This window comes from Thiopseudomonas sp. SA1F2-1K (assembly GCF_057443035.1).
The window spans coordinates 1,349,141-1,464,483 of sequence record NZ_CM172014.1; the positions used below are offsets into that span (position 1 = coordinate 1,349,141).

Here is a 115,343-nt window from a genome sequence, read left to right on the forward strand (position 1 = left end):
TGGGCATCAAGCCTGAGTTACCTAAGAACAGCTCAGTCAAGTGGCCTGATTACCAACAGCACGCACATGACAATACGCGAGTAGCCGTTATAGTGAGCATATTGCAGCATTTTATGCTGCAAATTAGCCCGCATGATGCTTGGAAAAACGATTTAATCTCGCTGTTAAACACCTACACTGAAATCGATCAAGCTATGATGGGCTTTCCAGCAGACTGGCAGCAAGATCCTTTTTGGAATGTAGCCATTTAACGAGCATTTGATTGAGCACACTGCCTTTTAATTAATTTCATTTAAAATCAAAGGTTTGTTTTTACTTCATTTAATTTCGACTGTGTTATTAAGTCAGTTACAGCAAAAGGATAGGAAGATTTATGGTTAGTAAAACCAACGAGCAGGCATTAGAAGCTGCGATTGAGCGCGCTTTAACGGGAACTTGCATCGAAGACATTAACGGCAACCTCGCTGATGCTACAACCACTTCTTATAGCAATGCCCACCTTGGTTATGTTGCAGGCTTCTCTTCTGACTTCAATAAACACTACGCAATTGATGAGCGCTATTTCTGGCAGTTTCTTGAGCGTACACAGCAGCCTGAGCTGGATAAGCTTAAAAAGCATAACCCTGTGGACTGGCAGCGCAAGCTACTGGAACGCTATGATCGTTTGATTAAAAAATATGGAATTTTGCATCTACTGAAAAAAGGTTTAAGTGTAGACGATGCACACTTTAACTTGATGTATCCAGCCCCTTTGGTCAGTAGCAGTGAGGCAGTGGCCAAGAACTTCACCGACAATATTTTTAGTTGCACACGCCAGCTCTGTTACTCACAGGCAAACCCGTTGCAAGAAATCGATATGGTGTTATTTATCAATGGCATTCCATTGATCACCATGGAGTTAAAAAACGCTTGGACCGGGCAAAATGCAAAATATCACGGCCAAAAACAATACCGTGAAGACCGTGATACTGAACAACCACTGCTGAATTTTGCACGTTGCTTAGTGCATATGGCGGTGGATACGGATGAAGTCTATATGACCACTAAACTGGCAGGAAAAAGCACTGTTTTCCTGCCTTTTAATAAAGGCCATAACCACGGAAAAGGTAATCCACCCAGCAGCACCGGCCATAAAACCGCTTATTTATGGCAAGAAATTTTCACCAAAGAGAGCCTCGCAAACATTATCCAGCACTTTGTGCGCTTGGATGGCAACAGTAAAGTGCCGTTCCACAAAAAAACACTGTTTTTTCCGCGTTATCATCAGCTTGATGTAGTGCGTAAGCTGGTCAATCATGCGGCAAATCAAGGTGTAGGCCACACCTATTTGATTCAGCATTCTGCAGGCTCAGGCAAATCAAACTCCATTACTTGGGCGGCTTATCAGCTGATTGAAACTTATCCAGCGACAGAAGCTGTTGCAGGTAGATACAGCATGGAGCAGCCCCTGTTTGATTCGGTCATTGTAGTCACTGATCGACGCTTGCTGGACAAGCAACTACGCGACAATATCAAAGAATTTTCCGAAGTTAAAAATATTGTTGCGCCTGCGCTAACCTCAGCTGAGTTAAAGACGGCACTGGAAACAGGCAAGAAAATCATCATTACCACCATCCAAAAATTCCCTTTTATTATCGATGGTATTAGTGATCTGAGTGATAAGCGCTTTGCGGTAATTATTGACGAGGCACACAGCTCACAGTCTGGCTCTGCCCATGACAATATGAACCGTGCGATGGGCAAGGCTGATGTAGAAGAAGTTGAAGATGCGCAAGATAAAATTCTACAAGCTATGCAATCGCGCAAGATGCGCGGTAACGCTTCGTACCTAGCCTTTACAGCAACGCCTAAAAACAGCACCTTAGAAAAATTTGGCGACCAACAACCCGATGGCAGCTTTAAGCCATTTCATCTGTACTCAATGAAGCAAGCAATTGAAGAAGGCTTTATTCTAGATGTGCTGGCCAACTACACCACCTACAAAAGCTATTATGAAATCAAAAAATCGATAGCAGAAAACCCTGAGTTTGAAACTAAAAAAGCACAAAAAAAGCTTCGCGCCTATGTCGAGCACAGTCAGCACACCATAGATACTAAAGCTGAGATTATGCTTGAACACTTTGTTACTAATGTGGTTAATGCCAAGAAGTTGAAAGGCAAAGCTAAGGGCATGGTGGTTACGCAAAATATAGAAACAGCCATACGCTATTACAAAGCCATTAATCGCAAGCTAAAGGAACAAGGTAATCCTTTTAAGATTCTAATCGCCTTTTCCGGAAAGAAAGAAGTCGACGGCATCGAGTACACAGAAGCGGATATCAATGGTTTTAATGAGACAAAGACTGCTGAAAGCTTTGATACTGATGACTACCGTTTACTGGTCGTAGCCAACAAATACCTGACCGGTTTTGACCAACCAAAGCTGTGTACCATGTACGTTGATAAGAAGCTAGCTGGCGTGCTGTGTGTACAAGCCCTATCGCGTTTAAACCGTAGCGCTGCAAGCCTCGGTAAAAAGACAGAAGATTTATTTGTATTGGATTTTTTCAATAGCGTTGAAGATATCCAAGCCGCTTTTGATCCATTTTATACTGCAACGTCTTTATCTAAAGCGACGGATATCAACGTGCTACATGAGCTTAAAGATGCGTTAGATGATGTAGGCGTATACGAGTGGCACGAGGTTGAACAGTTCGTCACGGATTATTTCAACGGTGAAGATGCAGAGGTCTTAAGCCCGGTCATTGATACGGCTGCTGCACGTTTTGAGCATGAACTAGAGCTTGAGCACGAAGACAAAGTCGATTTTAAAGTTAAGGCTAAACAGTTTGTAAAAATTTACGGGCAAATGGCATCCATCATGCCGTATGAGATTTTGGCGTGGGAAAAGTTATTTTGGTTCTTAAAGTTTCTTGTACCTAAGCTTGTAGTGAACGATTCGGAATCTGATGCGATTGATTCTCTGCTTGAATCCGTGGATCTAAGTTCATATGGCTTACAACGAGTGAAGCTCAATCATGCAATTAGCTTGAGCAGTAATGAAACAGAACTTGATCCTCAAAACCCCAACCCCCGTGGTGCTTATGGCGATGAGAAAGAAAAAAACCCGCTTGATGAAATCATTACTACGTTTAACGAACGCTGGTTCCAAGGCTGGAGTGCTACGCCTGAAGAACAACGGGTAAAGCTGATCAATATCTCTGAAAGCATCAAGCAGCATCCAGATTTTGAAACTAAATACGCCAAGAATCCTGACCCTCATAGCAAGGAACTAGCTTTTGAAAAAATATTTAAAGAAATCATGCTACAGCGCAGAAAAGATGAGCTCGAACTGTATAAGCTTTTTGCCAATGATGGCGCGTTTAACTTGTCTATAGTGCAAACCATGCAGCGGATGGTAGAGCTGTAAGAATGAAATACGTTGGTTAGATTATAGGAAGACTCTGAATAATTATTTGTATGGACAAGACGCAGCTAAACATTAGCTCTGACTGTCTCACTAAAATTATTCAGAGTTCCATAACCCTAAACTATGGTTATTTGTAGTGCCCGCAGAGCGCATCATTTTTAGAGCAAGCCATCTCTTTTAAAACTTAAGCGACTTATTTTCTATTTTTTTCGAAAAAATGCTTAAGTGACTTTTTCCGTCACTTATCGATACCAGACCTTCGCTCACCCTGCCATAAAATCCCTCTAACGTCATAAAAACCAGATTCTGGTGCTTTATATTTAGAGGGTGATATGTATAAAAAAATATCAATGGACTCAGTGCATCAGCCAACCACAGGGCTACTAGCCGAGGTCTACCGAGTTTTATCATTTATCCAATTTAATGCCGAGTCTCAGCGGCAAATACTCGACCAGATTCAGCAGGACAACACAACTGAATCGCTGGGTCTTCCTCTTATTGAGGTTATTCAACTGCGTCAAGAAAGCTATTTGCTCTGCGGCAGCTTTCGCCATTATCAATTGTTGCGAGCATCAGGTGAAAAAGCCTTACACGTCAATATTTTACCTGCTGAGGAGCACCCTAATAGTCATGCTGTGCGAGCATTTCGTCAGGGTATCAGCACTATTCTAATGTATGACTGCAGCAAAAAAACTCCAAACCTGCAATTGTGCGAACTGAACAAATATCTGAAAAGCCATGCTAGTCCAGAACTACTACAGGTAATTGGTAACGATGCATTTTTAAAAAGTGCATTGCGAATCAGTGCGCGGGACTTGAGAACTCTGCTCAAAAATGAAAGCCCTTTGGAGTTGAGGGTCAAGCAGTTACAAGCTAACACCTGATTACTGGAGGTAGCATGACAGAATGTAAATTTTCTATAGATAAACTAGATTTTTTTACTGAGTGGTTTTCTATCGATAAATCGTCTTTTACCCAGCTATGCATCTGGATTCAGGCTCCTAGAAACCTACAGCAATTTATTGCAGTGACAGAGAATCTGGATGCACTACTAAGTGTCAACCTACGACAAGAATTAGCTATAGAGCTTGGATTAGATAAGCTGCCTATAGAAGCATGGCGAGCACTACTGCAACAGCTAAAACCAAAGTTATCTAATGTCCCTCCTGAGCTCATAGATATCAAGCCAAACAAACAAACTCGACCTGCAGGGATGATTGGTAATTACCCTATTTATGCGACGCTTACGGCTGCTGAGGTTGATTATCCAACAGAAGAAATCGAAAAAATAAAAGTGATTCATTTAATAGGAATGAGCGCTGCAATTGCCTACCAACAAATGCATGCTGCCGGCGTTATTAAAGAGTTAAGCAGTGGTGTTGAGGCTGGTTTACGTGAAATACGTGACCTAGAAAAAATAGCTAAAAGACCAACAGTTCCGCTACCTGACTTACGTGATGTAATTTCATTGACTGAGGTTCAGGCAGAATTAGAGGAGTGGATTGAATGGCATTCCATTACCACCCGATGGGGTGCCGGATTACGACTGCTAATAGAGTCTGTCGCTGAGCAGCGATCGCGAGCATCACGCCATTACCGCATGAGAATTAGCACTCAAATCCAGCGCAGTGGTCAGCAAATCAGTGTGCAGGAACTTGACGGCACAGATGCTACTAACAAGCAGCAGCCCAGTTTCGAGCCAACTATGCGTGTGCCAGATACTCGCAGTAAAAAACTGCTGCAACAGCAGGGTTTACACCCTGCTGAGATGACAACACTTACAAGCGTTATCGTCACAGACCCAACAGCACCTCGCAGTGTTCAATCGGATGAGCAATTAATACGACACCGTAATCGTCGGCGGGTACAAGCATCAATTGTGCAATCAGCACAATCTTTACCTAACAGAGTGGAGATGCCGAGCCCCTATGAGGTTCAGGCGCTATTACATTGCCTAGCCAATGATTTTATTAAGAACAAAATGGAAGATCTTAATACCCCTCAATACGATGAGCTTAAGGTAATCATTCTATTGAGGCTTTATACAGGCCGTAAATTAGATTCACTACGTAAGTTGCTGATTTTCCAGAGCAAAGCTGATTACGATGCCGCTCAACGAACATTTTTTGCGGTACTCATAGAGGAAAGTTGTTTAGCACTCCCAGTAAAATCGACAGCTAACCTCCACTCATTAGGTGCTGTTGGCAGCATTTTGCTGGCAGATGAGCCTTTTTACCATAACGATATTCAACTGCAGGACGTTCTCGATTTCAGATTACCGCCAGTTGCTACTCAGGCAGTAATTGGCCTAGCGAAACGCAAGCTTCAGTGCGCTACCAGCCGAAAACGAGTTCCGTTGTTTGAGTGCGCTGATGAGCACGAACAATGGATTCGTGAATTGCTAAAAAAACTCAACCAAACCTACGCGACTCGATGGACAGAACATCGTCTCAGTCTTGTTATGCGTATGGCAATTGAGCAATGCACACAGGATCCAGCGCTAGTTCAACTTATAACTGAGCAGGAATATAGTCACTCTATTGTTGCTAACTATTATCAACGCACCTCAATTACATTTATTAGCGGGGTCATCAAGGCAGCTCATAAACTCATTCAGCAGTGGGTAAGAACAGGGAGTATTATTCCACCAGCTTTTAGTGAAAATACTCGAGCATTGCAGAATAAAAAAAGTATTGGCAGCAGCCTAGCCCTACCCACTAACTTCGTAGCCCAACTGTGTGAGCACTTAAAACACCATGCCAGACTTAACTCCCGCCTTTTTACGGGGGATGAGCGATTACGTCACGCGCATAACTCACTGGTTGCTTACATCACTGTGTGGTTAGGCTTTATTTCAGGATACCGCGCAGTCTTAGATCCCATTAGCGATCCAAGACACATCGACCTTGAAACTGGGCTGATGGTTATCAGCGATAAAGACAATTCGTTGTTTCAGCATTCACGCATCATTCCACTCACCGCGCGGTTTGTTGAGCAGGTCGATCGATATGTTGAACATCTGATTCAATTAGCGATGAGCCTGCCGCATAAGCAGAGCATACAACAAGAAATTTACCAGCTATGTCACCGTTATCAGGGTGCTGATACTTCAACCCATGAATTATCTATTCCGTTTTTATTTTTTCTGACTGACACACTGCAGGCCAGAGCCGTTTCACCCAAAAACCTGCAGGAGCACTTTCCATTTGAAATCAGAGCAAATGCAAATCGGCACTACTTGCGCAGCATGCTAGTCGAGCTTGGAGCTCCTGGCGAAATGGTTGCATATTTTATGGGGCATTGGGAACACGGTGAGGAGCCACACCAAAAATTATCCAGCATCAGCCCAATAGACATAGCTATTCAGCTAGCGCCTTATCTCAATACCATTGAGAAACAGATTGGCTGGACGATACAGGGAGGATTGGTGCATGTATGAAGTTAAATACTGGTTGGGCTGGCCTTTTATAAAAACTCAGGCTGGTGTTTTAGGTTCTAACCGTCGACGTAGGCAACAAACTGAAAACCAGTTGAATCAGCAAAAAAAGCTATTGCAGTTATTGGATACCGGTGCTCCAGGTTGTGCGCTAGGTGTAGAAAATATTCAAATTTCTAATCTAGCTATAGATGAGGTCAACGCATGGATTGATGAGCAGGATAGCGCTAATCGAGCAACGGTCCACCTACGTCGGTTTTTGCGAGCTGGATTAGCTAAAGGTGCTCAGGAGCTAGGCTGGCAAGTAGAACTACCACCGACTGAGATGACTATTATCAGTGAGAAAAACTCCATTACTCCTGATGGATTTATTCAGCTAGCTCAATTGCGTAATCAAATCAAAGCGTTTGAAGAAAGATTAGTAAACCAGCCTAATAATCCAAGCGTTAGTCTGACCTATGGGCAGCTACTATTTAGCGCAACAGTTTTCGGCGGTCTGGCAGACTCGAAAGCAATGCTGCAACTTCCATATGCTAAAGAGAAAATTCGTCACTATAAGGACTATGTTTGGATTGATCTATTTACAGATGACTACCCTAAGCATATTCACGCAGATCGTGGTTTACGCAGATGGTTTCCTGACCCTGTATCGCTCATTTTACTGACTCGACTGCCTGAGTTACCACAAGGGTATGAGGATAAAAGCAAATTAAGGCGTTGGCTGAATCAAGCATTAGCTCAGTTTATTTACTCATTATCGGGTGATGTTCTGGATAGGACAACATATAAAGAGCAACAAGCCCTAATAAGACACTGGCGCGCTACTGTCAGTGTCTACCACCACACAGTTTTACCACCATACTTAGTACGGCACTGTACTGGTGAAAGCAGTTCAACTGCGTGGCCAGAGTCAGTGTGGTTGCGGGTATTGAAGCAGCAGGCTTTGCTCCTATCACCTGCTGATAAAAGTTATGGGCTGACCATAGATGAACCTGAGCCAACAATTTCTCAAGTGGCATTAACCATTAACGATAATAAAAAGAACCTGATTTTTACAGGTGTGCGTACTGCTTTATATAAAAGCAGCCAAACGACAGAACCAAGTTTAAAAACCTTGCTAGAACGCCTCGGCAAGTTAAAAGCAGAAGCCGTGCAGGCGAGCCCATTACTGTACTGTCTGATTGACTGGGTCAAAAAACGACTTAGAAAAACAGAAATTAGACGTAGTACTGCATACCAACAATTAACCAGCCTTGGGAAAACTCTTCTTAGCACTTTTGATGAGGCAGAATTGTTATCGCTGACAGCTGAAGATTTTCAGGCTGGCTACGAAACTATATTAGAAAGCACACCATCAGCAATTACGCGACAAAATAAAGCAGACTTATTACGCAGGTTTCATGTCCACGCTAGCAATTTACTACAGTTGGCTCCGATAAAGCTCAGTTATGCAGATGAAGTCTTTTTTGCATTACCGGACGCCAATACCTTCACAGAAACTGAATACCAACTACTGTATCAGTTTTTAAAGGCACAAAAAGACACATCCCCCATTACACACGCGCAATTGATTGTACTGATTTTAGGTTATCGGTGTGGATTGCGCATTAGTGAAATTCGTCATCTGCAGCTAGATGATCTGCAGTACCCAGGGATGCTCGAGATATTACCTACAGAGCGTTTAGAACAGCTCGGGCGATATGCCGCTACTTTATTAATTCGCGGTGATCAGTTTAACAAACTGAAAAGTAAGAACAGTCGGCGACAGTTGCCATTAAACATACTTATGAGCAGTAAGGAGCGAGTTGAATTATTGAACTATCATCAAGCCCAGCGCGTTAAAGTTGGCAAAAGAAAGGTGCAAGGGAAATTTATTTTCTCTGAGGATAATGGCAAGACACCGATGGATTTCACTGAGTTGCAACGTAACCTACACGAACAGATGCGGCAGTTAACCGGTGATCCAGACCTGCGTTTTCATCACCTGCGCCATAGTTTTGCCAGCCATGCTTTACAGGCGAGTCATAACTTAACTGAGCCATTACAACTGCCAGCGCATTGGCAAGGCCATATGCTGCAGGGTACCAGCAGAAAGCATTTACACCAGATTTCCAACTATGTTGGCCACTCCAGTGGCAATGTGACACTGCAGCACTACACGCATAATCTCGACTGTATTGTGCGTGATCTGCTGTGGCCACATAGTTTTGATCATAGAAAAACTGGATTTGGTGAAAAGCAACGATATAGAGGCTCTCTGGATGTCGCGCTCTGTGTGCAAAGTTTGCTAGGTATCAGCGCTGATAACTTACGGCAACATAATCGAAAATACGGTGGAAAGATTTTAGGCTGGCTGCCGCAGAGACTTAAACTACAGCCTGCGATTGATCCTAAACAATGGCGACCTTACAGTGAAACTTTAGCAAAGTTAGTAGCTGGTACATCTAATAAATCCAGAGACTTACGTGACTTTAGTTTCGAGAACTGGTGCGATTTTCTTCAGCGTTGGAGTCAGTCACATAGTGGTGATGAGCTGATTGAGATGTATAAACTAGACGATACAAACACACGCGCTCAGGTCACACTGCTTTCAGGTTTACTGAAGGCACGGACTCGATTTAACAATTCGCGACTCAAACAGCCCCGTAAAATATTCAACACCCAGGTCACAACCTCAAGCCATTATTTTATTATTCGACCACCTCGATATAAGCTCGAGCGTGATATTGCTGCTCAAACCTACAAAAATAGTTTGCGCCTGCTGCAATCTGCTCAGAACGGAGAGTTGGCTAAAACAGCACTAAAGTATTTTTATGACAATTACCGACACTGGGATAAGAGCGTCATTTGCCGGCATGACCCAGGCAATCTGCCTAAACTACAAGTTCTGGAGCATTTCCTCAGGAAGGTGCTGCCTAACGATAAGGTCCATGTTTGGCAGGAACGTAATCCAGCGGTTCACAGATATCCGATGATTGGGAAACTGCAGATAGTTACAGTCGACAAGCAGAAACCAAGAGATGGCGCGGTATTTGGACTGTTGTTAGCTTATTTTAGAGCGGTGCTGGGAACTTAGTAAAATGTGACGTAAGGAGCTTCAAAGCTAAGTGCCACCCGTTAGCTTAAAGGCAACACTTAACAGCAATTAGCGACTTTTAAGGTATCGCTAAATTATCCGTCTCATAGCTGTAAGCGTGATCCACAGATATGATTACAGTCTCCAGATGCTAGCTAAATAGATTACTTCATCTCATCAGTCTCAGTAACATAGTGCGGAGCAATCTTCCAAGCTATTTTATTTTCAGAAATTGCAAAAACTCAGCCACATTACCCAGAGATTGCTATAAAGATTTATTATATAAAAAACCAGAGCATTTAAGACAACTTTTTGTGTATTTTTAGCTACGTGCTTGCCATTCACTAGGTTGGATAAAACTTGCCTAACCTCTTCACTTTTCATCGTCTGCGGATGACACTTCTGATGAAATAAATAAAACGTTTAATCCAGTGCAGATAGGTTTTCCAGTTTTAAGCGCGTAACCTTTTTGACGCCTGAATTCAGGACGCATATCCATGCGTATCGTGTTTAGAAATGGTCTGTTAGACATAAGACGCTTCCAGTCTTGATACTGTTTTTACAGTTTGTTTTAGCTTAGTTTATGAAGGATGCATGATTTAGCACTGAGAGATGCTTATTTTTAACCTGCCATTAATTATAAGTGCATAGGAATCGGTGAGTTATACCCTGCGCAGGAAAGATAGTACGCAGACCACTAGTTAAATAGCAGGAATGCCTGAATTACTGCCAAAGGGCTCATTGTTTTTGTTAGTAAAAGCTTTAGTATTAAAGGTTGTATATTGATTTATGGCATGCAGACTCTGGTGACAAAACTAGCATGCATGCTAATAAGCTGTTAAGCATCTAATTTGAATTTGAGAATCCATGAATATTTCTAAGCATCCATTAAAACCTGATAAAACAATTCATAAGATACTTATTTCAACTACTAGCAGGATGGTTGGTGAGTTTGTAAGTGATGATATTTTGATTTCTCATGCTTGGCAGAACTTCACAAATTCATCTGCTGCAATCAGGATGGAGGAAAATCCGGTATCTAGGTCAGGTTTTATTATTGCCTTTAGAACTGAGCCACATAGAAAAGAAGTTGGAGGTGTAGTTCCTGATTACTCTCCTGTTGGAGAGATTGTGTGTTCATACTTATCAGTATTATTTGGAAAACGGTTTGACTATCATGGATTGGTAGAAGGCAGCGGTTTTTTCAATACCCCTAATCTTTCTGCATATAGCAGCATATGTGATCCAAGGCTACCGTTTAATACGCACAAACAAAGAAGCTGCTTCAGGATCCCATTAAATATTTCTAACTTTTCTCCTTTATCGAGAATTTTTACAAGCTCAGATATTGATACTTCATTCCAGACAAAATTAAATGCTGCGTGTAAATTCTATATGCAAGCACTCCAGACTGTAGAGTATGAGCCTGAAGTTGCATATCTACACTTAATTACATCAGGAGAAATACTTGCAGCATTTTTTAAATATGAAAAGGAAGATATATTAGACCAGCAGATATTGGGCGCTCTAAATACTATTGAGAATGGCCTTGAGGATGGAAGGAAGATATCTAGGCTGCTCTCGAGTCGACTATTAGGAATAAAGAGCCGATTTGTAAAGGCTCTCTGCTCGTTAGTTGATCAGCGGTTTTTTGAGTCTAGGGAATCCGATGTGGAGTTTGGTTTCTTTAAGGCTGATCTAATTGAGCGAAGTATCGGTGCAGCGTACGATTTACGTAGCAAGTACGTTCATACTGGAGTCCCTTTTGGAGGCTGGATTCAGCCTAACAAACATCACTCTGATCTCCAGTTTGGTCGCCCTGTAGTTGATGATAGGGAATTTTCAAAAATACTAGAAAAAGCCCCAACGTTTTTAGGCTTAGAACGTTTCATTCGATATTGTCTGTTAAATTTCATTGCATCAAATGGTTTTCCAGAAATCATGGAATATCGAGACAATGCTTAACAAGCGCAATCACTCTGAACAGTTCTCCGCTGCGCTTAAAATTGTCCGGTGTTACGAGCGTTAGGCAATATTTAGTAGGAAGCATTGATGTCAAATAATTTACCAGTATTGCTACAAGATCCTTCACAAGGTAACTTTCCAGCTACAGTGGACTAAGCCTGATATCACAGCGCCTAATACGCTCGACCGTGCTTTTAATGTGTTTACACCGAATCAGTGGTGGGTCAGCGATATCACCTACATTCACACCCAGGAAGGCTTCTTGTTCTTAGCGGTAGTCATGGACTTGTTCGCACGCAGCATTGTTGGCTGGTCGATGTCTGAGCGGATGACTGATACTCTGGTTCAAGATGCTTTAATGGCTGCTTACTGGCGTCGTAAACCAGAAGGCACTGTGCGACTGCATTCGGATCAAGGCTCTCAATACAGCAGCCGTGATTTTAGGACATTGCTCAGCTCACTTAATATGGAAGCCAGCATGAGCCGCAGAGACAATTGTTGGGATAATGCCGTTGCTGAAAGCTTCTTTGGCAACCTTAAAAATAAAAAATACACCGCCATAAGTACAAAACACGGGAAGAGGCAAAGCTGGCTATATTTCATTACATCGAAATGTTTTACAATCCAAAACGCAGGCACACGCACAATCAGTGGGTGTCACCAATGAACTATGAAAAGCAGTATTTTATGAATCAAAAAAGTGTCTGAGAAAGTCAGGCCTTATCAATAAACAGAAATACATGAGCGAAAAATGTGTGTAATTTTGCAAAAAATTTTAAAAAAATTCCTCGCTTTCGGAGCGCTAGTTGGAGCGGTCTTAGGCTGTATTCAGCTATATGAGCATATTTCAAAGGATAAACCCATTGACTACTCCAAACCATACATACCACTTGTCTATGTAGAGGTTAACGAATTCAGAGAGTTTCTTTCGAAAAATGCTGGAAAAAAAGTGGAGTTCAACACACAAATAAGTTTTGATGCAGTCCTCCCTGAAAGCCATTTGATACACGATGTCTGCAGTTATGATGCTTTTTTCGATGCCGTTAATAACGAACCAAATAAGATATCTAGCATTGGAATAGGGATTATGGATTTTAGAAAACCATTTTTCTCCATCAAAGAAGAAAACTACTTAGATGATCGAGTTAAAAGTTATGAATACATATCATGCTTGGATACGATCAGAATATCTATGAAAGACCCTGGGCGACTTAGATTTAGCTATGGTGGAACAGGTACAATATCTCTACCATTTACAGGTCTTTTCACGATAGAAGCCAGAGCTTTTAGTGGCCCTCGTGTTGAATACACTCTCAGAGAACTGTGAGTATGGCATACTCTAACAAGTCAAAGCACGCGGACGTGGTAAAGCATCAAAAGGAGAGATCGTGATAGACCAGAGTAGATCAGAACATATTCTTGAATTGGCTAAAGAGCTTTTGGATGACATTGAGCTAAGTCGCACAAGTGCTGAGAGCTTAATTTTGAAAGCATCAAGATTAGCTAGATGGGTTGGCTCTGAAGAAGTCCGCTATTGGCTGAAGCTCGAAATGGGAGGCTATAACGGCTCGAATGAAATATCCATAAAGTATATGGGAATCACCGGTCGTTGGTTAAATAAAGAAAAACAAACAGGGTACTGGGGGCCACTTGCTCAACAAGAAGCCGCAATAGAAGCTGAGAAAGCAAAACTCGCTGCACTTCGCACTCCCGACTCAAGTGGTGAATGGGCCAGTGTAGCAATTGCCAGTGTAATTAACGCAATGACTCAGGCAAGCAATAACATTTCTAGGTTGAGCGGAATTAGAACCAGAGTGTTGGCGCAACTACACACATTTGTTAGTGAAATATATTACGAAAAGCAGTTTGACAGCTTGTCTGAATCTATCTTCGAAAGATATAAAAGCGACGTGGATAGCCTAATCGCAGAATCGTGTGGGGACGTTCTTGAGCAAATTCCATCTGTAATGAGCCGTCTATCAGAAGGCGATCAAGAGGCAATAAGTCAATCACTTACAACTTGTCGCAGAGTTATAGAATCTTTCGCAGATAGTATTTTTCCTCCATCAGAAGAAGCTATTGAAATTGGCGGTAATCAACTGTCATTGGCAGCTAATCGCCACCAAAACAGGATTAATGCCTATATTCACCAACGGATCGACAGTAATACAAGGAAAAAGAGATTTCGCCAAAATTTGGCCAACCTTTATGACCGAGTATCTACTGGCGTCCACAATGAGGTTACTGTAGAGGAAGCAAGAGCCTTATTTTTAAACACGTATCTGCTCATAGGTGAAATCTTGCACCTTCCGAGCAATGACGCTTAACAAGGCCAAGGTGCTCAAGCAAGGATGCGCTTACTGCTTAGCGTTAAATACCTTGAGGAGGCTCGGTGGATTTCTTAAACAATAGAAAGATGGCCATTGCATTGTGGTTGTTGGCTATCGCTAGCCTTATCTTCTCGTCCAGCAAGATGAGCATGATAAGGTCTGACTAACCTCGATACTTTTTATGGTAAAAAGATGAACAACCATAAGGGGTTAAATATGAGCAAAGATTATCGTTATTCAAATGAGTTTAAATAAAAAGCTGTCAACCAAGTGACCGTCCATGGTTATGCTATTGTAGACGTTGCTACGCGCTTAGGCATCAGTAATAAGACGCTGTACAACTGGATTAAGATCTTTCCAAGCTGATTAAAAAGCGATTGGAAGAGAATGATTTACGGACGGAGATCGTCCGTTTAAAGCGCGAACTGAAACGTGTTGAGCAAGAGCTCAATATCTTAAAGGAGGCCTCCTTGCTCTTTGCAGCACAAGTCAAAGAACTGTACGCGTTCATAAAACCTCGTCGCCACCGTTATCCTGTGCGCGTGCTATGCATAATAATGCGTGTTCATCACAGCAGCTATTACGCTTGGGTAAAATGCCAGCGAGCAAGCATTGAAAAAATTATCAGTGCTTATTGCTTTTGGTTAAACATTATTGAATGTCAAGCCATGGACATTATGGCTATGCGTTTTTTTATATAAGGCTTGAGGTTAGTCAGGTTTTATCGTTTTGTGTTTTCGAACTTCGTTACAAAGACTCTAATGCCACTGGCTATTAAGCAAGTCATAGTCAGAAAATCAGGAAGTTGTAAAGCTTGAGAAACAGGCGAAAGTCACAAATTGTGACTGATAAAAAGGCCAGAAAGTGAAAAACTTGTGAAAAACATTCACTACTTTTGATGATTTGAAAATTACTAGCAAAAGACTAAATTCTCCCCTAGCCTTTTATTCACGAGAGATGTAGAGCTATGTTCATTAAAGAAATGTACGATGGCTACGGACTCACAACAGAATTACCGATGTCATACTTACGACGGAGGTCTTTGATCGGCATGCTAGCTTCAGCTTCTTTAAAAATTGCAAAAATTTAGCTTCCAGTCTTTCGACCCTGTAAATGATTCTGTGTAACTGCCAAGGTTAAATATAATCTTTTAAGCGGTCTTCAAACTCAATCATAAATCGATTCAATGCCGGTTTCCAATCTCTGATCGGCATGGTCCACTTCTTGGACGCATTTTGGATTGCCAAATAGATGACTTTCTTAGCCGAGTCATCGGTTGGGAACAATTTACGTTTTTTGATGGCTTTGCGGATCACGCTATTCAGCGATTCAATGGCGTTGGTGGTGTAAATCACCTTTCTGATATCAGCAGGATAATTGAACAGGGTATTGAGGTTATGCCAGTGCGTCCGCCATGACTTGCTGATTTGTGGGTACTTGTCGTCCCAGTGCTCAGCAAATTGGTTCAGGGCGAGCAAGGCTTCTTCTTCGGTGACTGATTGGTATATTTGCTTTAACTCGGCGGTGACGGCCTTGTAGTCCTTCCAGGGCACATATTTGACTGAGTTGCGTACCATGTGAACGATACAAAGCTGAATTTGAGTCTCAGGGAAGACCGCATTAATGGCATCAGGGAAGCCTTTTAGCCCGTCAACACAGGCAATTAATATATCTTTTACGCCCCGATTTTGAAGCTCAGTGAGCACATTAAGCCAGAACTTAGCGCCTTCATTTTCAGACAGCCATAAGCCTAATAGCTCTTTTTGGCCTTCCATATTCACGCCTAGAGCAAGATAAACGGCTTTGTTGATAACATGCTTATCTTGGCGGATTTTAACCACAATGCAGTCCAGATAAACGATGGGGTAAACCGCATCCAGTGGCCGTGACTGCCACTCAACTACCTGATCAATAACGGCATCAGTGACTTTAGATATGAGGCTTGCAGACACATCTGCGCCGTACATTTCTTTGAAGGTATCGACAATTTCTCGTGTCGTCATGCCTTGGGCATAGAGAAAAAGGATTTTATCATCCATCGAGGTAAAGCGAGTTTGGTGCTTTTTCACCAGCTGCGGTTCAAAATCACCTTGTCGGTCACGTGGCGTATCCAGCTCAAACTGGCCGTCTTCAGTGCGCACGGTTTTGCGCGTGACACCGTTGCGGCTGTTTTCTGAGCTGGACTGCTCGTGCTTGCGATAGCCTAAATGTTCATCAAGCTCAACGCTAAGCGCTGCTTCAACCATCACTTTGGTGAGCATGGCTCGCATGTCTGTCAGGTCTTTTTCAGTTTTAATACCTTTTGCCGCTTCGCGTGCAAAGGCTTCGAGGTCTTTTTTGTTCATCGTCTGTTTATCCTTCCCGTTAGGGGTCAATGATAAACAGTTACACAGATTTAATTACAGTCTCAGTCTTTCATTTGCTCACTGTAAAACTCATTTGGTTCAGCTTAAAAGAAATTCTACGAGTAATCTGTATTATTTTATGGGGCAGTCACATCTACTATCTTCTTTTCCAGTCCAGTCGGTTAGATTTTTTTACATTCTTAAATACGAAGAGCTGGTTATTACTACAGATACGCCTTTGATGTGTGACTGATCGTAACGATGCTAAACAACTGGTTATTTTGGAAGCTTTTTCAACTTATTCAGGCGCCAGCTTCATTATAGTCGGCAATCAACGGTATTGGCATGATTGATTAACGACCTTTTCTGTAATCCCATAACCTCTAGGAGCCACCTTTCAGCCCATCAGAAATACACAGGCTGGTAGTTTAGATCTAAGATTTCGCCCTAAATTAGCATCGGTAAAGGCGCGGTGACTACAATTGGAGTGTTTCTAAATAAAAATGTTGCACCCTACTGCATTGTGGGCTGAAATCCTGCACAACTAATTAATCAACGGTTTATTGGTTAATAAATCTTCATGCCATTAGAAATGCAAATGTGGGATTGGCCGATAGCCAAGGCAGCAATCGGTACTGATGCAATCTTAGTTAATAGCGCGGCGCTTAATCGAATAACGGCTGCACTTCTAAGATCAAGTATGACCAGATAGCAGAGATGGCGATCAAGCCGACCAACTGTGCTACCACGCCAAATGCCAACTCGCTGAGTAATACATGATACAAAACTCTTTTTGATTTGATCTCTGGCATCACCCGATATAACACATACTGGCGATGCACAATATATAGCAAGATCAGTAGTACCACTAGGCTAAAAGTCGCATGCACAAGCACCGCCCGTTCATATAAAAACAGGCTGTATAAAGTACTACCGAAAATAATCGCCCAAGTAATCACGGTGGATGTATAAAGTATTTTAAATAGCTTCACTGCAATTCCTTGTATCCACTAAAGTTGAGTTTTTACTACTTTTAGTCACAATAAATCAGTGCTTAATGGAGTAGCTTGCAGCAACTTTTTTTCAAGCCCCCCTTCTACTGACAATTATTTATTCAAAAGCGGTTTAAAATTACTGATTAAGCCTGCTAGCAATTCACTAACAGGCTTAACACCTTTACGCCATCTGACTGATGGTTTTTCTAAAGCGTGCCAAAGACAGCATAAATAACACACTACCTATCACTGCTAATGCTAAAAACGGCTGCCACACTACACTTAGTCCAGCACCACGGTATAAAATTGCTTGGCTGAGACTAACAAAGTGCGTCGTCGGCGCTAACAACATAATGTACTGCACTAGTTCCGGCATACTTTCCCGTGGCGTTGAACCGCCAGACAACATATTCAGTGGCATCATGGTCAGCATCAGTAATAGACCAAACTGCGGCATGCTGCGAGCCAAGGTTGCCATATAAATACCTAGCGAGGTCATTGCAAATAAACATAAAGCAGCGCCAACCAAGAACAAGCCAACCGACCCTTCAATCGGTACATTCAGCAAGCCGCGCACCACAAAAGTTAGCGACAAGGCAGCCGCAACTAGCACCACCAAGCCCATTGACCAAACCTTAGACAGCATGATTTGCCCCGGTGTAACCGGCATCACCAATAGGTGTTCAATGGTGCCGTGCTCGCGCTCACGAATCAGCGCCGCACCGGTCAAGATAATCGACAGCATCGCTACCTGATCAATAATCTGCATCAAACTACCAAACCACGATTTTTCTAGAGTCGGATTAAAACGCGCTCGCAACACTAGCTCTACCGGCAGCCCAGCTGCACCACGATAACGCTGCACAAACTCGGTAACTTCGCTGGATAAAATCTGCTGAATATAACCATTACCTGTAAAGGCTTGGCTCATGCGCGTAGCATCAACGTTGAGCTGTAGCTCAGGATTTTTCCCCGCTAGCACATCTCGCTGAAAGTTTGGCGGGATATTAATCACAAAGGTAAAGTCACCTCGATCCATGCTGGGATCAACTTCTTGCAAGCTGATTAGCTGTGGCTGGGTAAAATTTGGCGGATAAAACGCACTAATAATTCGCGCTGATAAGGCGGATTGATCTTCATCGACAATCGCAATTGGCGCATTGGTTAAGGTATCTGGCACTGCTGTTGCTGAAGTGTAAACCGATGCAGTAAACACATAAACGATCAACAGCAGCATCATCGGATCGCGCGCCAGACTCCATAACTCTTTTTGTCCAAGGCGAAAAATTGTCTTTAAATTGCCCATGTTACCGCTCCTGTTTCTTCAGCAAGAAGATCGCCAGTCCAATAATCACTGGAATCGACCACATCATTGCCCACAGCGACCCCGTAACGTCTTGCAGAGCCAGCGCCTTGTTAAATACACCGCGACTAATCAAGAACATATGGGTAGCTGGATAAATCTCACCGACAAAGCGCGCGACGCCCTCCATCGAAGATACCGGGTTAAGTAATCCGGCAAACTGCATCGAAGGCACCAGAGTACCGACCATAGCAAAGAACATGGCGGCAATTTGACTGTTAGTAATCGTCGACGCCAATAAGCCCATTCCGGTGGAGATCACACAGAACATGAATACCGCTAGCGATAAGGCAAAGAAGCTGCCTTTAATGGGGACGCCAAACACGGTGACTGCCAGAAAACTCAGACATAAGAAGTTGAGCATGGCTAAACCGATATACGGCAATTGTTTACCTAACAAGAACTCAAAGCGCGTCACCGGCGTTACGTACAGGTTAACGATTGAGCCTAGCTCTTTTTCGCGTACCACCGCCAAGGCAGTGAGCATCGCCGGTAGCATTAATAGCAGCAGCGGAATCACCGCTGGCACCATCGCTGGCAAGCTCTTTACATCTGGGTTGTAGCGAAAACGGGTTTCAACGCGGGCGGTACTCGGCAGTTTAACCCCAGATTGCGCAATCTGGTCCATCAGCCATTGCTGGTGAATCCCTTGCACGTAACCCTGTACGGTTTCGGCACGGGTTGGCATGGCACCATCAATCCACGCCCCAATTTCTACTTGTTTACCACGCAAGATATCGCGCCCAAAACCCGATGGAATCTCGATCGCCAGCATAATTTCGCCGCTGCGCATACGCTGATCTAGGTCGGCATAATCGGTTATCGGTGGCTGCTCTATAAAGTAACGGGAGCCCGATAAGTTCAGGGTATAGTTTTGGCTAAAGGTAGTTTGATCACGATCCAACACCGCATAACGCAAGTCTTCAACGTCCATACTGATCCCAAAACCCATGACAAACATCAAGATCAACGAACCAACCAAGGCCAAGGTGGCTCGGACTGGGTCACGTTGTAGCTCCAGTGCTTCGCGCCACGTGTAACTCAGCAAACGCTGCAAACTAAAACGCTTCGGGCGTTGATTGGTGGCAGTCGCTGCCTCGATTGCCGGTGTGCTCGCTGGCTGATCACTGTCAGGCGTACCGCCGCCGGCTTCCAGCAGATAGCCGATAAAGGCTTGTTCTAAATCTTTAGCGCCACGTTTTTCCACTAAGCGTGCTGGTACATCACTATCCAGCACCTTACCGGCGTGCATCATCGACATGCGATCGCAGCGCTCGGCTTCATTCATAAAGTGCGTAGAAATAAAGATGGTTACCTTGTCGCGGCGGGATAACTCAATCAGCAACCGCCAGAAGTTATCGCGAGCAACGGGGTCAACGCCTGAAGTTGGCTCATCCAAAATCAGCAAGTCAGGTTTATGCACCATCGCCACCGCTAACGATAAACGCTGACGCATACCTAGCGGAATGCTATTTGGCAGGCTTTCCATGACCTGCTCTAAACCAAAGGATTTCGCTACTTCTGCCACGCGTGCGGCAATTTGATTAGCCGGCACATGGAATAGTTGAGCGTGCAAAACCAAGTTTTGCTTAACGGTTAATTCGCTATACAGCGAAAACGCTTGCGACATATAGCCAACGCGGCGGCGGGTATCAATGTTATCGGGATCAATTTCTTCACCAAATAACCATGCTTTACCTTCGGAAGCAGGCAATAAGCCAGTCAGCATTTTCATGGTGGTGGATTTGCCGCAACCGTTGGAGCCAAGGAAGCCAAAAATTTCACCACGGCGAATCCGAAACGAGACATTATCGACCGCGACAAAGTCACCAAAACGCATGGTTAAGCCTTCGGCTTCAATCGCAATATCATCGTCATTTACCACCAGCGGCGGAATCGTCACCGGCTGATAACCTTGCTTTTTCGATTCAGGCAAAAGATGAATAAAGGCGCTTTCTAACGAGCTGCTGTCGGTTTGCTCAAGCAGTGCTTGTGGGGTATCGGTGGTTAATATTTCACCGTCATCCATCGCCACCAACCAATCAAAACCTTGTGCTTCATCCATATAAGCGGTCGCTACCAGCACGCTCATATTGTTGCGCTCGCCACGAATCCGTTCAATCAACTCCCAAAACTGCGAACGCGCCAGCGGGTCAACGCCCGTGGTTGGCTCATCCAGAATCAGCAAATCTGGATCATGAATCAGCGCGCAGCAGAGTCCGAGTTTTTGCTTCATCCCGCCAGATAGTTTACCGGCAGGACGCGATAAAAACGGATGCAAGCCAGTGCTGCGAGTTAGATCATCAATACGGCGACGACGCTCAGCGGCGTTGTGCCCAAATAAGCGGGCGAAGAACTGCAAGTTTTCTTCAACTGACAGCGTGGGATACAGGTTTTTACCTAAACCTTGCGGCATATAGGCAATCCGTGGACACACCAGATCGCGGTGACGTTTGCTGGATATATCACCGCCGAGCACTTCCAATCGCCCTTGCTGAACCGCGCGCGCGCCAGAAATTAACGATAATAAGCTCGACTTACCCACCCCATCTGGACCAATCAACCCAACCATCAAGCCTGCGGGAATATCTAAATTGATCTCCCGTAACGCGCGGGTCTGGCCATAATTTAAGCTGAGATTTTCAATCCGGATTACTGACTCGGCTGTAGAAAACTTGCTGGACATTGACCTATTCCTGCACGTTAACAGTCAAGGAGGCTGGCCAATCCTGTTGCTTATCTACCTTGACCCACGCCTCACCCGGCAAACCGGTTTTAACTTGCTCAAGATGGCGAGTTAGCAGGCTCGGGGCAATCTGCGCTTTAACACGAAACATCAGTTTCTGACGTTCGCTGGCAGTTTCAACGGTTTTCGGCGTAAATTGCGCGGTGCTCGAAACAAATGACACCTTGGCAGGAATCACCAAATTCGGTGCCGCATCTAAGATAATCCGCACATCGCTGCCTAGTGCCACACGGCCGACAATGGTTTCAGGCAAGAAGAAGGTCATATAAACATCCGATAAATCGACGATATTCAATACCCGTCCACCGCTCGGTAACACTTCACCCGGTTGCGCTACGCGTAATTGCACACGTCCATCGCGCGGCGCTTTCAGTTCGCTATCATCAATTTCTACGCTAATCCGGCTGATGGTTGCTAACGCCGCTTCTACTCGTGCCGCTGCACCTACTTCTTGGGCTTTAGCTGCCGTTACCGCTGCTTGTCCGGAAACCACCTGCGCTTTAGCTGCCACTAATGCGGCTTGGGTGTTACGTACGCGCGCGCGGTCATCGTCTAACTCTTGCTGCGAAGAAGCGCCTTCTTTACTTAAGGTTTCTGAGCGGCGTAAACGGCTTTGCGCTGCATCGAGCTCAGATTCACGCTGCACTACAACCGCGCGGGCGGTGGCTACATCACTTTCACGCAATGCGGTTTGCGCTTCGGCAGCGGCGACACCCTGTAATGCTTCTTTGTGCGCTGCTTCTGCTTCCGCCAACTGAGCTTGTAAGGTATCAATTTGCATAATTGCCAGTGACTGACCGGCAGTGACTAGATCACCCTCTTGCACATGAATGGTTTCGATGCGCCCCGGCAATTTAGTGGCAATATCAATTTCTGTGGCTTCAATACGCCCGTTACCGCTGGCAAAACCTTCGCCTAAATCATTGCTGGTGTACTGTTCCCAACCGTACCAAGCTAATACTGCTACTAGCGCAACAACGCCAAGCAGAACAACATTCTTTTTCATAGCAAAAATAACCTTAAGGGGTAATGGTAGAAGAGGTGGCAGCATCACTATTGCCACCACCTAGTGCGGCATACAGTGCAATCTGACTATCCAGTAATAAGCGTCGCACCTGCACTAACTGTTGCTGTGCCGCTAGCAAATCACGCTGTGCATCTAATACTTCTAAGTAAGCTGCAGCTCCGCTGTCATAACGTAATTGTGCTAAATAGGCACGGCGGGTTTGCACCTCTAAGGCGGTTCGTTGCTGCTCTACTTGCTGGGTTAACCATTGGCGGGCAGATAACGCATCGGCAACCTCACGAAACGCTACCTGAATGGTCTTTTCGTAATTGGCGACCGCTAGATTGCTACGCACTTGCGCTAAATCTAAGCCTGCTTGACGGCGTTCACCATCAAAAATCGGCAGTGAAATGGTCGGCATAAAGGACCAAGCCCGGCTGCCACCATCAAATAAGCCATCGAGCTCAGCGCTAGCCGTGCCCCAATTACCAGTTAAAGCAATTCGTGGCAAAAACGCGGCACGCGCGGCTGTAATATTGGCGCGCGCGGCAACTAACTGATGCTCAGCAGCCATAATATCGGGGCGAGTAACCAGTAAATCGGCGGGTAAACCGGCGCTTAACTCAGCAAAGACCGCATCATCGCGTAACGCTTGCTCAGTATCTTGGATGCTCGGTAATTTAACCGGCGCACCCACTAGCAATGTGAGTGCGTGTGCTTGTTGAGCGCGCGCTTGCTCAAGCTGAGTGCCCAATGTGCGCGCTTGAATGAGCAAGGTTTCAACCTGTGCTAAATCGAACGCCGAGGTTGCTCCAACCTGATGGCGGCGACTAAAAATTCGGAAAGATTCTTCACGGCTGGCAATGGTTTGCTTGGCTAACGCTAAACGCTCATCTAGTTCGCGTAATCCCAAATAAGCATGCGCGACCTCAGCCACCAACGCCACCTGTACCGCTTGGCGTGCTTGCTCAGTCGCTAGATACTCTTGTAATGCCGCTTCTTTTAGGCTGCGTACGCGACCCCAAAGGTCTAGTTCCCAGCTGCTTAAACCAACATTTAATCCGTAATCGCCGCCCACTGCCGAGCGCCCGCTCGGGTTCATATCGCCCGGCACGCGTGCGCGCCCTGCTTGTCCACCAACGCCAAGGGTCGGGAATAACTCAGAACGCTGAATACCGTAAATTGCTTGCGCTTCTTCAACCCGCAATAGTGCCATCTGTAGATCGCGGTTATTGCCTAAGGCGGTTTCAATTAAGGATTGCAGTGGCGGATAAGCCACATAGCTGCGCCAGCTAAGTTGACTGGCATGGGGAGCATTTTGATTTTGGCGAACCTGTTCAGACCAGTCCGCTGCGACTGGAAAGCTTTTATTGCGTACTTCAACGCTTGGTGCACAACCACTAATCACCACCGCCAATAAACCGCTCATCGCAACCGATAAGCCCCGCTTGGCGAATCTATGCCAAACTACTGGCATCCCGCTAGTTTCAACTAAAGACATGGCATCCCCCGTCCACATACTGCACTGTGCCGGTTATAGCGCGCGCATCGTCACTGGCTAAAAAGGCACATAGTGGACCTACATCGTCAATAATTAGCGGACGCTGAATCGGCATACGCTGCTGACTATCCGCCAACAACCCTTGCAAGTCCACTAGTCCAGAGGCGGCGCGGGTTGGGATCACGCCAGGGGAAATGGTATTCACCCGAATTCCTTTTGCACCTAACTCGGCGGCTAGATAGCGTGCCGTGCACTCTAGCGCGGCTTTCACCGGCCCCATCATGCCGTAACTAGGCACCACCGACTGCCCACCTAAATAACTCATGGTAATAATGCTGCCACCTTGAGTCATAAGCGGTTCGGCGCGCTGTGCTAAACGAATCAAGGAATGACAGGAGATATCCATCGCCTGTAAGAATCCTTCACGCGAACAATCGACTACCCGACCATGCAAGTCTTGTTGCGGGGCAAAGGCAATCGAATGAATTAGAAAATCCAACTTGCCCCAACGCTCGCTGATTGCTGCAAACAATGCGTCAACCTGTGCTTCGTCGGTTACATCTAATGGCATCTGAATCGGCATTTGCAGCTGTTGCAGTAACGGCTCAACATACGGGCGTGAACGCTCCACCTGCCAAGTTGCTGCCAGCTCTGCACCTTCTGCATGCAAGGCTTTAGCACACGCCCAAGCAATACTATTATTGTTGGCAATACCGACAATTAAGCCTTTTTTTCCTGTTAATCGCTTCATTTATTACCTTACTTTTACATAGTCCCCAGGCGCAGCCGTCACTACTGCATAATCCTTACTGCCCATCGCTGGCGGGCGCTGCTGTTGCTTGCCAGAACGCGCTTGTAGCCAGCTCAGCCACTCCGGCCACCAAGAGCCTTGATGCTCAGGCGCAGCCGCCACCCATTCATCCGGCGACAGCGTGTGATCGCCCGCTTTACGCATGCGTACTTGATATTTGCGACGAGGGTGTCCGGGCGCGTTAACAATGCCGGCATTGTGTCCGCCATTGGTGAGCACGAAGGTGATTTCTGCAGGGCAGAAGTTATGTAACTTATACACTGATCGCCAAGGCGCAACGTGATCGGTAACAGTACCCACGCTGAAAATCGGCAATTTAATTGAATCTAAGCTAATGGGACGCCCACGCACCGGATAACGCCCTTGGCTAAGGTCATTATTTAAAAATAAACGGCGCAAATACTGTGAGTGCATTTTGGCTGGCATCCGCGTGGTATCAGCGTTCCATGCCATCAAATCATTCAGCGGACGACGCTCACCTAACAGGTACTCATCGACCATCGGCTCCCAGACTAGCTCGTAAGGTCGCAGCATCTGGAACGCACCCGACATTTGATCGCCGCGCAAGAAACCTGCTTGCGCCATTTGTGCTTCCAGCAACGCCACCTGACTTTCATCGATAAACAACGATAAATCGCCCGGTTCACTAAAGTCGGTTTGTGCGGTAAATAAACTCAGCGAGGCTAAACCATCGCCTTGCCCATCCCGAATCATCGCCGCCACGGCAATCGATAACAGGGTTCCGCCAATGCAATAGCCGGTGAGATGCACTTTTTGCTTGGGCACAATATTTTGCACTGCTTGCAAAGCTGCACCAAACCCAAGTTTAAGGTATTCATCCATGCCTAGATCGCGGTCATCGGCATCAGGGTTCTTCCAAGAAATACAGAACACCGTATAGCCTTGATCAACCAAATACTTAACCAGCGAGTTATGTGGTGATAGATCGAGTACGTAGTACTTCATGATCCATGCCGGCACCACTAAAATCGGCTCGGGATGCACGTGTTCTGTGGTTGGCGTGTATTGAATCAGCTCAATTAGCTCATTACGCAGAATCACCTGACCTTCGGTCACCGCAACCTGCTCACCCACCACAAAATCTTCGGTACCCACGGGGGGTTCTTTAGCGAGTTGACGACGGGTATTTTCTAAAAAGTTAGCAAACCCACGCTGCAAATTAGCGCCACCTTCTTTAGCGGTGCGCTGCAATACTTCAGGGTTGGTAAAGAAATTATTGTTCGGTGCACCCATGGCTAATAACTGCTTAGCGCCAAAGGCTAAGAGTTTTTCGTGATGAGGTTTTACTCCCCACACATCTTGAGTCGCCTGTTGCCACCATTGCTCTTGCAGCAAGTAGGACTGCATAAAGGCGTTGTAAGGCCACTGCTGCCAAGCTTGATCGCTGAAACGTCGATCTGGTTTTATAACTGAGATGGGGTCTGAGCTATCAGTTTGGTTATATGTGCTATCTTTGCTACTTTTTAAATTCGCTTGCAGTTCTTGGGTCATTTCTAGCGCTAAATTTATCAGTTCGGCCTGCTTGCCCGGACTCACTGCTAAATGCGATACCCAATCAACCCATGCGACTAATGCTGACTCAGGAGATACTGAATTCCATATTTTTGACCACATAGCATGTGCTTGTTGATCAAGTTTATCTGCCGACCACTGCTCTGAAGTACTCAATAGACTGTCCTCTCTGCTCTTCCCTTAAAGCGACCACTTGTTCGTATTGCGATTGCATAATACGTCCGCTAAGTCGTATATACAAGCTGAGACCGACACTCATAAAATGACCAAACAGTCTTTTTTTAAACTTTTAATGGTTTTTTAATCTAAACGCTGCAAAGCTTTAATTTCTAACAAGAGGAGCATTATTCGTTGACTGCTAATACTGAAAACCCTAAGCCTCGTCATTACCTTCCAAGCGAACAGCGTAAAAAGGATCTATTAGACGCCGCACTGGTGGAGTTTTCTGAGCACGGCTATGTGGCAGCGACCATGTCCAAAATTGCGACTCGCGCCGGTCTATCTAAAGCGGGCGTGTATGCGCACTACAAAAGTAAAGATGAAATGTTTGAAGAGCTGCTGATGCAGCTGCTGAAGCCATCGACTCCGCCCAGTAACTGGCTACTCAATGATGAACTACCGCTGACCGAAGCGATTGATAACTTTATCAGTAAAATTTATGAGCCTTTAGAAGATCCTAAAGTGATGGCAATGATTAAACTGCTATTCGCTGAAGGCTCGCGCGCCGTATCTCTGATCCGCCGCTGGCGCGATGAAGTGATTGTGCCGCACTTAGAAGAGCAGCAAAAAGTGATCGATGACTGTGTTGCTAAAGGCTTGATTCGCAATAGCGTAATGGCACGTTACTTCCACCTAAACATGGCACCCCTATTACTAGAGGTGCAAGAAAGACTCATGTTTGGTGAAACTCTCACCCTACGCGATGCCCGCACGATTCGTGAGATCCATCGTGATTTACTGTTAGATTTATTAGCAGTACGTTAAAGCTGGCTAATCACTTCTAGCACGCCATTAATCACAAATTGCACTGCCATACACACTAATAAAAAACCCATGATGCGTGAAATCGCATCAATTCCGCCCTTGCCGATCCACTTCATAATATGCGGTGCACCACGTAAGCACTGCCATAAAATCAGCGATGTGATTAAGAAAATCACTGGGGGCGCTAACCATAGCGCCCACTGATTATAATCCTGATTATTGTGTACCGTAGAGGCTGCGCTAATAATCATCGCTAAGGTACCTGGCCCTGCAGTGCTAGGCATCGCCAACGGTACAAACGCCACGTTCTGACTATTATCTACCAGCTTTTCGGCAGAGGTATCTAAGTTGGATTCGCGCGGAAACAGCATGCTAAAGCCGATATAGCAGACAATAAGACCACCAGCGATGCGTAAACCGGGAATCGAAATCCCGAAAACACTCATCACCGCCTGCCCTGCATACCAAGCCACTATCATCAAGATAAACACGTACAGCGAGGCCTTCCACGCCTGCTCGCGCATCTTTTCTTTGCTCATCTTCTTGGATAAAGCTAAAAACAACACCACCGTAGTTAGTGGATTAGCCAAGGGCAGAATGCCCATTAAGCCCATCGCTACTAAATTGATAAAATCCAACATCTGCTGCACATACCCACTGCTGACTGCTTGATTTTTAGTCGCCGAACCATACAAAGCGACCAATGATTCGTATTTGCGCGCAGCATACGTTTGCCTGATTTTATATACAAGCCAGCGTGCGGCTAAAAACGCTGACTTGCCAACCCAAGCACTTGTTAAACTAGGTGTAGGGAACTCAGATTACGTTTTCTTATCTGAACTCCATGCTTATTAATGGGTGACGACAATCGTTTTCGCTGCTCACTCAACTGCCAAACCACCGGAGATCCATCTTGAAAAACAAAATCGTTATCGCTGCTAGCTTATTTACCGCTCTAGCAGTTAGTGGTTGCGCCACTGAATCTTCTAACAACGCGGACCCTCTCATTCTCAAGCAGCCAACCCACTATGTTGACGATGGCTACAGCTTGCGTGAACAAGGCGCGGACTGGGTAATGGTGACAGCTACTCCGTTAGCGGACTCACAGTTACAGATTGCGGTTAAGTCTCGCTCGGACATTAAAAAGCCGACCTGCACCTACAACGCCACTGCGCGCTTTAATCCAAAGACTGGCGCCTATGAGACCAATGAAAATGGGCAAACCATCTCCTTCACCCTTAGCGACCAGCAGTTAGCAATTGATGGCACAGACAGCAATCTGCTGCATTACTATTGCTCTGGCGGCGCGACCCTGAAAGGTACTTATCAGCAAGCCAACTAAGGCTCGGCTGGCTGAGTAAGCTGCAACTGATGTTGCTCGGCGCAGGCAATCATGCTTTGAATAATCGGCACTGCCTCTAAATCCTTGGAGTACACCAAGTAGGATTTAGAGGTTTGCTCTAAATCGGCAATGCTAACCGCAGTAATGCTCTCGTGAGGCTGCAACTCATGCGCTCCCACATAACTAATACCTAAGCCATGAATACTGGCAGCGCGTACTCCTTCGCGGCTACCAACCTCAATTTGCGACTTTAAAACAATCGACTGCTCGATCAGCGCTTTTTCAAAAATAGTGCGCGTGGTTGACCCTTGCTCGCGATGAATGACCGGCACCGTTTCTAACTCTTTCAATAACACACTATCGCGCTGTGCAAATGGATGACTATTGGGCACTACCAGCACTACCGGTTGCTCTTCTAGTTTGAGAGAAACCAAACGCTCGTGTGGATCGCGATAGGCCAACATGCCCACATCAAAGTCGCCATTGAGCAAACCTTGGCGAATCACCAATGAACCACCAGTAGTCACCTTGATATCAATTCCTGGGTGCTTTAAATAAAAGCTTTCAATCAACGGCATCGCAGCGGCTGGGCTGACCACTCCAAAATTTAAGGTACCGGAAATTAAACTACCCTGAGAAATCAGTAGTTTCTTAGCGCGGTCCTCTAATGAGAAAATCGCCGCGGCATACTGATACAAGGCTCTGCCAGCCTCAGTTAAACGATTGTTATTGCGCTGCCGATAAAACAACAGCACCCGATATTGCTCTTCTAAGTCTTTGATTTGCTTAGTAATAGTTGGCTGAGAAACATGTAAATACTCCTCAGCTTTCGCAAAACTGCCTAACTTTGCCACCGCATAAAAAGACCGTAACTGTGTCTGACGCATATGCTAACCCAACATAGTTTTTATATATGTTGAGGTTAATTAAATAGTATTTATATGACATAACCGTGTCATACAGTTTCCTTAAGCTAGTCACCAATGAATCAATTCTGCTTAAGGTTGGCGTGTATGTGGCAGTTTCAAAACCCTGTAAAAATCTATTTTGCGAATGGCTCAATCAACTACCTCGACAAAGCACTTAGAGGTCGAAAGTATGCCATCGTTACTTACAATAATGCATTCTTCGATAACTTAAGTCAGCACATCAGTAACTCCTTTGATGGCTGCTTAGCGGTGTTAAATCAGATACGTGAAAACCCTGATGTACAAGATTTAGGTGAAATCTGCCTCGCTTTTAGACCACATATGGATGATGTAGAAGTGCTGGTTGCGCTCGGCGGTGGTTCAGTAATTGACACCACTAAAGCCTTGGCGGTAGCTAAAGGTTACTCAGAGCGCGTAGTGCGCGTGCTAGAAGCCGGTGGCAAAGTTGATTCTCCACTGCCAATTATTGCCGTACCTACCACCACCGGTACTGGCAGCGAAGTTACCAGTTGGGCAACTATTTGGGATAAGAAAAACAATCGCAAATTCTCGTTAAATGATCCGGAACTCTATCCGGAAGCAGCCTTTTGCGATCCGGTTCTAACCCAATTTTTGCCGATTGAGCTGACAGTACAAACTTCCCTAGATGCGCTGTCCCACGCAATGGAAAGCATCTGGAATAAAAACAGTAATCCAGTTTCATTTGTGCACGCTAAACAAGCGATTGAGTTGATTTTAAAGGTGCTCCCAGAGCTGCCGATTAGTTCAGCCAATCTTGAGCTGCGAGAAAAAATGATGCTGGCATCACTGCACGCAGGTTTGGCGTTTTCTAACACCAAAACCTCGATTGCCCACAACATTTCCTATGCCGTTACTCTTGATAAAAAGGTACCGCATGGAATTGCTTGTTCGTTCACCCTACCGAGCGTTTTGGCATCGTTCAACGAAAGCCAATGTGCTGTAGCACATAATTTACGGCAGATTTTCGGTAGTGACCTAATCGAAGCAGCCAATGAATTACGTATTTGGATCGAGAGTCTCGGTGTGTATACAACGCCCGAAGAGTACGGCTACACCCAAGAACAGTGGTTTGCACTAGTCAACGATGCCCTACAAGGAGAACGAGGTAAAAACTTTGTAGGCAGTTCAGAGCAACTTATCCAATCCTTTAATCAGGGAGCTTAAACATGTTGTTTAATAAATTCTTCGCCCAAACGACCCTTGCAGCATCTTTGTGTATTTCTGGCCTTAGCGCACAAGCCATGGACGACTTAAAGATGGCACTGATTCCTGCTGAAGACTCACGTGCAATGCTAAAGCAAAGCCAAGTATTAATTGATCAGCTCAGCGAGAAGCTCGGCGTTAAAGTCGAAGGCTTTGTGGCAACTGACTATAACGGTGTGATTGAAGCACTGCGTGCTGGACACGTTGATATCGCTTATCTTGGCCCATTTTCTTATGTCAAAGCTGCAGAAATTGCCGATGTAGAAGCTTTTGCGGTAGCAGAAACTGCTAGTGCTGGTTCAGTGGCCTATCACAGCCAAATCATTGCACCAACCAGCGCTAAAGACATCAATGACCTCAAAGACTTACAAGGCAAAAACTTTGCTTTTGTTTCTCCAACCTCTACCTCGGGCTACATTGTGCCAATGGTTGGTTTAAAAAAAGCTGGGATTGAGCCGCGTGAATATTTCCAAAACGTGATTTATACCGGCGCGCATGATGCCAATATTTTAGCGGTAAAAAATAATCGTGTAGATGCTGCGACCGTAGCTGACCGCATCATTGATTCGGCAGTAGCCAAAGGCATGATCAGTAAAGACGAATATAAAGTCCTGTGGCGTTCCGATTCCATTCCTGAGTCACCAATGGTTTGGCGTAAAGCCTTGCCTGAAGCTGATAAGCAAAAAATCAAAGAAGCTTTTTTATCAATCAAAGATGTTGAATTCGGCGACCAAGGCATGGTTAGCCGATACGTTGAAACTAACGATAAAGCCTATGATCCAGTTCGTGAAGCAACGGCTCTAACTAAAGAGTAATTAGTCAACAGTTAAGCAATGACTATGCGTTCAATAGCCATTCAACATAAGAGAAGTCACCATGTTAAGCATCAAGAATTTACATAAGTCATATGGAGAGAATGCCGTATTAAAAGGCATTGATTTATCCATTAAAGAAGGCGAATTTGTAGTGATCCTCGGTCCATCGGGCGCAGGTAAATCTACCTTACTACGCTGCATCAACCGTCTAACCGAAACTACTAGCGGCGATATTTTTCTCAATGGCAATAATATTGCCCATGTCCAAGGCGATGATCTAGTGCAGTTGCGCCAATCAATTGGCATGATTTTCCAACATCATAATCTCAGTAAACGTCTCACCGTACTTAAAAACGTATTGATCGGTCGTATGTCACGCCTACCAGCATGGAGTAGTGTCTTGCAATTATTTCCAAAAGCAGATATTGACGCCGCTCGCGAATGCTTAAAGCAAGTAGGGTTAGAAGAAAAGCTATACGCGCGTGCTGATAGCCTCAGCGGTGGTCAGCAACAACGAGTGGGAATTGCCCGTGCCCTCGCGCAAAATCCGCAGCTGATGCTCGCTGACGAGCCGGTGGCCAGCCTTGATCCCCAATCCTCACGCACGGTTTTAAACTATATTCAACAAAGCTGCAAACAACGCAATATCTCAGTACTGTGCAATTTGCATCAAATTGACTACGCAATGGAGTTTGCCGAACGAATCATCGGTATTTCTAACGGTAAAGTGATTTTTGACGGACTCCCAGAACATCTGACACCAGCAATTATTGGTGAGATTTACCCTGGGCTGAAAGATAACAGTATTGATCGATTAGTAGAGCGTATGGCCAAAGAACGCTTAGCCGCTCGTAACCCAAAGCTCCAGACTAGCCAGCAAAAGGTAGCCTAATGAAACACTTAAAGCTGCTTGTACAAAAACCAAAATATGGTTGGTGGTCATTCTTACCACTACTGATCATTATTTACGCGATATTACATTGGTCGGCAGTCGGCGCGCGCATGAGCTTTAGCGACCTAGCTGCGGGCTTACCTTGGATTGGCGACTTTTTATCACGCATGTTGCCGCCAAACCTTTCCTACATTACTGAAAGCCTGATCGAACCGGCAATCCAGACCGTACAAATTGCCTTATGGGGTACCGTCTTAGCCGTGTTGATTGCCATTCCATTATGTTTTTTAGCCGCTAAAAACATCTCACCGAATGCGGTGGTGTATCAGTTAACGCGTCAAACGCTAAATATTTTCCGTGGTATTAACGAGTTAATTTTAGCGCTGATTTTCGTCGCAGCGGTAGGGTTAGGTCCATTCGCTGGGGTGCTCGCACTCGCATTACACGGTGCGGGCATGGTCGGTAAATTTTTTGCAGAAGCGATAGAGGAAATGGATCAGGGACCGGTCGAGGCAATGCGTGCGTCAGGCTGTTCAAAGTTACAAGTAATTATCTTTGCAGTGATTCCACAGGTATTCCCAGCATGGATCAGCATCATCTTATACCGCTTAGAAGCCAATATTCGCACCTCTGCGGTACTCGGCATGATCGGTGCCGGGGGTATTGGTTTTGAGCTAATGACGTCGATGAAAATGTTTGAATACAATGATACCGCGGCCTGCATACTGGTGATCCTCGGCTTAGTATTCATGACTGACATCATGTCATCCAAACTGCGTCAAGCAATACGTTAATTTTTAACTACAGTTTTTTAATCTGATCACAAATAATAGGTGTAAGCACATGAGTAAGTCAGTTGAAGCAATTATTTTAGACTGGGCTGGTACCGTTGTAGATTTTGGTTCCTTTGCCCCTACGCAAGTTTTCGTCGATGCATTTGCCCAAGCTTTTAACTTCAAAATTAGCTTACAAGAAGCTCGTGGTCCAATGGGACTGGGGAAAATCGATCATATTCGAGCCCTGCTAAAAGAGCCGAATATTCGTCAGCGCTGGGTTGATCAATTTGCTAACGAGCCAACTGAAGAAACGGCACAACAAATTTATCACACTTTTATGCCACTACAGATTACCAAAGTGGTGCATTTTGCTGAACCAATCGCCGGCGCCATGGATGCTATCAGCACCATTAAAGCGCAAGGTATTAAAGTCGGTTCTTGCTCAGGCTACCCGAAGCCTGTAATGGATGCCTTAGTCCCCGCTGCTGCTAAGTACGGCTATCAGCCAGATTGCGTGGTGGCAAGTGATGAAATCGCCGCAGGTTCACGTCCAGGACCTTGGATGGCATTAAAAAATGTTATCGAATTAGGCGTGATGAATGTTGCACACTGCGTTAAAGTCGATGATGCTGCCGCTGGTATAACCGAAGGTTTAAATGCTGGTATGTGGACCGTTGGTCTATCCGTATCAGGTAACGAGTTTGGCACTACTTTTGAACAGTACCAAGCCATGACTCAAGAAGAGATCCAGCAGCGTAAGCTGATTGCTGAAGATAAACTCAAAGCGGCAGGCGCACATTATGTGATTGAAACCCTTGCTGACTTACCCAACGTGATCGAACACATCAATCAGCGTTTAGCTAATCAAGAAAAGCCTTAATCGCTCTTTAGTGAGCCGATCACCTGAAAACGTTGTCTCTAGGCAACGTTTTTCACATTAGCTGCTTAATCTTATTAATATTTTGTTAATCATAGTTGTTAAAGCTATATTAACTCGACCCTTGGATTAACTCTGGAACTACTGGGGCTAATTCAGCTAGCATTTTTGGTGATAAATACGCTTATGCTTCCAACGAATATCTCAAGCTCTAGAAAAGAACGACGCTTAAATGCGGTCGTTTGGGGGCTGTTATTCGTGCTCGCATTGTTCCTCAACTTACCTAACCAACAAACGCAATCACATATCTCTACTGCTCAACCTGATGTAAATTGTGCGCATTGCCTACACCATTCAAAGTCAGCAGAACCTGATATCTGCTGTCTGGCTACCAGCAGTTGTATCAGCTGCTTTGCAGTAATTAAAACTAATGAGCCACCTAATTATTTTCAACCGCATAGCTTGTTAATACGAGGCAGTAATTTACTCTCTCCTCAAAACTATCTAGTCCCCCTACTTCCCCCTCCTAAACAGGATTACAGCTAATTACCCGCTCGATTTTTTGAGCAATCACATCAATAGCTTTAACCAAATTAGGAAATACTATGAAACGTAGAACTCTAGTACAAATGCTGGGTGGTGCCTCGCTATTAGCGACTGGTGTTGGACAAGCTGTAGCTCGTGGCATGATGGGCTCAAGTCATCACGCAGAAATGATGCACGATATGCAAGGCATGCATCATATGGACGATATGCAGGGCATGATGCACGGTACGGCAAACTTAATGCCGTTGAATAAAATGCCCAGTCAGCAAAAGCTACAACGCTTGCCGCTGCTAAAAAACCAAAGCAATCAACCACGCTTATTTAAAGCAACTCTTGAGGCTAAGCCTGTCAAGCTCACCCTTGCTGACCGTAAGCAAACTGAAGTATGGGCATACAATGGACAAATCCCAGGCCCTCAAGTTGTCGCTTTTGAAGGCGACACCGTAGAAATTAATTTTATTAACTCCTTGTCCCAACCCAGCACTATTCACTGGCATGGCCTACCTGTACCGCCTGATCAAGATGGTAATCCACATGACGCAGTTGCGCCTGGTGAAAGTCGCCTCTATCGCTTTACCTTACCCAAAGGATCTGCAGGTACTTATTGGTATCACCCTCACCCCCACGGCTATGTATCAGAGCAAGTGTTCAGAGGGTTAGCTGGCAGCTTTATTGTTAAAGCTAAAGATGATCCTTTAGCCCACCTTACTGAACAACATTGGTTAATTTCGGACCTTCGTTTAGACGCCCAAGCAAACATTCCACAAAATACTATGATGGACTGGATGAATGGCCGTGAAGGACAATTCGTCCTCATTAATGGACAGCTTAATCCGAAAATTTCGATTAAATCGGGAGAGCGTATTCGCATTTGGAATGCTTGTTCAGCGCGGTATCTAAAGCTTGAAATCCCTAACTGCAGCTGGATTTTAGTAGGGACTGATGGCGGTCTTTTAGAACAACCACGTCCTGCAGCAAAAACCTTATTTATTGCACCGGCTGAACGAATTGAAGTGATCGTACATACCGATACTGATCAATCGTCACAGTTAATGAATCGGTACTACGATCGCCAAAAGATGATGGTAAAAGAGTCCGCAATTGATTTAGAGCTAGCCTCCATCAACGTAAAGGCGACGAACTATAAACTACCAAACCAGTTACGCTCTATTACTGACCTTGGTACAGCCACTGCAACTAAAAAAGTCGAGTTTTCTGAAGCTGCTATGGACCATGACACTATGCCTATGCACGGCATCATGGATGGCGGCCATGACATGTCAATGCACATGCTCCAGAGCATGTTCATGGTTAATAGAAAAACTTACGATATGCAGCGCATGGATCTCACCAGCAAACAAGGTGAAGTAGAAGAATGGGAAGTGTTTAATAACTCCCATATGGACCATCCATTCCATTTGCATGGCACACAGTTCGTGATCACTAAGCGCGTATTAAATGGTCAAGAAATTCCAGAAGCCTTCAAGGCCTTACGGGATACCTTTAACCTAAAACCTTACGAACGTGTGACCTTTAAAGTTAAACAAAACGATAAAGGATTACGACTGTTCCACTGTCATATTTTAGAGCATGAAACTCTAGGCATGATGGCTAACCTCAATGTAGTCTAAAGCAACCTTTAAAAACTACGTCCTGTACTCACGGGGCGTAGTTTTAGATGACCCTATAGAAAGTTTCATCTAGAAAAATTGATTTGTACTTCCCTGTACTTGCTCCCTTGCCTCATTTGAGTAGCTACTCTTTAGTGGCGGAAGGCTGCTTTACTTTTTCAACAATTGAAATCAACGTATAACGCTTAGAAGAAGCGTCAGCAGGTGGGTTTTCCACATCTTCTACTTGGACTTTCAGTTTATATCGATAGCCTGGTTCGTACTGAAAACCTGCTATTTGACTGTAAAAATAGCTCCATTCCTCTGTCGTATCACGCTTAATCTGCATGCACTTCATTGGCGCTACACCGGTACAGTCAGCTAAATTTTCTTTGATGTAAAATATTTCTTGGTCAGGTTTCTGGCTCTTGTCACCCGTCTCGCAAGCCGTCAATCCACCTAGTAGAGCTATCCCTAAAAATAAGGCTCGTTTCATAGTTCATCTCCTGGTGTTAAATCCCACTCACTACAGGCTTTACAGGTGCATGTACAAACCAGATGGATTACTCGAATGATCTAGTTCGAGTACACGTAAACTCCCCTTCTTTTCTGGCCCCATACCCGGAGAATTTATTGGCATGCCCGGCAACGCGATACCTTTAATGTCTGGCTGCTCTTTGAGCATACGCTCAATAGCTACTACCGGAACATGACCTTCCACTACATAGTTTTCGATCTCTAACGTATGGCAGCTTGCTGCCTTATGAGTTCCTAACTTTTGCTTAACCGGTAACATATTAGAATGATCAATTAAGGTGACTTTATAGCCATTTTCTTCCAAGTAATGTGCGTACTCAGTGCAACACCCACAAAATGGGTCTTTATGCATTGTCACTTCGACAGGCTGATTAGCTTGCGCTACAACGCTAAACAAGGCTCCAAAACCAGCGACCATACTCACAACTTTTGACATAAACACACCTTAAATATAATGCCCATAAACTGGATGCAGTTAAACACAGCTATCCCAGCTTTTGAACACCTGATAACTGGTGAAGTGGAAAAATGGAAAGTGTTTAATAACTCTTATATGGACCATCCATTCCATTTGCATGGCACACAGCTTGTGATCACTAAGCGCGTACTAAATGGTCAAGAAACTTCAAAAGCCTTCAAGGCCTTACGGGATACTTTTAACCTCAAACCTTACAAGCACATAACCTTCAAAGTTAAAAAAAGCAATAATAAGATTGCGCCTGTTCCACTACCATATTTTAGAGAATGAAACTCTAGGTATGATGGCTAACTTAAACGTTATCTAAACTGAGGGCTAATTTACCTCCTAAACAACTACGCCCTACTCATTGCAGGGCTTAGTTATTCTAGCCGGAAACAGGTTTAGTCAAATAGCTGACTAATGTTTTGCTCGCCTAAACCAGGCCCAACACTCATACCTAACCCAGCGCGCATCAAGACTGCGGTCACTCTCTCAGTTGGTTTGAGAATTGAGATTGGCTCAGCGCCTTTGGCTCCATACACACCCTGCCAGCGCTCCTTAATCTGCACTGTGCAACCCAAAGTGTCTTCAGCTAAATCAATTAATAACTGATCCACCTGTTCACTATTAAAAGGTTGCGCATCCACGCTGTACTCATGGGAATCACCAATAATTAAATCGCCATAAGGCGTCGGGGTAATTAATAAGTGAATGCCGTGCTCATCCAATAATGGAGTTTGCGCTTTAATTTCTTCAGCCAATGCTACGGCTTCTGGTAAATCAGCAAACGCACCGTAGTGAGTACAACTTAGCCCCGTAAGTAACGCATGCTCTAACCCAAAATCTTGCGCCGTATGTACGCGTAGCATCTGTAAACGACACACCACTGGCTGTAGTAGTTTAATTTCATCTGCCAGCAAGGTTTGATAATCGTGCCCTGAACACACAAAGATTTGCTCAGCACTAAACTCGCCGTTAGTGGTAATTAATTTTCCGTTCTCTGAATCAATATCGCGGACTAGCGTTGAAAAATGTAGGCAGACATTCTCTAGGCTCGCTAGATAAGCTGCTACTTGCGGGATCGCTTCACGGGAAAATAGCACCTGATCCTCTTTACCATGCAAAACCGCGCGATGATGTTGCAACCGCCCACCATAGATGCCGGCTAATTGCTGCTTATTCAGTAATTCGCAATCATAGCCATATTCTTTAGCCCGTCCTTCAGCAAAGGCTTCAATGACTGCTTGCTCAGCAGGTGTACGAGCAATCACATAGCTACCTTTTTTGCGGATTAAGAAATTCGCTTTGATTGCTAGATCCCCCCATATACCACGACTGGCTTTAGCTAAGTCAAGCATCCTTCCTGGAGCCTGCCCTAAAACTAAGCCATGTCCAAAATTACGCACCGAGGCACCAAATGGTGTATAGCTACGCTCAAAAATCGCCACCTTTAGCCCGCGCTGCGCCGCCGCATACGCATGTGCTAAACCAATAACTCCTGCCCCAACTACGGCAACATCAAATTTCATATAACACCCTAAAGACTACTCAAACATTTATTTTTCAGTTTTGCCGTCGTAGCGCTTACGCCACTCGGCCAAAATGGTGTCGCGGTTTTCAGCCGCCCAGATAAAGTCGTTTTTAATTAAACGCTGTGCGTAATCGGCTGGCAGCTCAGTTTGAGTAACCTTAACTTTACTGTTAGCTAATACTGCAAAGTTAGCGCTGTAGAGTTTCATTGCTTCTTCTGTTACCGAGAAGTCAGCGAGCTTTTGCGCCGCTTCCAAGTTCTTGGTACCTTTCATAATTGCAGTGGCTTCAATTTCCCAACCTAAACCTTCTTTCGGTAATACAATATCCAACGGTGCACCTTGACGCTTCAGCTGAATCGCTGGGTATTCAAAAGAAATACCGATTGGGTATTCACCGGAAGCTGCCATTTTGCAAGGCTTAGAGCCGGAGTGAACATACTGACCAATGTTCTGGTGCAGCTTGTCCATATATGCCCAACCACCCTCTTCACCGAAGGTTTGTAACCAAGCACTCACATCTAAGAAACCTGTACCAGAAGAAGCTGGACTAGGCATCACAATCTTGTTTTTGTACTCTGGTTTGGTCAGATCTTCCCAAGATACTGGCTTAGTTAAGCCTTGTTTTTCAGCTTAAATGGTATTAAAGCAAACAGTCGCTGCCCACACATCCATGCCTACCCACGTTGGCGGGTTATCTGCATCACGGAATTTTGGATCAATATCACCTAACTGTGCAGGAGCGTACGCTTCTAGCATGTTTTGTGCTTTTAAGACTGCCAAACTAGAAGCCGCTAAACCCCATACCGCATCCGCTTGTGGACGATCTTTCTCAGCCAGTAATTTGGCGGTGATGATACCGGTGGAGTCACGTACCCACTTGATTTTTACATCCGCGTTTTTAGCTTCAAAGGCTTGCTTATAAGCTTGCAACTGCTCATTTTCCAACGCGGTATAAACAGTGATTTCGGTTGCTGCCAAAGCAGTGCCAGCAGCTAAGAACAAACCAGTGGCAAGTGTTAATTTCTTGAACATAATGTAATTTCCTAGCGTTGCTATTGAGTAGGAGGATGAAACAATTTTAGTTTTTTTCACGTTTGCGCCATGCTTGGGTGCGCAGAATTAAGCCTTTAGAAGCAAAGGCAAGCAGTATCGAAACGAGAGCTGAAGTTGCTAAAATTAAGGTCGACATCGCAGCAGCGCCCCCCACGTTACCTGCGTCATCCATATTCAAGACTGCGACTGCAGCCAAAATGGTATCGGGGCTGTATAGGAAGATTGCCGCAGAAACAGTAGTCATCGCTGAAACGAATAAATAGCGATAAATATCCAGTAAAGCAGGTAAGCAAATCGGCACAGTGACCCGCCAAAAGTGATGGTACAACGGCGTCTTTAACGATAATGAAGCCGCTTCAAACTCTTTATCTAACTGACGCAGCGCAGTACTAGCAGTCATATGCGCGGTGGTAAAGAAGTGCACGATTGAACACAGCACTAGCAAGCTCATACTGCCATATAAGAAATTAAGCGGGTTATTCGGCAAATTAAAGAAAAACACATAACCCAAACCTAATACTAGGCCTGGCACCGCCATCGGTACGAAACTCAGCATACGCAGAGTGCTATTTAGCCATGCTTGAGTACTGGTCTTTTCAATCAGATACGCCCCCATAAAGATCAGCAAGCTACCAATAGTGGCGGTACTGAACGCCAAGGTAATACTGTTCGTGTAGGCTAACCAACCACCAGGTAATCCTTCAAAATTGTAGTGCCTGAGAGAGAACGACAAGTTATACGGCCAAAACTGAATAAACGACGAGTAAACCGCCATTCCGAAGACCAGCAAGAAGGTCGCACAGATCAGCATTACCAATACCAGATAAATGCTATCCCGCTGACGATTAGGCTTCGGTAAATAGACTTGTGCACGTGAGCTTATAGAGTCACGTTGACGCTTACGCAACCAGGCATCCACGCTAAAGGTGAGTAATGCAGGAATTAGCAGTAGCATACCAATTAGTGCACCACGCCCAAACTGCTGCTGACCAAGAACCGCTTTATAGGCCTCTAGTGCTAATACCTGATAATCACCGCCGACTACCACTGGAATCCCGAAGTCAGTAATAGTTAGTGTAAATACCAAGCAAAACGCTGCGAATACGCCGTGGCGGCTAGAGGGCCAAGTCACGCTTCTAAAAGTACGCCACGGCGACGCACCCATACTGGATGCTGCATCAAATAAGCGTGCATCCGACATCGACAGCGCCGACAGCAAAATCATCAGCGCATGCGGAAAGGTATAAATCACCTCCCCCAACACCAACCCCCAATAGCCATAGATGCTATCAGTTAACAAGCTACGTAACAGACCTTGGTTACCAAATAAGTAAACCAAAGCAATCCCTGGCAGCATAGATGGCGCAAGTAAAGGCAGCAGCGAAATGCCACGCCATAATCCTTTAGCAGGAATTAACGTGCGGTGTAAAGCGTAAGCAAAAATATAAGCTAAGGGTACGGTAATCAAGGCCACGCTTAGCGATACCTTAATACTGTTACCCGCTAACCAATGAAAGTTAGTGCTGCTAAACATCTCTGCCGCTGCCTGTAAGCCTCCACCTTGTGAGGCATCTGGACTAAAGCCACGCCAAAAGATTGCGATCAGCGGTAACAAGACACCAATTATTAGCAAACCAACGATAAATAGCTTGCCACCAACGATAAATAAATCATCAAGGCGATTACCCCGCTTCATAGCAGGTTTAACAAGATCAATAACTGACATGCACTGACTACCTTATGCGAACACGTGCAGTTCGTTGGCAGGTAATGTCACTTTAATTTTACCGTCTTGAATACTACGAATTTCCGCAGAGGAGATTTCTGCTTGCAATAAATGCCCTGGTAAATGATCCAGTTCAAATTTCATAATGCAGCGGCTACCTAAGAAGGTCACATTCTGCACACTGGCATCGTATTGGTTGTTTTTGGCTTGCAACTGGTTAATTTCAATTGACTCTGGACGACAGAATAAACGTCCTTGTCTGCGCGATTCGCTATCGCCGAGTTGCACCTCACGCGAACCAATCATTGCCGCTCCTTGCTGATTACTATTGAGTGGTAACCAGTTGCCCTGTCCCACAAACTCCGCGACAAATGGCGTTTCTGGATGATTATAAATTTCTTCCGCAGTACCGTACTGCTCAAGGCGCCCCTGATTCATCACCGCAACTCGATCAGCCATCAGCATCGCTTCGTCTTGGTTGTGGGTAACCATCAAGGTGGTGATATTTAAGCTTTGTTGCAAACTACGTAACTCAGCACAGAGATGATCACGTACACGCGCATCCAGTGCAGACATTGGCTCATCCAACAATAATAAAGATGGTGCTGGAGCCAACGCTCGCGCTAACGCAACTCGCTGCTGCTGACCGCCAGATAATTCGCCAGGGTATTTTTTCTTACTGTCTTTCAAACCCACCATATCGAGCATTTCATCAACACGGGCATTAATAAAGTTGCGTGGTTGACCGGCTAAACCATAACCCACGTTCTGCTGTACGGTCAGGTTAGGAAACAGCGCATAAGACTGGAAGAGGATTCCGTAATCTCGCGCCTGTGGTGGCAAATGAGAGATATTTTTATCGTAGCTGAAGATACTGCCTTGATCTTGGCTTTCTAAACCTGCAATACAGCGCAATAAGGTAGTTTTTCCGCATCCAGAAGGACCTAACAGGCACACTAACTCGCCCTGCTTAATGTCTAACGACACACCGTCTAAAGCGACAAACTGATTAAAAGACTTTTGAATATTTTCTACACGGATATGCGGCAATACGCCATTTTGTGAGTTTTGAGTATGCTGTAACATGATCGCTTACCACGCAAAGATGAAAGATTCTTGGCAGAAGAGTAAGCGTCAATTGCTAAATTTTTATGACAACCGCAAAAATTAATGATTATTTTTTTATTATTAAACCGCTGAAAAATAGTAAGCGTAACAGTAGCCCTAAATAACTAGCTCCTTTCCTCTATCTTATATTACTCGTTCAAACAAACGAGATGATTTATGAGTCATAACTACTGCAGCACAGCAGATCGGTTAGAGTTTATCGAAGCCTTCGAGTTAAGTGGCTCTTCGCATTTAAGGGTGTAGCTGGTTTCTAAACCCTCCGGATTTCAACAGGCATCTGGCGATGTAGTTGGTTAAATTTCTAAAGCCCAAAGCAGTGCCTCGCAAGTGTTCCAGCCGACCATTGATAGCTTCTGTAGGTCCGTTGCTGGTTCCTGGTCGGTCGAAGTAGGCCAGGATGCTATCCGCGTATTTTTTCAGCGTTTTTCCCAAGCCTTTCACCTCGATGAGCGCTTTGGGCAAGTCACTGGCTGTAATGATATTTATGACCTCTTCCATGAGTTTTTTACCACGCCTTCGATCCGGCTCGTTGTAGGCGCTGACCACCCGTTGGTACATGTTCCAAGTGCAATCCACTTCGAGGTGGTGCTCATCTGCAAACAGCTGGAACAGTTGCTTTTTGTTGGCGTCAGACAGGTAGCTGATCCGGGTCAGCAGCGTTCGACGGCTTTTGTAGAGCGGGTCGCTTTTGCGCCCTCTTCGGCCCAGAGTGTCTTGCTGAACACGCCTGCGACATTCATCCAGCATATTGCTTGCCCAGCGCACGACATGGAAAGGATCCAGCACGGTTTGGGCTTGAGGCAGGGCTTCTTGCGCCGCAGATTTAAACCCCGTAAAACCGTCCATGGCAATGCTTTCAATCTGGTCACGCCAAGCCTTGGGACGATTGTTCAGCCACTGCTTAAAGGCTTGTTTGGAGCGGCCTTCCAGCACAGCCAGCAAGCGCGATGGTCCTGTTTTGTTACGCACGGGCGTAAGGTCAACCACGATGGTGACGTACTTGTCACCACGGCGTGTATGTCGCCAAACATGCTCATCCACGCCCAGCACGGTCACACCGTCAAAACGTGTCGAATCATTAAAAAGCAGGCGCCGTCCTTCGTTGATAATGGCGTTATTGACGGTGTGCCAGGCAACGTCAAGATGACTCGCAACACGGGATACCGACAAGTCATCCAGCACGATGGCAGCCAATGCCCAGCGTATCGCTCCATGGGAAAGCTTTGCGCGTGGCGGCGCAGCACTGCTGGTATCTTCGTGCCAGAAGCAGCCGCAAATACAACGCCAACGCCGAATACGCAGCAACAATGTAGTTGGCCGTTGCCCGTAAGGTGTGTGAGCAAGATACCTATCGACCGTGCCGCGTGAAACGCCAGCAGCACCGCACTTGGGGCACGGCTCAGGTGCTTTGGTGAAACGGCATTCGATGACGGCGCGTTCTGCACAAAGGTGCTGCCCAGTGGCAGTCAGGCCGAGGATATTTAGTTGGCAAAAGCTGGAAAGATCGGGGCTTGAAAAGGTAAGATTGTTCACGTCGGGGGCTTGGTTTTTGTTGGTGTAGGAGCTTACATTTTCCAAGTTCCCCGGCACCTTTTCCAGCCGGTCAGATTTTTTCTACACCCTTAAATGCGAAGAGCCTCATTAATTTTACCTTATGAATTTTTTGATATAGCTCTTTAAGTTAGACATTTCAACGAATGTCAGACTTTAGAAGCATAACAGTTTATTAGTAAGCATGCTCGTTTCGTCACCCGCTGCTGCTTACCGTTAATTAATATAATCACTTGTATTAAATAGACTTTCTTTAAAAATACAAGACACTCTGTTATTACAAATCGTGCATACCGTCTATCCTGCTTACACGATGCACATTATCTCACCCAAAGAACTCATAACACTTTGATTTATATAGTATTAAATTAAAAATCCACCGATAAACAAGCATCTCTAGGGGTAAAAACAAGCACATTTACAAATCCGAACTAGAATAGGCTGTATAGGCAGACAGTTGCAAGACAAGGAGCGTTTTATGTCTAACAGTCCATTTTTAAATTCTATACGCACGGATATGCGGCAAAAAGGTTATGCGCTGAAAACTGAAAAAACTTACCTGCACTGGATTAAGCGTTTTATTCTGTTTCACAAAAAACGTCATCCTCAAACACCTTCTTTATCATTCAATAACTTATACAATCAAAAAAGTAGCCTTCTCCAAGCTCCTTAAACCCAGCCCATTCCTTTCAGGACAAAAAATACGCCCACCAATACCAATAACACCGCAAAACACTTTTTCAGCACACTCGGTGATAGTGCGTGAGCTACTTTGGCGCCGAGTTTGGCGGTGAAAAAGCTCATAATACTGATACCTAAAAACGCATAAATATGCACATAACCCAAGGTGTTTGGCACTGTGATTTGCTCTTGCATGCCAAAGTAAACAAAACCTAAAGCGCCCGCGATGGCAATCGGCAAACCACAAGCCGCTGAAGTACCCACCGCTTTTTGCATCACTACCCCATAGCGAGTCAAATACGGCACGGTTAAACTGCCCCCGCCAATGCCAAAAATTGCCGACGCAATACCAATACCAGCCCCTGCGCCCACTTGCGCAGCCGTGCTCGGCAAGGATCGGCTGGTATCCACAACTTTATTAGCGCCGCTAAACATGGTGTAAGCCACCCACAGCAAAAACACGCCCACAATTAACTGCAAGTACACCGCTGATAACCAGCCGGCAATACCGGCACCAAAAAAACAACCTAAGGCCATGCCCGGCGCTAAGTTTTTAAACACAGGCCAAATAACGCCACCTTTCTTGTTATGGGCCATAAACGAACTAATTGAAGTCACAATAATGGTCGCCAGCGACGTGCCTAATGCCAGATGCATAATCACCGCAGGGTCATAGCCCATCTGGGTAAACACAATAAATAATAAAGGCACAATAATGGTGCCACCACCCACACCAAACAGCCCTGCAGCAAATCCGGCTAACGCCCCAATCACTAAAAAAACAACAAGTTCCATACCATCCCCACGCGCTTATGCAAAAGAATTAACAATAAACTAAATCGAGACCAACTCACCAACTGGATGATAAGCACGATTAAAGTAGACCAAAGCTTGCTCTGGCTGATTATGTTGAATACCCACAATTGGACAAATAAAAATGGTATGGGTACCCACTGCTTGAATTTGCTCAATTGTGCAGTCAAAACTCACTAAAGCATCGGTTAAGGCAGGTGCGCCTGTTTGTAAGCGCTGCCACTCACCCAGCTCAAAACGCTGCTCAGAACTCAGCTTTGAGGAAGCAAAGGCATTGGAAAGTGAAGCATGGGCGGCATTTAACACATTGACGCAAAGCACTTTATTTTGCACAAAATGTGCGTGCGAGCGAGACGACTGCTTCATACACACCAACAGAGTCGGTGGAGTATCCGTCACACTGCATACCGCCGAGGCGGTAAAACCATGGGCACCCGACTCGCCATAGGTAGTCACCACATTGACTGCACTGGTTAATAAAGACATTGCGTTTTTAAACTCTGTTGCGTTAACCATCACCCTACCCAACATCAATCAATTTAAACCTATTCATTCAAACCACAAAGGGTGCTTCCTCTCAGCAGAAAGCACCCTTTGCTCTCACTCCAACTAGCGTGCTAATTCTTGTCGAATAATCTCCGCGCCCGCACTTAAGGCCTGCAACTTGCCCCGCGCCACAGTCCGCGCTAACGGCGCCATACCGCAGTTAGTCGATGGATACAGCTTATCGGCATCCACAAACTGCAAAGCTTTGCGTAAGGTATCAGCTACTTGTTCTGGCGTTTCGATTTGGTTAGTCGCCACATCAATTGCGCCCACCATGACCTTTTTTCCGCGGATTAACTCAATCAAATCCATCGGCACCCGTGAGTTTTGACACTCTAGCGAGATAATATCGATCTTAGACTGCTGCAGTTTAGGAAAGGCTTCTTCGTATTGGCGCCACTCTGAACCCAAGGTTTTCTTCCAGTCGGTGTTGGCTTTAATGCCATAGCCGTAGCAAATATGCACCGCAGTTTCACACTGTAAGCCTTCTAGGGCGCGCTCCAAAGTCGCCACGCCCCAATCATTAACCTCATCAAAAAACACGTTAAATGCGGGCTCATCAAACTGAATGATATCGACCCCAGCCGCTTCAAGTTCTAACGCTTCCTGATTAAGAATTTTGGCAAATTCCCAAGCCAGCTTTTCACGACTTTTGTAATGCCCGTCATACAGGGTATCAATCATCGTCATCGGCCCAGGCAAAGCCCATTTAATCGGCTGCGTGGTTTGGCTACGTAAAAACTTAGCGTCTTCCACAAACACCGGCTTTTGCCGTGACACCTCACCCACCACCGACGGCACGCTGGCATCGTAACGGTTACGAATACGCACCGTTTCACGCTGCTCAAAGTCCACCCCTTCCAAATGCTCAATGAAGGTAGTCACAAAGTGCTGACGGGTTTGCTCGCCATCACTGACGATATCAATTCCCGCATGCAGTTGCTCTTGCAAAGATAAGCGCAGTGCATCTTGCTTAGCCTCAGCCAAGGCTTCGCCTTCTAGTTTCCAAGGTGACCAGAGTTTTTCTGGCTCAGCGAGCCATGAGGGCTTGGGTAAACTGCCAGCGGTTGACGTGGGTAATAAAATTGCCATATTAAATTCTTCTGTCTTAGTTTTATTTGATTAAGCGACTTTGCGTTGTTTAGCGGTTTCGATGCAAAAGTTAGCAGCCCACTCATTTAAAATAGCTTGGTAAGGCTTAATAAAGTGCTCTTCTGTCCACTTACCTTGTTTAACTGCTAGTTCGCCACGCTCGACGCGGTCATAAACAATCTGTGTCAACGAAAAATCTTGGTAGCTCAGACTAGGCTGATACACCACACCGGCCGGCGAGTTGGTGTTATAGATCTCTGGGCGATAGATTTTCTGAAAGCTTTCCATGGTGCTGATGGCGCTGATTAATTCAAAATCGGTGTAATCGGCTAATAAGTCACCAGCAAAATAAAAAGCTAGCGGTGCACTGCCATTCTCTGGTTTAAAGTAGCGCACGGTTAAGCCCATTTTGGCAAAGTAGTCATCGGTGCGTGAATACTCATCATTTTTATACTCCACTCCTAACACAGGGTGGGTATTGGTAGTGCGGTAATAGGTTTTTGAGGTGGAAACACTCAAGCAAATCACCGGCTGCTTGCTAAACTCAGCTTGAAAAGCTTCAGAATTAATTAAGTGCTGATACAACTTACCATGCAAGTCACCAAAGCCTTCTGGCTGCTCATTGACTTTAAAGCCTTGCTCTAATAACACGACGCTAAAATCATAGTCACGCACATAAGATGAAAAGCTATTACCAATCATGCCCTCAAAGCGCTGATTAGCGTGATGATCAATCACGGTGCTTTTGAGCATTTCAATGAATGGGAAAGTTTGACCGTTGCCTTCAATATCTAACTCAGCAGAAATAATATCCAACTCTAAAGAGTAACGATCGCCTTTAGGGTTATCGCAGGTCGCCAGTGAATTAAAGCGATTATTAATCATGGCCAAGGTTTTACGTAGGTTTTCTTGACGACTGTCACCACGGGCTAAGTTGGCAAAGTTAGTGGTCTGCCGGGTGTTATCCGCTGGCTGGTAGTTTTCATCGAAGCGAATGCGCTTAATTGAACAAGCAAAAGGGTTACTCATAATACTGTGCCACCTAAAAGCTAAAGGGTTAAACGTTTGGAATGGCGTCATTTAAGCGGGAAGCTGAACCTGAGTAAAACGAGTTAAATTCACCTCAAATTGAATTTTATTCATCTTACCCTTGAAGCAGTTAATGGTTACCCCCCTCTCAGCTCTATTAATGGCTTACTTAAAAACCTGAGTTAGCCCAGCAATAACAAGGCTTAGCGACAAACTACTCATGACTTTGGTGAGCAAGTCTCAATCAATACCTAGCCACTAACCCAATCAATTGCTAGGCGCAACGTGAATGGCCTTTATCTCTACCCTCTCTACATAGACTAAAAAAGAATAACTGAATCGCCCACAGTTATTTTCAGATATATACTTTATCCCCTAGGATGCTAGCTCTATTTGTTATGGATACATGTGAAGAACAGCATGAGCCGTCGAACCTCCCCCGTTATTCCAGGATTTAATCTAACCCTTGGGTACACCTTGGTTTACCTGAGCCTTTTGGTACTTATTCCGTTAGGTGCGATGTTTTTACATGCCTCGCAAATGACCTGGGAGCAATTTCTTGGCGTAATTAGCGAACCGCGCGTATTGGCAGCGCTTAAGCTCAGTTTTGGCACGGCATTTTTAGCTGCGCTAGCCAATGGCCTGATCGGCACCTTGCTGGCTTGGGTATTGGTGCGCTATCAATTCCCCGGACGCAAAATCATTGATGCGATGGTTGATTTACCCTTCGCTTTGCCGACGGCCGTGGCGGGTATTGCGTTAACTCGGTTATATGCACCTAATGGTTTACTCGGTGAGCTAGCGGGTAAGTTCGATCTAAAAATTGCCTTTACCCCGTTCGGAATCACCATCGCCTTAGTCTTTGTCACCCTACCTTTTGTGGTGCGTACTATTCAGCCGGTACTGGAAGATATTCCCAAGGAAATTGAAGAAGCGGCCACCTGCTTAGGTGCTAAACCTTGGCAAGTGTTTCGTCATATTTTATTACCGACCCTGCTACCCGCTTGGCTCACCGGCTTTGCCCTGGCCTTTGCCCGTGGCGTCGGTGAATACGGCTCGGTCATTTTTATTTCAGGCAATATTCAAAACAAAACTGAGATTTTACCGTTTTTAATCATGGTTAAGCTGGATCAGTACGACTACGCCGCTGCCACGGCAATTGGCGTATTAATGCTGGTGGTGTCTTTTGTCTTACTGCTACTGATTAACTTGTTACAACGTAAAATCGCTAAGAATCAAGGAGCCTAACCATGCATGCTTTGCAGCGTTTTATCTCTGGACGCAACCTGCTCATTACGCTGGCTTGGTTAGTGTTCGCCCTATTTTTAGTCTTTCCACTCTATGTGGTGATCAGCGAAGCCTTAGCCATGGGGGTTAACACCTTCTGGCAAGCGATTATTGAGCCAGATACAATTTCAGCCCTTAAACTGACCTTGTGGGCGGTGGGCATTTCGGTACCGCTGAATCTCAGTTTTGGTGTGGCAGCAGCGTGGTGCGTGAGTAAGTATGAGTTTCGCGGCAAAAGCTTTTTAATCACCTTAATTGATCTGCCTTTTTCGGTATCACCGATTATTGCCGGTTTAGTCTTTGTTTTACTGTTCGGTGCCCAAGGCTTTTTTGGGCAGTGGCTGATTGAGCATGATATTCAAATCATCTTCGCTTTCCCGGGGATTATTCTAGCCACCTTATTTGTCACAGTACCCTTTGTCGCTCGGGAGTTAATTCCCCTTATGCAACAACAAGGAACCCAAGAGGAAGAAGCTGCTCGTTTACTCGGCGCCAGCGGTTGGCAAATGTTTTGGCACGTCACCTTACCTAATATTAAGTGGGGACTGATGTATGGCGTGGTGCTTTGTACCGCACGCGCCCTCGGTGAGTTTGGCGCGGTATCTGTGGTTTCAGGCCATATCCGCGGCTTTACCAACACCTTACCGTTGCATGTAGAAATTTTATACAACGAATATAACCAAGTCGCTGCCTTTAGCGTGGCCAGCCTGCTGTTAGCCTTAGCGCTGGTCATTTTATTACTAAAACAGTGGAGCGAAGCGCGTATTGAGCGCCAATTTAAGCGTGGAGAAGCCTAAGCCATGAGTATTTCAGTCAATCACGTGAATAAGCAATTTGGCAACTTCACGGCCTTAAACGATATTAACTTAGCTATTCAAGCCGGTGAGCTGGTGGCCTTACTTGGCCCATCAGGCTGCGGTAAAACCACTTTACTGCGCATTATTGCGGGTTTAGAGACGCCCGATAGCGGCAGCATTTTATTTAATGGCGATGATGTCTCGCGCCGGGATGTACGTAAACGTAATGTCGGCTTTGTCTTCCAGCACTACGCGCTGTTTCGTCATATGAGTGTATTTGACAACGTGGCCTTTGGTCTGCGGATGAAACCGCGACGCGAGCGCCCCAGCGAGGCGGTGATTGAGCAAAAAGTCTTGCAACTGCTAAAAATGGTGCAACTGGACTGGCTGGCGGATCGCTTTCCAGAGCAGTTATCTGGCGGTCAGCGCCAGCGCATTGCTTTAGCCCGTGCGCTAGCTGTTGAGCCACAAATTTTACTGCTGGACGAACCCTTTGGCGCCCTTGATGCTAAAGTGCGTAAAGAGTTACGTCGCTGGTTAGCGCAGCTACACGAAGACATCAACTTAACTTCTGTGTTTGTAACCCACGACCAAGAAGAAGCGATGGAAGTTGCCGATCGCATTGTGGTGATGAACAAAGGTGTCATCGAGCAAATTGGCACCCCCGCTGAAGTGTATGAAAACCCGGCCAGCGAGTTCGTCTACCACTTTTTAGGCGACTCCAACCATTTAAAAGTAGAAAATGGCGAAGAAATCCAATTTCGTCCTCACGAAGTTTGGTTATCACAATCGGCCAAGTCCGACTTTAAACAAGGCATTGTCCGCGATATTCGCCCGCTCGGCGCCATTACCCGAGTGACCTTAAAAGTAGGCGGTGAAAATCAGTTAGTAGAAGCAGAAGTTGCCCGTGACGATGCCAGTTTAGTTGGGCTCAAGCGCGGTGATCAATTGTTTTTTCAACCCAAGTCTGGCTTTTAATTAACCGCTTAACTTCTGTATTAGTCATTTGCTTAGGCCAACCCATCAACGCGATCGGTTGGCCTTTTTGTTAAATGACTTTTCATCACCTAAAAAACTGTGATTTATCTAAGCTGTAGCCCCCATTTGAAGTGACTACGTAACATTCCCGTAGTAGGCTTAAAGCAGTTTTCATAAGGAGCAAAACAATGTCATTGCGACGCACTAAAATTGTTGCCACCATCGGCCCTGCCTCAAGCTCGCCAGAAGTTATTGAACAACTGATTCTTGCTGGGCTAGATGTAGCCCGCCTTAATTTTTCCCACGGTACCGCCGCCGAACACAAAGCCCGCGCCGAACTAATCCGTGAAATCGCGGCAAAACATCAACGCTTTGTCGCATTACTAGGTGACCTACAAGGTCCAAAAATTCGGATTGCCAAATTTGCTGAGAAAAAAATCGAATTAGCCGAAGGCGATAGCTTTATCTTTTCCACCACCCACCCCCGCGATGCTGGCACCCAACAAGTAGTCTGCATTGACTACCCTAATTTGGTTACCGATTGCAAAGTAGGTGATGAACTGTTACTTGATGACGGTCGCATTGAAATGGTAGTTGAGTCAGTAACCGCTGATGCGCTGCATTGCCGTGTGTTGATTGGCGGCCCGCTGTCTGATCACAAAGGTATTAACCGCCGCGGTGGCGGCTTAACTGCCCCCGCCCTAACCGATAAAGACAAACAAGACATTCGCTTAGCCGCTGAGCTGGAACTCGACTATTTAGCCGTCTCTTTCCCGCGGGATGCCGCCGATATGCAATTGGCGCGGCGTTTACGTGACGAAGCGGGCTCCAATGCTTGGTTAGTGGCCAAAATCGAGCGCGCTGAAGCAGTGACCAATGATGAAGCGCTCAATGGCTTAATCGCCGCCAGTGATGCGGTGATGGTCGCCCGAGGTGATCTAGGGGTAGAAATTGGCGATGCGGAACTGGTTGGTATTCAAAAGAAAATCATTGCCGCTGCACGCCATCAAAATAAAGCGGTCATCACTGCCACGCAAATGATGGAGTCGATGATTACTAGCCCCATGCCTACCCGCGCTGAAGTCTCGGATGTGGCTAATGCCGCCCTCGACTACACCGATGCGGTGATGCTCTCAGCAGAAACTGCCGCTGGTGACTATCCAGTTGAAGCAGTCAAAGCCATGGATCGTGTCTGCCGCGGTGCGGAAAAGAACCCGATTATGCGTCAATCCATGCACCGTATTGGTCAACAGTTTGAGCGCTGGGATGAAAGTATTGCTTTGGCAGCAATGTACACGGCCAATCACTTTCCGGGAGTCAAAGCGATTATCGCCCTCACTGAAAGTGGCTACACCCCGTTAGTGATGTCGCGCATTCGCTCCTCAATGCCAATTTATGCCTTTGCCCCTACCCGTGAAACCCAAGCGCGAGTAGCGCTGTTTCGCGGCGTTTACACCGTGCCCTTTGATCCTAGCTCAATGCCTAACGAGAAAGTCAGTCAAGCTGCAGTGGATGAGTTAATTAAACGCGGCGCAGTGGAAAAAGGTGACTGGGTTATCCTTACCAAAGGTGATAGCTATCATACGGTGGGTGGCACCAACACCATGAAGCTGTTGCGGGTAGGCGATCACTTAGCCTAATAGGCTTAACTGCTGCACATAAAAAATGCCCAATAACACAGGTGTTTATTGGGCATTTTTGCTGCTCTAGGATTAGCGCTTAGGCTTCTGCTGGCGCTGCGCCCTTAACTAAAGTTTGCAGCTCACCGCTTTCATACATTTCCATAATGATGTCGCAACCGCCCACTAATTCGCCTTGCACCCATAACTGCGGGAAAGTCGGCCAGTTCGCATAGCCTGGCAAGTTGGCGCGAATCTCTGGGTTTTGCAAAATATCAACGAACGCAAAACGCTCACCGCAAGACATTAAAGCTTGGGAGGCACGCTGAGAAAAACCACACTGCGGCGCATTCGGTGAGCCTTTCATGTAAAGCAAAATAGGGTTACTCGCGATTTGATCTTTAATAGTCTCGATAATATCCACAATACACCTCATCTGATCTGGATGGTTCAGCCACCCAACTTAGCGTTAGTTAAACTACTGATGGTTTAATTCTGGCGCTAGTTTAGCTTAAAACCAACTAATTCGCTCGGCTTTATCACTAGCAAAAAGTCGCTACCAGCCAAAACAAATTTGCGCCAGACGGTAGTTTGTCGCTACTATCTTAGGCTTATTTTTCTTCTCTCACTGACTTTACTGTTCAAAGGCTTGATATGTCGCCTCGTCACTTTTTAACCTTGCAAGACTGTACCCCAGCAGAACTGGAACACCTTATTCAACGTGGCATTCAGCTCAAGCAGCTGCGCCAACAAGGTATTGCTTGTGAACCACTAAAAGGCCGAGTGCTCGGCATGATCTTTGAAAAGTCCTCAACCCGTACCCGCGTCTCCTTTGAGGCTGGCATGTTTCAACTGGGTGGTTCAGCGTTATTTTTATCACCACGCGATACCCAGCTCGGCCGCGGCGAACCACTGGCCGACTCCGCAATTGTGATGTCGAGCATGCTTGATGCCATCATGATTCGCACCTTTGCCCATAGCACCCTAACCGAGTTTGCAGCCAACTCTAGCGCGCCAATTATTAATGGCCTATCCGATGACCATCACCCCTGCCAGCTCCTTGCTGATATGCAAACCTATCGTGAACTGCGCGGCTGCATTAAAGACAAAACCGTAGTCTGGATTGGTGATGGCAACAATATGTGCAGCTCTTATATTGAAGCTGCGGTGCAGTATGGCTTTAACTTAGTGGTTAGCTGCCCTGAGGGTTTTGAACCCGATGCAGAACTGATGCGTTGGGCTGGCAGTCGGGCGCAAATTATTCGTGATCCCAAGCAAGCAGTGCAAGGTGCTCACGTTATTAGTACCGATGTGTGGGCCTCCATGGGCCAAGAGGCCGAAGCCCAAGCCCGAATTAAGCAGTTTGCTGGCTATCAAGTCACTCGCGAGCTCCTAGACTTAGCCGATCCACAGGTTTTATTTCTCCACTGCTTGCCAGCACACCGTGGCGAGGAAATTAGTCACGATCTATTAGAAGATCCACGCAGCGGCGTCTGGACTCAGGCGGAAAACCGCTTACATGCACAAAAAGCCCTGTTAGAGTTTTTAATTAAGCCAAGCTTAGTAAGCAATGACTGATCAATATAACGGCCCGCTGCTGTCGCTCACCAATCTAGCCTGTGGTTATGATGAGCAAATCATCGTCAATGACCTGACCCTGCACTTAAATGCGGGGGATATTGGCTGTTTATTAGGTCCTTCGGGTTGTGGCAAGACCACCACACTACGAGCAATTGCTGGTTTTGAGCCGATTAGTGCAGGGAAAATCAGCCTAGCTGGACGCACCTTATCCAAAGCGGGATTTTCCTTAGCGCCAGAGAAACGACGCATTGGCATGGTGTTTCAAGACTATGCCTTGTTTCCACATCTGACCGTTGAGCAAAATGTGCTGTTTGGGATTCGTCAGCAAGCCAATGCCAAGCAGCAAGCCCAAGAGTTACTGGCACTGGTGAAACTCGAGCACCTGAGCAAGCGTTACCCCAATGAGCTATCTGGCGGTCAACAACAACGGGTCTCTTTAGCCCGCGCCCTAGCGCCTGATCCACAACTGTTATTGCTCGATGAACCCTTCTCTAACCTTGATACGGAGCTGCGGCGCCAGCTCAGCCAAGAAGTACGAGAAATTCTTAAGGCCCGTGGCACCAGTGCTATTTTAGTCACCCATGATCAAGAAGAGGCCTTTGCCGTCAGCGATCAAATTGGCGTGTTCAATAAAGGCAACTTGGAGCAATGGGATACACCCTATAACCTCTATCACGAACCACGCACGCCCTTTGTCGCCAGCTTTATTGGTCAAGGCTATTTTATTCGCGGACAATTGCTTACCCCAGAAAGCGTACAAACTGAACTGGGAATTATCCGTGGCAATCGAGCCTATGGCTGGCCAGCGGGTAGCGCCGTAGATGTGTTATTACGCCCCGATGACATTATTGACGCGCCCAATAGCAAACTAAAAGCCACGATTGTCGGCAAAACTTTTTTGGGGGCCTACACCCTGTATCGACTAAAACTGCCAACGGGTAATTATCTTGAGGCCGTCTTTACTAGCCATACCGATCATTTCTTAGGGGAAGTGGTGGGTATTGACGTGGCTGCTGATCATTTGGTGGCCTTTCCTGCTGCAGGCACTGTAGCTGCCCACCAACAGAGATAACAACCTTTCTTAACCCACACTTGCCCGATAATCCTGCCAGCGCATTTTGTCGGGCAATTGCTTTAGCACTTAACATCCACTACTAATGACTGTCATCATAAACAGCTTATTAGCCAATTAAATATAACGTCAACTTGACTCTTTATTCAGACTAGTTACAAGAAAGTAACTAACATAATTTGTAATAACTGTTTGAAAGTAAAAAACTTACTAAGACTTTTAAATCTAGGTATATTAAGTCGATTAAGAAATTCATAAGATTTGCCGTCCCGCGCAGTCTAGAGCCGTAATGGCCTAAATTGCGTACTGCTCGACGGCTTTTTGCTTTGTATCTGCCACCTGAAGTGGCTATAGGAAACCTTAAGCTATGAAACGCACCTTTTTACGCCCCGCTTTAAAGCTGTCTAGCTTAGCCTGCGCTGTTGTTCTGCTCACAGCCTGCAATGAACAAGAAGCAAACACCACCAGTCAGCAACAGCCTCCACCTAAAGTCGGTTTCGTTACCCTTGAGGCTCAACCCTATACCCTTACCACCGAACTGCCAGGTCGCACTGCGGCTTACCGCATCGCTGAAGTGCGCCCACAGGTCACTGGAATTATTCAAAAGCGCCTGTTCACTGAAGGCACAGACATTAAAGCGGGTGATCAGCTGTATCAAATTGATCCTGCGATCTATCAAGCCAACTTAAAAAGTGCCGAAGCCAATCAAATTGCTACGCGCTCACTGGCCACCCGCTACAAACGCTTAGTTGATGAGCGTGCAGTTAGCCGTCAACAATACGACGACGCCCACTCAGCGCACCTACAAGCACAAGCGGCCTTAGAAAAAGCCAAAATTGATCTGCAGTACACCCAAGTCAAAGCCCCTATTTCTGGGCGCATTGGTCGCTCAAGCGTGACTGAAGGCGCCTTAGTCAATAATGGCCAGGCTCAAGAATTAGCGATTATCCAACAACTGGATCCGATCTATGTTGACGTTACTCAATCTTCCGTAGAGTTACTGCGTCTTCGCGAAGAATTACGTCAAGGCACCTTAGAAAAAGCCTCAGACAATGCTGCCAAAGTGACGTTACAGCTGGAAAATGGCGCCATCTATGAGCACGAGGGCAAGTTAGAGTTCTCTGAAGTGTCGGTTGAACCAAGCACCGGTGCCGTCACTTTGCGTGCAGTTTTCCCTAACCCAGAGCAAATTTTACTGCCAGGTATGTATGTGCGGGCACAGTTGGTAACTGGTGAGCAAAAGCACGCTATTTTAGCCCCACAACAAGGCATTACCCGCAACCCTCGGGGTGAGCCAATTGCCATGGTGCTCAATGCTGACAATGAAGTGGAAGTTCGTACTTTAAAAACCGAGCGCACCGCAGGTAACAAGTGGCTGGTCAATGAAGGCTTACAAGCCGGGGATCGTTTGATTACAGAAGGTCTGCAGTTTATTCAGCCGGGCGTTAAAACCGATCCGCACCCCGCCACCAACGTCCAAAGCAGTGAGCCGGCCTCAGCTGCCACGGCTAATTAGGAGCTTGGTTTATAATGTCTAACTTTTTTATTGATCGTCCGATTTTTGCCTGGGTTTTGGCATTAGTCACGATGCTGGTGGGTGGTCTTGCCATCTTAAAACTGCCCGTTAACCAATACCCTGATATCGCGCCGCCTGCGGTGGGAATTTCGGTCACTTACCGTGGTGCCTCAGCACAAACCGTGCAGGACACTGTGGTGCAGGTCATTGAGCAACAGCTTAACGGTATTGACGGATTACGCTACATCTCCGCCGACAGTAACTCCGATGGCAGCATGACCATTGACGTTACATTTGAGCAAGGCGTTGATCCAGATATTGCCCAAGTTCAGGTGCAAAACAAACTGCAACTAGCTACCCCACTGCTTCCCCAAGAGGTGCAGCAGCAAGGGATTCGCGTGACTAAGTCAGTTTCCAACTTCTTAATGGTGGTGGGTTTTATCTCTGAAGATGGCAGTCTAGATAAAAACGATATTGCGGATTACATCGTATCTAACGTGCAAGACCCTGTCTCACGTACCAAAGGCGTGGGTGACTTCCAGGTGTTTGGTGCCCAGTACGCCATGCGTATCTGGCTCGATCCGGCCAAGTTAACCAACTTTGCCCTGACGCCAATGGATGTTACTGCGGCTATTCGTGCGCAAAACGTACAGGTTTCATCCGGTCAGTTTGGTGGCTTGCCTGCAGTACCAGGCCAGCAATTAAACGCCACCATCATTGGCAAAACCCGCCTAGAAACCCCAGAGCAGTTTCGCAATATCTTGCTTAAAACCAATGCCGATGGCTCGCAGGTACGTTTAAAAGACGTCGCTAAGGTTGAGCTCGGCGGTGAAAACTACAGCATCAGTGCTGAATACAACGGTATGCCAGCAACTGGTATCGGGATTAAGCTAGCAACGGGCGCGAACGCCCTAGAAACCGCTAAGGCTGTCCGTGAAACACTCACTAGCCTTGAGCCTTTCTTTCCACCGAGCATGAAAATCGTTTACCCCTACGATACCACTCCGGTTATTTCAGCTTCGATTAACGGCGTACTTAAAACCTTGGGTGAAGCCAGTATTCTGGTGTTCTTGGTCATGTTCTTGTTCTTACAGAATATTCGCGTGACCCTAATTCCAGCACTGGCTGTACCGGTAGTTATTCTAGGTACCTTCGGTGTACTGGCAGCCTTTGGTTACAGTATTAACACCTTAACCATGTTTGCCATGGTACTGGCCATTGGTTTGTTGGTGGACGACGCCATTGTGGTCGTGGAAAACGTAGAACGGGTGATGTCTGAAGAAGGCTTATCCCCGGTTGAAGCCACGCGTAAATCCATGGGGCAGATTCAAAGCGCTCTGGTGGGAATCGGTTTAGTCCTCTCGGCGGTATTTTTCCCGATGGCCTTCTTTGAAGGCTCCACCGGTGCGATCTACCAGCAGTTCTCGGTCACTATTATTGCCGCCATGGTACTGTCGGTACTGGTAGCACTGATCTTCACCCCGGCGTTATGTGCCACCATGCTTAAGCCTATTACTAAAGGCCAACACGAAAAACGTGGTTTCTTTGGCTGGTTTAACCGCACCTTTGATAAAGGTGTACGTGGTTATGAGCGCAGTGTTTCTACCGCTTTACGAGTTAAATTCCCCTACTTAATCTTCTACGCGGCAGTGGTTGGCGCCATGGTGTGGATGTTTAAAATCATCCCAACCGCGTTCTTACCTGACGAAGACCAAGGGGTGCTGTTTGCCCAAGTGCAAACTCCAGCGGGTTCAAGTAACGAGCGCACCTATGAAGTAGTTAAGCAAATGCGTGAGTACTTACTGGACGAAGAAAAAGACATCGTCAACTCAGTGTTTACCATTACTGGCTTTAACTTTGCAGGTCGTGGTCAAAACTCGGGGATGGCTTTTATCGGCCTAAAAGACTGGAGCGAGCGCACCGGTGCGGCAGATAACGTATTTGCCTTAGCTGATCGCGCGCAACAGCATTTCTTTAGCTTCCGTGATGCCATGGTGTTTGCGTTTGCGCCACCGGCCATTATGGCCCTAGGTAATGCCACTGGTTTTGAGCTGTATTTACAAGACCAATCAGGTATCGGCCATGAGGCGCTCAGTGAAGCACGGGATCTATTTATCCAAAAAGCTAACGCCCATGAAAAACTAGTGGGAGTACGGGTCAATGGCCTACGCGATGAGCCGCAATTCCAGCTAGAAATCGATGATGAAAAAGCCCGTACTCTAGGTATTAGTCTGAGTGACATCGACCAAACATTATCGATCGCTTGGGGTAGTAGCTACGTTAACGACTTTATTGATCGCGGACGGGTGAAAAAAGTCTACCTGCAAGGTCAGGCAGAGTCTCGCATGAATCCGGAAGACTTAGGTAAATGGTATGTACGCAACAATCAAGGTGAGATGATTGCCTTTGATACCTTTGCCAGCGGTAAATGGATCTATGGTCCGCCTAAGCTATCGCGCTATAACGGAGTACCTGCGGTCAATATCGCCGGCGCCCCTAAGCCGGGCTACAGTTCCGGTGAAGCGATGCTCGCGGTAGAAGAGATCGCCAAAGAGCTGCCACCTGGAGTGGGCATCTCCTGGACCGGACTCTCCTATGAGGAGCGTCTCTCTGGTGACCAAGCGCCAGCTCTGTATGCGTTATCGCTGCTGGTAGTGTTTCTGTGTCTTGCGGCACTCTATGAAAGCTGGTCGATTCCATTTGCGGTCATCTTGGTGGTGCCACTGGGCATTATTGGTGCCCTGTTAGCCACGTATTTCCGCGGCTTATCAAATGACGTGTTCTTCCAAGTTGGTTTACTCACCACCATTGGTCTGTCCGCACGTAACGCGATTTTGATTGTGGAATTTGCTAAATCTCTGCATGAACAAGGCATGAGTCTTGTGGATGCAGCAGTGGAAGCCAGCCGCATTCGTCTGCGCCCAATCATTATGACGTCATTAGCGTTCGTCTTTGGGGTGATTCCATTAGCCATTGCCACTGGCGCCGGCTCAGGCAGTAAGCACGCGATTGGTACCGGAGTTATTGGCGGTATGGTAACAGCCATGTTGCTGGCTATCTTCTTCGTACCGTTATTTTATGTAATGGTGAGCTCGCTGTTTAAATCCAAAGCTGACAATGCTGCTAGCCATAAGGAGCAACCATGAAATATTCAGTTTTAGCACTGAGTGTGGCTACACTGATTAGTGGGTGTTCATTGGCACCCTCATACCAGCGCCCCGCCACGCCAGTGGCTGAGCACTGGGAAACCCAACGTAGTGAGCGCCAACTGGCGCTACCTGCTTGGCAAGACTACTTTAACGATGCAGAACTGAAGCAACTGATCCACACGGCTTTAGAAAATAATCGCGATCTACGGGTAGCTGCGTTAAATGTTGAGGCTTTCCAAGCGCTGTATCGTATTCAGCGCAGCGAACTCTTCCCCAACTTAGGCGTTGACGCCTCAGGCAGTCGCCAGCGTTTGCCTGGCTCCTTAAGTCCTACTGGGCAAAGCACGATTAATAGTCAGTACGGGGTTACGGTTGGACTTAGCGCTTGGGAGTTGGACTTTTTTGGCCGCATCCGGAGCCTACAAGACCAAGCGCTACAACAATACTTTGCCACCGAGCAAGCGAAACGCAGCGCCGAGCTAAGCTTAATCGCTGGTGTGGCTAATGCTTGGTTCAATTTACTGGCCAATCAACAACTGACTGAATTAGCGCAACATACCTTAGATACCTATCAGGACAGCTTGCGGATTACCGAGCGCAGCTATGAAGCAGGCATTGCCACTGCACTTGAGCTCAATCAGTCAAAGTCAGCGGTCAACACGGCCAAGGTTGCAATTGCTCAAGCGCAACTGCAACTTAAGAAAAGCCAACATGCGCTGCAACAACTGGTCGGCGTGCAAGCACCGCTCAACCTACAAACCAAACGCACATTAGCGCAAATTCAGCTGCCTGAAGTAGAAGCCGGCTTACCTGCAGAGTTACTGCGTAATCGCCCAGATATTTTACAAGCCGAACATGCACTGCAAGCAGCCAACGCCAACATTGGTGCAGCCCGTGCAGCGTTCTTTCCAAGCATTAGCTTAACTGCCAATGCCGGTACGCTCAGCCCTGATTTATCTGGTTTATTTGATGGCGGCAGTGGTAGCTGGTTATTTCAGCCGCGCATTAACTTGCCAATCTTTACTGCCGGTCGCTTAAAAGCTAATTTGAATTACAGCGAAATTCAAAAAGACATTAACGTTGCCCAGTATGAGCAAGCGATTCAAGCGGCTTTTCGTGAAGTGGCGGATGGGTTGACCTCGCGCACTAGCTTACAACAGCAGCTAACCGCCCAGCAGCAGTTAGTCAGTGCCAACCAAGAGTATTTCCGCTTAGCTGATTTACGTTACCGCGAAGGCATTGATAACCAACTCACACTATTAGATGCACAGCGCCAGCTATTTAGCAGTCAACAACAACATATTCTGACTCAGCTACAGCAGCTAACCAGTGAAGTCGAACTCTACAAAGCCTTGGGTGGCGACATGCAAGCCAAGCCTGCAACCGTCACTACTAGTCAGACTCCCCCTTAGTCTGTCCAGTCCAAACGAAAAGGCCAGTCAGCTACTGCTCGACTGGCCTTTTTTTAGCACAAAAAAACGCTGGATCAAATTGCTGATCCAGCGTTTGTATTACTGCTTTACTAAAAACTTAGTAAAGTCCCCCACCTTAGCGGCGTGGTGCTACCTCTTTACTATCGTTAGAGATAGTTACTTCAACACGGCGGTTCATTGAACGTGAAGCTGGGGTCGCATTGTCAGCAACTGGGTATTCTTTACCGAACCCTACAGTGCTAATACGGCTAAAATCTACGCCCTCTTTAACTAAAGCACGCTTAACTGATTCAGCACGGCGCTCAGATAACTGCACGTTATAGGCCGCAGCACCGGTACTATCAGTGAAACCTTCGATGAGCACTTTGCGCTCTGGGTTTTCGCGTAAGAACTCAGCTAACTGACGTACATTGCGGTAAGCGGCTGGCTTTAGTTCTGCTTTGTTTAGGTCAAACAATACATCACCAAAGGTAACCAATGAACCACGCTCGGTAGGCTTAGCTTCTAGGTTGCTGAGCTTATCTTGCAGCTTGCGAATTTCAGCCTCACGAGCATCTAAACGCGCTTGAGCACGCTCATTTGAAGAGTTTTTCAGCGCTGCTTCGCCGCTTTTTAGCACAACAGTTTGCTTAGCTAGCTCTGCACGCTGAGAAGTTAAGTATGCTAACTGGTTAACTTCTTGCTCTTTTTTACCTGCACGGTAAGCAGCATCTGCTTTATCGAGCATTTTGACTGCATCTTTAGTTTCTAAAGGCGCCATTTTTAACGCTTCTGGACTATTTTGCAGCTGAGTCACATTTTCACGAGCTTGCTCAAGTGCTACGTTAGGCTTGTTCGCACAAGCTGCTAAACCAACGCTTAATGCAATCAGACTAGGTACGAGAATTAGTTTACGCATAGGAGATATCCTTAAATATTTTCTGAGTTATTCGATCGATTAGCCAAGTGACAATTACTTGCTGCCACGCATACCTTCGTTACGTAACTCCTGAACTGCACGCTCTGCATCTTTAACTGCACGCTGGACCTTTTCAGCTTGAGCTTTACGCTCTGCTACACGCGCATCCCACTCTGCTTGCTCTGCTAAGTCTTTAGCTTTTTTATAATCTTTTTCAAAATCAGCTTTTTCTGCATCGTTCATTTTTTGACGCGCAGCTTGCATCTCAACTGGAGCATATTCAGTTGCACTTGCAGTTTCGGCCGCATTAAGCGCTTGGGTAGCTACTGCTAACTGAGCAGTTGGTGGGTTACCAGCACAACCTGCTAGGGTTAAAACACTGCCTGCAACTACCGCAGCTAATAAAGTTTTAGGATTTTTTAGTAAACTCTTTTTCATGTGTCTAGCTCCATTGGTCTTTTTTACATATTACTTACGCTTAATAAAAGTACCTGTTTAACCGGATATTATGACCAAAACATTTCAGTCATAGCTTTATTTGCACTTATTACTTAACAAATCACCTGATAAAAATAATTTGTAAGAAATTATAGCCAATCAAAGCTTTCTTCATATTTTAGACGATTCTATTAGAAACCCCTACACGAAAAAAGACCCAGTGGCTCCTAACAAGTTCAGCACTATATAGACTTTTTAACCTTTTAACAGCCAGCTATACCCAGCTCACCCGCGCAAATTTGCAACGTTTTGCTGCGGATTAAAACTTAATTAAGCGCTTCCAGCACCCACAAATATAGTAAAATCACCATATCAATATAAAACTATCCTATACTTTGGTTAGGATTACTAAGAAATTTAAAATAAACTACACTGCAAAGACACGCAAAATTAGGGTATTGGATGCTTATCCTCCTAGTTTGTCTTACAATTTCAAAAAAGGTGCTAGCCTTTCACTTTGATGTTCAGCTAGAACCTTAACTAGAACAATCGTTACCTTAGGGGAATCTCATGTCATCACCTGAAGCACAGTACCTGGCAAAGAAAATGAGCGCAGATCAGGCCCTAGATCTGTTACAAAATGGCGATAGTATTATTGTTCCTACAGGCGTAGGTGAACCTCCTCACCTGTTACGTGCCCTATCCCGTGAAAGAACGCGCTTTCAAGATATTAAAGTCTGCCAGTTATTGGCCATCGAAAAATACGATTACCTTGACCCTGAAACTGTTGATCACGTACGCCATGTCTCTTATTTTTTAAGCGGCACGGTACGTAAAGGCTGTAACGAAGGTTGGATCGATCTGATCCCTAACCACTTCTCTGAAATTCCACGTATGATCAAGCGCGGTGAAATGCCAGCTGACGTAGTATTTTCATTGGCCTCACCGATGGATAAAAATGGTTATTTCTCTTTGAGTCTTGGTGCTGACTATACTATGGCTGCGGTTAGTAAAGCCCGCGCTGTCATTTTAGAAGTTAACCCGAACGTGCCCTATGCCTATGGCGACTGCCATGTGCATATTTCCCAAGTAGCTGGCTTAGTCGAAAGTACTGATCAAGTATGTAACGTCCCCACTGGCGCCATTGGTGATATTGAAAAAGCCATTGCGGGTTATGTCGCTGAACTCGTCAATGATGGCGACACCTTACAAATTGGTTTTGGTAGCATTCCCGATGCGGTGGTCACCCTGCTCACCAGCAAAAAAGACTTAGGCATCCACTCTGAAGTTCTAGGTGATGGCATTATTAGCCTACTTAAAAGTGGTGCTATTACTGGCCGCCGCAAAAACTTTAAGCCAGGCAAGATCATTGCAACCTTTGCCGTGGGTACCGATGTGCTCTATGAAGCGATGAATCACAACATCATGATTGAAATGCATCCTTCAGACTTTGTGAATGATCCGTTTATTGCTGGCCAAAACGATAACTTGGTGGCCATTAACGGTACCATGCAAGTGGATTTAGCTGGTCAGTGCGCCTCAGAAAGTATTGGCCGTATGCTGTACTCCAGCACCGGTGGTCAAAGTGACTTTATGCGCGCCGCTAACCTCTCTAAAGGTGGCCGCGCCATGATCGTGACTCCCTCAACCGCTAAAGGCGGCACCGTGTCACGGATTGTGCCAATGCTGACCGAAGGCTCAATGATCAGTACCGGTAAAAATGATGTCAATTACGTCATCACTGAGTACGGCGTTGCTCAGCTACGCGGCAAGACCTTGCGTGAGCGTGCACTGGCTTTAATTGCTATTGCGCACCCAGATTTCCGTGATGAGCTAACCGAGCAAGCGAAAGCACTGAAGATTATTTAATCGCTCGCACGCTTGATGTGTTAAACGCAAAAGCCAACCTTGAAGGTTGGCTTTTTTATCGCCTAGATAAACCTTTGGCATAAAAAAAGGCAGCTAAAGTTAGCTGCCAAATTGCCTTGCGTGCCTAGTATGCGAAGCGTTGCTTACTCTTTACCAGTTTCATTCTTCCAGAGAAAGTAAGCAAGGCCAGCAAAAAATGAAATCATCAGTAGGACAGTGCCGATACCTGCGAAAACCACTATATCCATGAACATTTGGCTACTCCGTAGTCAATGAGTCGTTGATTGCTATGGCTTTATACTAAGCCCTACACTTTCTGGGTGTATTGACGCGCGTCAACTTCCAGCAATACTTTGGTCTAATTTCGATTTTTCTAAGCCACTTATTAATTTTTAATTTTTTAGCTGCTAAATAATACGTACACGGTATCTGTTAATGAAATTAAGCCACTAATTCGTTACTATACAGCGCCTTTTTTTAGAACAAGCGGAGACAAGCATGACGCAGCAGTACCAACCTGGCCAACGCTGGATTAGCGATAGTGAAGCAGAGTTAGGACTAGGGACGGTTCTCACCGCAGATGGACGACTGGTTACGGTGCTTTACCCTGCCAGTGGTGAAACCCGTCAGTACTCACAGCGTAATGCCCCGTTAACCCGCGTGCGTTTTGCCCCAGGTGAGGTGATTACCCACTTTGAAGGCTGGAAGCTCACCATTGAGCAAACCCACGAGGAAGAAGGCCTATTATTTTACTGCGGCCACAACGAGGCCGGTGAAGATAGTATCGTGCCGGAAACCCAGCTTTCCAACTTTATTCAGTTTCGCTTAGCTGCTGACCGCTTGTTTGCCGGACAAGTGGACCGCCACTCTTGGTTCACTCTGCGCTATCAGAGCTTACAACACCGCAGTCAATTGCAACAATCTGAGTTAACCGGCTTAGTCGGAGCCCGCGCACAAACCATTGCGCACCAGCTCCATATTGCTAAAGAAGTCACCGACCGAGCGGCACCCCGTGTACTCTTAGCCGATGAAGTAGGACTGGGCAAAACCATTGAAGCTGGCTTAATTATTCACCGCCAAGTATTTAATGGTCATGCTGCACGGGTGCTAATTTTACTGCCGGAGTCCTTGCAATATCAGTGGCTGGTGGAAATGCGCCGACGCTTTAACTTAGAGGCCAGCTTATTTGATCAAGAACGCTTTGACCAAAGCGATGCGGCCAACCCCTTCGAAGACTGTCAAATTGCCATCGTTTCCCTGCAATGGATTACCCATAGCGAAGTGGCTCAGCAAGCCATGCTAGAGGCTGGCTGGGATTTATTGGTAGTTGATGAGGCACACCACCTCACTTGGTCAGCAGAAACGGTAAGCCCACAGTATCAACTGGTTGAGCAATTAGCCGAACAAACACCCAGTGTTTTACTGTTAACCGCGACTCCAGAGCAGCTAGGTCAGGCCAGTCACTTTGCACGCTTGCGTTTACTTGATCCTAACCGTTTTCATGACCTTGACGCCTTTATTCAAGAGTCAGAGCAGTACCAACCGGTAGCTGAAGCTGTGCGGGATCTGCTGGAGCAAAGCGAATTAACCCAAACAGCACAGGCTAATATTCTGTCGCTACTTGGCACGACAGCTCAACCGTTAGTAACGCAAGCCAGTCAAGGCGAGCAGCAGGCTATTGATCAGTTAATCAGCCAGCTCATTGACCGCCATGGAACCGGACGTCTGTTATTTCGTAATACCCGCGCCTCAATTAGCGGCTTTCCTAGCCGTCAGTTACAAGGCGTCGAGTTAACATTGCCCGAGGCTTATCAAGATCCCAGCTTAGCCACTGACTTACAAGATGCGCTATACCCTGATCAGTGGTATCGCGCCCAGGGCTTAGATAATCCATGGTGGATGCAAGATACACGCATAGACTGGCTAATTGAGTTTTTAAAAGCCCATAAAGAGTACAAAGTATTAGTGATTTGCGCCCATGCCAGCACCGCGCAAGATACCGAAGAAGCGTTACGGGTGCGCGAAGGAATTGCCGCCACGGTGTTCCATGAAGGCATGAGTATTATTGAACGTGACCGGGCAGCGGCTTGGTTTGCCGATACCGAAGATGGCGCACAAGTCCTGATTTGCTCTGAAATTGGCAGTGAGGGCCGTAACTTTCAGTTCAGCCATCACCTCGTACTCTTTGACTTGCCGCAAAACCCGGATTTATTAGAGCAACGTATTGGTCGCTTAGACCGTATTGGCCAACGTTTTGACATTCAGCTGTCTGTGCCTTATTACAAGGAGACTGCCCAAGCCCGATTGTTTGACTGGTACCACCAAGCACTAAATGCCTTTGAAAGTATTAGTCCGGCCGCCGGTCAAGTGCAAACCCACTTTCAGCAAGCCCTACTGACTGAACTGACTCAACCAACGGCTAAGTGGCCTGCACTACTAGCTGAAGCGCAGACTTTGCGTCAAACCCTTGAACAACAACTCCAGTCAGGGCGTGACCGTTTACTGGAAATTAACTCCAGTGGTCAAGCTAAAGGCCAAGCCTTGGCTGAAGCAGTAGCCGCAGCTGAAGATGATATTGCCTTGCCACTGTACATGGAGCAGCTGTTCAATGCCTTTGGCGTAGAAAGTGAAGACCACTCTGATAATGCGCTGATCTTACGCCCGAGCGAGAAAATGCTTGATGCTGATTTTCCGTTAGGCACCGACGAAGCGGTTACCGTAACCTTTAATCGGGAGCTAGCTTTAGCCCGTGAAGACATGCAGTTTTTAACCTGGGAGCACCCCATGGTTCAAGGCGGCATGGACTTAGTACTGACCAGCTCAATGGGAAATACCGCGTTAGTGCTGCTAAAAAACAAAGCGATTAAACCCGGCACCCTATTGCTTGAGTTAATTTTTGTGAGCGAAGCCTTAGCGCCCAAAGCCTTGCAATTAGGACGATTTTTACCCAGCTCGGCGATTCGTTGCTTACTTGATAGTAAAGGTAATGACCTTGCGGCTAATGTCAGCTATGAAGTGCTCAGTAAGCAGGTAGAAAATGTCGGCCGAGTGACTGCAGGCAAATTTGTTCGCGCCCAACGTGAACAGTTACAAAAGATGCTTGAGCACGGACAACAACTAATGGAGCCGCAGCATCAAACGCGGATCGAGCAAGCCAAGCGCTTATTTAGCCAAAACATGCGGGCCGAAATTAGCCGCTTAAGCGCTCTGCAGCAGGTTAATAAAAATATTCGTGCCGATGAAATTGAGTTGCTCGAGCAGCAATTAGCCCAAGGTTTAGACTACCTCACTCAAGCGACACTACGCTTAGAAGCAATTCGGGTGATCGTCAGTAACTAATGGACAGTTATCAGCTCAGTCCGGTAGGTATCATCCACTCCTGCTTTAAAGAGAAGTTTGCCATTCCTCGGCAAGCTTCTCTGGCCCCTGCTGCCCAAGGTTATATTGAGCTATTACCGCCCTACAATCATCCTGACGCCGTCAAAGGGCTCGAATTGACCAGTCATCTCTGGCTGAGCTTTATTTTTCATCAGGCTGGCCCGAAAAAAGATGCGCGTTTAGTGAAAGCGCCCCGTTTAGGCGGCAATCAAAAATTAGGGGTGTTTGCTACTCGCTCAACCCATCGCCCCAACGCCCTTGGCTTATCGCTGGTTAAACTAGAACGGGTTACACCGCAGCGCCTGTACCTATCTAGCTTAGACTTGCTTGATGGCACGCCAATCCTGGATATCAAGCCCTACTTGCCTTACGCAGATATTGCCGCGGATGCCTATAACCAGTTTGCCCCAGAGGCTCCTGCCACTGTGACGGTAGAGTGGTCGGCCAGCGCTTACCAGCAGGCCCAACAACACGCCAAGCGCTTACAGCAGCCGCTGATTGCCTTGATTGAGCAGTGTTTAGCGCAAGATCCGAAACCAGCCTATCAACAACCCACGCCTGAACGGCGCTATGGGGTGCAGCTATATGATCTCAATGTCACATGGCACTACCCCCAACCCACACAAATTTGTGTGCTGGAAGTCGTGCCATTGACCGAGTAGCGACGCTACCTTAGTTAGAACGATTTATCTTTTAGATACAGATTTTCATAGCAGTAATTAGTGGCATCCATATACCCTTCTGCACTACCGCAGTCAAAACGCTGGCCCTTAAATTTATACGCCAAAACACAACCACGCTGAGCTTGCTTCATCAGCGCATCGGTAATTTGAATCTCACCGCCTTTACCTGGCTCTGTTTCTTCAATCAAGTCAAAGATATCAGGGGTTAAAATATAGCGGCCAATAATCGCTAAATTAGAAGGTGCATCTTCTGGCTGTGGTTTTTCCACCATAGAGTTGACCCGAAAAATATCATCGCGAATCATATCGCCATCAATCACCCCATACTTAGCGGTATCTTCTTTGGGCACTTCTTGAATCGCCACAATCGAGCAACGGAACTGTTTGTACAGCTGAATCATCTGCTGCAGCACGCCATCGCCTTCAAGGTTTAAACACAGGTCATCGGCCAGTACTACGGCAAAAGGCTCATCACCAATTAACTGCTTACCGGTTAAAATGGCATGCCCCAGCCCTTTCATCGCCACTTGGCGCGTGTAAGAAAAGGTACAGTTATCCATCACGCGGCGGATGCCCGATAAATACTGCTCTTTCTCAGTGCCTTGAATTTGCTGTTCTAACTCAAAACTAATATCAAAATGATCTTCAATCGCGCGCTTATTACGCCCTGTGACGATCGCTATCTCAGTTAAACCCGCATCCAATGCTTCCTCAACTCCGTATTGAATCAACGGTTTGTTAACAATAGGCAGCATCTCTTTAGGCATTGCTTTAGTGGCTGGCAAAAAACGTGTTCCATAGCCTGCAGCTGGAAACAAACACTTCTTGATCATTTTAATTCCTAGTCATCCGCATGATTAAACCGCGCAGTGTACAAGGGTTTGATCCCTAAAAACACCCAATCCACAGCGCAATATGATTAATTGTTCATCACTGCTACTACAGCTTTTTTCGCAATGGCGCAAAGCCATCATCACTCACCACTGTTTTAGGTCCCGAAGTATTAGGTGCTTTACGCTTTTTGGCTACACTGTTCTTCGTTTTGCTGCTAGCGGTAGTTTTTTTCTTTTTCACTCCCGCCGCTTTACCTGATGCCTTAACTTTTTTCGGCCCCTGATAGCTTGCCTTTAGCCCCTTGATGACTCGCTGTTGAAAGTCTTGCTTAAGATAACGCTGAATGCTGGACATTAAATTCCAGTCAAAATGGGTAATTAAGGAAATAGCTAAACCTGCTTCACCGGCTCTGCCGGTACGGCCAATGCGGTGCACATACTCATCGCCAGAACGCGGCATATCAAAGTTAATCACCAGATCCACACCTTCAATATCTAGCCCGCGAGCAGCGACATCAGTAGCGACCAGCACCCGTGAAGTTCCCTGACTAAAACGCTCAATGGCCGCTTTTCGTTCTTCTTGGGTTTTTTCGCCGTGTAAAATATAGGTTTTAAATTCTTGCGCAACTAAACGCCCATAGAGACGATCGGCTTGGGCTCTGGTATTGGTGAATACCATTGCTTTACGGTATGGCTCATTGGCCAATAACCACTGCACCAATTGCTCTTTATGCCCTTCACTATCAGCCGTAATAATCTGCTGTACTGTCGTTTCATTTAACTCTGCCACCTGATTAATCATCAGATGCTGCGGCTGATTGAGTACTAGCTGAATCATCTCACGCAGAGCATTACCGCCGGTGGTCGCAGAGAATAATAACGTTTGCCGAGTAGCAGGCGCCTCTGCTACTACGCGCTGAATATCTTCAGCAAAGCCCATATCTAGCATGCGATCGGCTTCGTCTAAAATTAAGGTTTGAATATCAGCTAACTGTAAACTGCCGGCGTTTAGATGCTCAAGCAAACGTCCCGGCGTGGCAATTAAAATATCCGGATCTTTACGCAGCATGGCGGCTTGCTCTTTAAAGTTTTCACCGCCCGTTAAAATCCCCGCCTGTAAAAAAGTGTAACGGGCAAAACGTTGCACCTCTTCTAAAATCTGCCGCGCCAATTCACGGGTAGGCAATAAAATTAGCACCCTAATAGCTGGCTCACGCTGAGTATCAATCGCCAACAGTTGATGCAAGGTGGGCAATAAAAAGGCTGCCGTTTTACCACTACCGGTTTGGGCAATTACCCGCAAGTCTTTACCTTGCAAAGCCAACGGCAGTGCTTGTTGTTGCACTGGAGTTGGCTCAACAAAATTTAGCTCAGCCAGCACTTTGAGCAAACGCTCGTGTAACTCAAACTGTTCGAACATTAACCACTTCCTCAAAGATAATTAGGTGTACACACGCTTGGCTTGCTTGCGTAAGACATGGGCACTATCGAGCATCACTAACACTATCGCTACCCAGATCGGGATGTAGGTCCACCATTGATTAGCGGCAATGGTTTCTCCCACCAACCAAAGGCTCGATAAAAATAATAAAACCGGTTCGATGTAGCTTAAAATCCCCAGCAACCCCAAAGGCAGCAAACGGCTAGCGCCCACCATCGCGGCAAAAGCTAAGGTGCTGAGCAAGCCCAATATCGGCAACAGTAACCACAACTTAGGGATTCCGGTAAAACTGCCTGGCTCACCAAACTGCATAATCAGCCAAATCGCCATTGGCGTCAGAATAATAATTTCAATTAAAAAGCCACTAAAGGCATCAAACTTCATCCAACGGCGCAACATAAAGTATGGCGGATAACCAAATGCAGTCACCAAGGTCACCCAAGACATTGAGCCTACCACGAGTACCTCATGCACCACCCCAGCACAGGCAAAAACTACCGCAGCTTGTTGCAGTGGTCGCAGCCGTTCATTGTAAAATACCCGCCCAGTGAGCACCAAAACCAATGGCATCAAAAAATAGCCCAAGGTTAAATCTAACATGTGCCCAGACAGCGGTGCCCATACAAATAGCATCCACTGCGAACCCATAATGAATGCAGTGGCTAGCACCGCTAATAACAGTAGTGGGCGGCGCTTAATTTTTCTTAAACAAATTCTAAAGTGCACCCAATGTCCAGTAATAATTACCAAGACCAGTAAAACCGGTAATGACCAAAGCAATCGCTGGGCAAAGACTTGAATCCCATTTAATGGCGATAAAAACTGAACATAGCCTGGAATAATGGCAAATAACAGTGAGGCAAATAAAGACATTGCGACACCACGTCCTGAGAGCTGCATGACTTCCTCCTCGCTATCATTCTCTAACGGATACCCATGCACTTAACCCAAACGTTAAGCGCACACTTCAATTAGCTACAAAAGAACATGCCTTATAACCGAAGCTATAAGGCATGTAGATTAATACTAAACCACGGAGTAATCGGGCGTAACCCGCCCTACTTAACGAGTATTTGAGTTTATTGGGAATCTTTCTTAAAGGTTTTGACGCGCTGCTGCACAGCAGCTTTCGCCAACATATAGGCGGATACTGGGGCACTGATCATAAGAAATAAGGTAATGAGTAACTCATGAATCTGTAATCCAACGCTATCTTCTTGAGCATTAAAGTACAGCATTGAGGCCAGCAGTACGCAACCGACGCCTAGTGTAGTAGCTTTGGCAGGTCCGTGTAAACGCATATGAAAATCTGGCAGACGAAAAAGGCCCAAAGAACCGATTAATGCAATCAAGCTCCCGCTTAGTAGTAAGGCTGCGACCAGCAGCTCTAAATAAAAATCAATCATTGCTCTACACCTTTTAGCCTAATCAATAATATCGCCGCGCAGTAAGTATTTACACAACGCCACAGTGCTCACAAAGCCAAACAAAGCAATTAAGAGTGCGGCCTCAAAAAATAATCGGCTGCTAAGCCAGACCCCAAAAATAATTAACAGCGCCAAGGCATTAATATACAAAGTATCCAGCGCCAAAATACGATCCACCGTATCAGGGCCTTTCAACAAGCGCACCATATTAAGCAACAAGCTGATGCCAAACAGCACCATACAAATAAAAATCACTTTACTGAGCATGGAAATACCTGCATAAGTGGGGCTTCATAGCGCTGCTTAATTTCCTCAATTAAGGCTTGATCATCGGTGCAGTGCAGCGCATGCACCAACATAATTTTGCGCCGCCGATCAACACTCGCGGCCACTGTGCCTGGAGCTAAAGAAATGGCACTGGCCAACATAAAGATCGCCAGCTCATTTTCAACGTCATAGGGTAACTCAACAAAACTGGGGTCCAATTCTTTCATTGAACCTAAAATCAGCTTAGCTACATCAAAGTTAGCTTTGATGATATCGACCAACATATGCATAGCAAACACACACAGTTGTGACCAACTATGAATCCGCACTAGGTTAGGCCACCAACCATCGGTTAACCACGGAATCAAGAGCCCCAGAAAAGCTCCAAACAACCAGTGTCCAACCGAAGTAAAATCATTAACTAACAATAACCAAACTAGGGTTAAACCGAGCGTTGCTAAAGGATGAGCAAACCAACGACGCTTATGACTCATGGCGTTACTCCTTCTAGAACCACGCGGTAATTACCCTCGACTAGCTGCTGGGCAGTCAATGTTAAATACTCAGTCATTGGATCAGCACAAACCACCAGTACAAGGCTGGCTGACAAGGCCAATAACGCCACCAGCTGAGCGACACGATCGACTTGCTGCACCTTAACTGCTGCTACGTTACTACGCCAGAACAGTTGACTACCGGCTCGAGATAACGCAATCACTGCGAGTAACCCACCAACCAGCAACACCGGCCAGAGCCAAAGCGCTTGCTTAAATGGTGTAGCGCTGAGTAACAAAACCTTACCGACAAAGCCTGAAAATGGTGGCAATCCAGCAATTGAAATCGCCCCGACAAAAAACATCAAGCCTAGGGTACGGGCATTATCCATCAGTGGGCCACGCTGTAATAAGTCGGCTTTCTCGCCACGCTGGCTAATAATTAAGCCAGCCAATAAAAATAAGCCGGCACTGACTAAGGTACTGTGAATCAGGTAAAACAAGGTGGCGGCAATGGCTTCAACACTGGCCATAGCAAAACCAGCCAAAATAGTACCTACCGACAACAACACTAAATAGGCAATTAACGTATTTAACCGCAGCGCAGAAAAAGCGCCAATGGCTCCCACTAGCAAGGTCAGCAAACCCAGCACCCAAAATGCGTCTAAACCTAAGCCCTGAGACTGTGCAGCTTGCGCACCAAAAACCAAGGTGCTAAAACGCAAAATCGCATACAGCCCGACCTTGGTCATAATCGCAAATAACGCTGCGACTGAAGCCGTCGCGCTGGCATAGGCTTTGGGCAACCAAAAGTGCAGGGGTAAAAACGCTGCTTTTAGCCCAAACACAATAAATAACAATAAGCCCGCCGCATTTAACAAATAACGCTTATCCCCTTCGGCTACAGCCACAGCCTGGGCTAAATCCACCATATTTAAAGTGCCTGCAATGCCATAAAACACACCGGCAGCAATTAAAAATAAGGAAGAGCCTATTAAGTTCAAAATCACATAGTGTGTGGCCGATTGCACCTGTTCTTTACTGCGACCATGGAGCAAGAGCGCGTAGGAGGCAATCAGTAAAATTTCAAAAAATACAAACAGGTTAAATAAATCGCCCGTTAAAAAGGCACCATAGATCCCAGCTAACTGAAACTGAAAAAGCGGATGAAAGTACTCACCCTTTTGATCATCACCGCGCAGCGCATACAGCAAAGTGATAGCTGCCAACACCGCTGTGAGTAGCACCATTACTGCACTTAAGCGATCAAGCAATAAAATAATGCCAAAAGGCGCCGACCAATTACCGAGCGCATAGTGCTGGATTTCGCCACTGCCCGCCTGGATTAACAGATAGATAGCCACCGGCAGCATCGCTAAGGTTGCCAATAAGGAGATTAACCGCGCCGCACGTTGCTGTAAACGTCCCAACAACATTAAGGCTGCCCCAGTGAACAGTGGTAAAATAACTGGCACCACCAAGGTATGCATCATAAGGATGGCTCCTTCTGCTCAGGCTTGCCATCGACATGGTCACTGCCCAAGTCGGTTTGCCCACGTAGCGCTAATACCAAAACAAAAGCGGTCATGGCAAAGCCAATCACAATCGCCGTCAAAACCAATGCCTGAGGAATAGGATCCGTGTAACTGCTCCCCGAACCAATTACTGCCGGCTGGCCCGTCACTAAACGGCCCATGGAAAACAGCATAATATTGACTGCATAGGAAAAAAGCGTCAGGCCAAGAGCAACAGGAAAGGTGCGGGCCCGTAAAATCAGATAAATCCCGCAAGCGGCTAACACGCCGATTACGCTTGCTAATAACAACTCCATAATTAGAGTTCCTCCTCAGATGAGTACCCAAGGCGGCCGACACTACTTAAAATTAGCAAGGTGCCCCCCACCACAGTGCAATACACGCCAAAGTCAAAGGCCATGGCCGAAGCAAGCTCTACCTCACCCACGAGTGGAATATTGAAATGGCCAAAGGTTGAAGTTAAGAACGGGTAACCCAAGAACCAACTCGCTAAACCAGTCACTCCAGCAATCAGCACACCGGCCCCGGCTAAGCGTACAGCACTGAATGGCAAACGCTCCATTACCCATCGTTGACCATAAGCAACCTGCAGCAACACTAAGGCCACAGATGTCACTAAGCCTGCCACAAAACCGCCACCTGGCTCGTTATGTCCACGTAAGAAAATATATACTGAGACTAACAGCGCCAAGGGTAAGGTAAAACGCGCCAGCACCTGCAACATCAGTGGCCGAGTTTCTGGTGACCAAGGGTTACCTGCAGGATCCAAGCTGGCTCGTGGTAAACGTAATCCTTGCAGTAATGCAGCGATCGCAATCGCCGTAATGGCTAATACACTAATTTCGCCCAAGGTATCAAAACCACGGAAATCGACTAAAATCACGTTCACTACGTTAGTCCCACCACCGCCGCTAACACTGTTGGCGAGGTAATACTCAGCAATACTGCTGAAATCGCGGGTCAGCACGGCATACATCAGCACACCAATTAACGTACCGCCAGCGACAGCAATCACAAAATCACGCGTGCGTTGCAAGCTACTGGACTCTACCGGCGTTTTATCCGGTAAAAAGTACAGTACCAACAGCATCAGCAAGATGGTGACGACCTCAACCACTAGCTGAGTTAGCGCAAGATCGGGCGCAGAAAAACGAGCAAATAGCATCGCGGCCAATAGCCCAACTACGCTCAACATCAGCAACGACAGTAAGCGCTGGCGATGGTAGTACACAGTTAATAACCCGGCAGCAGCCATCACCAATAAGCCCAAGCCCGTTAGTGGATCAATCACACTTAACGGCACATCGCCGGTCATACGACTTAAAGGGGTCAGTGCCCAAGCTGTGACTACTATTCCGGCAATCAACATCCAGCTGGCGTAACGCTGTAATGAGCCATTTTCAAAGGTTTGCATAATGCGCAAGGTCATCCGTCGCAGGCGAATAATACTGCGCTCAAACATCACCCGTGCGTTCATTGGCGGTAAGCCGTCATACCAGCGAAACAAAGGCGCACGCAAAGCGTAGACCAAGATTCCGCCCAACAAGGCTAAAAAGCTCATTAGCAATGGCATATTAAAGCCATGCCAAATAGCTAAGTCATAAGCGGGCAAGCTATGGCCCAAACTAGCGCCAGCAGCGCTGGCTAATAATGAGGCGACGGTAAAGGCTGGAACCATACCCACTAATAGGCATAAGAAAGCCAACACCTCAACCGGTACTCGCATATAGCGCGGCGGCTCATGGGGCGGAAATTTAGGTAAGTTAATTGGCTCGCCATTGAAAAACACATCATGGATAAATCGCAGCGAGTAAGACACTGAAAACACCCCAGCTAAGGTGGCCATGGCAGGAATCAGCCAACTAAAACTACCCAGTAAGTGTTGGTGTAAAGTTTCTGAGAAAAACATTTCTTTACTTAAGAAACCATTAAGTAACGGCACCCCCGCCATGGCTGACGAAGCAACCATCGCCAGCACGGCGGTATGCGGCATATATTTCCACAGCCCATTGATCCGCCGCATATCACGGGTACCGGTTTCATGGTCAATAATTCCGGCCGCCATAAACAACGAAGCCTTAAAGGTGGCATGGTTAATAATATGGAAAATAGCTGCGACTGGCGCTAAATCTGAGTCCAGCCCAAATAGCAGCGTAATCAATCCTAGGTGACTGATAGTGGAATAAGCCAACAAGCCCTTTAAGTCGTGCTGAAATAGTGCCGTTACCGCGCCGACTAGCAAGGTGGCTAAACCAGTAAAGGTGACTAAATAAAACCACCACTCGGTGCCCGACAATACCGGATAAAGCCGCGCCAGCAAAAACACCCCAGCTTTGACCATGGTAGCTGAGTGCAAATAAGCGGAAACAGGCGTCGGCGCGGCCATTGCATGGGGCAACCAGAAATGAAACGGAAACTGCGCTGATTTAGTAAATACCCCTAGTAGCACTAACACCAAAGCCACTGGATATAAGGCATGACTCTTTAATAAGTCACCGGCGGCCAGCACCTCAGACAATTCAAAACTGCCTACCACTCGCCCAATAATTAATACCCCAGCTAATAGGGCTAAACCACCGCCGCCAGTAACCGCCAACGCCATCCGCGCGCCTTGACGAGCATCGCGACGATAACTCCAAAAACCAATCAATAAGAATGAAGATAAACTGGTCAACTCCCAGAAAATCATCATTAATAGCAAGTTGCTGGCAAGCACCACACCAAGCATCGCGCCCATAAAGAGCAATAAAAAGGCAAAAAAGCGCCCGGCCTTTTCTTGCGCGGATAAATAGTAGCGCGCATATAAAATGACTAATAAGCCAATACCAAAAATTAGTAGGGCAAATAAGAAACTAAGTCCATCTAAGCGCAAGCTAATGTTTAGCCCTAACTGACTCACCCAGGGCACAAAATAGGTGAGTACTTCGCCTCCCAATACCGCCTGACTTTGCATCAGCAGTAAAATAAGGCCTAGCGCAGGCGCTAAGGCAACCCCAGCTGCTAATACATTGCGTGAGCGATTGGCCAACACTAGAGGAATAACAACCGCCAAAAAAGGCAATAAAACGAGTAGTGGTAGAACCATGGGGGCTCCTTTTTTATTGTTCTGCCGGACGAACAGGAAACACCCAGCTTGCTGAAAAACGTAATCGCGCGACAGTATAAAGAAGCAAATTCAAGATTGGCGCGCAAATTAACCGGAAATTGTAACAAAAACCCTCGGTGACTTTATTTACTGCGACATTTTGAATCAGAAGCTTAAACATCTAACGTCTAAAATGCTTAGCTAATCATTGAAGACCTGCACTTCATCTATTACACCGTTAAGACAATTCGCGCCCCTGGTGCGGTCTCTGCTTGCCAAGCTTGAGCCACTGCCGCTAAGGGATAACATTGATACTCGGCCTGTAGCTGCCCTTCGGCTGCCTGCGCAAACAACTGGGGTAACTCCTGCTGCTGATAAGCCCGTAACTGCTGCGCTGAAATACTACCAATCCCCGAGCCAAGCAAACAAATAGGCTGACTACGTAAATAGCTGGAAGGCAGATTGAGCTCAACCCCAGCCATTTGCCCGATGGTAATTAAGTTAACTGGTTTTGGACAATGTTTAGCTAACACCTGCAACAGGTACTCTGTGGGTGCGCCCCATAAATAATCGATGATTTGCTCAATCGGTGTTTCTTGCTGCACTAACGTCAGCTGACGTAAAATTTCAGTTGGCGAGGCGCACAGGGAAATAATTACATCCGCACCTAACTGCTGCAAATACGCTAAAGATCCTGGGTTACGGCCAGTCACAATAATTCGACTAGCACCACGGTATTTTGCTGCCTGTACCGCCATCCGCCCCGATACGCCCGTTGCACCATTAATCAACACCACCTGCCCTGGCTGCATCTGTCCACGACAAAGCAAAGCTACATCCGAACCCAATAAGGCATTAGGTAAAATCGCCGCCAACTCTGGCGATAAGCCCTCGGGCACCTGCACACAGTCGGCGGTATTCACTAGCGCATATTCAGCCATCATGCCGGTAACGCCCATCGCATATACTCGCCGCCCATCAGCTAACCGCCCCACCCCATCAACACCCACAGCGCAAGGAAACTGGTTATAAGCGGTGTAGTGCCTGCCACTGACTTTAAGCTTATCGAGCTGTTTAATACTGGCAGCCTCAACTCTAATCAACTGCTGCTCCGCAGTTTGCACCTCAGGCTTAGCCAAGGGCGTGTAACAAGGAGTCTGTCCTAACTGATTTAATACAGCGGCGTACATAGCGGTTCTCTGGTCATGGTTTATCAGCAAAATAGAGTACCAAGCTTAGCTGCAGAGCTGTAGCTAAAAGAAAAACAAATGAACTGTCTTGCGCATGCCCAAGTTTTCACCCAGAAAAAACCACATACCCACTACCCAAGCGAGCTTGTTATATCGTGCCGACGGCTATTATTCGCTAAGATAATCATTTCAAACAATCAAGTAACACTATCATCACCACATAATTACAGCGACTTCGTTTTTTCATCAATTGAAATGAGAATGTGGCGCTTAGAAGATGCATCGGCAGGTGGATTCTCAACATCCTCTACTTTTACTTTTAGCTTATAACGATAACCTGGCTCGTAATTAAACCCCTGAATATTGCTATAAAAGTAAGTCCACTCTTGATTACTATCGTCTCGAACCTGCATGCACTTCATTGGAGCAACCCCAACGCAATCAACCAAGCTTTCCTTAACGTAAAGTGTTTTATGAATACCATCAGAGTTACGCGGATTATCCCCGCTAACCTGACAACCCGCCAAGCTCCCCAAAAGAGCCGCTGCAATAAATAGACTGCGCTTTACCATGTCATTTCCTAATAACTAAATTTGATCCCGCTAAGAACCTTCAGCCTGCACAGTTGTTCACGCTATAGCAAGAGCGCCCCATAAGCTTTCTATGGCTCCTAAAGTAGCACAGCAGACACCCGTTCTGAACGCTAAAGAATCACTAACAGCTATTAATTATCCTTGACTTATGCAACTCCTGAAAACACTTTTAGCTAACACAATTAGACCAGCTATCTAGCTAATCCCTGCCCTTTTATAAACTCACTACTTTAGAGCACACACTAGGATTATAGAACGCAATGAATCTTACCTAATGAGCTGAGAACACGTAACGGATGCTTACTTGATAAGTAAAAAGCCTAGTAAGTACGCAGTCACTTTACGTTGATATCCCATAGAAAATCGCAGGCGTCCCAACGTCTGCATTTTAATTGCTAGGCTTGTGCGCCAAAGCCGGCACTAATAAAACAGAAGGCAGCGATGGTATTTGAAAGCAAGGAATCAATTAAGATATGCCACCGCCACAGTGACAGTGACAGTGACAGTGACAGTGACAGTGACAGTGACAGTGACAGTGACAGAAGCTTATATTTGGCGACAGAAAAGGTAAAAAAGTTACCTCAATCTGATAAAAGCGCGGAAATAAATTAGGCATAAAAAAACCCGCTTACGATGTAAGCGGGTTTTTAGAATCCGTTCAACTAACACTGTTAGTTGATGGTGCCCGGGGCCGGAATCGAACCGGCACGGTATCAAATACCGAGGGATTTTAAGTCCCTTGCGTCTACCTATTTCGCCACCCGGGCTATTCGTTTAGCTGCTGCTTTCGCTGCGTTGCTTTGGAATGCGAGGTACTATAGCGGTTTATTTTTTTCATGCAAGCTTTTTTTTCAAAAAACTGCAATTATTTTCAAAAAAACCTAAAACTGCTTATTTATTAAACAGTTAGCCTGAATTTTGATTAAATTTCGATCAACCTCTCTCGCAGTTGCTGAATTTGATCTCGCAGGTTAGCTGCCTGCTCAAACTCTAAGTTTTTAGCCGCAGCGTACATTTGCTCTTCTAAAGCAGTAATTTGTTTTACCAACTGAGCGGGTGTTTTTAAACTTTGCTGATACTCAGCTAAAGCTTCGGCTGCTTGATCTTGTTGTTTACGGCGATTGGCCCGTGATCCAGAACCTGGCACCACGGCCCCTTCAAGAATATCTTGAATATCACGCACCACCCCTTTGGGAACGATGCCATGCTCTTGGTTAAAGGCTAGCTGCTTCTCACGTCGACGCTCCGTTTCACTGATTGCACGTTCCATTGAGCCGGTTATACGGTCAGCATACAAAATCGCTTTACCATTTAAGTTACGCGCCGCGCGGCCAATGGTTTGAATTAACGAACGCTCCGAGCGTAAAAAGCCTTCCTTATCAGCATCCAAAATCGCCACTAATGACACTTCTGGCATATCCAAGCCTTCACGCAGTAAGTTAATTCCGACCAGCACATCAAACACGCCAAGACGTAAATCTCGAATAATCTCAACACGCTCAACCGTATCAATATCCGAGTGTAAATAACGCACTTTCACCCCATGTTCGGCGAGATAATCACTTAAATCTTCCGACATCCGCTTAGTTAAGGTAGTCACCAGCACCCGCTCGCCCAACGCCACTCGCTGATGGATTTGTGATAACAAATCATCCACTTGTGTAGTGGCGGGACGCACTTCAATTTCTGGATCGACCAATCCCGTAGGACGCACCACCTGCTCGACCACTTGCCCCGAATGTTCAGCCTCATATGGCCCAGGCGTGGCAGAGACTAAAATAGCTTGGGGGCTAGCGGCTTCCCATTCATCAAAGCGCATCGGCCGGTTATCCAATGCTGAAGGTAAGCGAAATCCATAGTTGACCAAATTTTCTTTACGTGAACGGTCACCTTTATACATAGCACCAATTTGCGGTACCGAAACGTGCGACTCATCAATGACCATTAAGGCATCGTCTGGTAAATAATCGTACAGCGTGGGCGGTGGCGCACCTTGTGGCCGCCCTGATAAGTAACGGGAGTAGTTTTCAATTCCGGTGCAATACCCCAACTCTAAAATCATTTCGATATCAAAGCGGGTACGCTGCTCTAAACGCTGCGCCTCGACTAACTTATCTTCTGCTCGCAAATACTCAAGGCGCTGCTTTAACTCCAGCTTAATTTCCTCTACCGCTTCAAGTAATGTCTCACGCGGCGTCACGTAGTGTGACTTAGGATAAAAAGTAAAGCGTGGCAACTTACGAAAAACTTCTCCGGTCAGTGGATCAAAGGCTGAAATACTTTCCACTTCATCATCAAATAGCTCAATTCGCACGGCTTCCAGCTCAGACTCTGCCGGATAAATATCAATTACATCACCACGTACACGGAAGGTTGCGCGGGCAAAATCCACATCATTACGGGTGTATTGCAAGCCAGCTAAACGCTTTAATAACTCTCGCTGATCTAAATGATCACCACGATCGACATGCAGAACCATTTTCAAGTAGCTTTCAGGGCTACCTAAACCATAAATTGAAGAAACTGTAGCAACAATTATGGTATCGCGCCGTTCCAAAAGTGCTTTAGTGGCAGACAGGCGCATTTGCTCGATATGGTCGTTAATCGAAGCATCTTTTTCGATAAAGGTATCGGAAGCGGCGACATAAGCCTCGGGCTGATAATAATCGTAATAAGAGACAAAATACTCAACCGCATTATGTGGAAAAAACGACTTAAACTCGCCATACAACTGCGCTGCCAAGGTTTTGTTAGGTGCTAAAACAATGGTCGGGCGCTGCACCCGCGCAATCACATTGGCAATACTAAAGGTTTTACCTGAACCGGTTACCCCCAGTAAGGTTTGATGCGCTAAGCCTGCCTCTAACCCCGCCACTAATTGCTCAATCGCTTTAGGCTGATCGCCGGCTGGCTGAAACTTAGTGACTAAATGAAACTCTTGCATCTGATCCTCTCTTTTGCCTATGGATTGCCAAAAGTTCTCTGGCCTACTCGCATTCATAATTTTTACAGCGCTATAATAAGCGGTATTTTTCTCTGCGTCCTACCGGCGAGTCTGGTAGGCTAAGTTCTTCCACCCTAACTTGTCGAGCTACCCGAACATGAGTCTGTTCTCTGCCGTTGAGATGGCCCCCCGCGATCCGATTCTCGGTCTAAATGAAGCCTTTAATGCCGACCCACGTCCTAACAAAGTAAATTTAGGCGTAGGTGTTTACTACGATGAAAATGGCAAGATTCCTTTATTAAAAGCCGTTGCTGCTGCTGAGCAAGCACGCGCTGCTGCCCATGCACCCCGTGGCTACCTGCCCATTGATGGGATCAATAGCTATGATCTGGCGGTGCAGAAACTACTATTTGGGAACGACTCACCCCTTATTCAAGCTAAACGCGTGATTACCACCCAAGCCATCGGTGGGACTGGTGCACTAAAAATTGGTGCCGACTTTTTACAACAACTGAGCCCCCAGTCTCAGGTGGCTATCAGTAATCCTAGCTGGGAAAACCACCGCGCACTCTTCACTGCCGCCGGCTTTCCGGTCAGCCAATACCGTTATTACGATGCCAGCAACCACGGGGTAGACCGCGAAGGGATGCTGGACGATCTGCGCCAACTGCCTGAGCAGTCGATTATTGTGCTGCATGCCTGCTGCCACAACCCAACCGGAGTGGATTTAAGCATTGATGACTGGCAAGCCGTGATCGCGGTTCTGGCAGAAAAAAACCACATTCCCTTTTTAGATATTGCTTATCAAGGCTTTGCTGAAGGCATTGCTGAAGATGCAGCGGCCGTGCGCTTATTTGCCGAAACCGATCTGACCTTCTTTGTTTCCAGTTCTTTTTCTAAATCCTTTTCCTTCTACGGTGAGCGCGTTGGTGCGCTATCGATTGTGACGGGTTCAGAAGAAGAAGCCAGTCGCGTACTCTCGCAAGTTAAACGTGTGATTCGCACCAATTACTCCAATCCCCCGACCCATGGTGCAACCATTGTCGGCAATGTACTGAACAATCCCGAGTGGCGCCAGCTCTGGGAAGATGAATTAGCTGCGATGCGTGGCCGAATCAGGCAAATGCGTGAACTCTTAGTGCAACAATTAGCGGCTAAGGGAGCTAAACGTGATTTTTCCTTTGTTGCTAAACAGCGCGGCATGTTCTCTTACTCAGGCTTAACTCCCGAACAAGTTGAGCGCCTGCGCCACGAGTTTGGCATCTATGCGGTCAGTAGTGGGCGTATCTGTGTTGCTGCGCTCAACCTGCACAACATTGATGCGGTGACCGACGCCATTGTACAAGTGCTTTAAATCATCTTATACAACTAGGCCGCCAAGCTTATCAGTTGCACCAATAAAACCGCCTACGGGCGGTTTTATGCTGTTAACTCGTCAGCCCTAGCGAATCACCATCATAAATCACCTGCCCATCCTTTAACTGCACAGTCCGCGGACATTGCTGGGCAATGCTTAAATCATGGGTCACCACCACAATTGAACAGTCTAGCGTTTGATTTAAGCGCTTAAATAAGGCAAATACCTCTGCTGAGGTTTCACTGTCTAAGTTTCCCGTTGGTTCATCGGCCAAAAGTAATTTAGGTCGATTAATCAGCGCCCGGGCAATCGCCACCCGTTGCTGCTGACCACCGGATAACTGTAACGCCGAGCGCTGCAGCACATCGCCCAGCCCCACTTCGGCTAACAGCTGCTTGGCATACTCAAGGTGTGCAGGTTTAGGTTTACCTTGGCGCAGCATCACAGGCAACAGCACATTATCTAACACACTAAAGGCGCTCAGTAAGTGATGAAACTGAAACACAAAGCCAATCAGTTGATTACGTAACTGGGTTTTCTCGGCATCGCTGAGCCCGCTAACCGGCTGCTGCTGAATATACAGCTCGCCACTGCTGGCTTGATCTAACAGGCCCATAATATTGAGCAAGGTCGACTTGCCTGATCCCGACTGGCCAATTAAGGCCACTAACTCGCCTGGCATCAGTGTTAAATTGATCTGGCTTAATACTGGCTTAAGCAAAATGCCCTGGTTGAAACTTTTACTAATATCACTTAACTGTAAAATCGGTAGCGTCTTAGGCATAACGTATTGCCTCTACTGGATTTAAGCGCGCTGCACGCCGTGCTGGCAACCAGGCCGCTAGCAAACCACTGAGCATCGCAATCCCGATACTGGCCGCTACTAATGAGCCAGTTAATCGCACGCTAAATAATTGCGTCCCCCACTGGTTAAACAAGCCAATTAGTCCTGCCGCTAACCCACTGCCTACTAGTGCGCCCAAGAACCCCAACACGGTTCCTTGCACTAAGAATACCCGCAAGATTTGTTGCTGATAAGCACCCATTGCCCGCAAAATTCCGATTTCTCGAGTGCGCTGAGCCACACTGACGGCTAATACACTGGCAATACCAAACGCCACAGAAATTGCAATAAAAAATCGAATTAAGCCGGTGGCCATCCGTTGCGAAGTTAAGGCATTTAAAATTTGCGTGTTTTGCTGCATCCAACTTTCCACCTGTAAGCCGGTTATACGCTGCAATTGCTGGGCTTGTTGCTGGGCGGAAAAAATCTCCTCAGTTTTCAACTCAATCCGTGTCACGCCACCAGGCAGGCTCTGAATCGCTTGGGTTTGCTTTAAATTAAGGTATAAATAACGGCTATCCAGCTCTTTGCTGCCCGCATTAAAAATTCCTGCGATAGTTAACAGGTGTAGCTGCTGATTAGTCCCTTCAAGACGTAGTTTATCGCCAACCTTAACGCCTAAGTCTTCAGCTAGCTGTTGACCAATCAGGGTATAACCTGAACCGACCGTTAGCTGTCCGGCAATTAAATACTGATCTAATGGCGTTACTTGGATATAGCGCGCTAAATCTATACCAATGGTAGTTACTGCTACCCGTGCTTTACCCCGCAGCACGATGGCCGGCCCAGCAATAATCGGCGACACTGCAGTTAAACCAGCGGTTTGCTCTAAGCGTTCAACCACCGCCTGCCAGTTATAAATTGTACGCAGACGTTTAGGCCGTAAACTTTCATCGGTAAATACCGTGCTGGCAGCGCTAGACGGTGGCTGATGATTAATTTCTTGAGGCATTTCCAAACTAATATGCGGCAAAGCACCAAGGGTCCGCTCGACAATATTGGCCTGCAGCCCTCCCATCAGTGCGCTAATAAAGATAATTACCGCTGTTCCTAGGGCAATTCCTAGGCTAATAAGCAACGTCTGCTGGCGATTTTGTTTCAGAAAATGCCAAGCAATCAGGCGCTCAGTCCATAACTCATTGAGTGTCATAGCGCACTCGCTGTCCGGCGCGCAAAGAGGGCTGGGGAATCACCACCCACTGCTTGGGGGCTAAACCTTTAACCACCTCAACCGACTGCTGATTAGTTAAACCTAACTCAATCACTTGCTTATGCAATCGCTGCGCTGCATCTAACACCCAGACGAAAGGCTGTTGCTGCTGATCCCAAGCCAGCACCGCTCGATCCAGTACTACTGCCTGCTGACGCTGGGCTACATGTAAAGTAACCGATGCCGTCATACCGTGTTTGGGGATGATTGCAGCGGGCCAGCGGGCCAATTGAATATGGATATCCAAGGTGCCACGACTGGCATCTACTTGCGGCGCAATAAAGCTGACCTGCCCGGTGAGTAGCTGTTCCGGCCAAGCGTCAATAATCACGCTAGCTCGCTGCCCTAAGCTGACCGGCGCGCTGTACTGCTCATCAAGCGCCATGATCACCTCTAAACTGTCGGTATCGGCTAAAGTCAGCAAACGCTGGCCAGGCTGTACCACATCACCCTGCTCGACTTCTTTACTTAAAATGACGCCGCTAAAAGGGGCGGTAATCTGAGTTTTATCTACGCTGAGTTGCGCTGCAGCCACCTGCTCTTGTAGCCGCCTCAACTCAGCTCCCTGTAAGGACAAATCCTGATTAGCCAATAGCGCTTGTTGCTGTTGCTGCTGTAGACGCTGTAGTTGCAAACGCGCCTGTTCGACCGCTTCTTGACTTAAAAATCCGCGCTTTGCTAAATCAAGTCGCCGATCCAATTCTCGTTGGGCTTGCTGGCGCTGCGCAGTTGCCTCAGTTAGCGCAGCTTGCAACTGTGGCTGGCGACTTTTTAAGGCCTGGGTTAATAGCATCTGCGCTTGCTTAAGCGCATTATCTGCCTGTTGTCGATCCAGCGTAATCAACAACTGTTCAGCCTGCACTTGATCTCCCTCACGTACCTTCCGCGCAGTGACTGTACCTGTGATTTCTGCTGCCACCTGATGCACTTGCTGATAGCGCAATTCACCACTGGCTACCACACGCTGTTCAATCGCTGTGAGCTCAGTGGTGATCAACTCCACCCGTGGCAGGCGATAATGCCAAATCAGCGCCACAGCAACCACTAAGCTTAAGACAAGTACTGCCCATGCAAAGCGTTTTTTGGCCATGGCTTAAGTCCCGTGCTGCTAGCTAAGCTGTGCTTAACTGGCTGTGCGCTCAATATAGGTGGGATAGATGCTAATCAACTGTTGCTTATATAACCCCCCTAAGGCTTTTTTAAAGTTACCCTTACTGACCCCAAATGCCTCAGCAATTTCAGCCGCAGGTGACTTATCGCTTAAAGCTAAACGTCCGCCTGCTGCATCAATTGCCTGCAAAATACGCTCGGCTAACTCATCTCGCATCTCAGCACCTTGGGGCTGCAAGCTTAAACTAATGCGACCGTCTTCACGGATTTCACGAATATAGGCGGTTTCTTGCATGCCGGGGCGAATAAACTTAAACACTTCATTGTTATGAATAAGCCCCCAGTAAGTTTTATCAATAATCGCTTTATAGCCTAAATCGGTGCGCTCAGCGATCAACACCGATACCGCCTGCCCTTTGGCATAGGTATCGGCTTCAGCGGTATCCTGCAAAAAGCTATCAAGGTGGGCAGTCGCTACTAAACGGCCAGTGCGCTCATCTTGGTAAACATAAACCACCACATAATCATCTACCTGCAAGGGCTTTTTTTCTTCTGAGTGGGGTAACAGTAAATCTTTACTCAGCCCCCAATCTAAAAAGAGCCCAACGCGGTTAATATCCACTACCTTTAAACTAGCAAACTCACCCACTTGAGCTTTGGGCTTACGCGTGGTGGCAATCACTCGATCTTCACTGTCTAAGTAAATAAATACATTCAGCCAGTCTTCTAGCTCTACCTCTGCATCTTTCGGCATTTCACGGTTGGGTAACAAAATATCCCCGTACTGATCACCATCTAAATACACGCCAAATTCAACCTGACGAATCACTTGCAGTGTATTCATGGTTCCCAAAACTGCCATATCAAACCTCGATTGGGTGCTTTGCACCCGAAAATAAATTTATACTAAGCCTAGCGCACGCTTCACTGGAGCAAAAGAACGACGATGAATCGGCGTTGCGCCTAAGGCTTTTAATGCAGCTAAATGCGCCGCAGTTGGGTAGCCTTTATGTTGTGCCATGCCATAACCTGGATACATCTGATCCCAGTGCTGCATTTCTCGATCGCGGGCTACCTTGGCCAAAATCGACGCTGCGGCAATCGCTGGCTCTTCACTGTCACCCTGCACCACCGCACGACAAGGCACACTCAATTGTGGGCAACGATTGCCATCAATTAATGCCAGCTTTGGCGTAATAGCCAAACCTTCAACTGCACGCTGCATAGCTAACATAGTGGCATGTAAGATATTTAGCTGATCAATTTCTGCCACTTCTGCTCGAGCAATATGCCAAGCAAAGGCTTTTTCTTGAATCTCAGCAAACAACAACTCGCGTTTTTTTTCACTGAGCTTTTTTGAGTCATTTAATCCGTTAATCGGTCGTGCTGGGTCGAGAATCACCGCTGCGGTGATTACTGGGCCACATAAGGGGCCACGCCCTACCTCATCTACTCCTGCCACCAACGATTCGACACGTTCAAAGTCTAAGCCGATTTGCATTACAGCAACTCCAGTACCGCTTTAGCTGCTTGATTTGAAGCATCTTTACGTAGCCCTTGATGGAGCTGCATAAAATGCTGTGTTTGTTGTTCAGGCTGAGCTAATACCTGTTGCAGGGCCTTAGCTAAGTGTTCTGGAGTGGCTTGCTGTTGAATAAACTCAGGCACCAAGGCTTGATTAGCCAATAGATTTGGCAGCGCAATATAAGGCGTTTTAACTAAGCGCTTTAAGATCGCAAAGGTTAAAGGTGCCAGTTTATACGCCACCACCATCGGCTTTTTAAATAGCATGGTTTCTAAGGTGGCCGTACCGGAGGCTATTAATACCGCATCACTGGCCTGTAGCACCCGCTGCGACTGCCCTTGCACTAACTGAATATTAGCTTGAGCTTGGCTACGGGCTTCGAGTAAGGCGCTTATTTGCTCATAACGGGCTGCATTAGCGGCAGGTAACACAAACTGTAGATTGGGTTGCTGCTGCGTTAAATACTCTGCTGTTTGAATAAACAACGGCGCTAGCTTGCCAACCTCTCCACCGCGACTCCCGGGCAACAAAGCAATCACCGGTTGCTCGAGAGCCAGCCCCAGTGCTTGCTTAGCCGGCTGGCTATCATGGGTTAAGGCAATTGTGTCGGCTAGCGGATGGCCTACAAACTTCACCGGCACCTTATGGGCATGATAAAACTGCGCCTCAAACGGCAGCAGAGTCAGCATCAGATCACAGGCCTGCTTAATTTTAAACACCCGTTTTTGTCGCCAGGCCCACACCGATGGACTGACATAATGCACGGTTTTAATGCCTTGCTGTCGCAGCTGCAACTCGATCTCTAAGGTAAAATCGGGAGAGTCAATTCCAATAAATACATCGGGACGCTCGGCCAACAAGTCTTTAATCAGCTGTTTACGACGCCGCGTCAACTCGCGAATCCGCCCTAGGATTTCGACTAAGCCCATGACCGCTAAGCGCTCCATGGGAAAATAACTCGTTAGACCTTGTTCTTCCATTAACGGCCCGCCGACTCCAACAAACTCAATGGGCGCTTGAGTTTGTTGTTTAAGTGCCGACATTAAGCCTGCACCTAAAATATCACCGGAAGCTTCGCCTGCTACCAAGGCTATTTTAAGCGGGCGCATTACTAGCGAATAATGCCTCGCGTCGAGTTGCGAATCGAATCGCAAAACAAGTTAACTTCTGGAAACTCAAGACATAAATCTTTCAGCTCCAGCAGTGCTGCCTCAACGGTTAAGCCGTTGCGATACACGACCTTATAGGCGCGGCGCAGTGCATGCATCGCTTCTTCGCTAAAACCACGGCGACGCATCCCTTCAAAGTTCATGCTGCGTGCTTCACCTGGGTTCCCAGCGGCGGTCACAAAAGCTGGCACATCTTTACCAATCGCTGTGCCCATGGCGGCAAAACTATGGGCCCCAATGTGGCAAAACTGATGCACTAAGGTATAGCCGGACAAAATAGCCCAGTCATCAATATGCACATGCCCTGCTAACGCGGTGTTATTCACTAAAATGCAATGATTGCCCACTACACTGTCATGACCAATATGGGCATAAGCCATAATCAGGTTACTGTTACCGATGGTGGTTTCATTGCGATCTTGAATAGTGCCACGGTGCATGGTCACTCCTTCGCGAATAATATTATCGTCACCGATAACTAAGCGCGTAGGCTCGCCTTTGTATTTTCGATCCGGGGTATCTTCACCTAGGCTAGCAAACTGATAAATGCGGTTATTTTTACCAATGTGCGTTGGTCCCTTAATAATTACATGGGGACCAATCACACAACCGGACTCGATGACTACATCAGGACCAATAATTGACCAAGGGCCAATCTCGACGTCGTCTGCAATGTTAGCTGCAGGATCTATAATTGCACGAGCGTCAATTTCACTCATAATTTTCGTTCCGCACAAATAATTTCAGCTGAACAAACCAGTTTCCCTTCAACGCTTGCTTGGCAAGCGAACTTCCATATTCCGCGTTTAGCACTTAAGAAACTTGCCTCAAGTACTAATTGATCACCCGGCATCACAGGATGACGAAAGCGCAATTTATCTGAGCCCACAAAGTAGTACAGCGTACCTTCTTGGGACTCGGTATCCATCATTTTAAACCCGAGCACACCCGCTGCCTGTGCCATGGCTTCAACGATTAAAACACCCGGCATAATCGGATGCTGTGGAAAGTGTCCGGCAAAAAACGGCTCGTTAATACTGACATTTTTATAGCCACGGATAGACTTAGCGTCTAAATCAATCTCCATCACCCGATCAATTAATAAAAACGGATATCGGTGAGGAAGGAGTTGGCGAATCTCATTAATGTCCATCATTTCAGCAGTAGCCTTAAAAAAAGCACAGATCACTGTGCAAAAATACTAATCAAACACACAAAATATAAAAGATGCTAATCACTTTAAGCTTAAGTGTCAGCTTGTTTTTTCTCTAATGCGCGTAAACGCTTGGCAAAATCATCCAGTTGACGAAAACGTACTGCATTCTTTTTCCATTCTTTCGCTGGCTGCATTGCTGTACCCGACGAGTAAGCCCCTGGTTCAGTAATCGAATGCGTCACCATGGTCATACCTGAAATAAAGACACCGTCACAAATTTCGATATGCCCCACCAAGCCAACGCCACCGGCTAGCATACAGTACTTACCAATTTTCGCACTGCCGGAAATCCCCACACAGGCCGCCATCGCGGTGTGATCACCAATTTGCACGTTATGGGCGATCTGAATTTGGTTGTCGAGCTTCACCCCATTACCAATTAGGGTGTCTTCAATGGCGCCGCGATCAATGGTGGTATTGGCTCCAATTTCCACATCGTGACCAATACTGACGCCACCTATTTGAGCAATTTTGTGCCACTGCCCTTGATGATTAGCAAAGCCAAAGCCCTCACCACCAAGCACCGCACCACTTTGAATTGATACCCGATCACCCATGCGCACTCTATGGTAAATCGTGACATTCGGTGCAATCCAGCAGTCAGCACCCACCACAGAGTGTGCGCCAATCACAGTTCCGGCGCCAATATAGCTGCCAGCACCAATGACTGCATGCGCTTCAATGACCGCATGCGCGGAAATTTTCGCCTCAGGGTGCACCTGCGCTGTTGCATCCACTACCGCCGATGGATGAATCCCAGCCACAGCCACGGGCTTATCATCAAACCAATGGGAAACCTTGGCATAGGCTAAGTAAGGATCAGCCACAATCAGGCAGGGTCCCGAGTATCCCTCTGCGTCGTCTGCGGTCAACAACACACAACCTGCTTGGGTACTGTCTAGACTTTTACGGTATTTGCTACTGGATAAAAAACTCAGCTGATCAGGCTGAGCATGATCCAGTGCCGCTAATCCTGAAACGGTTGCTTCAGGATTAGCCTGTAACTTGGCCTGCAAAAATTCTGCTAGTTCGGCCAAGGTAATTTGCTTGTTTTTCATAATCTATTAGCGTGACTGGTTCATCTTCTCAATAACACGCAAAGTGATGTCATATTGTGGTTTAACATCAACCACCGCTGCACTATCAATCACTAAATCGTAATTACCGGCTTTTAAAATAGTCTCCACTGCTTTATCTAGCTGTGGTTTGAGTACTTGCAACATATCGCGATCAGCTACGGCTTTGGCTTCATTTAATTGCTGCGACTTAATTTGAAAATCACGGGCTTTTTGTTTGAAGTCTAGCTCTAAACGCTCAGCATCAGCTTGTTTCATCTTATCGCCTTCTTTAACCAAGCGATCTTGAATTTTTTTCGCATCCTGCTCGAGCTTTTTCAATTGGTTGAGCTGCGGACCAAATTTTTTCTCTGCATCAACCGCGTATTTTTTCGCTGCATTCGACTCCAGCAAAGCCATTTGGTAATCCAGTACCGCAATTTTCATCTGAGCAAACGCAGGGGCTGCCATAAGCGCCAAAGATACGACGACTAACTGAGTTAACTTACGCATGTATTACTCCTTCCTTTATTTAACTTATTCTACGGTTAAATTGACGCTTAGAATGTTTGACCCAGTGAGAACTGGAAGACTTGGGTATCGGCATTGTCAGGTTTCTTAATCGGTGTCCCTAAGCTAAAGCTTAAGGGGCCTAGAGCGGTCACCCAAGTTAAGCCAACCCCCACCGAGCTGGCGACGTTGTCATAACTAAAGCTACAACCGGATTCATTACGGTTTTTCTGCCACTTACTGCAGTTAGTATCAAACACGTTACCCACATCCCAGAACACTACAGTGCGGAATGAGCGCTGATCCTTAACAAAGGGCATTGGGAACATTAACTCCACCCCACCTTGCACCAGCACGTTACCACCGAATGGTAACGGGTCATTATCTGGATCTTTATAATCACGCGGTATAGTTCCATGGCCATACGGCGTACTGCGCGGGCCTAAGGTACCGTCTTTAAATCCACGGATCGAGCCAAAGCCTCCAGCATAGTAATGCTCATAGAATGGCAGTTCAGAAGTTGAACCATAACTTTCGGCATAGCCTAAGTCAGCATGGAAACGTAACCCGTAGTTCTCTGATAACGGCTTAAAGATTTGCCCGCTATAGTCCAGACGATAAAACGACAGATCACTGCCCGGCACGGTGGTTTCTAAGCTTAAGCTTTGAGAATGACCACGGGTCGGTAATAAACCACGGTTTAAGGTAGATTCAGACCAGCCAATCGACGCTTTAAAGTTGGTGTAACTTTTACCTTCTTTATCGGTGAACTCAGCAATTTCTTCTACTGGGTAACGGCCAGTTTTGATTTTATCTTGCTGGACGGTTAAGCCATAATTCAAGCGCGAGGTTTCACTGATTGGGTAACCCAGGTTAACCCCAGCGCCTAAGCTATCGACCGAGTAGTTAGAGAGGTCAACGTCGAGCTTATCGTAGTCGGTTTTGCGGTAGTACATGTTGTAGCCCAGACTCACACCGTCTTGGGTCCAGTAGGGATCAACAAAGCTGAAGTTATAGCTCTGCTGATACTCACTGCGCGTCAGGCCCAAACTGACCTTGTTACCAGTACCTAGGAAGTTACTCTGGCTAATCGAGCCACCTAAGATCAGCCCCGCATTCTGCGCATAACCAATACTGGCGGTAATCGAGCCAGAGGGTTGCTCTTCGACGCTGATATTTACATCAACCTGATCATCAGCGCCTGGTACTTGTGGGGTTTCAACTTTGACTTCTTTAAAATAGCCTAAGCGCTCTAAGCGGGTTTTCGACTGATCAATTAAGTAGGTCGAAGCCCAGCCACCTTCCATTTGTCGCATTTCACGGCGCAGTACTTCGTCGGCAGTTTTGGTATTACCACGGAAGTTAATGCGATTAACATAAGCACGCTTACCTGGATCAACTACGTAAGTTAAAGTCACCGTGTTGTCTTCATCATGGGTTTGCGGAATCGCATTAACGTTAGCAAAGGTATAGCCTTCGTTACCTAAACGCCGCATCACCAGCTCAGAACTACTGGTCATCACTTGGCGAGAGAACACCTGTCCTGGGCGCGATAAAATTAGTCCACGAATTTCATCTTCATCAACTTTCAAGTCACCTGAGAGCGCAATCTCACGAATTTTGTATTGCTTACCCTCATCAATATTGACCGTAATGTAGACATGCTTTTTATCTGGAGTAATGGATACCTGGGTTGAGGTTATATCCATATTGATATAACCGCGATCAAGGTAGTAAGAACGTAACCGTTCTAGATCGCCAGAGAGTTTTTCCCGCGCATACTTATCACTGCTGCTAAACAGTGAGTACCATTTTTTAGGCTTGAGCTCAAACAATGCTTCCAATTCTTCATTATCAAAAACACTGTTGCCCACGATATTAACATGCTGAATTTTTGCGATTGCGCCTTCGTTAACCGTAATTTTAATCCCTACACGGTTACGCGGTAACTCGTTAACTTCAGTTTCAATATTAGCTGAATAACGTCCTTGCGCTACATATTGGCGCTCTAACTCATTGCGAACCCCTTCTAGGGTAGCATTTTGAAAGATTTCTCCTTCAGTTAGCCCAGACTGGCTTAATCCCTTTAACAAGTCATCTTTACTGATGGCCTTGTTACCTTCAATTTCAATACTGGCAATTGAGGGTCGCTCAACCACCGAGATCACTAACACGCTGCCATCACGACCTAGCTCAATATCCTGAAACAGGCCTGTTTTAAACAGTGAGCGCGTTGCTTCAGCTAACTCTTGCGAGTCGGCCTCTTGCCCTACATTTAATGGAAGTGCTGCAAATACACTGCCTGCAGAAACACGCTGTAAGCCATTAACACGAATATCTGAGATGGTGAAGGACGCAGCGTGAACTTCAGCAATCATCATTGCGGTCATAGCCGCGGGGAGCAGAAGACGTTTCATGAAGTCCTTTCTATATCAATTGAAGGTTTAAACACTCTGCAGTCGGTGACAGCAGCCCAGTTACTATACATAGTTATAAGCGTCCAAGGTCATTAAACAGTGCCAGTAACATGACACCCAAAATTAAAATGACACCGACTTGCACACCAAAGTTTTGTATCTTATCTGAAAGTGGCCGTCCACGCGCCCACTCAATGCAATAAAATAATAAATGCCCGCCATCTAAGACCGGAATCGGCAGCAAATTTAGCACACCTAAGCTAATACTCAATAATGCTAAAAAACGTAAAAAGCTTTTTATACCATTTTCAGCACTATCGCCAGCGACTTTAGCAATGGTAATCGGCCCACTTAGATTTTTAACCGATAAATCGCCTACCAGCATTTTGCCCATAAACTGCAAGGTCATCAGGCTAGTGTTCCAGGTTTCAGCAACCGCGTGGGGTAACGCACTCCATGGACTAAAGCTGACCTCTCGCAACATACTCGCTGGCCATTCACCAGGTTGTACGCCCACGCCTAAAAAGCCTTGCTGCGGATTGTCGCTGGCACTACTGAGAGTAACAGCCAGCGTTTGCGACTGCCCGGCACGTACAATCGTTAAACTGACCGGCTGATTAGGGAGTTGACGAATTTTTTCAGTCAGCCCTTGCCAGTGCTCGTAAGGCTCACCATTGAGCGCAGTAATCTGATCGCCTAACTGCAGTCCAGCTACTGCTGCCGGCGATCCCTCTTGCACCTGAGCCACAATCGATGGAATTTCTGGTTGCCAAATGCTTAAACCAAATTCGATTAAAGGATTAACCTCGTCTGCACCACGCAACCAGCCTTGTAACGGCACCCGATGTTGCTGCTCGGTAGCAAAGGCCTCCGTTTTAGTGCTGATTTCTAAGGTTTTATGGCTGCCTGCTTGACGCATTAATGCCACCGCCACCTCTCCCCAGTTATGGGTGGGCGTTTGATCAACCTGTGTTAGCTCCATACCCGCCTGTAAACCCGCTTGCTCAGCTAAACTGTCAGGCGCGACACTCCCAATCACTGGGCGAATTTCTTGACTACCAAGTAGCGCTAGCAACCAAAAAAACACTATTGCCAACAGAAAGTTAGCAATAGGTCCTGCAGCTACAATAGCAATCCGTTGCTTAACGGTTTTTTGGGTAAAGGCTTGATTTAGCATGCTCTCTGCTACGGGGCCTTCACGCTCATCGAGCATTTTTACATAGCCACCCAAGGGAATCGCTGCAATCACAAACTCGGTGCCTTGCCGATCACGCCACTTAATTAGCGGCATGCCAAACCCTACAGAAAAGCGCAACACTTTAACCCCACAACGCCTCGCCACCCAAAAGTGCCCGAACTCGTGAAAGGTAACCAAAATGCCTAATGCGATGAGTGTGCCAAATAAGGTATACAAGGATTTTCTTACCTATTAATGCCTATAGGCTGCATGTTGAGCCAACCACTTCTGAGCCTGTTCACGAGCGTAGTAATCAGCTTGATAGACCTTAGCTAAATCATCTGCTGCACTGTGTGGCGTGCTGGTCAATACCGCTTCAATTAGCTGAGGTATCTGAGTAAACTTAAGCTGCCCTGCTAAAAACTGCGCCACCGCCACCTCGTTGGCTGCATTTAAAATCGCTGGTGCTACCCCACCTGCATCCATCGCTTCACGGGCTAAGCGTAAGCAAGCAAAACGCTCGGTATCGGGTGGATAAAACTCTAGAGCTGCCAATTCAAAAAAATTTAGCGACTGAACGCCAGACTCAATTCGCTCTGGCCAAGCCATGGCATGGGCAATCGGTGTGCGCATATCAGGATTTCCTAACTGCGCCAAAATCGACCCATCCACATATTCCACCATGGAATGAATAATACTTTGTGGATGTACCACCACTTCAATTTGCGCCGGAGGTAAATTAAATAACCAACACGCCTCAATTAACTCTAAGCCTTTGTTCATTAAGGTGGCTGAGTCTACTGAAATTTTACGTCCCATCGACCAATTCGGGTGTGCACAGGCCTCAGCGGGTGAGACTTGCTCCAACTCGGCATAACTCATATGACGCAGTGGTCCACCAGAGGCAGTTAACAATAATTTACGTACCCCAACTTCCGCCAGCTGCTTGGGATAATGACTCGGCAAACACTGAAAAATTGCGTTGTGCTCACTATCAATCGGTAAAATCACCGCACCACTGCGCTGTGCCAACTCAATTAATAATTGTCCAGACATTACCAAGGCTTCTTTATTAGCCAGCAACAGTTTCTTGCCTGCCTTCACCGCAGCTAAGCTTGGCTTTAATCCCGCCGCGCCAACAATCGCCGCCATCACCGCATCAACCTCAGGGGCACTGGCTACTTCAGCCAAGGCCTGCTCACCACAGAGCACCTGCGTCAACGTCTCTGTTACAGCTAACAACCCATGTAATTGCTCTGCTGCTTGCTCGGTTGCCACCACGGCATACGCTGGCTGAAAGCGCTGACATAACTGCGCAAGCTTTTCTACTTGCTGGTGGGCGGTAAGCGCGTAGACCTGATAACGTTCAGGGTGGCGCTCAATCACATCGAGGGTGCTACTGCCAATTGAGCCGGTTGCTCCCAGCACAGTAATCTGTTGCACGCGATTGTTGTTCACAGCGTACCCCAGCCAGCCAGCCATAACACCACCACAAACATAGGTACGGCCGCAGTTAGACTGTCAATACGATCTAAAACCCCACCATGTCCAGGCAGTAAGTTACTGCTGTCCTTAATGCCTGAGTGGCGCTTAAACATACTTTCAGTCAAATCACCAATAATCGAAATCACCACTACTGGTAACACCATTAACACCAAAGCCCAGGCGCTAATAGACACATGACTCAATTGAGATGCCATGCCGGCTGCCACTAACAAGCTAATCAGCACACCGCCAATCGCACCTTCCCAGCTCTTTCCGGGACTCACAGCGGGCGCTAGCTTACGCTGACCAAATTGCTTGCCAGTAAAGTAAGCGCCAATATCTGCGCTCCAGATTAATAGCATGACCAGTAAAATCAAGAGATTAGCTTGTGGCCAAGTTTTTAGCGTGATCAAACCTTGCCAAGCCGGCAATAAAACTAACCAGCCTATCAACAGTTGACCTAGCACGCCTCCCCAAGCCCGTACACTGCGCGGAAAAGTGAGCACCATTAACGTAGCCACTAACCACCACAACACTGCCAGTAACAACAGCGGTTTAGCCAGTTGAGGCAACTGATAAAGACCAGTCAAAGCAGCGGCAGTCAGCATGGCGTATCCAACACGCCCAACCGCCTGCTTAATTCCGGCTAAGGCGGCCCATTCCCAGGCCCCTAAACTGATCACGAAGCCGATAAAAGCTGCGTAGGCGATGCCGTCTAAATAAAAAAAGCCTAATAGCGCTAAAGGCACTAGCCAAAGCGCTGTGATTACCCGCTGTTTAAGCATGGTTATACTCCTTCTTTCTCAACTTGCTCGCTGGTTTTACCAAAACGACGCTGGCGTTGAGCATAGGCAGCCAGTGCTTCGCGCATGGCGGTATGCTTAAAATCGGGCCAATAAAGTGGCGAAAAGTACAGCTCACTGTACGCAAGCTGCCATAATAAAAAGTTACTGATACGCTGCTCACCACCGGTACGGATACAAAGATCCGGAGCAGGTACACCTGCAGTTGATAAGCAGTTTTGTAGCAGATCAGGTGTTATCTCATCGATTTGCACATGACCGGCTTTCACTTCGCGGGCAATCCGTTGGGCGGCCTGGACAATATCCCACTGCCCGCCATAGTTAGCGGCTACTTGCAAAATTAAGCGCTTATTCTCGGCGGTTTGCAGCTCTGCCTCGCTCATGGCTTTTTGGAGCTCTGGCTGAAAACGGCTACGATCACCGATGATCTTTAAACCAATCCCGTTTTCAGCCAGCTGCCGCACTTCTTTACGTAGCGCATTGAGAAACAGCTTCATGAGCGCCCCTACTTCCTCTTCTGGGCGTTGCCAGTTTTCACTTGAGAAAGCAAACAAGGTTAACACTTCAACGCCAGCTTCGGCGCATACCTCAACCACTGCTCGAACAGCATCTACTCCGGCTTTATGCCCTGCTACACCAGGTAAAAAACGCTTTTTAGCCCAGCGATTATTACCATCCATGATAATCGCCACATGGCGCGGAATAGCTTGATTTGCTGTGGGTGTGCTCATAACTGATCCAATTACACTTCCATTAAGTCGGTTTCTTTGGCGGCCAACGCGCTATCTACATCGGCAATAAAGCCATCAGTAACCTTCTGTATTTCATCCGCTGCACGACGCTCTTCGTCTTCGCTGATCTCTTTTTCTTTCTCTAAGTCTTTCAGCTGGTTAATCGCATCGCGACGAATATTACGAATCGCTACCCGCGCGTTTTCTGCTTCTTGGCGCGCCTGACGGGTGTAACCCTTACGGGTTTCCTCAGTAAGCGCTGGCATCGGTACGCGAATGGTAGTACCTGCAGTAGCAGGGTTTAAGCCTAAATCTGAGGTTAAAATAGCTTTCTCTACTGCTTGGATCATGCTGCGATCAAACACGGTCAGCGCCAAAGTCCGTGAGTCCTCAGTAACCACGTTAGCCACCTGGCGCAGTGGTGTGTCCGCACCGTAATAGGAAACCATCACGCTATCTAAAATGCTCGGATGCGCACGACCGGTACGAATTTTGGCAAAAGCATGCTGTAACGACTCAAGGGATTTACTCATACGCTCTTTAGCGTCTTGCTTAATTTCATTAATCATTCTTTTACTTCCTCAATTAGGGTTCCTTCGGTGCCGCCCAGTACGCTGTTTAGTAAAGCCCCAGGCTTATTCATATTAAACACTCGCAATGGCATTTTATGATCGCGACACAGACAAATAGCGGTTAAGTCCATCACCTCAAGCTTACGATCTAATACTTCATCGTAGGTTAGGCGATCAAACTTCTCAGCATCAGCAAACTTAAAGGGGTCAGCAGTATACACGCCGTCAACCTTAGTGGCCTTTAACACCACATCGGCATTAATCTCAATTCCGCGTAAGCAAGCAGCTGAGTCGGTGGTGAAGAACGGGTTACCTGTTCCTGCTGAAAAAATCACCACTTCACCTTTGCGCAAGTGCCCCATGGCTTTGCGTCGGTCATAATGATCGGTAACACCCACCATTGAAATCGCTGACATGACCAACGCCGGAATATTCGAGCGCTCTAAAGCATCACGCATGGCTAGCGCATTCATCACAGTTGCTAGCATTCCCATATGGTCGCCGGTGACCCGATCCATACCCGCCGCCGAGAGTGCAGCACCACGGAATAAGTTTCCACCGCCAATAACAAGCCCAACCTGGACGCCAATACCAATTAACTGACCCACTTCAATGGCCATTCGGTCCAGCACTTTAGGATCAATCCCAAAGTTCTCAGAGCCCATCAAAGCCTCACCGCTGAGTTTAAGCAAGATGCGCTTATAACGTGGCTTACGGCCACTCTCTTGTTGAGACATGTGTAATTCTCCTGCGGTTTCTTTCAAATATATTTTAACAAAACGGGCATATTATATACGGAACGCCCACAAACGGGGCGTGTTATTAAAAAAAAGGCTGCGCGCATAAGCGGGCAGCCTTTGGGTACTACATCAAGTAAGCCTGAACTTACTTTTTAGCAGCTTCTAACTGAGCAGCAACTTCTGCAGCAAAGTCTTCTTCTGCGCGCTCAATACCTTCACCCACTTCATAGCGAACGAAAGATACGATTTCAGCGCCAGCGTTAGCCGCCAACTTACCAACAGTCACTTCTGGATCTTTAACGAATGGCTGCTCAACTAAGCTGCCTTCAGCTAAGAACTTGTTAATACGGCCTTTTACCATATTTTCCACGATATTTTCTGGCTTACCAGCGATCTTGTCAGCGTTTAACGCCATGAAGATCTCTTTCTCTTTAGCGATCATCTCATCAGAAACCTGAGAAGGATCTAAGAATTGTGGATTGCTCGCAGCAACGTGCATCGCGATGTCACGCGCTAGCTCTTGATCACCACCTTTCAAGGTCACCAATACGCCAATACGGTTACCGTGCAAGTAACCACCTAACACATCACCTTCAACGCGAGTTAGACGACGAATGTTAACGTTTTCACCACACTTGGCAACTAACGCTTCACGCGCAGGCTCTTGCACTTCGATCAGTGGAGCGGCATCAGTGTAGTTTTCTGCTGCTGCTTTTTCTAAGCTCTCGGCTACGAACGCTTTGAAATCATCTTGCAGAGCCAAGAAGTCAGTTTGCGAGTTAACCTCGATAATCACCGCACTCTTACCATCAGCCGCTACTTTATAGGCAATAGCACCTTCGGCAGCAATGTTACCCGCTTTTTTAGCTGCTTTAATTGCACCTGCTGCGCGCATATCGTCAATTGCTTTTTCGATATCGCCACCCGCAGCTTCGAGTGCTTTTTTACAGTCCATCATACCTTGACCGGTACGCTCGCGAAGCTCTTTCACCATTGCAGCAGTAATCTGCGCCATATTCATACCCTCTTTAAATCATTGATTGGCCAGCTTGCACTGAGCCACTGTATTAGGCAAAAAGGGGGCCAAGCCCCCTTCTTTTTAGTCGCTAAGCTTAGCTTAAATTAAGCTTCTGCTTCTTCAGCAACTTCTACAAACTCTTCTGCAGTGGTCGCTGAACCTTGACGCACGCGAATCACCGTATCAGCCACTGCACCTAAGTACAGCTGTACCGCACGGATAGCGTCATCGTTACCTGGAATAATGTAGTCTACGCCTTCTGGGCTGCTGTTGGTGTCAACCACACCAATAACAGGGATACCCAGCTTGTTTGCTTCGCTAATCGCGATACGCTCGTGATCAACGTCGATAACAAACATTGCATCAGGCAAACCACCCATTTCTTTAATACCACCTAAGCTGCGCTCTAGTTTTTCTAGGTCGCGAGTACGCATCAGCGCCTCTTTCTTAGTTAGCTTTTCAAATGTACCGTCTTGGGCTTGAGCTTCTAACTCACGCAGACGCTTAATTGAAGTACGGATGGTTTTGTAGTTGGTTAACATACCACCTAACCAACGGTGATCAACGTAAGGCATGCCACAACGCGCAGCTTCTTCACGCACGATCTTGCTTGCAGAGCGCTTAGTACCAACAAATAGAATTTTGTTCTTACCTTTAGCAGTTTTTTCAATAAAGCTTAATGCTTCGTTGAACATAGGTAAGGTTTTTTCTAAGTTGATGATATGAATCTTGTTACGTGCACCAAAGATGTACTTACCCATTTTTGGGTTCCAGTAGCGAGTTTGGTGACCGAAGTGTACGCCCGCTTTCAGCATGTCGCGCATAGAGACTGGTTGAGTCATGATAATTCCTAAATATGTATGGGTTATGCCTCCACGCATCCCGCATTCCAACCTACCAAAAGGCACCCAGAAAAGCGTGTCGATACGTGTGTGGATTTAAACCTACACAGTTAATTCTGTATAAGCGGCGCGTTTTATACCACAAAACCACCCATTAAAGCCAGCGGTTTCTACATTGATTACTGATTAAACGTAGATTGCACGATGCGCTCGGCGGGCTAATCGAGTTTCTGCTAAACTAAGTTTTTATTTACTTAGCTTAGCGCTTGCACAGCGCTTACGTTAAAAGGTCAAAGAACTACCATGAGTGTTTCAATCAAAACGCCTGAAGAAATCGAAAAAATGCGCATCGCCGGTCGACTCGCGGCCGAAGTATTGGAGATGCTTGAGCCACACGTCAAAGTAGGCGTGACCACCGAAGAACTCAACCGCATCAGTCATGAGTACATCACTCAGGTGCAACAGGCGATTCCCGCGCCGCTTAATTACAATGGTTTCCCTAAGTCAATCTGCACCTCTGTGAACCATGTGGTATGCCACGGCATTCCCAATGATAAGCCACTAAAAGATGGCGACATCATCAATATTGACGTGACTGTCATTAAAGATGGCTGGTATGGCGACACCAGCAAAATGTTTTTAGTCGGAAACACTCCGGAGTGGGCTGAGCGTCTCTGCCGCGTCACCCAAGAGTGCCTCTATAAAGGCATTGAAATTGTCCGCCCTGGCACACGATTAGGTGATATTGGCGAAGTGATTCAAAAGTACGCTGAAAGTCAGGGTTACTCAGTGGTTCGCGAATACTGTGGACATGGTATTGGTAAAGTGTTCCACGAAGAACCGCAAGTACTGCACTATGGCCGCGCTGGTACCGGTCTTGAGCTTAAAGAAGGCATGACCTTTACTATTGAGCCGATGATTAACTTAGGCCGCCCAGAAACCCGCCTCTTAGGTGATGGCTGGACCGCGATCACTAAAGACCGCAAGCTAACTGCACAATGGGAACACACCCTAACCGTAACTGCAGACGGCTATGAAATTTTCACCCTGCGCAATGAGGAAACCTTTCCTAAAATTGCCCCTTAAACAGTAGAAAGCAATCTGATCTTTTCTTCTTTTGCTAGCGAGGAACTCTATGTCACCCATCACTGCCCAGCTGTTTGATGAGACAGCATTCGCAGCACTGGCTAGCGCTTCCGCTGCCGAGCGAATCAGCCTATTTCGTCAAGCAAAAGAAGAATCTGATCAGCGGCTAGATCAACTCTTTGCTGAAGGCCACCCAATTACCCCACTGATCCATGCCCGCGCCTGGGTGATGGACCAATTGCTATTACAAGCTTGGCAATTATTTGCCTGGCCGGCCAGTGCCCAAATTGCCCTAGTTGCTGTGGGCGGCTATGGCCGTGGTGAACTGCACCCACACTCAGATATTGATATTATGTTGCTCACGGCAGATACCCCCTGCCCTGACACCCAAGAGCTAGCCAGCCAGTTTATTACGTTGCTTTGGGACTTAGGGCTTAATATTGGTCACAGTGTACGTACCCTTAGCCAATGCAGTAGCGAAGCAGCGGATGATCTCAGCGTAGTTACTACACTGATGGAAAGCCGTACGCTAGTCGGCGATCCGGCCTTATTAGCTGCAGTTACTCAGCAGATCTCAACCGAGCAGATGTGGCCCAGCGCTATTTTCTTTTTAGCTAAACTGGAAGAACAGCGTAGCCGCCACCTTAAATATAACGACACCGAATACAACCTAGAGCCCAATGTTAAAACGTCTCCAGGCGGTCTACGGGATATCCAAACGGTGTTGTGGGTAGCACGTCGCCAGTTTAACTTTAACTCCCTTGAAGATTTGCAACGCTCTGGGTTTTTAACCGACACCGAATACAGCTTATTTCACTCGGCTCGCGAGTTCCTCTGGCAAGTGCGCTACGCTTTGCATGTGTTAGCTGGCCGCGAAGAAGACCGCCTCCTGTTGGATTATCAACGGAAAATCGCCGAGCAGTTTGGCTATAGCGATAATGAACACCTGCTGGCCATCGAGCAGTTTATGCAAAAGTACTACCGCACCGTCATGGGCATTAGCAAGCTGTGTGATTTACTCAGCCAGTACTTTGAAGAAACCATTTTACGCGATGATGAGAGTCATCCGCCGCTGTGTCTCAATAAACGCTTTCAGGTACGTGCGGGTTACCTTGAGGTTACTCATCCTAAGGTATTTCGCGAAACACCTTTTGCTCTCTTAGAGGCCTTTGTCTTACTGGCACAAAATCCAGAAATTAAAGGCGTGCAATCGGCCACTATCCGCCTGTTGCGTGATAGCCGCCACCTGATTGACGAGAACTTCCGTCAAGATATTCGCAACACCAGCTTATTTATCGAGCTATTTAAAAGCAAAGAAGGCATTCACATGAATCTGCGGCGGATGCACCGCTACGGAATTTTAGGCCGCTATTTACCAGAGTTTGGCGCGATCACCGGGCAAATGCAGCATGACCTGTACCATATCTATACTGTAGATGCCCACACCCTGAACCTGATTAAACACCTACGCAAATTGCGCCACCCTGATTTTGCCGAAAAGTTCTCACTGGCCAGCGCGATTTTAGCGCGCCTGCCTAAGCCGGAACTGATTTATCTGGCAGGGCTGTACCATGACATCGGTAAAGGCCGTGGCGGCAACCACTCAGAGCTGGGCGCGGTAGATGCCGAAGCCTTTTGCATTCGCCATCGCCTACCGATCTGGGATACGCGCCTGATTACTTGGCTAGTTAAAAGCCATCTCATTATGTCGGCTACCGCCCAACGCAAAGATATTTCAGATCCACAAGAAATTCATAACTTTGCCCGCTTAGTTGGGGATCAAACTCGCTTAGATTATTTATACGTCCTAACCGTCGCGGATATTAATGCCACCAATCCGACACTCTGGAATTCATGGAGAGCCCAGTTATTGCGTCAGCTGTATAGCGAAACACGCCGTGCTTTACGCCGCGGCCTAGCTAATCCTCTGGATCGTGAAGAGCAAATTAGCACCCGCCAAAGTACTGCCCTTAGCTTACTCTGCAGCGAAGGTGTTGATGCCGATGCAGTTAAAAAACTGTGGAAGCAATTAGGCGAAGAGTATTTTTTACGCCACAGCGCAGGTGACGTCGCTTGGCATACCCAAGCTATTTTAGAGCATGCCAATCCTAAGCAACCCTTGGTGCTGATTCGTGAGTCGACTTACCGCGAAACGGAGGGCGGCACTCAGCTGTTTATCTATGCCCCCAATCGCATCGACTTTTTTGCCGTCACCGTTGCTGCCTTAGATCAGCTTAACCTGAGCACCCAAGATGCGCGGATTATTACTGCAAGCAGTGGCTTTACCATTGAAACCTATATTGTGCTGGACGCAGATGGCGAGCGCATTGGTGATAATCCTGAGCACATTGAAAGAATTCGCCAAGGGGTGCTGGATGCGCTACTAGATACCGACAACTACCCCAGCATCATTCAACGCCGTGTGCCAAGACAACTAAAACACTTTGCCTTTACTCCTCAGGTAAGCATTCATAATGATGCCCAAGGCCCACACACGGTCATTGAAATTATTGCCCCCGATCGCCCAGGCTTACTGGTACGCATTGCCCGCTTATTGCTCGCCTTTGAGCTTTCGCTGCATAGCGCTAAAATCCTAACCTTAGGCGAACGAATTGAAGACGTGTTCTTTATTACGGATCAACATGAACAGCCTTTATCCGACCCAGAGCTATGCGAGCAACTGTATCAGGCGCTGATGGAAATGCTAACCACCGCCGAAGATTTACAGCCACGCTCCCCAGCCTTACACGGCATTTAATACTGCTCAATGCCACACTCATTTTACTGACAGCTAAGGAATAACATGGACAACCCACTCAACGTAATGACTGTACTGATCTGCTGCGGCATGTTTTTACTGACGCTCGGCTATAGCTGGCGTGAGAAAGGCTGGGGAGTATTGTTAATGATGATCGGCATGGCCAATATGTTCGGCGCCATTGTTTATCGAATTTATCTAGCGATTAATTAGGAGACAAATATGAGCCAGTTGGTAATGTATGGCATTAAAAATTGTGACACCATCCGCAAAGCTCGTAAATGGTTAACTGAGCATGGGATTGAGTTTGAATTTCATGACTACAAAGCTTTAGGAGCTGATGCTGAACGACTAGCCCAATGGTGCAATGAACACGGCTGGGAAAAAATTCTTAATAAAGCAGGCACCACCTTTCGCAAGCTAGATGAGGCGAAAAAAAGCGACCTTAATCAAGACAAAGCAATTGCCCTTATGCTAGAAAACCCTTCTATGATTAAGCGCCCTATTTTGGCGCTGAAAGATAGAGTGCTGGTAGGCTTTAAGCCTGAATATTATGCCGAGGCATTCGCTTAGTTGCCCTCTTTTCCTCTGTATGCAAAAGGACTCTTCTATGTCGCAATCGTTGTTTAGCTTAGGCTTTGGCGTTGGCTCAAAAAACCTTCAAGGGGATTGGTTAGAAACCTTTTACCCTCAACCTCTGCTCAATCCAGATCCGGCTATTGTACAAGCAGTAAAACAGGTTCTGGGCTATAACGGCGGCAACACCATTATCCCATTTAACTGGGATAAAGCCTCGGAGCTGGCGCACTTACTCAAGCATATTGCGCCCCAACAAAGCGCCCTTTTGGTCAGACTGGCCGAAAGTCATCGCCCAACGGTTGCCACCTTACTGGAACACGACGATGCCCCACAAACAGTCCCTGGCGCTTACTTAAAGCTACACTTAATTTCTCACCGCCTACTCAAATCACAACAAACGAATCTGGAAGGCTTATTTGATCTTCTGCCTAATGTCGCCTGGACTAATCTAGGTGCGGTAGATTTAAACGAAGTGGCGGCTTTACAACTTGAGGAACGGATTAAAGGCCGTTTACTGGATGTGTTCTCGGTAGACCAGCTACCCAAAATGACCGACTACGTAGTGCCCCTTGATGTGCATATTGCCGACAGTGCGCGAGTGCGCCTTGGCGCTTATCTTGGAAGCCATACTCGCGTGTTACATGATGGTTGCATTGAAGCCAATATGGGCGTTGATGAGCAAAGCTGGGTAGAGGGCAGCGTCCTTAATCAAAAACTCCTGGCGATGACGGGTGAACACTGTTCAATTGGTGCTCACGCCCACGTGTCGATTATTTTAGGTGATCGTAATCATGTAGAGTCAGGTCTACACATTGAAGCCAGCACCTTAATTAATTTGCTAGATGCTGAGCAAAACTTAATCCGCACCGTGAAAGCCGAAAGCCTTGCCAATACTCACGATCTAAGTTTTCGCCGTAACGCCCAAACCGGTGCAATTGAGTGCCTAGTCTTAGCCACCCCAAAACCGTTGTAACCCCTATTAGTTGACCTTTAATTCCTAGCTCAGCCAATGCTGAGCTAGCAGTGTAAACACTTTTATGCATTTAACTTCTCCTTGGCGCCAGCACTTTCCTTGTTTTGAGTTATTCGATCAGCAAGGAGTTACCTACTTAGACAGCGCCGCCACTGCGCAAAAACCACATATACTGCTGCAAGTTTTACAGCAGCACTACGCGAGTGGCGTGGCTAACGTACACCGTGCACAGCACGCACTGGCTAACCGGATCACTGCAGAACTAGAACAAGCGCGCGCTACCGTACTGCAGTGGCTAGGTGCCACTGATAATGATCAGTTAATTTTTACTAAAGGAGCCACTGATGCATTAAATCTGGTCTGTCACGGCTTAAGCTACCTGTTTCAACCTGGTGATGAAATTGCAGTCAGCCTCTATGAACACCATGCCAACTTGATTCCTTGGCAACAGCTGTGTCAGCGCTTACAACTAAAATTAGTGGTGCTGCCCTTTAATTCCAGTGGTGCCTTAGACCCAATCGCAGCCAAGCAGCTAATTACCCCTAACACCAAGTTGCTAGCACTTAGCCCATTGTCCAATGTGTTTGGCATCACTCAAGATCTCACCCCCACGCTACAACATGCTAAGCAGTGTGGTGCTTTACGCGTACTCGACTGCACCCAATATGCAGTACACCAACGCATTGATCAGCAATTGTTGCAGCACTGTGACTTTTTAGCGCTGTCTTCACACAAGCTGTTTGGTCCTGATGGCGTGGGCATCCTCTGGGCTAGTCAAGCCCAGCACAACCTACTGCGTCCCTATCAGTTTGGTGGCGAGATGGTAGCCCACTGCAGTATTGAGCAGTCTAGCTTTTTACCGGCGCCGTTAGGCTTTGAACCAGGCACCCCTAATATTGCCGGCATTTTAGCCTTTGCCAAGGTCCTGCAATGGTTAGCCGATCTTGATCAAACTGCAATCCAGCACTATGAACAGGCCCTGCATCAACAGCTAATCGAAGGTTTAGAACAGCGAGCTGTCGAATTTGCTGGCAGCCCTAATTGCGCGCTGGCCAGCTTCTCCCACCCGCAGGTACATAGCGCTGATCTAGCCGCTTTACTGGCAGAGCAAGGCATTGCCATTCGAGCCGGTAGTCACTGCGCCCAGCCCCTACTTAAAGCCCTCGGCGCTGAGCAAGGCTTGCTGCGGGTATCGCTTGGTTTTTATAATGACAGCCAAGACCTAACCCGTTTTTTTAGCGCCTATGATGCTGCACTGGAGCTGTTGCTATGACTCCCCTAGCCGAACAAACTTTAGCCTCTTTTATCGCATGTAACAGCTGGGAGCAGCGCTCGCGCCTAGTACTACAAGCTGCCAGTTTATTGCCGGCCTACCCAGAAGCCTTACGCACATCAGCACATTTAGTCGAAGGCTGCACCGCTAAAGTGTGGCTCAGTATCCAATCCACAACACCTGAACTCAACTACCTGATAGACAGCGAAGCCCGCTTACTCAAAGGTTTATTAGCACTAATGCACGTAAGAATTAACGGCTTATCACCCAGTGCATTACAGCGGGTTGATTTGCTGCAGTGGTACCAGCAACTAGGTCTTAACCAACAGCTTACGCCCTCACGAGCAAATGGCTTGCATACCGTATTTCAACAGCTTTTAGCCCACAGCCTACACTAAGTACTTTTCTCAAAAAGCATTTTCAGCTAAGGTATGCGCCCGCTTCGGAGTCGCTATGTCACGCTTGTCTTGGTCTACCCACGCTTATTTCCTTATTGTTCCCGACGAGCAACTGGACTTGTTTGCCTGTAAAGAGCCACGCCTGCACTTAGCCACCCGCCAACTGGATCTAACTTTTCCAGCTGATCAAACCCTATGCCAGAGTTTATTTCCAGCTTACCCCGAGCTGATTCCGTTAACTAAGGAACTGCTTAAACAATATCGAAAAACCTTGTGCCCCCACTGCTTACAACAATTGCAGCTAGATAAAAAATATAAACAAGCACGGGTTCAAGTGACCTTTAGTACTGCCTCGACTCTGATTAGCAAGCAAGCCTAAACCGCAGCACTTGACGCACAGAAAATTCCCTATATAATAAGCGACCATTATAGGCACATAGCTCAGCTGGTTAGAGCACCACCTTGACATGGTGGGGGTCGTTGGTTCGAATCCAATTGTGCCTACCAAATATTAAAAAGCGCATCTGTAAATGCGCTTTTTTTATACCTCAACTTTTTATAATCAATAAAAAAGCCTCAGTACACGAAGGAACTGAGGCTTACTCTTAATCAACTAAACCGTCTTAAAACGCTAAACCTACTTTCACACCGTACTCATCATTCTTAAGTTCTGAGCCTGTGATGTCACGCTTAGTTTTCAATTTATAATTGTGCTGGGTATAGTACAAACCTGCAGTAATGGGTAGATCGTTATAGCCTTTATCCCACATGAAAGTTAATTCGGCATAAGGATTATGCTTATTTTTCATGTCTACTTTTTCGTTACCTAGCCCTTGTACGTGCACCTTGGTGGTAGCATCAATATTGTAACGTGACCCCACTTCTAAACGGGTCAGCACCGTATCGCCTTGGTGGTTAAACCCAACACCTGCTTTCGCAAATGGCATCTTATTGGTAAGACGCACATTGGTGCCTTTTTTGTCATCGTAACGGCTGTGCTCGTAACCTACACCTAATAAACCGTCCACATAGTTACGCTCGTCAATACTTAAACGGTAACCACCATCTAAATCCAGCTGTACCTCACGGTTTTTTACATCACCTTTTTTACCGTACTGCGCATGAGCGCCCGCTTGGTAAATAAAGCCCTCTTCACCGGTTAGCTTGTTACCAAAGTTATAGTAAATACCGCCTTTAGGCATACGCTCTTTAGAGTTATCGAGCTTATCTATTTTTGAAGTTAACTTATAACGGTTATGGCTACCCATTAAACCAATATTAGAAATAGGATCAGCTGCCTGAGCCATGAAAGGGGCCAGTAAAATCGTGGCAGCAGAAGCACCCATTAATACTTTTTTCATCGTCATAAATCTGTCTCCTAGCTCGTTTCATTTAGTATGAAGCTACCTATACCGACTAAAGTCCTGCATAAAAAGTTCAGAAAAAATCTTGATGAGCTGAGAATCAGTTCGCTTAAAAAACAACAAAGCCCGACTAATAATCTTAGTCAGGCTTGGCATAGGGTTTAACTAAAGCTATGATTTATAAAGGATTTCCACGGTTTCCGTGCTGCGCAACAAAATCCTGTACTGCCGCTAAGTCATTAGCTAACACCGTGCAGCGTTCTTCACGCTCAAACAAATCTGCCATATGAGGCGGCAACTTTGATTTGACACTCGGCACTGCTTTTTCAACTGCCTCCGGGAATTTAACTGGATGCGCTGTACCTAAAATCACCATCGGAGTTAATACACTACGGCGGCACTCACGGGCAGATTTTACTCCAATAGCGGTGTGTGGATCCAACACCTCACCAGTTTGCTGATAAACCTCAGCAATGATGTCACAGGTTTGCTGATCATCCACCGCTAGCGAATCAAACAGTTTACGGGTTTCAGTCCAACGGTCATCTTCTACCGACATTTTTCCTGTTGCGCGGAAAGTATCCATCAGCTCGGCCACCAAAGCACCGTTGCGACCATGCATATCAAACAGTAAGCGCTCAAAGTTAGAAGACACCATGATATCCATCGACGGTGATAAAGTCGGATGTAAAGTATCTTTATCGTAACGATTACCGCTCATAAAGCGATGCAAAATATCATTGCGGTTAGTCGCAACAATCAGTTGATTAATTGGTAGCCCCATATTGCGCGCTAAGTATCCGGCAAAAATATCACCAAAGTTACCGGTTGGCACTGAGAACGCCACAGAGCGCTGAGGAGCGCCCAATTGGATTGCGGCATGGAAGTAATAGACAATTTGCGCCATGATTCGCGCCCAGTTGATCGAGTTCACCGCCACTAAGCGCGTACCCTTCAAAAAACCCTGATCCGCAAAGCTGGCTTTTACCATCTCTTGGCAATCATCAAAATTACCTTCAATGGCAATATTATGAATGTTATCGCTAATGGCGCTGGTCATTTGCCGGCGCTGAACTTCTGAAACACGTTGATGTGGGTGCAAAATAAAAATATCAACATTTTCACAGCGACGGCAGCCTTCAATAGCCGCAGAACCGGTATCACCAGAGGTAGCGCCCATAATCACTACCCGCTCACCGCGCTTAGTCAGCACATGATCAAGCAGACGACCGAGCAATTGCAGAGCAAAGTCTTTAAACGCAAGGGTCGGCCCATGGAATAATTCCATCACCCACTCATTACCTGCTAACTGACGCAAAGGAGCTACCGCTGCATGCTCAAACACACCATAGGTGTCTTTTAAGATGGCTTTAAAATCAGCATCTTCAATACAGCCTGCAACAAAGGGCCGCATCACATTGAAAGCGAGCTCGTGGTAAGGCAAACCAGCCCAAGATGCCATCTCTTCCACGGTAAAACGCGGCAAATTTTCTGGCACATACAAACCGCCATCACTGGCCAAACCCGCCAGCAATACTTCCTCAAAATTCAGCGCGGGGGCTGCACCGCGAGTACTGATATAACGCATGGGATACCTATGCTCCAAATAATTGATGATTAGGCCAGTTGCTCTACGCGAATACGGACCACCGCGCCAGAAATGCTGTCGAGCTTTTCAAGCTCAGTTACAGCTTCGTTAATCAACTGCTCCTGGACTCGATGGGTAACCAAAATCATTGGCACTAAGCCTTCTTGCTCTTCAGCTTCAAGCTGCATGATTGACTCTATATTTATACCACGCTCAGACATAATACTCGCTACCTGAGCCAGTACGCCTGGATGATCTTGAGCTTGAATACGCAAGTAGTAAGCGCTTTCACACTGTTCTATCGGTAAAATTGGATGGCTAGAAAGCGCATCGTCTTGGAAGGCCAAATACGGTACACGTGCTTCAGGAGCAATTGATAATGAACGCGCCACATCAACAATATCTGCCACTACCGCTGACGCAGTGGGCTCCATGCCGGCACCAGCACCGTAGTACAAGGTGCTACCGACCGCATCGCCATTCACCATGACTGCATTCATCACGCCATTGACGTTAGCAATCAAACGATCGGCTGGAATCATCGTCGGGTGCACCCGCAACTCAATACCGTCGGCCGTACGGCGTGCAACGCCTAAATGCTTAATCCGATAACCTAAGGCCTCAGCATAATTCACATCAGCAGTCGTCAACTGAGTGATACCTTCGGTATAGGCTTTATCAAACTGTAACGGAATCCCAAAGGCAATCGAGGCCAAAATAGTGAGCTTATGCGCCGCATCAATGCCTTCCACATCAAACGTAGGATCAGCTTCGGCATAACCTAAAGCCTGAGCCTCGGCTAACACATCGGCAAAATCACGGCCTTTTTCACGCATCTCACTTAAAATAAAGTTACCAGTACCGTTAATAATACCTGCTAACCAATTAATCCGGTTACCGGCTAAGCCTTCACGAATCGCTTTAATCACTGGAATACCGCCCGCTACGGCAGCTTCAAAACTAACACTCACGCCTTTTTCGCGAGCTTTAGCGAAGATTTCATTACCGTGTAAAGCAATCAAGGCTTTGTTAGCAGTCACTACATGCTTACCGTTTTCAATTGCCTGCAGCACCAGATCTTTAGCGATAGTATCGCCACCGATTAATTCCACCACGACATCGACTTCAGGGTTAGTGACTACAGCAAAAACATCATCGGTAATCAGCGTGTTACTGGTATCGCAGTGCGGGTTACGCGCACGGGTGGCTACCTGAATCACTTCAATAGCACAGCCCGCACGGCGCGTAATTTCTTCTGCATTTCGCTTTAAAACGTTAAAAGTTCCGCCACCAACAGTGCCGAGTCCACAGATCCCTACTTTGACCGATTTCACGCAGTTTGATCCCCATGACAGTAACAGCGCAGGATACGCCATTGATTAATAGTTTTAGCCTAAGGCCAGGCGCGTTAGCCGCGCCTTGCAATCTGATAAATACTTGACCGCTCAGCAGTGAGCGCTCTGGCAAAATAACGCTAAAGCCTACCACATTTCCGCCGCTAACGAACAATATCACAGCAGTTATTAGCGGTTTTATCCCCGCGGGTGATGTTGCGCATGCAATTGCTGTAAGCGCACATTAGCTACATGGGTATAAATTTGCGTGGTAGACAGATCAGTATGCCCTAGCAGCATTTGCACCACCCGCAAATCAGCACCATGATTAAGCAAGTGGGTAGCAAATGCATGTCGCAAGGTGTGCGGCGATAATGGTTTGGTGATTCCCGCAGTAGCGGCATGGCGCTTAATTCGATGCCAAAACGTCTGCCGCGTCATTTGACTGCCACGCAAACTAGGAAATACCACATCCGATAGTTTTAGCCCCAATAAAATAGGTCGAACTTGCTGCAAATAACGCTCTAACCACTGAATTGCTTCCTCACCTAAGGGCACCAAGCGCTCCTTGCCACCCTTACCTATTACTCGAATCACACCTTGACGGAGATTGAGCTCATCTAGGCGCAAAGCCACTAACTCACTGACACGCAAACCACTAGCGTACAGTACCTCAAGCATGCAACGATCACGCATGCCCAAGGTATCTTCACAGTCCGGAGCAGACAATAATTGTTCTACATCTTGCTCAGTTAAGGTATCTGGCAAGGCGCGCCCTAGCTTTGGCATGTCAATCAATAGTGTGGGGTCTTCGTCAATCAAGCGCTGCTCAAGTAAAAAAGCATAGAATCCACGGACACTGGATAAAAAACGAGCAGTAGCGCGAGCGCTATAACCTTGCTGCAAACGCCAGGCTAAATAAGCCAATAGTTGATCACGACTGACTCGCTGCAGCTCAGGCTGCCGTGACTGTGCCAGCCAACTGGCAAACTGCAACAGATCGGTGCGATAAGCCATCCGAGTATTTTTTGCCAACCCTCGCT

99 protein-coding genes, 2 tRNA genes and 5 pseudogenes (2 of these 106 running past the window's edge) are annotated in these 115,343 nt (G+C 46.7%); 44 read left to right on the plus strand and 62 right to left on the minus strand.

The window, feature by feature from the left end; all coding sequences use genetic code 11:
* From AC2T15_RS06510 to AC2T15_RS06530, 5 genes are all read left to right on the plus strand, one after another.
* On the plus strand, positions 1-251 hold the 3' portion of the coding sequence (locus AC2T15_RS06510) for an Abi family protein (protein ID WP_286594476.1). 754 nt of this gene lie to the left of the window's left edge; 251 of the gene's 1,005 nt are visible here — the last part of the coding sequence; the start codon falls outside the window, past its left edge; the stop codon is at positions 249-251.
* Positions 252-373: 122 nt separating this feature from the next.
* Positions 374-3,409, plus strand: coding sequence for a type I restriction endonuclease subunit R (locus AC2T15_RS06515; protein WP_486777809.1), 3,036 nt, complete (start codon positions 374-376; stop codon positions 3,407-3,409).
* A gap of 332 nt (positions 3,410-3,741) precedes the next feature.
* Entirely contained in the window at positions 3,742-4,293 is a 552-nt protein-coding gene (locus AC2T15_RS06520) for a hypothetical protein (RefSeq protein ID WP_286594480.1), read from the plus strand.
* 14 nt (positions 4,294-4,307) lie between these two features.
* The gene (locus AC2T15_RS06525; RefSeq protein WP_486777810.1) at positions 4,308-6,848 is read left to right on the plus strand and encodes a hypothetical protein; all 2,541 of its coding nucleotides are present in this window, start codon (positions 4,308-4,310) and stop codon (positions 6,846-6,848) included.
* Positions 6,841-9,921, plus strand: coding sequence for a tyrosine-type recombinase/integrase (locus AC2T15_RS06530; RefSeq protein WP_486777811.1), 3,081 nt, complete (start codon positions 6,841-6,843; stop codon positions 9,919-9,921). Before AC2T15_RS06525 ends, AC2T15_RS06530 begins: the two co-directional genes overlap by 8 nt.
* Positions 9,922-10,146: 225 nt before the next feature.
* On the opposite strand, the pseudogene AC2T15_RS06535 reads toward AC2T15_RS06530, so the two are convergent.
* Positions 10,147-10,329 (minus strand): annotated as a pseudogene (locus tag AC2T15_RS06535) (phage integrase N-terminal SAM-like domain-containing protein); the annotation flags it as partial.
* A gap of 459 nt (positions 10,330-10,788) precedes the next feature.
* Between AC2T15_RS06535 and AC2T15_RS06540 the strand changes: the two are divergent.
* The 7 genes and pseudogenes from AC2T15_RS06540 to AC2T15_RS06570 all read left to right on the plus strand — a co-directional run bounded on the left by AC2T15_RS06540 (position 10,789) and on the right by AC2T15_RS06570 (position 14,917).
* On the plus strand, positions 10,789-11,886 hold the full coding sequence (locus AC2T15_RS06540; protein ID WP_486777812.1) for a hypothetical protein: 1,098 nt from the start codon (positions 10,789-10,791) through the stop codon (positions 11,884-11,886).
* A 163-nt stretch (positions 11,887-12,049) separates the two neighbouring features.
* Positions 12,050-12,421: pseudogene (locus tag AC2T15_RS06545) on the plus strand (IS3 family transposase); the annotation flags it as partial.
* Positions 12,422-12,492: 71 nt separating this feature from the next.
* On the plus strand, positions 12,493-12,594 hold the full coding sequence (locus AC2T15_RS06550) for a hypothetical protein (protein WP_486779028.1): 102 nt from the start codon (positions 12,493-12,495) through the stop codon (positions 12,592-12,594).
* 55 nt (positions 12,595-12,649) lie between these two features.
* Positions 12,650-13,213 carry a hypothetical protein gene (locus AC2T15_RS06555; protein ID WP_486777813.1) on the plus strand — a complete coding sequence of 188 codons (564 nt, stop codon included), beginning with the start codon at positions 12,650-12,652 and terminating at the stop codon, positions 13,211-13,213.
* Positions 13,214-13,274: 61 nt separating this feature from the next.
* Positions 13,275-14,213 carry an AbiTii domain-containing protein gene (locus AC2T15_RS06560; RefSeq protein WP_486777814.1) on the plus strand — a complete coding sequence of 313 codons (939 nt, stop codon included), beginning with the start codon at positions 13,275-13,277 and terminating at the stop codon, positions 14,211-14,213.
* A 270-nt stretch (positions 14,214-14,483) separates the two neighbouring features.
* Positions 14,484-14,582: pseudogene (locus tag AC2T15_RS06565) on the plus strand (transposase); the annotation flags it as partial.
* 11 nt (positions 14,583-14,593) lie between these two features.
* Positions 14,594-14,917 carry a hypothetical protein gene (locus tag AC2T15_RS06570; RefSeq protein ID WP_486777815.1) on the plus strand — a complete coding sequence of 108 codons (324 nt, stop codon included), beginning with the start codon at positions 14,594-14,596 and terminating at the stop codon, positions 14,915-14,917.
* Positions 14,918-15,352: 435 nt separating this feature from the next.
* Here the strand turns inward: AC2T15_RS06570 and AC2T15_RS06575 are convergent, their stop codons facing one another.
* The 8 genes from AC2T15_RS06575 to AC2T15_RS06610 form a co-directional block, all read right to left on the minus strand.
* Positions 15,353-16,561, minus strand: a complete 1,209-nt coding sequence (locus tag AC2T15_RS06575) for an IS256 family transposase (protein WP_486777816.1) — start codon at positions 16,559-16,561, stop codon at positions 15,353-15,355.
* A gap of 665 nt (positions 16,562-17,226) precedes the next feature.
* Positions 17,227-17,553: a hypothetical protein gene (locus tag AC2T15_RS06580; RefSeq protein WP_286594490.1), complete on the minus strand. Its 327-nt coding sequence runs from the start codon at positions 17,551-17,553 to the stop codon at positions 17,227-17,229.
* A gap of 184 nt (positions 17,554-17,737) precedes the next feature.
* Positions 17,738-18,862 carry an ABC transporter permease gene (locus tag AC2T15_RS06585; protein ID WP_486777817.1) on the minus strand — a complete coding sequence of 375 codons (1,125 nt, stop codon included), beginning with the start codon at positions 18,860-18,862 and terminating at the stop codon, positions 17,738-17,740.
* Position 18,863: 1 nt separating this feature from the next.
* Complete coding sequence (rbbA, locus tag AC2T15_RS06590; protein WP_486777818.1) at positions 18,864-21,605, minus strand: ribosome-associated ATPase/putative transporter RbbA; 2,742 nt, start codon at positions 21,603-21,605, stop codon at positions 18,864-18,866.
* Between the two features lie 4 nt (positions 21,606-21,609).
* Positions 21,610-22,671 (minus strand): HlyD family secretion protein, encoded by a 1,062-nt coding sequence (locus tag AC2T15_RS06595; RefSeq protein WP_486777819.1) that lies wholly within the window; start codon positions 22,669-22,671, stop codon positions 21,610-21,612.
* Between the two features lie 13 nt (positions 22,672-22,684).
* A complete protein-coding gene (locus AC2T15_RS06600; RefSeq protein ID WP_486777820.1) occupies positions 22,685-24,172 on the minus strand; it encodes an efflux transporter outer membrane subunit in 1,488 nt (495 codons plus the stop codon).
* Entirely contained in the window at positions 24,159-24,923 is a 765-nt protein-coding gene (gene fabI / locus AC2T15_RS06605) for an enoyl-ACP reductase FabI (RefSeq protein ID WP_053105652.1), read from the minus strand. Before fabI ends, AC2T15_RS06600 begins: the two co-directional genes overlap by 14 nt.
* 3 nt (positions 24,924-24,926) lie before the next feature.
* A complete protein-coding gene (locus AC2T15_RS06610) occupies positions 24,927-26,672 on the minus strand; it encodes a PHA/PHB synthase family protein (protein ID WP_486777821.1) in 1,746 nt (581 codons plus the stop codon).
* A gap of 195 nt (positions 26,673-26,867) precedes the next feature.
* Between AC2T15_RS06610 and AC2T15_RS06615 the strand changes: the two genes are divergently transcribed.
* Positions 26,868-27,500, plus strand: coding sequence for a TetR/AcrR family transcriptional regulator (locus AC2T15_RS06615; protein ID WP_486777822.1), 633 nt, complete (start codon positions 26,868-26,870; stop codon positions 27,498-27,500).
* Here AC2T15_RS06615 and AC2T15_RS06620 read toward each other — a convergent pair.
* Positions 27,497-28,141, minus strand: a complete 645-nt coding sequence (locus AC2T15_RS06620) for a MarC family NAAT transporter (RefSeq protein ID WP_486777823.1) — start codon at positions 28,139-28,141, stop codon at positions 27,497-27,499. The genes AC2T15_RS06615 and AC2T15_RS06620 overlap by 4 nt on opposite strands.
* Positions 28,142-28,413: 272 nt before the next feature.
* Here AC2T15_RS06620 and AC2T15_RS06625 point away from each other — a divergent pair, with 272 nt between their 5' ends.
* On the plus strand, positions 28,414-28,842 hold the full coding sequence (locus AC2T15_RS06625) for a hypothetical protein (protein ID WP_373332572.1): 429 nt from the start codon (positions 28,414-28,416) through the stop codon (positions 28,840-28,842).
* On the opposite strand, the gene AC2T15_RS06630 is transcribed toward AC2T15_RS06625, so the two are convergent.
* Positions 28,839-29,729, minus strand: a complete 891-nt coding sequence (locus AC2T15_RS06630; protein ID WP_486777824.1) for a LysR substrate-binding domain-containing protein — start codon at positions 29,727-29,729, stop codon at positions 28,839-28,841. The two genes, AC2T15_RS06625 and AC2T15_RS06630, sit on opposite strands and share 4 nt — an antisense overlap.
* 126 nt (positions 29,730-29,855) lie before the next feature.
* Here AC2T15_RS06630 and AC2T15_RS06635 point away from each other — a divergent pair, with 126 nt between their 5' ends.
* The 6 genes from AC2T15_RS06635 to AC2T15_RS06660 all read left to right on the plus strand — a co-directional run bounded on the left by AC2T15_RS06635 (position 29,856) and on the right by AC2T15_RS06660 (position 36,532).
* Positions 29,856-30,956, plus strand: a complete 1,101-nt coding sequence (locus AC2T15_RS06635) for a phosphonoacetaldehyde reductase (RefSeq protein ID WP_053099699.1) — start codon at positions 29,856-29,858, stop codon at positions 30,954-30,956.
* A 2-nt stretch (positions 30,957-30,958) separates the two neighbouring features.
* Positions 30,959-31,810, plus strand: a complete 852-nt coding sequence (gene phnD / locus AC2T15_RS06640; protein WP_053099700.1) for a phosphonate ABC transporter substrate-binding protein — start codon at positions 30,959-30,961, stop codon at positions 31,808-31,810.
* A 61-nt stretch (positions 31,811-31,871) separates the two neighbouring features.
* The gene (phnC, locus tag AC2T15_RS06645; protein WP_053099701.1) at positions 31,872-32,702 is read left to right on the plus strand and encodes a phosphonate ABC transporter ATP-binding protein; all 831 of its coding nucleotides are present in this window, start codon (positions 31,872-31,874) and stop codon (positions 32,700-32,702) included.
* Complete coding sequence (phnE, locus tag AC2T15_RS06650) at positions 32,702-33,496, plus strand: phosphonate ABC transporter, permease protein PhnE (RefSeq protein WP_053099702.1); 795 nt, start codon at positions 32,702-32,704, stop codon at positions 33,494-33,496. The genes phnC and phnE overlap by 1 nt, the downstream gene beginning before the upstream one ends.
* A 49-nt stretch (positions 33,497-33,545) precedes the next feature.
* Positions 33,546-34,358 (plus strand): phosphonoacetaldehyde hydrolase, encoded by an 813-nt coding sequence (gene phnX / locus AC2T15_RS06655; RefSeq protein ID WP_486777825.1) that lies wholly within the window; start codon positions 33,546-33,548, stop codon positions 34,356-34,358.
* Between the two features lie 602 nt (positions 34,359-34,960).
* Positions 34,961-36,532: a multicopper oxidase family protein gene (locus tag AC2T15_RS06660; RefSeq protein ID WP_486777826.1), complete on the plus strand. Its 1,572-nt coding sequence runs from the start codon at positions 34,961-34,963 to the stop codon at positions 36,530-36,532.
* A 124-nt stretch (positions 36,533-36,656) separates the two neighbouring features.
* Here the strand turns inward: AC2T15_RS06660 and AC2T15_RS06665 are convergent, their stop codons facing one another.
* Both AC2T15_RS06665 and AC2T15_RS06670 read right to left on the minus strand, forming a co-directional pair.
* Positions 36,657-37,007 (minus strand): DUF4377 domain-containing protein, encoded by a 351-nt coding sequence (locus AC2T15_RS06665; protein WP_053099705.1) that lies wholly within the window; start codon positions 37,005-37,007, stop codon positions 36,657-36,659.
* Positions 37,008-37,046: 39 nt separating this feature from the next.
* Positions 37,047-37,484, minus strand: coding sequence for a DUF411 domain-containing protein (locus AC2T15_RS06670; RefSeq protein WP_486777827.1), 438 nt, complete (start codon positions 37,482-37,484; stop codon positions 37,047-37,049).
* A gap of 33 nt (positions 37,485-37,517) precedes the next feature.
* On the opposite strand from AC2T15_RS06670, the gene AC2T15_RS06675 reads away from it, so the two are divergent.
* Complete coding sequence (locus AC2T15_RS06675) at positions 37,518-37,796, plus strand: multicopper oxidase domain-containing protein (protein ID WP_053105674.1); 279 nt, start codon at positions 37,518-37,520, stop codon at positions 37,794-37,796.
* A 113-nt stretch (positions 37,797-37,909) separates the two neighbouring features.
* Here AC2T15_RS06675 and AC2T15_RS06680 read toward each other — a convergent pair whose 3' ends face one another.
* The 5 genes and pseudogenes from AC2T15_RS06680 to AC2T15_RS06700 all read right to left on the minus strand — a co-directional run bounded on the left by AC2T15_RS06680 (position 37,910) and on the right by AC2T15_RS06700 (position 44,480).
* Complete coding sequence (locus AC2T15_RS06680; RefSeq protein WP_486777828.1) at positions 37,910-39,037, minus strand: TIGR03364 family FAD-dependent oxidoreductase; 1,128 nt, start codon at positions 39,035-39,037, stop codon at positions 37,910-37,912.
* A 27-nt stretch (positions 39,038-39,064) separates the two neighbouring features.
* A pseudogene (locus tag AC2T15_RS06685) lies at positions 39,065-40,072 on the minus strand (putative 2-aminoethylphosphonate ABC transporter substrate-binding protein).
* Between the two features lie 46 nt (positions 40,073-40,118).
* Positions 40,119-41,819: a putative 2-aminoethylphosphonate ABC transporter permease subunit gene (locus AC2T15_RS06690; RefSeq protein ID WP_486777829.1), complete on the minus strand. Its 1,701-nt coding sequence runs from the start codon at positions 41,817-41,819 to the stop codon at positions 40,119-40,121.
* Between the two features lie 12 nt (positions 41,820-41,831).
* Entirely contained in the window at positions 41,832-42,905 is a 1,074-nt protein-coding gene (locus AC2T15_RS06695) for a putative 2-aminoethylphosphonate ABC transporter ATP-binding protein (RefSeq protein WP_053099711.1), read from the minus strand.
* Positions 42,906-43,178: 273 nt separating this feature from the next.
* The gene (locus AC2T15_RS06700; protein WP_486779029.1) at positions 43,179-44,480 is read right to left on the minus strand and encodes an ISL3 family transposase; all 1,302 of its coding nucleotides are present in this window, start codon (positions 44,478-44,480) and stop codon (positions 43,179-43,181) included.
* Between the two features lie 496 nt (positions 44,481-44,976).
* Between AC2T15_RS06700 and AC2T15_RS06705 the strand changes: the two are divergent.
* Positions 44,977-45,111 (plus strand): annotated as a pseudogene (locus AC2T15_RS06705) (phage integrase N-terminal SAM-like domain-containing protein); the annotation flags it as partial.
* 56 nt (positions 45,112-45,167) lie between these two features.
* Here AC2T15_RS06705 and AC2T15_RS06710 read toward each other — a convergent pair.
* The 4 genes from AC2T15_RS06710 to AC2T15_RS06725 form a co-directional block, all read right to left on the minus strand.
* Positions 45,168-45,974 carry a sulfite exporter TauE/SafE family protein gene (locus AC2T15_RS06710; RefSeq protein WP_053102522.1) on the minus strand — a complete coding sequence of 269 codons (807 nt, stop codon included), beginning with the start codon at positions 45,972-45,974 and terminating at the stop codon, positions 45,168-45,170.
* Positions 45,975-46,013: 39 nt separating this feature from the next.
* Positions 46,014-46,508 carry a flavin reductase gene (locus AC2T15_RS06715; protein ID WP_486777830.1) on the minus strand — a complete coding sequence of 165 codons (495 nt, stop codon included), beginning with the start codon at positions 46,506-46,508 and terminating at the stop codon, positions 46,014-46,016.
* A gap of 93 nt (positions 46,509-46,601) precedes the next feature.
* Positions 46,602-47,630, minus strand: a complete 1,029-nt coding sequence (locus tag AC2T15_RS06720; protein ID WP_053111102.1) for a methionine synthase — start codon at positions 47,628-47,630, stop codon at positions 46,602-46,604.
* A 30-nt stretch (positions 47,631-47,660) separates the two neighbouring features.
* A complete protein-coding gene (locus AC2T15_RS06725; protein WP_486777831.1) occupies positions 47,661-48,659 on the minus strand; it encodes a putative oxygenase MesX in 999 nt (332 codons plus the stop codon).
* 420 nt (positions 48,660-49,079) lie between these two features.
* Here AC2T15_RS06725 and cysT point away from each other — a divergent pair, with 420 nt between their 5' ends.
* The 4 genes from cysT (at position 49,080) to pyk (ending at position 53,361) form a co-directional block, all read left to right on the plus strand.
* The gene (gene cysT / locus AC2T15_RS06730) at positions 49,080-49,907 is read left to right on the plus strand and encodes a sulfate ABC transporter permease subunit CysT (protein ID WP_486777832.1); all 828 of its coding nucleotides are present in this window, start codon (positions 49,080-49,082) and stop codon (positions 49,905-49,907) included.
* A gap of 2 nt (positions 49,908-49,909) precedes the next feature.
* Positions 49,910-50,743: a sulfate ABC transporter permease subunit CysW gene (cysW, locus tag AC2T15_RS06735; RefSeq protein ID WP_053102526.1), complete on the plus strand. Its 834-nt coding sequence runs from the start codon at positions 49,910-49,912 to the stop codon at positions 50,741-50,743.
* 3 nt (positions 50,744-50,746) lie between these two features.
* Entirely contained in the window at positions 50,747-51,721 is a 975-nt protein-coding gene (locus AC2T15_RS06740; RefSeq protein ID WP_286593947.1) for a sulfate/molybdate ABC transporter ATP-binding protein, read from the plus strand.
* A 188-nt stretch (positions 51,722-51,909) separates the two neighbouring features.
* A complete protein-coding gene (gene pyk, locus AC2T15_RS06745; protein WP_286593945.1) occupies positions 51,910-53,361 on the plus strand; it encodes a pyruvate kinase in 1,452 nt (483 codons plus the stop codon).
* A gap of 79 nt (positions 53,362-53,440) precedes the next feature.
* Here the strand turns inward: pyk and grxD are convergent, their stop codons facing one another.
* Positions 53,441-53,764, minus strand: coding sequence for a Grx4 family monothiol glutaredoxin (gene grxD / locus AC2T15_RS06750; protein WP_053099725.1), 324 nt, complete (start codon positions 53,762-53,764; stop codon positions 53,441-53,443).
* Between the two features lie 230 nt (positions 53,765-53,994).
* Here grxD and argF point away from each other — a divergent pair, with 230 nt between their 5' ends.
* From argF to AC2T15_RS06775, 5 genes are all read left to right on the plus strand, one after another.
* Positions 53,995-54,918, plus strand: coding sequence for an ornithine carbamoyltransferase (gene argF / locus AC2T15_RS06755; RefSeq protein WP_486777833.1), 924 nt, complete (start codon positions 53,995-53,997; stop codon positions 54,916-54,918).
* Positions 54,911-55,993: an ABC transporter ATP-binding protein gene (locus AC2T15_RS06760; RefSeq protein WP_053099727.1), complete on the plus strand. Its 1,083-nt coding sequence runs from the start codon at positions 54,911-54,913 to the stop codon at positions 55,991-55,993. Before argF ends, AC2T15_RS06760 begins: the two co-directional genes overlap by 8 nt.
* Before the next feature lie 367 nt (positions 55,994-56,360).
* Positions 56,361-57,509 (plus strand): efflux RND transporter periplasmic adaptor subunit, encoded by a 1,149-nt coding sequence (locus AC2T15_RS06765; RefSeq protein WP_053099728.1) that lies wholly within the window; start codon positions 56,361-56,363, stop codon positions 57,507-57,509.
* 14 nt (positions 57,510-57,523) lie between these two features.
* Positions 57,524-60,655 (plus strand): efflux RND transporter permease subunit, encoded by a 3,132-nt coding sequence (locus AC2T15_RS06770; protein ID WP_286593944.1) that lies wholly within the window; start codon positions 57,524-57,526, stop codon positions 60,653-60,655.
* Positions 60,652-62,070, plus strand: coding sequence for an efflux transporter outer membrane subunit (locus AC2T15_RS06775; protein ID WP_486777834.1), 1,419 nt, complete (start codon positions 60,652-60,654; stop codon positions 62,068-62,070). The genes AC2T15_RS06770 and AC2T15_RS06775 overlap by 4 nt, the downstream gene beginning before the upstream one ends.
* A 136-nt stretch (positions 62,071-62,206) precedes the next feature.
* On the opposite strand, the gene AC2T15_RS06780 is transcribed toward AC2T15_RS06775, so the two are convergent.
* Together AC2T15_RS06780 and AC2T15_RS06785 are read right to left on the minus strand one after the other, a co-directional pair.
* A complete protein-coding gene (locus tag AC2T15_RS06780; RefSeq protein WP_486777835.1) occupies positions 62,207-62,989 on the minus strand; it encodes an OmpA family protein in 783 nt (260 codons plus the stop codon).
* Between the two features lie 54 nt (positions 62,990-63,043).
* Positions 63,044-63,427 (minus strand): DUF4398 domain-containing protein, encoded by a 384-nt coding sequence (locus AC2T15_RS06785; RefSeq protein ID WP_486777836.1) that lies wholly within the window; start codon positions 63,425-63,427, stop codon positions 63,044-63,046.
* Between the two features lie 570 nt (positions 63,428-63,997).
* Between AC2T15_RS06785 and AC2T15_RS06790 the strand changes: the two genes are divergently transcribed.
* The gene (locus AC2T15_RS06790; RefSeq protein ID WP_486777837.1) at positions 63,998-65,296 is read left to right on the plus strand and encodes an acetyl-CoA hydrolase/transferase family protein; all 1,299 of its coding nucleotides are present in this window, start codon (positions 63,998-64,000) and stop codon (positions 65,294-65,296) included.
* Between the two features lie 143 nt (positions 65,297-65,439).
* Here the strand turns inward: AC2T15_RS06790 and ccoM are convergent, their stop codons facing one another.
* Positions 65,440-65,550 carry a cytochrome c oxidase subunit CcoM gene (gene ccoM, locus AC2T15_RS06795; RefSeq protein ID WP_053099734.1) on the minus strand — a complete coding sequence of 37 codons (111 nt, stop codon included), beginning with the start codon at positions 65,548-65,550 and terminating at the stop codon, positions 65,440-65,442.
* A gap of 244 nt (positions 65,551-65,794) precedes the next feature.
* Here ccoM and rapA point away from each other — a divergent pair, with 244 nt between their 5' ends.
* Both rapA and tsaA read left to right on the plus strand, forming a co-directional pair.
* Positions 65,795-68,635: an RNA polymerase-associated protein RapA gene (gene rapA / locus AC2T15_RS06800; protein WP_486777838.1), complete on the plus strand. Its 2,841-nt coding sequence runs from the start codon at positions 65,795-65,797 to the stop codon at positions 68,633-68,635.
* Positions 68,635-69,336 carry a tRNA (N6-threonylcarbamoyladenosine(37)-N6)-methyltransferase TrmO gene (gene tsaA, locus AC2T15_RS06805; protein WP_486777839.1) on the plus strand — a complete coding sequence of 234 codons (702 nt, stop codon included), beginning with the start codon at positions 68,635-68,637 and terminating at the stop codon, positions 69,334-69,336. The genes rapA and tsaA overlap by 1 nt, the downstream gene beginning before the upstream one ends.
* 14 nt (positions 69,337-69,350) lie before the next feature.
* Here the strand turns inward: tsaA and galU are convergent, their stop codons facing one another.
* The 13 genes from galU to uvrB form a co-directional block, all read right to left on the minus strand.
* On the minus strand, positions 69,351-70,190 hold the full coding sequence (galU, locus tag AC2T15_RS06810) for a UTP--glucose-1-phosphate uridylyltransferase GalU (protein WP_053099737.1): 840 nt from the start codon (positions 70,188-70,190) through the stop codon (positions 69,351-69,353).
* Positions 70,191-70,296: 106 nt separating this feature from the next.
* Entirely contained in the window at positions 70,297-71,610 is a 1,314-nt protein-coding gene (locus AC2T15_RS06815; protein ID WP_486777840.1) for a DEAD/DEAH box helicase, read from the minus strand.
* Between the two features lie 21 nt (positions 71,611-71,631).
* Positions 71,632-72,531, minus strand: coding sequence for an EamA family transporter RarD (gene rarD, locus AC2T15_RS06820; RefSeq protein ID WP_486777841.1), 900 nt, complete (start codon positions 72,529-72,531; stop codon positions 71,632-71,634).
* A gap of 179 nt (positions 72,532-72,710) precedes the next feature.
* The gene (locus AC2T15_RS06825; RefSeq protein ID WP_053101878.1) at positions 72,711-73,034 is read right to left on the minus strand and encodes a Na+/H+ antiporter subunit G; all 324 of its coding nucleotides are present in this window, start codon (positions 73,032-73,034) and stop codon (positions 72,711-72,713) included.
* Positions 73,035-73,055: 21 nt separating this feature from the next.
* Positions 73,056-73,325: a K+/H+ antiporter subunit F gene (locus tag AC2T15_RS06830; protein WP_053099740.1), complete on the minus strand. Its 270-nt coding sequence runs from the start codon at positions 73,323-73,325 to the stop codon at positions 73,056-73,058.
* Complete coding sequence (locus AC2T15_RS06835; protein WP_053102541.1) at positions 73,310-73,819, minus strand: Na+/H+ antiporter subunit E; 510 nt, start codon at positions 73,817-73,819, stop codon at positions 73,310-73,312. Before AC2T15_RS06835 ends, AC2T15_RS06830 begins: the two co-directional genes overlap by 16 nt.
* Entirely contained in the window at positions 73,816-75,312 is a 1,497-nt protein-coding gene (locus AC2T15_RS06840; RefSeq protein WP_486777842.1) for a monovalent cation/H+ antiporter subunit D, read from the minus strand. The genes AC2T15_RS06835 and AC2T15_RS06840 overlap by 4 nt, the downstream gene beginning before the upstream one ends.
* Positions 75,309-75,650, minus strand: a complete 342-nt coding sequence (locus AC2T15_RS06845; protein WP_053099743.1) for a Na+/H+ antiporter subunit C — start codon at positions 75,648-75,650, stop codon at positions 75,309-75,311. Before AC2T15_RS06845 ends, AC2T15_RS06840 begins: the two co-directional genes overlap by 4 nt.
* Positions 75,651-75,652: 2 nt before the next feature.
* Positions 75,653-78,439 carry a monovalent cation/H+ antiporter subunit A gene (locus AC2T15_RS06850; RefSeq protein ID WP_486777843.1) on the minus strand — a complete coding sequence of 929 codons (2,787 nt, stop codon included), beginning with the start codon at positions 78,437-78,439 and terminating at the stop codon, positions 75,653-75,655.
* A gap of 230 nt (positions 78,440-78,669) precedes the next feature.
* A complete protein-coding gene (locus AC2T15_RS06855) occupies positions 78,670-79,629 on the minus strand; it encodes a quinone oxidoreductase family protein (protein WP_486777844.1) in 960 nt (319 codons plus the stop codon).
* 224 nt (positions 79,630-79,853) lie between these two features.
* Positions 79,854-80,201: a DUF4377 domain-containing protein gene (locus AC2T15_RS06860; RefSeq protein WP_486777845.1), complete on the minus strand. Its 348-nt coding sequence runs from the start codon at positions 80,199-80,201 to the stop codon at positions 79,854-79,856.
* Positions 80,202-80,901: 700 nt separating this feature from the next.
* Positions 80,902-80,989, minus strand: a tRNA-Leu gene (locus AC2T15_RS06865).
* A gap of 155 nt (positions 80,990-81,144) precedes the next feature.
* Complete coding sequence (uvrB, locus tag AC2T15_RS06870; RefSeq protein ID WP_486777846.1) at positions 81,145-83,166, minus strand: excinuclease ABC subunit UvrB; 2,022 nt, start codon at positions 83,164-83,166, stop codon at positions 81,145-81,147.
* Positions 83,167-83,323: 157 nt separating this feature from the next.
* Here uvrB and AC2T15_RS06875 point away from each other — a divergent pair, with 157 nt between their 5' ends.
* Positions 83,324-84,520 carry an amino acid aminotransferase gene (locus AC2T15_RS06875; RefSeq protein ID WP_053099748.1) on the plus strand — a complete coding sequence of 399 codons (1,197 nt, stop codon included), beginning with the start codon at positions 83,324-83,326 and terminating at the stop codon, positions 84,518-84,520.
* 73 nt (positions 84,521-84,593) lie between these two features.
* Here AC2T15_RS06875 and AC2T15_RS06880 read toward each other — a convergent pair whose 3' ends face one another.
* The 19 genes from AC2T15_RS06880 to rpsB form a co-directional block, all read right to left on the minus strand.
* A complete protein-coding gene (locus tag AC2T15_RS06880) occupies positions 84,594-85,307 on the minus strand; it encodes an ABC transporter ATP-binding protein (RefSeq protein ID WP_053105536.1) in 714 nt (237 codons plus the stop codon).
* Positions 85,300-86,517, minus strand: coding sequence for an ABC transporter permease (locus AC2T15_RS06885; protein WP_286596388.1), 1,218 nt, complete (start codon positions 86,515-86,517; stop codon positions 85,300-85,302). The genes AC2T15_RS06880 and AC2T15_RS06885 overlap by 8 nt, the downstream gene beginning before the upstream one ends.
* Positions 86,504-87,667, minus strand: coding sequence for an efflux RND transporter periplasmic adaptor subunit (locus AC2T15_RS06890; protein WP_486777847.1), 1,164 nt, complete (start codon positions 87,665-87,667; stop codon positions 86,504-86,506). The genes AC2T15_RS06885 and AC2T15_RS06890 overlap by 14 nt, the downstream gene beginning before the upstream one ends.
* Positions 87,668-87,700: 33 nt before the next feature.
* Positions 87,701-88,549, minus strand: a complete 849-nt coding sequence (locus AC2T15_RS06895; RefSeq protein ID WP_286593925.1) for a CvfB family protein — start codon at positions 88,547-88,549, stop codon at positions 87,701-87,703.
* Between the two features lie 39 nt (positions 88,550-88,588).
* Positions 88,589-89,188, minus strand: a complete 600-nt coding sequence (gene rnhB, locus AC2T15_RS06900) for a ribonuclease HII (protein ID WP_486777848.1) — start codon at positions 89,186-89,188, stop codon at positions 88,589-88,591.
* A complete protein-coding gene (gene lpxB / locus AC2T15_RS06905) occupies positions 89,188-90,321 on the minus strand; it encodes a lipid-A-disaccharide synthase (RefSeq protein WP_486777849.1) in 1,134 nt (377 codons plus the stop codon). Before lpxB ends, rnhB begins: the two co-directional genes overlap by 1 nt.
* A gap of 2 nt (positions 90,322-90,323) precedes the next feature.
* A complete protein-coding gene (gene lpxA, locus AC2T15_RS06910) occupies positions 90,324-91,100 on the minus strand; it encodes an acyl-ACP--UDP-N-acetylglucosamine O-acyltransferase (RefSeq protein ID WP_053099755.1) in 777 nt (258 codons plus the stop codon).
* Entirely contained in the window at positions 91,097-91,537 is a 441-nt protein-coding gene (gene fabZ, locus AC2T15_RS06915) for a 3-hydroxyacyl-ACP dehydratase FabZ (RefSeq protein WP_486777850.1), read from the minus strand. The genes lpxA and fabZ overlap by 4 nt, the downstream gene beginning before the upstream one ends.
* Before the next feature lie 89 nt (positions 91,538-91,626).
* The gene (lpxD, locus tag AC2T15_RS06920) at positions 91,627-92,655 is read right to left on the minus strand and encodes a UDP-3-O-(3-hydroxymyristoyl)glucosamine N-acyltransferase (RefSeq protein WP_486777851.1); all 1,029 of its coding nucleotides are present in this window, start codon (positions 92,653-92,655) and stop codon (positions 91,627-91,629) included.
* Between the two features lie 6 nt (positions 92,656-92,661).
* Entirely contained in the window at positions 92,662-93,165 is a 504-nt protein-coding gene (locus AC2T15_RS06925) for an OmpH/Skp family outer membrane protein (protein ID WP_053099758.1), read from the minus strand.
* Between the two features lie 47 nt (positions 93,166-93,212).
* Positions 93,213-95,579, minus strand: coding sequence for an outer membrane protein assembly factor BamA (gene bamA / locus AC2T15_RS06930; RefSeq protein WP_486777852.1), 2,367 nt, complete (start codon positions 95,577-95,579; stop codon positions 93,213-93,215).
* Positions 95,580-95,652: 73 nt separating this feature from the next.
* Positions 95,653-96,993 carry an RIP metalloprotease RseP gene (gene rseP, locus AC2T15_RS06935; RefSeq protein ID WP_486777853.1) on the minus strand — a complete coding sequence of 447 codons (1,341 nt, stop codon included), beginning with the start codon at positions 96,991-96,993 and terminating at the stop codon, positions 95,653-95,655.
* A 15-nt stretch (positions 96,994-97,008) separates the two neighbouring features.
* Positions 97,009-98,214: a 1-deoxy-D-xylulose-5-phosphate reductoisomerase gene (ispC, locus tag AC2T15_RS06940; RefSeq protein ID WP_486777854.1), complete on the minus strand. Its 1,206-nt coding sequence runs from the start codon at positions 98,212-98,214 to the stop codon at positions 97,009-97,011.
* Positions 98,211-99,026, minus strand: coding sequence for a phosphatidate cytidylyltransferase (locus AC2T15_RS06945; protein ID WP_486777855.1), 816 nt, complete (start codon positions 99,024-99,026; stop codon positions 98,211-98,213). Before AC2T15_RS06945 ends, ispC begins: the two co-directional genes overlap by 4 nt.
* 2 nt (positions 99,027-99,028) lie before the next feature.
* Positions 99,029-99,775: an undecaprenyl pyrophosphate synthase gene (uppS, locus tag AC2T15_RS06950; protein ID WP_053102559.1), complete on the minus strand. Its 747-nt coding sequence runs from the start codon at positions 99,773-99,775 to the stop codon at positions 99,029-99,031.
* Between the two features lie 11 nt (positions 99,776-99,786).
* Positions 99,787-100,344 carry a ribosome recycling factor gene (gene frr / locus AC2T15_RS06955; RefSeq protein WP_053099764.1) on the minus strand — a complete coding sequence of 186 codons (558 nt, stop codon included), beginning with the start codon at positions 100,342-100,344 and terminating at the stop codon, positions 99,787-99,789.
* Positions 100,341-101,084 (minus strand): UMP kinase, encoded by a 744-nt coding sequence (gene pyrH / locus AC2T15_RS06960; RefSeq protein ID WP_053099765.1) that lies wholly within the window; start codon positions 101,082-101,084, stop codon positions 100,341-100,343. The genes frr and pyrH overlap by 4 nt, the downstream gene beginning before the upstream one ends.
* Positions 101,085-101,232: 148 nt before the next feature.
* Positions 101,233-102,102: a translation elongation factor Ts gene (gene tsf, locus AC2T15_RS06965; protein WP_053105546.1), complete on the minus strand. Its 870-nt coding sequence runs from the start codon at positions 102,100-102,102 to the stop codon at positions 101,233-101,235.
* 107 nt (positions 102,103-102,209) lie between these two features.
* The gene (gene rpsB, locus AC2T15_RS06970; RefSeq protein WP_053099767.1) at positions 102,210-102,947 is read right to left on the minus strand and encodes a 30S ribosomal protein S2; all 738 of its coding nucleotides are present in this window, start codon (positions 102,945-102,947) and stop codon (positions 102,210-102,212) included.
* A gap of 303 nt (positions 102,948-103,250) precedes the next feature.
* Here rpsB and map point away from each other — a divergent pair, with 303 nt between their 5' ends.
* The 9 genes from map (at position 103,251) to AC2T15_RS07015 (ending at position 110,521) form a co-directional block, all read left to right on the plus strand.
* Positions 103,251-104,033 (plus strand): type I methionyl aminopeptidase, encoded by a 783-nt coding sequence (map, locus tag AC2T15_RS06975; protein WP_053099768.1) that lies wholly within the window; start codon positions 103,251-103,253, stop codon positions 104,031-104,033.
* 49 nt (positions 104,034-104,082) lie between these two features.
* Positions 104,083-106,791 carry a [protein-PII] uridylyltransferase gene (locus AC2T15_RS06980; protein WP_486777856.1) on the plus strand — a complete coding sequence of 903 codons (2,709 nt, stop codon included), beginning with the start codon at positions 104,083-104,085 and terminating at the stop codon, positions 106,789-106,791.
* 45 nt (positions 106,792-106,836) lie between these two features.
* A complete protein-coding gene (locus AC2T15_RS06985) occupies positions 106,837-107,004 on the plus strand; it encodes a hypothetical protein (protein WP_096334874.1) in 168 nt (55 codons plus the stop codon).
* 9 nt (positions 107,005-107,013) lie between these two features.
* Entirely contained in the window at positions 107,014-107,364 is a 351-nt protein-coding gene (locus AC2T15_RS06990; RefSeq protein WP_053105757.1) for an ArsC family reductase, read from the plus strand.
* 37 nt (positions 107,365-107,401) lie between these two features.
* Positions 107,402-108,343, plus strand: coding sequence for a 2,3,4,5-tetrahydropyridine-2,6-dicarboxylate N-succinyltransferase (locus AC2T15_RS06995; RefSeq protein ID WP_486777857.1), 942 nt, complete (start codon positions 107,402-107,404; stop codon positions 108,341-108,343).
* Between the two features lie 64 nt (positions 108,344-108,407).
* The gene (locus AC2T15_RS07000; protein WP_486777858.1) at positions 108,408-109,616 is read left to right on the plus strand and encodes an aminotransferase class V-fold PLP-dependent enzyme; all 1,209 of its coding nucleotides are present in this window, start codon (positions 108,408-108,410) and stop codon (positions 109,614-109,616) included.
* The gene (locus AC2T15_RS07005) at positions 109,613-110,014 is read left to right on the plus strand and encodes a SufE family protein (RefSeq protein WP_053099773.1); all 402 of its coding nucleotides are present in this window, start codon (positions 109,613-109,615) and stop codon (positions 110,012-110,014) included. Before AC2T15_RS07000 ends, AC2T15_RS07005 begins: the two co-directional genes overlap by 4 nt.
* Positions 110,015-110,069: 55 nt before the next feature.
* Positions 110,070-110,393 (plus strand): hypothetical protein, encoded by a 324-nt coding sequence (locus AC2T15_RS07010; protein WP_053099774.1) that lies wholly within the window; start codon positions 110,070-110,072, stop codon positions 110,391-110,393.
* A 51-nt stretch (positions 110,394-110,444) separates the two neighbouring features.
* A tRNA-Val gene (locus tag AC2T15_RS07015) sits at positions 110,445-110,521 on the plus strand.
* A gap of 116 nt (positions 110,522-110,637) precedes the next feature.
* On the opposite strand, the gene AC2T15_RS07020 is transcribed toward AC2T15_RS07015, so the two are convergent.
* The 4 genes from AC2T15_RS07020 to xerD all read right to left on the minus strand — a co-directional run.
* A complete protein-coding gene (locus tag AC2T15_RS07020; RefSeq protein WP_486777859.1) occupies positions 110,638-111,381 on the minus strand; it encodes an outer membrane beta-barrel protein in 744 nt (247 codons plus the stop codon).
* Positions 111,382-111,556: 175 nt separating this feature from the next.
* Positions 111,557-112,966 carry a threonine synthase gene (gene thrC / locus AC2T15_RS07025; protein WP_486777860.1) on the minus strand — a complete coding sequence of 470 codons (1,410 nt, stop codon included), beginning with the start codon at positions 112,964-112,966 and terminating at the stop codon, positions 111,557-111,559.
* 29 nt (positions 112,967-112,995) lie between these two features.
* Positions 112,996-114,300 carry a homoserine dehydrogenase gene (locus tag AC2T15_RS07030; protein ID WP_486777861.1) on the minus strand — a complete coding sequence of 435 codons (1,305 nt, stop codon included), beginning with the start codon at positions 114,298-114,300 and terminating at the stop codon, positions 112,996-112,998.
* 198 nt (positions 114,301-114,498) lie between these two features.
* On the minus strand, positions 114,499-115,343 hold the 3' portion of the coding sequence (gene xerD / locus AC2T15_RS07035; protein WP_286638880.1) for a site-specific tyrosine recombinase XerD. 49 nt of this gene lie beyond the right edge of the window; 845 of the gene's 894 nt are visible here — the last part of the coding sequence; its start codon lies off the right edge, out of view; it ends in the stop codon at positions 114,499-114,501.

Excerpts from the sequence above, each read along its gene's own strand:
- AC2T15_RS06515 (WP_486777809.1), top strand. The coding sequence starts at position 374 with ATGGTTAGTAAAACCAACGAGCAGGCATTAGAAGCTGCGATTGAGCGC.
- AC2T15_RS06520 (WP_286594480.1), top strand. The coding sequence starts at position 3,742 with ATGTATAAAAAAATATCAATGGACTCAGTGCATCAGCCAACCACAGGG.
- AC2T15_RS06525 (WP_486777810.1), top strand. The coding sequence starts at position 4,308 with ATGACAGAATGTAAATTTTCTATAGATAAACTAGATTTTTTTACTGAG.
- AC2T15_RS06530 (WP_486777811.1), top strand. The coding sequence starts at position 6,841 with ATGTATGAAGTTAAATACTGGTTGGGCTGGCCTTTTATAAAAACTCAG.
- AC2T15_RS06540 (WP_486777812.1), top strand. The coding sequence starts at position 10,789 with ATGAATATTTCTAAGCATCCATTAAAACCTGATAAAACAATTCATAAG.
- AC2T15_RS06575 (WP_486777816.1), bottom strand. The coding sequence starts at position 16,561 with ATGAACAAAAAAGACCTCGAAGCCTTTGCACGCGAAGCGGCAAAAGGT.
- AC2T15_RS06585 (WP_486777817.1), bottom strand. The coding sequence starts at position 18,862 with ATGGGCAATTTAAAGACAATTTTTCGCCTTGGACAAAAAGAGTTATGG.
- rbbA (WP_486777818.1), bottom strand. The coding sequence starts at position 21,605 with ATGTCCAGCAAGTTTTCTACAGCCGAGTCAGTAATCCGGATTGAAAAT.
- AC2T15_RS06595 (WP_486777819.1), bottom strand. The coding sequence starts at position 22,671 with ATGAAAAAGAATGTTGTTCTGCTTGGCGTTGTTGCGCTAGTAGCAGTA.
- AC2T15_RS06600 (WP_486777820.1), bottom strand. The coding sequence starts at position 24,172 with ATGTCTTTAGTTGAAACTAGCGGGATGCCAGTAGTTTGGCATAGATTC.
- fabI (WP_053105652.1), bottom strand. The coding sequence starts at position 24,923 with ATGAAGCGATTAACAGGAAAAAAAGGCTTAATTGTCGGTATTGCCAAC.
- AC2T15_RS06620 (WP_486777823.1), bottom strand. The coding sequence starts at position 28,141 with ATGTTGGATTTTATCAATTTAGTAGCGATGGGCTTAATGGGCATTCTG.
- AC2T15_RS06630 (WP_486777824.1), bottom strand. The coding sequence starts at position 29,729 with ATGCGTCAGACACAGTTACGGTCTTTTTATGCGGTGGCAAAGTTAGGC.
- AC2T15_RS06635 (WP_053099699.1), top strand. The coding sequence starts at position 29,856 with ATGTGGCAGTTTCAAAACCCTGTAAAAATCTATTTTGCGAATGGCTCA.
- phnD (WP_053099700.1), top strand. The coding sequence starts at position 30,959 with ATGTTGTTTAATAAATTCTTCGCCCAAACGACCCTTGCAGCATCTTTG.
- phnC (WP_053099701.1), top strand. The coding sequence starts at position 31,872 with ATGTTAAGCATCAAGAATTTACATAAGTCATATGGAGAGAATGCCGTA.
- phnE (WP_053099702.1), top strand. The coding sequence starts at position 32,702 with ATGAAACACTTAAAGCTGCTTGTACAAAAACCAAAATATGGTTGGTGG.
- phnX (WP_486777825.1), top strand. The coding sequence starts at position 33,546 with ATGAGTAAGTCAGTTGAAGCAATTATTTTAGACTGGGCTGGTACCGTT.
- AC2T15_RS06660 (WP_486777826.1), top strand. The coding sequence starts at position 34,961 with ATGAAACGTAGAACTCTAGTACAAATGCTGGGTGGTGCCTCGCTATTA.
- AC2T15_RS06665 (WP_053099705.1), bottom strand. The coding sequence starts at position 37,007 with ATGAAACGAGCCTTATTTTTAGGGATAGCTCTACTAGGTGGATTGACG.
- AC2T15_RS06670 (WP_486777827.1), bottom strand. The coding sequence starts at position 37,484 with ATGTCAAAAGTTGTGAGTATGGTCGCTGGTTTTGGAGCCTTGTTTAGC.
- AC2T15_RS06675 (WP_053105674.1), top strand. The coding sequence starts at position 37,518 with ATGCAGTTAAACACAGCTATCCCAGCTTTTGAACACCTGATAACTGGT.
- AC2T15_RS06680 (WP_486777828.1), bottom strand. The coding sequence starts at position 39,037 with ATGAAATTTGATGTTGCCGTAGTTGGGGCAGGAGTTATTGGTTTAGCA.
- AC2T15_RS06690 (WP_486777829.1), bottom strand. The coding sequence starts at position 41,819 with ATGTCAGTTATTGATCTTGTTAAACCTGCTATGAAGCGGGGTAATCGC.
- AC2T15_RS06695 (WP_053099711.1), bottom strand. The coding sequence starts at position 42,905 with ATGTTACAGCATACTCAAAACTCACAAAATGGCGTATTGCCGCATATC.
- AC2T15_RS06710 (WP_053102522.1), bottom strand. The coding sequence starts at position 45,974 with ATGGAACTTGTTGTTTTTTTAGTGATTGGGGCGTTAGCCGGATTTGCT.
- AC2T15_RS06715 (WP_486777830.1), bottom strand. The coding sequence starts at position 46,508 with ATGGTTAACGCAACAGAGTTTAAAAACGCAATGTCTTTATTAACCAGT.
- AC2T15_RS06720 (WP_053111102.1), bottom strand. The coding sequence starts at position 47,630 with ATGGCAATTTTATTACCCACGTCAACCGCTGGCAGTTTACCCAAGCCC.
- AC2T15_RS06725 (WP_486777831.1), bottom strand. The coding sequence starts at position 48,659 with ATGAGTAACCCTTTTGCTTGTTCAATTAAGCGCATTCGCTTCGATGAA.
- cysT (WP_486777832.1), top strand. The coding sequence starts at position 49,080 with ATGAGCCGTCGAACCTCCCCCGTTATTCCAGGATTTAATCTAACCCTT.
- cysW (WP_053102526.1), top strand. The coding sequence starts at position 49,910 with ATGCATGCTTTGCAGCGTTTTATCTCTGGACGCAACCTGCTCATTACG.
- AC2T15_RS06740 (WP_286593947.1), top strand. The coding sequence starts at position 50,747 with ATGAGTATTTCAGTCAATCACGTGAATAAGCAATTTGGCAACTTCACG.
- pyk (WP_286593945.1), top strand. The coding sequence starts at position 51,910 with ATGTCATTGCGACGCACTAAAATTGTTGCCACCATCGGCCCTGCCTCA.
- argF (WP_486777833.1), top strand. The coding sequence starts at position 53,995 with ATGTCGCCTCGTCACTTTTTAACCTTGCAAGACTGTACCCCAGCAGAA.
- AC2T15_RS06760 (WP_053099727.1), top strand. The coding sequence starts at position 54,911 with ATGACTGATCAATATAACGGCCCGCTGCTGTCGCTCACCAATCTAGCC.
- AC2T15_RS06765 (WP_053099728.1), top strand. The coding sequence starts at position 56,361 with ATGAAACGCACCTTTTTACGCCCCGCTTTAAAGCTGTCTAGCTTAGCC.
- AC2T15_RS06770 (WP_286593944.1), top strand. The coding sequence starts at position 57,524 with ATGTCTAACTTTTTTATTGATCGTCCGATTTTTGCCTGGGTTTTGGCA.
- AC2T15_RS06775 (WP_486777834.1), top strand. The coding sequence starts at position 60,652 with ATGAAATATTCAGTTTTAGCACTGAGTGTGGCTACACTGATTAGTGGG.
- AC2T15_RS06780 (WP_486777835.1), bottom strand. The coding sequence starts at position 62,989 with ATGCGTAAACTAATTCTCGTACCTAGTCTGATTGCATTAAGCGTTGGT.
- AC2T15_RS06785 (WP_486777836.1), bottom strand. The coding sequence starts at position 63,427 with ATGAAAAAGAGTTTACTAAAAAATCCTAAAACTTTATTAGCTGCGGTA.
- AC2T15_RS06790 (WP_486777837.1), top strand. The coding sequence starts at position 63,998 with ATGTCATCACCTGAAGCACAGTACCTGGCAAAGAAAATGAGCGCAGAT.
- ccoM (WP_053099734.1), bottom strand. The coding sequence starts at position 65,550 with ATGTTCATGGATATAGTGGTTTTCGCAGGTATCGGCACTGTCCTACTG.
- rapA (WP_486777838.1), top strand. The coding sequence starts at position 65,795 with ATGACGCAGCAGTACCAACCTGGCCAACGCTGGATTAGCGATAGTGAA.
- tsaA (WP_486777839.1), top strand. The coding sequence starts at position 68,635 with ATGGACAGTTATCAGCTCAGTCCGGTAGGTATCATCCACTCCTGCTTT.
- galU (WP_053099737.1), bottom strand. The coding sequence starts at position 70,190 with ATGATCAAGAAGTGTTTGTTTCCAGCTGCAGGCTATGGAACACGTTTT.
- AC2T15_RS06815 (WP_486777840.1), bottom strand. The coding sequence starts at position 71,610 with ATGTTCGAACAGTTTGAGTTACACGAGCGTTTGCTCAAAGTGCTGGCT.
- rarD (WP_486777841.1), bottom strand. The coding sequence starts at position 72,531 with ATGCAGCTCTCAGGACGTGGTGTCGCAATGTCTTTATTTGCCTCACTG.
- AC2T15_RS06830 (WP_053099740.1), bottom strand. The coding sequence starts at position 73,325 with ATGCTCAGTAAAGTGATTTTTATTTGTATGGTGCTGTTTGGCATCAGC.
- AC2T15_RS06835 (WP_053102541.1), bottom strand. The coding sequence starts at position 73,819 with ATGAGTCATAAGCGTCGTTGGTTTGCTCATCCTTTAGCAACGCTCGGT.
- AC2T15_RS06840 (WP_486777842.1), bottom strand. The coding sequence starts at position 75,312 with ATGATGCATACCTTGGTGGTGCCAGTTATTTTACCACTGTTCACTGGG.
- AC2T15_RS06845 (WP_053099743.1), bottom strand. The coding sequence starts at position 75,650 with ATGGAGTTGTTATTAGCAAGCGTAATCGGCGTGTTAGCCGCTTGCGGG.
- AC2T15_RS06850 (WP_486777843.1), bottom strand. The coding sequence starts at position 78,439 with ATGGTTCTACCACTACTCGTTTTATTGCCTTTTTTGGCGGTTGTTATT.
- AC2T15_RS06855 (WP_486777844.1), bottom strand. The coding sequence starts at position 79,629 with ATGTACGCCGCTGTATTAAATCAGTTAGGACAGACTCCTTGTTACACG.
- AC2T15_RS06860 (WP_486777845.1), bottom strand. The coding sequence starts at position 80,201 with ATGGTAAAGCGCAGTCTATTTATTGCAGCGGCTCTTTTGGGGAGCTTG.
- uvrB (WP_486777846.1), bottom strand. The coding sequence starts at position 83,166 with ATGCAAGAGTTTCATTTAGTCACTAAGTTTCAGCCAGCCGGCGATCAG.
- AC2T15_RS06875 (WP_053099748.1), top strand. The coding sequence starts at position 83,324 with ATGAGTCTGTTCTCTGCCGTTGAGATGGCCCCCCGCGATCCGATTCTC.
- AC2T15_RS06880 (WP_053105536.1), bottom strand. The coding sequence starts at position 85,307 with ATGCCTAAGACGCTACCGATTTTACAGTTAAGTGATATTAGTAAAAGT.
- AC2T15_RS06885 (WP_286596388.1), bottom strand. The coding sequence starts at position 86,517 with ATGACACTCAATGAGTTATGGACTGAGCGCCTGATTGCTTGGCATTTT.
- AC2T15_RS06890 (WP_486777847.1), bottom strand. The coding sequence starts at position 87,667 with ATGGCCAAAAAACGCTTTGCATGGGCAGTACTTGTCTTAAGCTTAGTG.
- AC2T15_RS06895 (WP_286593925.1), bottom strand. The coding sequence starts at position 88,549 with ATGGCAGTTTTGGGAACCATGAATACACTGCAAGTGATTCGTCAGGTT.
- rnhB (WP_486777848.1), bottom strand. The coding sequence starts at position 89,188 with ATGCAAATCGGCTTAGACTTTGAACGTGTCGAATCGTTGGTGGCAGGA.
- lpxB (WP_486777849.1), bottom strand. The coding sequence starts at position 90,321 with ATGCGCCCGCTTAAAATAGCCTTGGTAGCAGGCGAAGCTTCCGGTGAT.
- lpxA (WP_053099755.1), bottom strand. The coding sequence starts at position 91,100 with ATGAGTGAAATTGACGCTCGTGCAATTATAGATCCTGCAGCTAACATT.
- fabZ (WP_486777850.1), bottom strand. The coding sequence starts at position 91,537 with ATGATGGACATTAATGAGATTCGCCAACTCCTTCCTCACCGATATCCG.
- lpxD (WP_486777851.1), bottom strand. The coding sequence starts at position 92,655 with ATGAAAAACAAGCAAATTACCTTGGCCGAACTAGCAGAATTTTTGCAG.
- AC2T15_RS06925 (WP_053099758.1), bottom strand. The coding sequence starts at position 93,165 with ATGCGTAAGTTAACTCAGTTAGTCGTCGTATCTTTGGCGCTTATGGCA.
- bamA (WP_486777852.1), bottom strand. The coding sequence starts at position 95,579 with ATGAAACGTCTTCTGCTCCCCGCGGCTATGACCGCAATGATGATTGCT.
- AC2T15_RS06945 (WP_486777855.1), bottom strand. The coding sequence starts at position 99,026 with ATGCTTAAACAGCGGGTAATCACAGCGCTTTGGCTAGTGCCTTTAGCG.
- uppS (WP_053102559.1), bottom strand. The coding sequence starts at position 99,775 with ATGAGCACACCCACAGCAAATCAAGCTATTCCGCGCCATGTGGCGATT.
- frr (WP_053099764.1), bottom strand. The coding sequence starts at position 100,344 with ATGATTAATGAAATTAAGCAAGACGCTAAAGAGCGTATGAGTAAATCC.
- pyrH (WP_053099765.1), bottom strand. The coding sequence starts at position 101,084 with ATGTCTCAACAAGAGAGTGGCCGTAAGCCACGTTATAAGCGCATCTTG.
- tsf (WP_053105546.1), bottom strand. The coding sequence starts at position 102,102 with ATGGCGCAGATTACTGCTGCAATGGTGAAAGAGCTTCGCGAGCGTACC.
- rpsB (WP_053099767.1), bottom strand. The coding sequence starts at position 102,947 with ATGACTCAACCAGTCTCTATGCGCGACATGCTGAAAGCGGGCGTACAC.
- map (WP_053099768.1), top strand. The coding sequence starts at position 103,251 with ATGAGTGTTTCAATCAAAACGCCTGAAGAAATCGAAAAAATGCGCATC.
- AC2T15_RS06980 (WP_486777856.1), top strand. The coding sequence starts at position 104,083 with ATGTCACCCATCACTGCCCAGCTGTTTGATGAGACAGCATTCGCAGCA.
- AC2T15_RS06985 (WP_096334874.1), top strand. The coding sequence starts at position 106,837 with ATGGACAACCCACTCAACGTAATGACTGTACTGATCTGCTGCGGCATG.
- AC2T15_RS06990 (WP_053105757.1), top strand. The coding sequence starts at position 107,014 with ATGAGCCAGTTGGTAATGTATGGCATTAAAAATTGTGACACCATCCGC.
- AC2T15_RS06995 (WP_486777857.1), top strand. The coding sequence starts at position 107,402 with ATGTCGCAATCGTTGTTTAGCTTAGGCTTTGGCGTTGGCTCAAAAAAC.
- AC2T15_RS07000 (WP_486777858.1), top strand. The coding sequence starts at position 108,408 with ATGCATTTAACTTCTCCTTGGCGCCAGCACTTTCCTTGTTTTGAGTTA.
- AC2T15_RS07005 (WP_053099773.1), top strand. The coding sequence starts at position 109,613 with ATGACTCCCCTAGCCGAACAAACTTTAGCCTCTTTTATCGCATGTAAC.
- AC2T15_RS07010 (WP_053099774.1), top strand. The coding sequence starts at position 110,070 with ATGTCACGCTTGTCTTGGTCTACCCACGCTTATTTCCTTATTGTTCCC.
- AC2T15_RS07020 (WP_486777859.1), bottom strand. The coding sequence starts at position 111,381 with ATGACGATGAAAAAAGTATTAATGGGTGCTTCTGCTGCCACGATTTTA.
- thrC (WP_486777860.1), bottom strand. The coding sequence starts at position 112,966 with ATGCGTTATATCAGTACTCGCGGTGCAGCCCCCGCGCTGAATTTTGAG.